Annotated in this window: 84 protein-coding genes, 3 tRNA genes, 1 rRNA gene and 2 pseudogenes; 50 read left to right on the top strand and 40 right to left on the bottom strand. The window is 60.1% G+C overall.

The window, feature by feature from the left end:
- Positions 1-368 (top strand): 23S ribosomal RNA (locus ACP5H1_RS02925); the annotation flags it as partial.
- Between the two features lie 163 nt (positions 369-531).
- Positions 532-708, top strand: coding sequence for a DUF1464 family protein (locus ACP5H1_RS02920; RefSeq protein ID WP_427971474.1), 177 nt, complete (start codon positions 532-534; stop codon positions 706-708).
- Positions 709-853: 145 nt separating this feature from the next.
- Here the strand turns inward: ACP5H1_RS02920 and ACP5H1_RS02915 are convergent, their stop codons facing one another.
- Entirely contained in the window at positions 854-1156 is a 303-nt protein-coding gene (locus ACP5H1_RS02915) for a PolB1-binding protein PBP2 family protein (RefSeq protein ID WP_427971472.1), read from the bottom strand.
- Positions 1157-1217: 61 nt separating this feature from the next.
- On the opposite strand from ACP5H1_RS02915, the gene ACP5H1_RS02910 reads away from it, so the two are divergent.
- The 3 genes from ACP5H1_RS02910 to ACP5H1_RS02900 are packed head-to-tail and all read left to right on the top strand — an operon-like array spanning position 1218 to position 3804.
- Entirely contained in the window at positions 1218-2210 is a 993-nt protein-coding gene (locus tag ACP5H1_RS02910) for a hypothetical protein (protein WP_427971506.1), read from the top strand.
- On the top strand, positions 2210-3415 hold the full coding sequence (locus ACP5H1_RS02905; protein WP_427971469.1) for an aconitase X: 1206 nt from the start codon (positions 2210-2212) through the stop codon (positions 3413-3415). Before ACP5H1_RS02910 ends, ACP5H1_RS02905 begins: the two co-directional genes overlap by 1 nt.
- A gap of 2 nt (positions 3416-3417) precedes the next feature.
- Positions 3418-3804 carry an aconitase X swivel domain-containing protein gene (locus ACP5H1_RS02900; RefSeq protein WP_427971466.1) on the top strand — a complete coding sequence of 129 codons (387 nt, stop codon included), beginning with the start codon at positions 3418-3420 and terminating at the stop codon, positions 3802-3804.
- On the opposite strand, the gene ACP5H1_RS02895 is transcribed toward ACP5H1_RS02900, so the two are convergent.
- Positions 3785-4522, bottom strand: coding sequence for a nucleotidyltransferase family protein (locus ACP5H1_RS02895; protein ID WP_427971464.1), 738 nt, complete (start codon positions 4520-4522; stop codon positions 3785-3787). The two genes, ACP5H1_RS02900 and ACP5H1_RS02895, sit on opposite strands and share 20 nt — an antisense overlap.
- A 151-nt stretch (positions 4523-4673) precedes the next feature.
- Here ACP5H1_RS02895 and ACP5H1_RS02890 point away from each other — a divergent pair, with 151 nt between their 5' ends.
- Positions 4674-5885 (top strand): MFS transporter, encoded by a 1212-nt coding sequence (locus tag ACP5H1_RS02890; protein WP_427971461.1) that lies wholly within the window; start codon positions 4674-4676, stop codon positions 5883-5885.
- Here the strand turns inward: ACP5H1_RS02890 and ACP5H1_RS02885 are convergent.
- The 3 genes from ACP5H1_RS02885 to ACP5H1_RS02875 form a co-directional block, all read right to left on the bottom strand.
- Entirely contained in the window at positions 5857-6297 is a 441-nt protein-coding gene (locus ACP5H1_RS02885) for a universal stress protein (RefSeq protein WP_427971459.1), read from the bottom strand. The genes ACP5H1_RS02890 and ACP5H1_RS02885 overlap by 29 nt on opposite strands.
- 185 nt (positions 6298-6482) lie before the next feature.
- On the bottom strand, positions 6483-7070 hold the full coding sequence (locus ACP5H1_RS02880) for a MarC family protein (protein WP_427971503.1): 588 nt from the start codon (positions 7068-7070) through the stop codon (positions 6483-6485).
- Positions 7070-7525, bottom strand: coding sequence for a DUF2286 domain-containing protein (locus tag ACP5H1_RS02875; RefSeq protein WP_427971500.1), 456 nt, complete (start codon positions 7523-7525; stop codon positions 7070-7072). The genes ACP5H1_RS02880 and ACP5H1_RS02875 overlap by 1 nt, the downstream gene beginning before the upstream one ends.
- An 80-nt stretch (positions 7526-7605) precedes the next feature.
- Between ACP5H1_RS02875 and ACP5H1_RS02870 the strand changes: the two genes are divergently transcribed.
- Complete coding sequence (locus tag ACP5H1_RS02870) at positions 7606-8448, top strand: DMT family transporter (RefSeq protein WP_427971456.1); 843 nt, start codon at positions 7606-7608, stop codon at positions 8446-8448.
- Between the two features lie 72 nt (positions 8449-8520).
- Here ACP5H1_RS02870 and ACP5H1_RS02865 read toward each other — a convergent pair whose 3' ends face one another.
- Positions 8521-10341 (bottom strand): APC family permease, encoded by a 1821-nt coding sequence (locus tag ACP5H1_RS02865; protein WP_427971452.1) that lies wholly within the window; start codon positions 10339-10341, stop codon positions 8521-8523.
- A gap of 319 nt (positions 10342-10660) precedes the next feature.
- Between ACP5H1_RS02865 and ACP5H1_RS02860 the strand changes: the two genes are divergently transcribed.
- Positions 10661-11860: an acyl-CoA dehydrogenase family protein gene (locus ACP5H1_RS02860; RefSeq protein ID WP_427971449.1), complete on the top strand. Its 1200-nt coding sequence runs from the start codon at positions 10661-10663 to the stop codon at positions 11858-11860.
- On the opposite strand, the pseudogene ACP5H1_RS02855 reads toward ACP5H1_RS02860, so the two are convergent.
- A pseudogene (locus ACP5H1_RS02855) lies at positions 11861-12574 on the bottom strand (DUF2192 domain-containing protein); the annotation flags it as partial.
- A gap of 122 nt (positions 12575-12696) precedes the next feature.
- Between ACP5H1_RS02855 and ACP5H1_RS02850 the strand changes: the two are divergent.
- Genes ACP5H1_RS02850 through ribC form a run of 5 tightly spaced genes read left to right on the top strand, consistent with a single transcriptional unit; the run spans position 12697 to position 15323 of the window.
- A complete protein-coding gene (locus ACP5H1_RS02850; protein WP_427971447.1) occupies positions 12697-12882 on the top strand; it encodes a hypothetical protein in 186 nt (61 codons plus the stop codon).
- Positions 12869-13492, top strand: a complete 624-nt coding sequence (locus ACP5H1_RS02845) for a stage II sporulation protein M (RefSeq protein ID WP_427971498.1) — start codon at positions 12869-12871, stop codon at positions 13490-13492. Before ACP5H1_RS02850 ends, ACP5H1_RS02845 begins: the two co-directional genes overlap by 14 nt.
- Positions 13489-14211, top strand: coding sequence for a hypothetical protein (locus ACP5H1_RS02840; RefSeq protein ID WP_427971445.1), 723 nt, complete (start codon positions 13489-13491; stop codon positions 14209-14211). Before ACP5H1_RS02845 ends, ACP5H1_RS02840 begins: the two co-directional genes overlap by 4 nt.
- Positions 14198-14884 (top strand): 3,4-dihydroxy-2-butanone-4-phosphate synthase, encoded by a 687-nt coding sequence (locus ACP5H1_RS02835; protein ID WP_427971443.1) that lies wholly within the window; start codon positions 14198-14200, stop codon positions 14882-14884. Before ACP5H1_RS02840 ends, ACP5H1_RS02835 begins: the two co-directional genes overlap by 14 nt.
- A gap of 22 nt (positions 14885-14906) precedes the next feature.
- Entirely contained in the window at positions 14907-15323 is a 417-nt protein-coding gene (gene ribC, locus ACP5H1_RS02830; protein ID WP_427971495.1) for a riboflavin synthase, read from the top strand.
- Here ribC and ACP5H1_RS02825 read toward each other — a convergent pair.
- Positions 15318-15935 (bottom strand): DUF2250 domain-containing protein, encoded by a 618-nt coding sequence (locus ACP5H1_RS02825; RefSeq protein ID WP_427971440.1) that lies wholly within the window; start codon positions 15933-15935, stop codon positions 15318-15320. The genes ribC and ACP5H1_RS02825 overlap by 6 nt on opposite strands.
- Positions 15936-16034: 99 nt before the next feature.
- Between ACP5H1_RS02825 and ACP5H1_RS02820 the strand changes: the two genes are divergently transcribed.
- Positions 16035-16745 (top strand): DUF72 domain-containing protein, encoded by a 711-nt coding sequence (locus ACP5H1_RS02820; protein WP_427971438.1) that lies wholly within the window; start codon positions 16035-16037, stop codon positions 16743-16745.
- Here ACP5H1_RS02820 and ACP5H1_RS02815 read toward each other — a convergent pair.
- The 8 genes from ACP5H1_RS02815 to ACP5H1_RS02780 form a co-directional block, all read right to left on the bottom strand.
- The gene (locus ACP5H1_RS02815) at positions 16725-17747 is read right to left on the bottom strand and encodes an asparagine synthase C-terminal domain-containing protein (RefSeq protein WP_427971436.1); all 1023 of its coding nucleotides are present in this window, start codon (positions 17745-17747) and stop codon (positions 16725-16727) included. The two genes, ACP5H1_RS02820 and ACP5H1_RS02815, sit on opposite strands and share 21 nt — an antisense overlap.
- 19 nt (positions 17748-17766) lie before the next feature.
- The gene (locus tag ACP5H1_RS02810) at positions 17767-18708 is read right to left on the bottom strand and encodes a cobalamin biosynthesis protein (RefSeq protein WP_427971493.1); all 942 of its coding nucleotides are present in this window, start codon (positions 18706-18708) and stop codon (positions 17767-17769) included.
- The gene (cobS, locus tag ACP5H1_RS02805) at positions 18708-19430 is read right to left on the bottom strand and encodes an adenosylcobinamide-GDP ribazoletransferase (protein ID WP_427971433.1); all 723 of its coding nucleotides are present in this window, start codon (positions 19428-19430) and stop codon (positions 18708-18710) included. Before cobS ends, ACP5H1_RS02810 begins: the two co-directional genes overlap by 1 nt.
- Positions 19421-20497, bottom strand: a complete 1077-nt coding sequence (locus ACP5H1_RS02800) for a pyridoxal phosphate-dependent aminotransferase (RefSeq protein ID WP_427971430.1) — start codon at positions 20495-20497, stop codon at positions 19421-19423. The genes cobS and ACP5H1_RS02800 overlap by 10 nt, the downstream gene beginning before the upstream one ends.
- Positions 20469-20984 carry an NTP transferase domain-containing protein gene (locus tag ACP5H1_RS02795; RefSeq protein ID WP_427971427.1) on the bottom strand — a complete coding sequence of 172 codons (516 nt, stop codon included), beginning with the start codon at positions 20982-20984 and terminating at the stop codon, positions 20469-20471. Before ACP5H1_RS02795 ends, ACP5H1_RS02800 begins: the two co-directional genes overlap by 29 nt.
- Entirely contained in the window at positions 20977-22059 is a 1083-nt protein-coding gene (gene cbiS / locus ACP5H1_RS02790) for a bifunctional adenosylcobinamide hydrolase/alpha-ribazole phosphatase CbiS (RefSeq protein ID WP_427971425.1), read from the bottom strand. Before cbiS ends, ACP5H1_RS02795 begins: the two co-directional genes overlap by 8 nt.
- Positions 22046-23062, bottom strand: a complete 1017-nt coding sequence (gene cobT / locus ACP5H1_RS02785; protein WP_427971423.1) for a nicotinate mononucleotide-dependent phosphoribosyltransferase CobT — start codon at positions 23060-23062, stop codon at positions 22046-22048. The genes cbiS and cobT overlap by 14 nt, the downstream gene beginning before the upstream one ends.
- A gap of 72 nt (positions 23063-23134) precedes the next feature.
- Positions 23135-23440 (bottom strand): translation initiation factor, encoded by a 306-nt coding sequence (locus ACP5H1_RS02780; RefSeq protein ID WP_013266060.1) that lies wholly within the window; start codon positions 23438-23440, stop codon positions 23135-23137.
- A gap of 92 nt (positions 23441-23532) precedes the next feature.
- On the opposite strand from ACP5H1_RS02780, the gene ACP5H1_RS02775 reads away from it, so the two are divergent.
- Positions 23533-23775, top strand: a complete 243-nt coding sequence (locus tag ACP5H1_RS02775; RefSeq protein ID WP_427971421.1) for a DNA-directed RNA polymerase — start codon at positions 23533-23535, stop codon at positions 23773-23775.
- Here the strand turns inward: ACP5H1_RS02775 and speB are convergent.
- Positions 23768-24682: an agmatinase gene (speB, locus tag ACP5H1_RS02770; RefSeq protein WP_427971419.1), complete on the bottom strand. Its 915-nt coding sequence runs from the start codon at positions 24680-24682 to the stop codon at positions 23768-23770. The two genes, ACP5H1_RS02775 and speB, sit on opposite strands and share 8 nt — an antisense overlap.
- 74 nt (positions 24683-24756) lie before the next feature.
- Between speB and glyS the strand changes: the two genes are divergently transcribed.
- The 3 genes from glyS to ACP5H1_RS02755 are packed head-to-tail and all read left to right on the top strand — an operon-like array spanning position 24757 to position 27313.
- Complete coding sequence (glyS, locus tag ACP5H1_RS02765) at positions 24757-26511, top strand: glycine--tRNA ligase (protein ID WP_427971417.1); 1755 nt, start codon at positions 24757-24759, stop codon at positions 26509-26511.
- A gap of 5 nt (positions 26512-26516) precedes the next feature.
- A complete protein-coding gene (locus tag ACP5H1_RS02760; protein WP_427971415.1) occupies positions 26517-26864 on the top strand; it encodes a hypothetical protein in 348 nt (115 codons plus the stop codon).
- Entirely contained in the window at positions 26861-27313 is a 453-nt protein-coding gene (locus ACP5H1_RS02755) for a hypothetical protein (RefSeq protein WP_427971412.1), read from the top strand. Before ACP5H1_RS02760 ends, ACP5H1_RS02755 begins: the two co-directional genes overlap by 4 nt.
- Here ACP5H1_RS02755 and ACP5H1_RS02750 read toward each other — a convergent pair.
- Positions 27310-27531, bottom strand: coding sequence for a DUF2283 domain-containing protein (locus tag ACP5H1_RS02750; RefSeq protein ID WP_013266054.1), 222 nt, complete (start codon positions 27529-27531; stop codon positions 27310-27312). The genes ACP5H1_RS02755 and ACP5H1_RS02750 overlap by 4 nt on opposite strands.
- A 163-nt stretch (positions 27532-27694) precedes the next feature.
- On the opposite strand from ACP5H1_RS02750, the gene ACP5H1_RS02745 reads away from it, so the two are divergent.
- The 3 genes and pseudogenes from ACP5H1_RS02745 (at position 27695) to ACP5H1_RS02735 (ending at position 30113) form a co-directional block, all read left to right on the top strand.
- Positions 27695-27913, top strand: coding sequence for a DUF3311 domain-containing protein (locus tag ACP5H1_RS02745; protein ID WP_427971491.1), 219 nt, complete (start codon positions 27695-27697; stop codon positions 27911-27913).
- A 6-nt stretch (positions 27914-27919) separates the two neighbouring features.
- Positions 27920-29428 (top strand): annotated as a pseudogene (locus tag ACP5H1_RS02740) (sodium:solute symporter family protein).
- A gap of 166 nt (positions 29429-29594) precedes the next feature.
- Positions 29595-30113 carry a hypothetical protein gene (locus ACP5H1_RS02735; protein WP_427971408.1) on the top strand — a complete coding sequence of 173 codons (519 nt, stop codon included), beginning with the start codon at positions 29595-29597 and terminating at the stop codon, positions 30111-30113.
- Positions 30114-30307: 194 nt separating this feature from the next.
- Here ACP5H1_RS02735 and ACP5H1_RS02730 read toward each other — a convergent pair whose 3' ends face one another.
- Positions 30308-33238, bottom strand: coding sequence for a DNA-directed DNA polymerase I (locus tag ACP5H1_RS02730; RefSeq protein WP_427971407.1), 2931 nt, complete (start codon positions 33236-33238; stop codon positions 30308-30310).
- Between the two features lie 254 nt (positions 33239-33492).
- Complete coding sequence (locus ACP5H1_RS02725) at positions 33493-34716, bottom strand: M48 family metalloprotease (protein ID WP_427971405.1); 1224 nt, start codon at positions 34714-34716, stop codon at positions 33493-33495.
- A 208-nt stretch (positions 34717-34924) separates the two neighbouring features.
- Here ACP5H1_RS02725 and albA point away from each other — a divergent pair, with 208 nt between their 5' ends.
- A complete protein-coding gene (gene albA / locus ACP5H1_RS02720; RefSeq protein ID WP_013266048.1) occupies positions 34925-35224 on the top strand; it encodes a DNA-binding protein Alba in 300 nt (99 codons plus the stop codon).
- Positions 35225-35243: 19 nt separating this feature from the next.
- Here the strand turns inward: albA and cmk are convergent, their stop codons facing one another.
- A complete protein-coding gene (gene cmk / locus ACP5H1_RS02715) occupies positions 35244-35801 on the bottom strand; it encodes a (d)CMP kinase (protein WP_427971401.1) in 558 nt (185 codons plus the stop codon).
- 86 nt (positions 35802-35887) lie between these two features.
- Between cmk and ACP5H1_RS02710 the strand changes: the two genes are divergently transcribed.
- On the top strand, positions 35888-36562 hold the full coding sequence (locus ACP5H1_RS02710) for a hypothetical protein (RefSeq protein WP_427971399.1): 675 nt from the start codon (positions 35888-35890) through the stop codon (positions 36560-36562).
- Here ACP5H1_RS02710 and ACP5H1_RS02705 read toward each other — a convergent pair.
- On the bottom strand, positions 36528-37553 hold the full coding sequence (locus ACP5H1_RS02705; protein WP_427971397.1) for an AbrB/MazE/SpoVT family DNA-binding domain-containing protein: 1026 nt from the start codon (positions 37551-37553) through the stop codon (positions 36528-36530). The two genes, ACP5H1_RS02710 and ACP5H1_RS02705, sit on opposite strands and share 35 nt — an antisense overlap.
- 185 nt (positions 37554-37738) lie before the next feature.
- On the opposite strand from ACP5H1_RS02705, the gene glnA reads away from it, so the two are divergent.
- Positions 37739-39088: a type I glutamate--ammonia ligase gene (gene glnA, locus ACP5H1_RS02700; protein ID WP_427971394.1), complete on the top strand. Its 1350-nt coding sequence runs from the start codon at positions 37739-37741 to the stop codon at positions 39086-39088.
- 54 nt (positions 39089-39142) lie between these two features.
- Here glnA and ACP5H1_RS02695 read toward each other — a convergent pair whose 3' ends face one another.
- Positions 39143-39382, bottom strand: a complete 240-nt coding sequence (locus tag ACP5H1_RS02695; protein ID WP_427971391.1) for a ferredoxin — start codon at positions 39380-39382, stop codon at positions 39143-39145.
- 279 nt (positions 39383-39661) lie between these two features.
- Here ACP5H1_RS02695 and ACP5H1_RS02690 point away from each other — a divergent pair, with 279 nt between their 5' ends.
- Both ACP5H1_RS02690 and ACP5H1_RS02685 read left to right on the top strand, forming a co-directional pair.
- On the top strand, positions 39662-40438 hold the full coding sequence (locus tag ACP5H1_RS02690; RefSeq protein ID WP_427971389.1) for a proteasome assembly chaperone family protein: 777 nt from the start codon (positions 39662-39664) through the stop codon (positions 40436-40438).
- Positions 40439-40451: 13 nt separating this feature from the next.
- On the top strand, positions 40452-40925 hold the full coding sequence (locus tag ACP5H1_RS02685; RefSeq protein WP_427971386.1) for an Hsp20/alpha crystallin family protein: 474 nt from the start codon (positions 40452-40454) through the stop codon (positions 40923-40925).
- Here the strand turns inward: ACP5H1_RS02685 and ACP5H1_RS02680 are convergent.
- On the bottom strand, positions 40920-43004 hold the full coding sequence (locus ACP5H1_RS02680; RefSeq protein WP_427971384.1) for a heterodisulfide reductase-related iron-sulfur binding cluster: 2085 nt from the start codon (positions 43002-43004) through the stop codon (positions 40920-40922). The two genes, ACP5H1_RS02685 and ACP5H1_RS02680, sit on opposite strands and share 6 nt — an antisense overlap.
- A gap of 146 nt (positions 43005-43150) precedes the next feature.
- On the opposite strand from ACP5H1_RS02680, the gene gyaR reads away from it, so the two are divergent.
- The 6 genes from gyaR to ACP5H1_RS02650 all read left to right on the top strand — a co-directional run bounded on the left by gyaR (position 43151) and on the right by ACP5H1_RS02650 (position 47958).
- The gene (gene gyaR / locus ACP5H1_RS02675; protein WP_427971381.1) at positions 43151-44158 is read left to right on the top strand and encodes a glyoxylate reductase; all 1008 of its coding nucleotides are present in this window, start codon (positions 43151-43153) and stop codon (positions 44156-44158) included.
- 379 nt (positions 44159-44537) lie between these two features.
- Positions 44538-45476 (top strand): carbon-nitrogen hydrolase family protein, encoded by a 939-nt coding sequence (locus ACP5H1_RS02670; RefSeq protein ID WP_427971489.1) that lies wholly within the window; start codon positions 44538-44540, stop codon positions 45474-45476.
- 35 nt (positions 45477-45511) lie between these two features.
- Positions 45512-46357: a uridine phosphorylase gene (gene udp, locus ACP5H1_RS02665; protein WP_427971379.1), complete on the top strand. Its 846-nt coding sequence runs from the start codon at positions 45512-45514 to the stop codon at positions 46355-46357.
- Positions 46358-46440: 83 nt separating this feature from the next.
- The gene (locus tag ACP5H1_RS02660) at positions 46441-47310 is read left to right on the top strand and encodes a dimethylarginine dimethylaminohydrolase family protein (RefSeq protein WP_427971376.1); all 870 of its coding nucleotides are present in this window, start codon (positions 46441-46443) and stop codon (positions 47308-47310) included.
- Positions 47311-47402: 92 nt separating this feature from the next.
- Positions 47403-47480, top strand: a tRNA-Arg gene (locus ACP5H1_RS02655).
- A 163-nt stretch (positions 47481-47643) separates the two neighbouring features.
- On the top strand, positions 47644-47958 hold the full coding sequence (locus tag ACP5H1_RS02650; protein WP_427971372.1) for a hypothetical protein: 315 nt from the start codon (positions 47644-47646) through the stop codon (positions 47956-47958).
- Here the strand turns inward: ACP5H1_RS02650 and ACP5H1_RS02645 are convergent.
- From ACP5H1_RS02645 to ACP5H1_RS02615, 7 genes are all read right to left on the bottom strand, one after another.
- On the bottom strand, positions 47955-48626 hold the full coding sequence (locus ACP5H1_RS02645; protein ID WP_427971369.1) for a precorrin-2 dehydrogenase/sirohydrochlorin ferrochelatase family protein: 672 nt from the start codon (positions 48624-48626) through the stop codon (positions 47955-47957). The genes ACP5H1_RS02650 and ACP5H1_RS02645 overlap by 4 nt on opposite strands.
- On the bottom strand, positions 48623-49795 hold the full coding sequence (locus ACP5H1_RS02640) for a radical SAM protein (protein WP_427971367.1): 1173 nt from the start codon (positions 49793-49795) through the stop codon (positions 48623-48625). The genes ACP5H1_RS02645 and ACP5H1_RS02640 overlap by 4 nt, the downstream gene beginning before the upstream one ends.
- Positions 49792-50763, bottom strand: coding sequence for an Lrp/AsnC family transcriptional regulator (locus ACP5H1_RS02635; protein WP_427971365.1), 972 nt, complete (start codon positions 50761-50763; stop codon positions 49792-49794). Before ACP5H1_RS02635 ends, ACP5H1_RS02640 begins: the two co-directional genes overlap by 4 nt.
- Positions 50760-51923: a TIGR04053 family radical SAM/SPASM domain-containing protein gene (locus tag ACP5H1_RS02630; RefSeq protein ID WP_427971362.1), complete on the bottom strand. Its 1164-nt coding sequence runs from the start codon at positions 51921-51923 to the stop codon at positions 50760-50762. The genes ACP5H1_RS02635 and ACP5H1_RS02630 overlap by 4 nt, the downstream gene beginning before the upstream one ends.
- Positions 51924-51988: 65 nt before the next feature.
- Positions 51989-52279, bottom strand: coding sequence for a signal recognition particle subunit SRP19/SEC65 family protein (locus tag ACP5H1_RS02625; RefSeq protein WP_427971360.1), 291 nt, complete (start codon positions 52277-52279; stop codon positions 51989-51991).
- Positions 52280-52290: 11 nt separating this feature from the next.
- Positions 52291-52698, bottom strand: a complete 408-nt coding sequence (locus tag ACP5H1_RS02620) for a helix-turn-helix transcriptional regulator (RefSeq protein WP_427971358.1) — start codon at positions 52696-52698, stop codon at positions 52291-52293.
- A 101-nt stretch (positions 52699-52799) separates the two neighbouring features.
- Positions 52800-53303 (bottom strand): YbhB/YbcL family Raf kinase inhibitor-like protein, encoded by a 504-nt coding sequence (locus tag ACP5H1_RS02615; RefSeq protein ID WP_427971356.1) that lies wholly within the window; start codon positions 53301-53303, stop codon positions 52800-52802.
- 218 nt (positions 53304-53521) lie between these two features.
- Here ACP5H1_RS02615 and glmS point away from each other — a divergent pair, with 218 nt between their 5' ends.
- The 3 genes from glmS to ACP5H1_RS02600 are packed head-to-tail and all read left to right on the top strand — an operon-like array spanning position 53522 to position 57672.
- On the top strand, positions 53522-55366 hold the full coding sequence (gene glmS / locus ACP5H1_RS02610) for a glutamine--fructose-6-phosphate transaminase (isomerizing) (RefSeq protein WP_427971353.1): 1845 nt from the start codon (positions 53522-53524) through the stop codon (positions 55364-55366).
- Positions 55367-55371: 5 nt separating this feature from the next.
- A complete protein-coding gene (locus tag ACP5H1_RS02605; protein ID WP_427971351.1) occupies positions 55372-56529 on the top strand; it encodes a sugar phosphate nucleotidyltransferase in 1158 nt (385 codons plus the stop codon).
- 33 nt (positions 56530-56562) lie between these two features.
- The gene (locus ACP5H1_RS02600; protein ID WP_427971349.1) at positions 56563-57672 is read left to right on the top strand and encodes an MFS transporter; all 1110 of its coding nucleotides are present in this window, start codon (positions 56563-56565) and stop codon (positions 57670-57672) included.
- On the opposite strand, the gene hemB is transcribed toward ACP5H1_RS02600, so the two are convergent.
- Both hemB and ACP5H1_RS02590 read right to left on the bottom strand, forming a co-directional pair.
- Entirely contained in the window at positions 57673-58689 is a 1017-nt protein-coding gene (hemB, locus tag ACP5H1_RS02595) for a porphobilinogen synthase (protein WP_427971346.1), read from the bottom strand. It lies immediately after the preceding gene.
- Positions 58686-59903 carry a hypothetical protein gene (locus tag ACP5H1_RS02590; protein ID WP_427971344.1) on the bottom strand — a complete coding sequence of 406 codons (1218 nt, stop codon included), beginning with the start codon at positions 59901-59903 and terminating at the stop codon, positions 58686-58688. Before ACP5H1_RS02590 ends, hemB begins: the two co-directional genes overlap by 4 nt.
- Positions 59904-60032: 129 nt before the next feature.
- Here ACP5H1_RS02590 and ACP5H1_RS02585 point away from each other — a divergent pair, with 129 nt between their 5' ends.
- The 3 genes from ACP5H1_RS02585 to ACP5H1_RS02575 all read left to right on the top strand — a co-directional run bounded on the left by ACP5H1_RS02585 (position 60033) and on the right by ACP5H1_RS02575 (position 62304).
- The gene (locus ACP5H1_RS02585) at positions 60033-60599 is read left to right on the top strand and encodes a hypothetical protein (protein WP_427971342.1); all 567 of its coding nucleotides are present in this window, start codon (positions 60033-60035) and stop codon (positions 60597-60599) included.
- Positions 60600-60634: 35 nt separating this feature from the next.
- Entirely contained in the window at positions 60635-62125 is a 1491-nt protein-coding gene (gene lysS / locus ACP5H1_RS02580; RefSeq protein ID WP_427971487.1) for a lysine--tRNA ligase, read from the top strand.
- 73 nt (positions 62126-62198) lie between these two features.
- Positions 62199-62304, top strand: a tRNA-Pro gene (locus ACP5H1_RS02575).
- A gap of 51 nt (positions 62305-62355) precedes the next feature.
- Here the strand turns inward: ACP5H1_RS02575 and ACP5H1_RS02570 are convergent.
- From ACP5H1_RS02570 to ACP5H1_RS02550, 5 genes are all read right to left on the bottom strand, one after another.
- Positions 62356-64209, bottom strand: coding sequence for an APC family permease (locus ACP5H1_RS02570; RefSeq protein WP_427971339.1), 1854 nt, complete (start codon positions 64207-64209; stop codon positions 62356-62358).
- A gap of 237 nt (positions 64210-64446) precedes the next feature.
- Positions 64447-65421 carry a thiamine pyrophosphate-dependent enzyme gene (locus ACP5H1_RS02565; protein WP_427971485.1) on the bottom strand — a complete coding sequence of 325 codons (975 nt, stop codon included), beginning with the start codon at positions 65419-65421 and terminating at the stop codon, positions 64447-64449.
- Entirely contained in the window at positions 65421-66614 is a 1194-nt protein-coding gene (locus ACP5H1_RS02560; protein WP_427971337.1) for a ferredoxin oxidoreductase, read from the bottom strand. Before ACP5H1_RS02560 ends, ACP5H1_RS02565 begins: the two co-directional genes overlap by 1 nt.
- A 1-nt stretch (position 66615) precedes the next feature.
- Complete coding sequence (locus ACP5H1_RS02555; RefSeq protein ID WP_427971335.1) at positions 66616-66939, bottom strand: 4Fe-4S binding protein; 324 nt, start codon at positions 66937-66939, stop codon at positions 66616-66618.
- A gap of 5 nt (positions 66940-66944) precedes the next feature.
- On the bottom strand, positions 66945-67502 hold the full coding sequence (locus ACP5H1_RS02550) for a 2-oxoacid:acceptor oxidoreductase family protein (RefSeq protein WP_427971482.1): 558 nt from the start codon (positions 67500-67502) through the stop codon (positions 66945-66947).
- A gap of 182 nt (positions 67503-67684) precedes the next feature.
- On the opposite strand from ACP5H1_RS02550, the gene ACP5H1_RS02545 reads away from it, so the two are divergent.
- Positions 67685-68566, top strand: coding sequence for an AbrB/MazE/SpoVT family DNA-binding domain-containing protein (locus ACP5H1_RS02545; RefSeq protein ID WP_427971333.1), 882 nt, complete (start codon positions 67685-67687; stop codon positions 68564-68566).
- On the opposite strand, the gene ACP5H1_RS02540 is transcribed toward ACP5H1_RS02545, so the two are convergent.
- Complete coding sequence (locus tag ACP5H1_RS02540; protein WP_427971330.1) at positions 68567-69616, bottom strand: GTPase; 1050 nt, start codon at positions 69614-69616, stop codon at positions 68567-68569.
- Between the two features lie 208 nt (positions 69617-69824).
- On the opposite strand from ACP5H1_RS02540, the gene cobB reads away from it, so the two are divergent.
- Positions 69825-70619: an NAD-dependent protein deacetylase gene (gene cobB / locus ACP5H1_RS02535; protein WP_427971480.1), complete on the top strand. Its 795-nt coding sequence runs from the start codon at positions 69825-69827 to the stop codon at positions 70617-70619.
- Here cobB and ACP5H1_RS02530 read toward each other — a convergent pair.
- A complete protein-coding gene (locus ACP5H1_RS02530) occupies positions 70611-71579 on the bottom strand; it encodes an MBL fold metallo-hydrolase (protein WP_427971327.1) in 969 nt (322 codons plus the stop codon). The two genes, cobB and ACP5H1_RS02530, sit on opposite strands and share 9 nt — an antisense overlap.
- Positions 71580-71702: 123 nt before the next feature.
- Here ACP5H1_RS02530 and ACP5H1_RS02525 point away from each other — a divergent pair, with 123 nt between their 5' ends.
- From ACP5H1_RS02525 to ACP5H1_RS02480, 10 genes are all read left to right on the top strand, one after another.
- A complete protein-coding gene (locus ACP5H1_RS02525; protein WP_013266010.1) occupies positions 71703-71828 on the top strand; it encodes a hypothetical protein in 126 nt (41 codons plus the stop codon).
- 78 nt (positions 71829-71906) lie between these two features.
- The gene (locus ACP5H1_RS02520; protein WP_427971323.1) at positions 71907-73364 is read left to right on the top strand and encodes an alkaline phosphatase family protein; all 1458 of its coding nucleotides are present in this window, start codon (positions 71907-71909) and stop codon (positions 73362-73364) included.
- A 147-nt stretch (positions 73365-73511) separates the two neighbouring features.
- Positions 73512-75005, top strand: coding sequence for an extracellular solute-binding protein (locus tag ACP5H1_RS02515; RefSeq protein WP_427971320.1), 1494 nt, complete (start codon positions 73512-73514; stop codon positions 75003-75005).
- Between the two features lie 12 nt (positions 75006-75017).
- Entirely contained in the window at positions 75018-75902 is an 885-nt protein-coding gene (locus tag ACP5H1_RS02510; protein WP_427971318.1) for a carbohydrate ABC transporter permease, read from the top strand.
- Between the two features lie 86 nt (positions 75903-75988).
- Entirely contained in the window at positions 75989-76807 is an 819-nt protein-coding gene (locus tag ACP5H1_RS02505) for an ABC transporter permease subunit (RefSeq protein ID WP_427971477.1), read from the top strand.
- A gap of 14 nt (positions 76808-76821) precedes the next feature.
- Positions 76822-77934 carry an ABC transporter ATP-binding protein gene (locus ACP5H1_RS02500; RefSeq protein WP_427971315.1) on the top strand — a complete coding sequence of 371 codons (1113 nt, stop codon included), beginning with the start codon at positions 76822-76824 and terminating at the stop codon, positions 77932-77934.
- Positions 77935-78020: 86 nt separating this feature from the next.
- The gene (locus ACP5H1_RS02495) at positions 78021-78152 is read left to right on the top strand and encodes a hypothetical protein (RefSeq protein ID WP_427971313.1); all 132 of its coding nucleotides are present in this window, start codon (positions 78021-78023) and stop codon (positions 78150-78152) included.
- Between the two features lie 33 nt (positions 78153-78185).
- Positions 78186-80780 (top strand): ABC transporter substrate-binding protein, encoded by a 2595-nt coding sequence (locus tag ACP5H1_RS02490; RefSeq protein ID WP_427971311.1) that lies wholly within the window; start codon positions 78186-78188, stop codon positions 80778-80780.
- A 41-nt stretch (positions 80781-80821) separates the two neighbouring features.
- Positions 80822-80897 (top strand) — tRNA-Arg (locus ACP5H1_RS02485).
- Between the two features lie 220 nt (positions 80898-81117).
- A partial coding sequence (locus tag ACP5H1_RS02480) for a peptide-N4-asparagine amidase (RefSeq protein ID WP_427971309.1) occupies positions 81118-82726 on the top strand: 1609 nt, incomplete at its 3' end.

Here is an 82726-nt window from a genome sequence, read left to right as displayed (position 1 = left end):
GCCCATTAAAGGGGAACGTGAGCTGGGTTCAGACCGTCGTGAGACAGGTTGGGCTCTACCCGCGGGGGGTGCCGGCCGCCTGAGGGGAAGGTGCCCTCAGTACGAGAGGAACGGGGCGCCGCGGCCTCTAGTTTACCGGCTGTCCTGGTGGGCAGGCCGGGCAGCCACGCCGTAAGGGGTTACCGCTGAAAGCATCTAAGCGGGAACCCCACCCCGAAAATAGGCGGCCACTCGCCCCGCCGGCTCTGCCGGCGGGGCGACGAGGGCTCCCGTAGAAGACGGGGTTGATGGGACGGGGGTGTAAGCCGCGAGGGCGCAAGCCCGAGCGGTTCAGCCCGCCGTTCCCAATCGCCCGAGGCCCAGGGGCTAGGGATAAGTTAGAACCTTGGTGGGGCCAGGCCTGGAGGGTTCAGCCGGCCCCATCGGGTGGGCGGCGCTCGTGGTTATGCTTCTCCTTTACCTCTCCCTTAATTTAGTCCTGACGCTGCACGTGCAAGGGCTTATCATGCTCGCCCCGACAGCTAAGCCCAGATGCAAGACTTTAGGGCCCTGGTCGTTGACCAGCTGGTCAAGTCTAAGGCAAACGCTGTCTTCTTGCAGTCGGCAGTGCTGCTCAGGGCGGCGCCAGCCTACAGGAAGTACAACAAGGTAGACGTGGGCACTGCTGACAAGCTCGGCCCTCGTGGCGGTTCACGGCGTGGGGTCTAAGGGGCTAGGCCAGAGGAGGTAGCCAGGAACGCCCAGGCGAGCTCGGCGTGCGGCACAGCGGCTTACTACATAGTTCACCCGACAGCCCAGGCCATGAAGGAGAGGGCCAGGAGGGCCTACCCGGAGGGCGCGTGTCAGGGCCCTGTCAGCCGGGCCCTGAGCCCAGGACTCTCTCTATAGCCCCAATTCCCCTCTCGGCTATGAGCCTCCTGAGGGGCGCGGGGAGGTTGTAGCACTCGTCCCCCCTCTCGGCAAGCCCCATGTTAACCAGCTCCTCCAGCACCGCCGCTGGGTCCCTGACCCCCCTCCTCCTGAGGTCTATGGCTGCCCTGAGGTCGCCCACGGACACGTTGTCAACCAGGTAGATGAAGGCCTCCCTCAGCTCCCCCTTGAGCGACCTGGCGACCTCAAGGAGCTGGGAGGCCCTTATTTCCCAGTCCTCGCTCATCCCTCTTCCTCTAAGCTTATTTTTGGTCGGACTTAACAGCGTTACGGGACGCCGCTTGAAGGTGGAGGTTAACAGGGACAGGGCGGGGGAGCTCGGCAGGCTGATAGCTAAGGCCGTCAGCAGGCTCAGGCCAGACACCTTCGAGGACCCAAGGTACTACCCGCCCAGGGGGACCCCAAGGAGGGACGTGATGGCCTACTTCCTGGTCATGGTTGCCATGGACCACAGGCTCAGCAGGGGCAGGAGGCAGTACGAGGCCGAGGTGGGCGGAGAGAGGTTCCACGGCGCCGACCTGCTCTACAGGCTCGGCTCAAGGCTCTTCGCCGAGGACCCTGGGTTCTTCACGGCGGAGAGGCTGGCCAGGGTCACAGAGGAGGACGTGCTGAGGTGGCTCACAGCCGACAGGGCCAGGCCGCCGGACGCCCACGTCAGGGCGGAGCTGCTCAGGGACCTTGGAATTAAGCTCAAGGCGCTCTTCGACGGAGACCCCTACAGGATCGTACTTGACTCAGGGGGCTACCTAAGGAGGGGGGTCGCCCAGGGCCTCATAGACCTGCTCAAGGTCTTCAAGGCCTACCAGGACCCGGTTGAAAAGAAGGCGTTCCTCCTGGCGAAGTTCATAGAGAGGAGGGAGGTGGTCATATTCCAGGACCCGCAGAACAAGGAGGTGCCGGTGGACAACCACCTGACCAGGATAGCCCTCAGGACGGGCATAGTTGACGTGGACCCAAACACGCTGGAGCTCATAGCTGCCGGCCACCCCTTCAGGCCCCAGGAGGACGTCATGCTAAGGCTCGCCGTCAGGGAGGCCTACAGGCTGGTGGCCCAGGCCGCCGGCGTGGACCCGTTCATAATGGACGACTTCCTCTGGTCCTTCGGCAGGTCCTGCTGCACCTTCGAGGGGCCCTCCTGCGCCTCCGGTTGCTCGGCAAAGTGCAGCTCCCTCGGCGGCTGCGATAGTGGCGAGTGCATATTGGCCCCGGCGTGCAGGGCGAGGGCGGAGAGGCTCTACCTGGTGCCGGAGCACAGCTTCATGGACACGTGGTGGTACTGATGTACCTGACTGCCGAGGAGGAGAGGATACTGAGGGGCGAGGAGGGGGAGGCCAAGGCCAAAGCGCTGGAGGTGATAGTTAAGGTCGGCGAGGCCCTGGGGGCCGAGAGGCTCCAGCCCATAGTCCACGCCCACGTCTCGGGGGTCTCCTACAACAACATAGGCGAGCCCGGCAGGAAGTTCATAGAGGACCTGGCCAACATGGGCGCCAGGTTCTCGGTGCCCACCACCGTTAACCCCATAGGCTTTGACCTCGAGGCCCCCGGGGCCTTCGACCTCATATCAGCTGACAGGGAGGTACTTGAGGGGCAGAGGGCCATAGTGAGCGCCCTTCACAGGATGGGCGCGTCGCTGACGCTCACCTGCACCCCATACTACATACCATCCGTCAGGGGGCTGAGGCCGGGCCAGAGCGTGGCCTGGGGCGAGTCGAACGCGGTGGTCTATGCAAACAGCGTGCTCGGCCTGAGGACCAACAGGGAGGGAGGGCCGGTGGCCCTGATGGCGGCCATAGCCGGCAGGACCTACTACTACGGGATGCACGTGCCCGAGCGCAGGAGGCCGAGGGCTGCCTACAGGCTTGAGGCCCCCGAGGGCTACAGGCTTGACTACGCCAGGGCGGCAGTGCTCGGCAGGGTGCTCGTCAGGCTCCACCGCCTCGAGGGGCCGCCGCTGCTGGACGCCAGAGTTGACAGGGAGACGTTCAAGGAGCTCGGGGCGGCCGTGGGCGCAGAGGGCGACATAGCCATGGTCTTCGTCCCCGGCCTGACGCCCGAGGAGCCCCCAGGCAGGCTTGAGGAGGTGGTGTCAATAGACTACAGGGACGTGGAGGCCGAGCTCGAGTCAATGAGACTTGACGACGTGGACCTGGTTTACGTGGGGTGCCCCCACGCCTCGGCGGAGGAGGTCGAGGCCCTGGCCAGGGAGCTCTCGAGGCTTAAGCCCAGGGGAAACAGGCCCCAGCTGCTCATAACGACGTCAAGGGATGAGGAGAGGCGCATAAGCCCCGAGGCCATGGAGGTGCTCAGGGAGTACGGGGCCGTGGTGCTCAGGGACACCTGCCTTATAGTGTCGAAGCTGCGGAGGGAGGGCCTCAGGGTGGCGACCTACAGCTACAAGGCCATGTTCTACCTCTCGAGGCACGGCCTCAGGGTTGGCCTTGAGCCCATGGAGGATCTGGCCAGGAGGCTGGGCTCGGAGGCGTGACCATGGAGCTCAGGGGAAGGCAGCTGGTGCCCGGCAGGGCGATTGGCAGGGCCGTGGTGATGGACGCGCTCAGCTTCTACGGTGACGTGGACCCCTACACCGGCAGGACCGCTGACGGCAGGAGCGTGGCCTCGAGGGTCATAGTGGCTAGGAGGCCCAGGGGGAGCACAGTGGGCAGCTACGTAATCTACGCCCTTAAGGCCAACGGGGTGGCCCCGGCCGCCATAGTGATGTCTAGGGTCGACCCCATAATAGTGGCTGGGTGCGTGCTGGCCGGCATACCCCTGGTCGACTCCATACCTGAGGACCAGCTCTCCGAGGTGAGGGATGGGGACCTGGTGGAGCTTGACGGGAGCGGGGTCGTGAGGGTCAGGAGGACAGCTCCGTGACCTCCTTGAGGAGGTCCTCGTCTATCTTCTTGTACCTCTCGAGGCTTCCAACGTCAACCCACGGGCCGTCGTATATGTAGGCCTTGACCTTCCTGCCCGAGCTTATCATGGCCGGTATCAGGTCTCCCATTATGTCAAAGGAGGTGCCCAGCTGCCCCTCGTACTCCTCAAGCAGGCTGGGCCTTATTGTGAGGACGCCTATGGTGACCTTCATGTTGACCCACGGCTTCTCCTTGAGGCTAACCACGTCATTCTTGTCGTTGACCTCGGCCACTCCCACCGGGACCTGGTAGCTGTTGGCAACCACTAAAAGCGCGTCGGCGTCCTGCCTGACGTGCTCTTTGACCAGGCTGCTGGCGTTTATGGGAGCCAGTATGTCACCGTACCACACAACTATGGGGTCGCTGTCGAGCAGGTGGTGCTTGTAGGCCTTGAGCAGCGAGCCCCCGGTGTTCTTGTACTTGTCGTCGTCTATGCTGTAGTCTATCTTTATGCCAAACCTGTCGCCGTAGCCGAAGTAGTTCCTCACGTACTTCCACTTGTAGTTGACGAGGAAGACGACGTGGCTCACGCCGCCCTTTATAAGGACGTTAACTATGTGGTCTGCCACGGGCTTCTCCTCGGGGCCCAGCGGTATCATCGGCTTCGGTATGAGGTCCGTGTACGGCCTGAACCTCGTGCCCTCCCCTCCTGCCAGGATGGCTGCCGTGAGGGACAAGCGGTTCCCCCACGTTTCTGTGGTTAACTCATTCTTTTAATTTCTTAGGCGGCCCTGGCCCTGGGCTTCAAGTCTTGAATGTCCCAGAACTTCGCTAATTATTAGATAAATATTTATCTGTAGCTTGCCTCGGGCCCGTGAGGGGACCTGCATGAATATCAGGACCAGGTCGCTGCTGTTCACGTCCCTAGCCCACTTCCTAAATGACAGCTTTCTGATCACCGTGTCGATACTGATAACCTACTATATAGACATGCGCGTGTCGCCGGCCTTCCTGGGCGGCATGGCTGCCCTGGTCAACGTGCTCTCGGGCCTTGCCAGCCCCCTGATAAGCAACAGGGCCGACAGGGCGGGGAGCCACGTCACGCTCATGACGGTAGGCTTCGTGCTCATAGGGGCCTCCATGGCATCCTTCGCTGGGACCTTCGTGTACGGGGGAGCTACAAGGCTCGCGCTGATAGGCCTCGGGTCCGTGCTGCTGGGCCTCGGGCTCTCCTTCTACCACCCGCTGGGGGGCTCAATACTTCAGTACTCGTACGAGGGCCAGGCGGGGAGGGCCCTGGGCATAAACGGCTCCGCCGGCAGCGTGGGCAGGGCGATATTCCCCATGGTGATGACCATAGCTATAGCCTACCTTGGGGGCAGCGAGGCCCTGGCTATAATAGCAGCATACGTCTTCATACTGGCGGCCATTATAAGCCTGGGCCTTCACGGCCTCAGGATGCCAGCGACCAGGGAGAGCGCGGCCAGGTCGTTTTCAAGGCTCTCCCAGTACAGCTACCTCCTTGTGCCCCTTACGGCCATAGCGTTCATCAGGGCCATATTCATGACTGGGGTGATGACGTACGTGCCGACCTACGTTGAGCACCTCGTGAGGTCAAGGATACTCATGGGCGTAATAGTAACCACGTCATACGCGACGGCCATAGTAGGCCAGCCGCTGTTCGGGTGGATGGTCAGCAGGTACGGGGGCAGGAGCGTCATCATACTGACGACCCTGGCCTCCACGGCCCTCTACATAGCGTTCCTGTTCATGCGCAGCCCGGTAACGATAACCACGCTGCTCGGCCTCTACAGCTTCTTCGCCATGAGCGGCTTCCCGGTGCTGCTGGGCTACGTCTCAGAGGTGGTGGACAGGAGCGTGAGGGCCCAGGCGAACTCGATAGTCTGGGGCATAGGCAACACGGTGGGAGGCTCCGTGGGCGCCCTGCTGGGAGGCTTCATACTTCAGGGCGATGGGCTCCTCGGAATGACGCCGCTTGAGGCGACCATGTGGGCCTTCGCGGCCTTCGCGGTCATATCATCAATAATGCTGGTGATGCTGCCGAGGGGGCCTAAGGCACAACAAGCACGTCAGCCTTAGTGGACTTGCCCGCGACCTTGTGGGTCACACTGCCGAGGACCAGCCTCTCAAGCCTCGAGAGCCTCCTCCTGCCGAGGACTATCAGGTCGCAGCCGTTGACCTCAGCATAGCTAACTATGGTGTCGCCCGGGTCGCCCGTGAGCACCTCAAACCTCACCTTGTAGCCCTCAGCTGAGAGCTTGGCGGCAAGGTCCGAGAGCCTCTTCCTGGAGGACTCTATTATGAGCGAGAGGTTGACAGCGTCTGGCACCACGATCTCCCCGAATGCCATGGAGCTTGGAGGTATGACCGTCAGGAGGCAGAGCTCGCTGTTGAAGCTCTTAGCAAGCTCGAGCGCCCTGCTGAGCGCCTTCTCGCCGCCCTCGCTGCCGTCGTAGCCAACGAGTATCTTCTTATACACCTGGCCCACCACGTGCTTGTTATTGAAGTTTAGATTTTATAAACGTTAGGAGGCAAAGTGTCAGAGCGGCCCGATGAAGAGCGCTGCAAGCGTGACTACCGATGATCAAGGCCTGTGTTGCAGAGGGCCTTGGGCTTAAAGCCGATGAGGAGGTCGATAGGTCTGAGCTGGTGAGGACGCTGTCCCCGGCTGAGGCGCTAAATTGAGGCCCTTATGAGGCTCACGGCAAAGCCTGCCAGTATGAGGCTCATGAACTTGTCTATTAGCAGGGCGCCGTGCTTTCCGAGGAGCCTCATGAGCCTCTCGCCGAAGTAAAGTATGACGTAGGCAAGGGCCGCGTTTATCAGCACGCTGGCTATGGCCACCGGGTAGCCGTAGACGTACCTGAAGTAGAGCGCCGTGGATATGCTTCCCGGCCCTGCCAGGAGGGGGGTGGCCAGGGGCACTATGGCCTGCTTCTCTATGGACTCTGGGCTGCTCGGGGCGCCTATCTCTATGTCGAAGAGGCTTGATATGGCGTACACGAGCAGTATTATGCCGGCGGCTATCCTGAAGTCGCTCAGAGTCACCCCCAGGAGCTCAAGCACGTAGTCGCCAATTATTATGAACGCCAGCAGCATGAAAATGGCCGAGTATATCAGCGTCCTGAGGAAGCCTCCCCTCCTCTCAAGGGGAAGCTTCTCGACGGTGCTCACGTAGAAGGGCACCACAGAGAACGGGTCGAGGACTATGAAGAGAGTTACGACTGCCTCGCCCAGGCCGAAGAGCTCCCTGCCGAGGCTCATCAACCTTCCTTCTCCTCTTCCCCTTCGCCCTCCTCTATGCCCTCAGGCCCCTCCTTCTCTGTAGTTATGTCTTGGGCCTCCGCCTCAAGCTCAGTTCTGACGTCCTCATTTATGTAGGGGGCCAGGAGGTAGATCTTGTACTCAACGTACTTGTCCTCGCTCACCATGTGGTTCTCAAAGCTTATGGTGTACACCGGGAAGCGGGCCACCGCCTTGTCCTTGGTCCTCCCAAGGCCTCCGAGCTCGCCCAGGTCCCTGAAGAGGTCCACTATCTCAGGCTTAAGTGGTAGGGGGAGCTCCAGCTCCCTATCGTCCTTAAGCACTATGAAGTCGCTGGTGGCCGGGTCCCACTCATTCATGGCCTCGAGGGCCTTCCTCTTCACGACCTCCTTTAGGTCGCCGTCAACTATCTCGCTCTGGACCACCTTGCCCCTCTCGGCCCTTATTGAAAGCACCTTCAATCCTTTCAGCCCACAGGTCTGGCTGCAGCTCTGCTTAAAAGCAAAGCTGGGGTGCCTAAGCCGAGGATATCCGCTTGGGCCCGAGGGCCTCAAGGAAGCTGGGCTACGCCTCGCTGGCGGTGACGGTGGCCGTCTGGGGCACTGCCTACCCAATAATAGACGTGGCCGAGAGGTACGTCTCCCCGGTTGCCCTGGCGGCCCTCAGGACCCTGGTAGGGGGCGCCGTGCTGGCGGCCATATCAAGAAGGCTAATCATCAACAGGAGGACCCTGGTCGCAGGTTTCATAAACATAGGGGCATTCCTGATCCTCCTTAACCTCTCGATAGTTCTCTCCCCAAACCCCTCGTTGGCAGCGGTCATGATCTACGCCCAACCGCTCTTCACGGCGATAGCGACCCCCTACGTTCTGCACAGGAAGATCAGCGGCCTTCAGTACGCGGGGGTCCTCATAGGCATGGCCGGGATAGGGGTCCTGACCGCGGTTGACTCGCGGGGCCTAAACATGGGCTTACTTCTGGGCCTGCTGGGTGCCATCCTTTGGTCGGCGGGCACCATGTACTTTGAGAAGTACGTCGCAAGCGACGCCACGGATCTTGTAGGGGCCACCGCCTTCATGTCGCTGGCCTCAACCCCCCTTGTGCTGGCCTTCTGGCCCCTGGGAATGTACATTAAGTTGACCCTGGAGTCCATAGTGATGATCGTTTACATAACCCTGGTTATTCAGGCCGTGGGCTGGCTCACCTGGTTTTACGGGGTCAGAAGCCTGGGAGGCGTCAGGGCTGGCGCGTTCTCAATGGTGACGCCGGTGATAGCCATAGCCTCAACGGCCCTCCTCCTCGGAAAGGTCCTCGCGCCCACAGAGGTGGCGGCCTCGGCAGCAGTGATATTAGGCGCTACGCTGGTTCAGCTGGCCTAGCGATAAAGGAGGGGAGGGAGAGAAAAGGAGGAGGGCAGGGCTTCGTTAACTTGTTGGCACAAGGTCGTGGGCTCACTCGATGGGTAGCCCCTTCTCCTTAATCTGCCTGAGGTCCTTGGTTTCGTAGGCAGTGTAGACCCCTATGAAGTAGACGGCCAGCGAGACCAGGGCCGCCAGGAGGTAGTCCCACGGGTAGGGCACTATGGGCTCTGGCAGGGGTCCCAGCGACCCTATAAATGATATTATACCCATCACTATGTTGAAAATCACTAGCCAAACGGCGCCCTTTACGTCCGGGTGCCCCTTGCTGGCAGCCCACAGCGTCGCCAAGGAGCCCACCTGAATGAGCGAGATCGCAGTCCAGTAGATCGCAAAGCCCTCAAGCCCCATGTTATTAAGCTTCAAGTAATAGGCCGCTATTGCGGCTGCTGAAGAGGCCCAGACGATGCCAGCGAAGGACCACGCGAAGCTCCTTGAGAGCTTTAGCTCGCCCCTGTAGGGGCCCAGCACCAGCAGCGGAAGGCCCACCACCACGAGCTCTATTATGACGTTAACCAGGCTCCAGCCCGACCAGTAGACGAACATGGCGGCCACTATGAAGGACGCCGGGTACACTGTGTACCAGAGCGGCGGCCTGTAGGACCTCTTCAGGTCAGGGGCGAGCCTCCTCAGGGCGTGGTTGGTGACGCCGACCGTGAGGTAGTTATAAACAGTCGCCAGGGCCGAGATCGACATTATTTCATACCACGTGGGGAACGGAAGCAGGAAGACTACGGCTATTATGGTCGAAACAATTAGGGCTATCCAGGGAGTCCTGAAGCCCTCGTGTATGTCTGCGAAGAACTTAGGTATGTAGCCAACCCTTGACATGCCGTAGAGGTTCCTGCCGCTGGTGCCCACGTAGGCCGCCAGGGTGCCAGCTGGCGACACCACCGCGTCTATCAGCAGGAGCACAGCAAAGCCCGCCAGTATTGGAACTCCAGTGGCCACCAGCTCAGAGTAGAAGGGGTGCGGCCCCCAGCTGCTCTGGCTTAAGGCCGTCCAGTTCCCGAAGGGCACGCCGGCCGCGGACCAGTTTATGCCGCCCAGGAAGGCCAGCTGCAGCAGCACGTAAATTACTATGGTGACCACGAGGGCCAGCAGCGTCCCGAGCGGCACGTCCCTCTGCGGGTTCCTGGCCTCGCCGGCATATTCAAGGCCCTGCGTGAAGCCCTCGTAGGCGTAGACTATGCCGGTGGTTATCATGCCGCTGAACACCGCTGCAGTGCCGAAGGGGAAGAACCCCTTAGGCGCGCCGACAACGTTAGACGGGTGGAAGTAAAGGGCCAGGAGGAGCAGGAAGGTCAGCGTTGGTATTATGAGCTTCCACGCCGTAATTACCCTGTTAAACCAGCCAAAGACGTGGACGCCGACAAGCTGAAGGGCGAAGAACACGAGTATGAGGGCCGCGGCCAGCGCCACCCCCGCCGGCGTTAGTAGCCCCAGCTTAGAGTTCCAGGCCCACGGCATGTAATAGCTTCCATACTCCACCACGGCCACGGCCTCTGAAGATACCGTGGTAACCCACGGCATGTAATAGCTTCCATACTCCACCACGGCCACGGCCTCTGAAGATACCGTGGTAACAGCGCCGACAAAGTAGGCCCACGCCAGCATGTAATTACTGATGGTGCCGTGGGTGTAGTGGTTGTACCTGGCCAGCGAGCCGCTGAAGGGGAAGAGGCCCCCGAGCTCGGCGAACCCAAACACCATGATCGCAAAGAAGAGCCCGGCCAAAATCCATGAGAGCAGCGACGCAGGGCCCATGACGCCAGAGGCGCCCAGGGCGCTGAAGAGCCATGACGAGCCTATCATGCCCGTGATGCCTAACATGAAGATGTCCAGGAGGGTCAAGGACTTCCTGAGGGTAGGCTGGGCTACATCCCTGCCCTCAGGGCCTCCGCCGGCGCTACCTCCTCCACCTGACGCAAGCTATCACCACTTTTATAGCCAGCCCTCTGAGGCGTGAGAATAAAAAGGTTTCCTAGACGGGGTACAGGTTCTAAACAGTATCATGGCAGTAATGTAGTGGGATTTAAGATATAGACCCCCTGCCTGCCGAGGTCTAGGACTGCAGTAGGGCGGCTTAATAAGCTGCCCAGCTGAAGCCGCCAGAGGCCTGCACGGCATTCTGCATATTATTTTCCTTGGACCCCTTAGAATGGGACCCAGTATGGTGTTTCCATTCAAGAGCGTTGAGGACTTTAAGATAAGCCTGACCGAGGAGCACGAGCTCTTCAGGAAGTCCGTGAGGGAGTTCGTGGAGAAGGAAGTAATGCCAAGGTGGAGGGAGATAGAGGAGAGCAACAGGATACCGCCAGAGATATTCAAGGCAATGGCGGAGCAGGGCCTGACAGGCGTTGGCATACCTGAGGAGTACGGCGGGCAGGGCGGCGGCCAGCTGATGACAGCGATAGCCATGGAGGAGATAGCGAGGGCCGTGCCAAGCCTGGCGGTAGCTATTGGGGTTAACCACCTCTTTGCCGTTCCAGTGCTGGAGTTCGGAACAGAGGACCTGAAGAAGAAGTACGTGACCCCCATTGCAAGGGGTGAGAGGAGGGGGGCCCACGCCAACACCGAGCCCAGCGGGGGCAGCGACGTGGCGGGCATACAGTCAAGGGCTGTTAAGGAGAACGACCACTACGTAATAAACGGCAGGAAGGTCTTCATAAGCGCCGCCGGCGAGGCAGACTACCTCCTAGTGTCAGCCAGGACGAGCCCGCCGCAGGAGGGCAAGAGGTGGTGGGGCATAACCACCTTTGTGGTAGAGAGGGACTGGCCCGGGGTCAAGATAGGGCAGCAGTTCAGGGTGATAGGCATGAGGGGCGAGCAGCCCTACGAGGTGGTCCTGGATAACGTCAAGGTACCGGCAGAGAACGTAGTTGGCAAGGAGAACGAGGGCTTCAAGGTGGTCGTCACCACCTACGACCACACAAGGATAGGCATAGCTGCCCAGGCCGTCGGCATAGCCCAGGCGGCGTTTGAGAAGGCGGTCAACTACGCCCTCCAGAGGGAGCTGTTCGGGCAGAGGATAGTCAACTTTGAGATGATAGTTGAGAAGCTGGCAGACATGTACATAAGGCTCGAGGCCTCAAGGCTCCTGACCTACTGGGCGGCCAGCCTGGCCGACCAGGGAAGGCCTGAGTACACGATAGCGGCGAGCCTGGCCAAGACGTTTGCCTCGGAGTCCGCCGAGTGGATAGCCAGGCAGGCCGTGCAGATACACGGAGGCTACGGCGTTGACTTTGAGACTGGCCTCGAGAGGTACCTGCGCGACGCCATAATAACTACCATCTATGAGGGCACAAACGAGGTCCAGAGGCTGACCATAGTGAAGGAGATGCTGAGGCAGGCCTTCGGGCTGAGGATATGACTAGGGCCTTCCCGCCCCCTCCTTAATGCTCCCGAAGATCTGCCTCAGCACCTTCCCAGGAACCTTGAAGACCTCGGAGGCTATCTTCACGATGTACCTGTCGCTGGGCACAGCCTCCCTGCCCCTGCCCAGCTGTATTGCGACCGCCTCCTTGAAGGCCTCCTTCGTGAGCCTGTCCCTCACGGAGCCCTGCTCTATTGCCATGGCTACCTTGAAGGCCGAGTAGAACTTGAGGAACCTGTTAACGTCATCAGTTCTCTCGGGGAACGCAGCCGATATGGCGTCGCTCAGCTGCTTCATGTAGGAGTCATCAGCGAAGCCAAAGTAGACCTTGGTCAGGCCTATCCTGAGAATCCTTGCAACGGTGTTGCCGTCTACAGCGCCAAGCAACATGAGCACCTTGTCTTTCGCGTTCACCCCCTCAGCGACAAGCATGGAAGCGGCCTGCTCCAGCTTAACCTCAAGGTTGAAGAGGGAGTCGAACTGTTCGGGGTACTGCTCGTCAAGCCCCATGCCATATTTGCCCATTACGTAGAGGCTGGTCAGCTCCTTGTCATAGAGGTCGGCCGGGTCGGCCGAGCCCTTGATGGGCGTAATCTTGAGGCTCTCGTACTCCCTCCGGAGCAGCTCTATGGCGCCCTGCCTGTCGACCTGCTGGCCTGAGTCCCACATGCTTATTATGTTGTTCCACGCGTTCATCAAGGCCTCTGACCTAACCTTGTTGGTTCTGCCTTTCGTGGCCCATCACCGCCAGCGTTATCCCATAACCCTGTGTTTGCTGAAAGCTATATTCATTTAACTTTTCACCGCCAGTCGCTCACTAGGCCGGGTCGGCTTTGGGCAAAGCGCCTGAGTTTAAAGTGAACTTCGTTAGGTGCAGCAGCCCTGAGGAGTGCCTGAGGGCCTGCGGGGGCAACCGCCTTATTGAGACGACCCCAGAGGTGCTTCTGAAGATAGCTGACAGGATAGCCAGGGACTGCGCTGTCCTGGTCGCGTGGGGTGAGGGTGATGGGCCTGCTTGACGACGCGTTAGATGAGCTTGCCGGCGACAGCACCTACAGGAGGGCCTGGTACCTGTTCATTATAGCCTTTGGGGCGGTGGCCATCTTGGTGGCCACGTTTTACAAGGAGATAATAAGCAGCTACGTAGGCCAGTACCTGCTGAACCAGACGCAGAGCATAAGGAGCATAGTGAGCTTTGTAAATACGTCGTCGCCCTACTTTTACGCCGCCCTGCCGGGCATAATATTTGCTAAGAACTCCTTAACGGATATAATGGACTTCGTCCTCATGATAACCATAGTTTTTCCGATATTTGTGGTAGTGCTCAACGGGGGCCTTGTCGGTTTCATCAGCGTCTACACGCTGCCGATTCACGGCAGCTCGCTCGCAATATTCTACTTCCTGGCGCCGCACGGCGTTATAGAGATACCGGCGTTCTCGCTGGTGGCATCATCCATGGTCCTCATCTTTAAGCGGGGCCTGAGCAGGGCCTACTCCGTGGCGTTCTCGATGTTGGTGCTCTCGGTGCTGCTGCTGGTGGTTGCAGCACTGATGGAGTCAAGCGTAACAATATTGACAGGCTCCTTCGTGCAGGCCCTCACCAACGCCACCCTCGGTGCTATGCCTTGAGCTGGTGCCATACACTTTTGGCGCTGCTCCTGTTGGTCATGCTGATAGGTAACAGCTCCGTGGCTCTTCAGAACTCCACGATAACACTTGCATCGCCCCAGCTGGCAGCTCTAAGGGTTGACGGCGTTGAGGTCACATATGTTAGCCTTCCGGCCGGCAGCTCTAAGATAACAACTTATTACCAGGCCAGCGGCCTAGTTCTCATAACCATCTCCAACACGTCCCTCAGGCTCGTCAACGTGAGCCCCACATACGTTCAATCGCTTGGGGGTTGGACCGCTGACGTGACGCTGTGCGTGAACGGCAGCAACGCCTCCCTGGCGGGGATCTGGCAGGGCAGCTCCTATGTAAATGTCAGCGGGGTCCCTGGCCTTGAAAGCATTATAAATGAGTCCAGGGCGAGCTGCGGCCACATAGTCGAGTTTGAGGGTAACCTGCCAGAGTTTCAACTCATAACATACTTCACTAACTCGACGTGGCTCTCAGTCCTGCTGAGGGGCGACGGCTGGTACGCCGATATAGTACTGGGGGGCTTAATGAACAGCCCTTCTGCCCATCATACGCAGCCTCAGGGCCTGCCGCCGCCCATATACGTAAGTTCAGGCAGCGGGGGCGGGGAGGCCCCAGGCAAGGGCCTGCTGGAGGGGCCCTACGTTCTGTTAATAATCTCCCTGCTGGCCCTAACTACCTCGTTGGTGGTCGAGCGTGGGCATAGATGATGCCATAAAGGCCTTCAAGGACGGCAGGCCCGTGTTAATATATGACTCGGACTCCAGGGAGTCTGAGGTGGACCTTGTATACCACGCGTCCTCGGTGACGCCGGATGCCATATACACCCTAAGGACCATGGCTGGGGGCCTCATATGCTTCGCCACCAGGTGGTCAATAGCCAGCTACCTCGGGGTGCCCTGGGGTGACGACCTTATAGCATCGGTTCCGGCACTGAGGCCCCTGACCGAGAGGAAGCTGTTCTACGGCGACAGGCCGGCCTTCACCATATGGGTGAACCACATGTCGGTGAGGACGGGCATAAGCGACGTGGACAGGTCGAGGACTGTGAGGGAGCTCTACGAGGTCGTTAAGATGTTCGTCTCGGGCGACAGGGAGGGGGCGAGGAGGAAGTTCCTGGGGGAGTTCCAGGCCCCCGGGCATGTTCCGCTCCTCGCGTCGAGGGGGCTCAGGAACAGGAGGGGGCACACGGAGCTCAGCATAGCGTTGGCAACGCTGGCAGGCCTTGAGCCCGCCACCACCTTCGCTGAGATGCTTGACCGCGGCCCCTCCCTGAGCCTTGAAAAGGCCAGGGCTATCGCTGAGAGGGAGGGCCTGGCTCTGGTGAGCGGCAGGGAGGTGATGGAGGCCTGTGAAGGGGTCGAACTGTGTTGGAGTGATTGACACAACGTTCTCAAGGGTCGACATGGGCTCCGTGGCCGAGGAGGTGCTGAGGGAGGAGCTCCCTGACTACAGGATAGTAAGGTACACAGTGCCAGGCATAAAGGACCTCCCAGGGGCGGCCCGCAGGCTCATAGACATGGGGTGCGACGGCATCATAACGCTTGGCTGGGTCGGCGCCTCCCAGGTGGACAAGTACAGCTACATAGCCATGAGCGTCGGCCTCGTTATGCTCTCGGTGCTCACGGGGAAGGTCATAGTCGACGTGACTGTCCACGAGGACGAGTCCCAGGACCCAAGGGAGCTCAAGGAGATAGCTATAAACAGGGCGAGGGCCCACGCGGAGAACCTGGTGAAGCTCCTGACGGGAGGCCTTGACGCGCTCAGGCCGTGGGCCGGCCAGGGGGTTAGGCAGGGAAGGCCGAGCGTGGGCCCCCTATGAGGCCCTCCTGAGGCCGCTGTACCTTATGAGCATCTTCGTCAGCTCGCTCACCCTGTAATAGACGTGGTGGGTCCTGGTCTCAGGCTTTGGCTTCGCCTTCCTGTGGGAGGCCTTTATGACCTTCTCCTTTACCTTGACAACGAGGCCCAGGGCCTCAAGCCTGTCCAGCAGGTCCACGGTGTTGCAGGGGGTGTCGCCGACAACCTTGGCCAGCGTGCCCGCGTGCTCGTTCTCAACCTCAAAGAGGAAGAGGAGAAGCTTGAGCACGTTCCTGTGACCCGTCAGGTGCTCGAAGTACTTGCAGAGCTCCTGGGGGTCGTGCATTAGGCCCCTCACGAGGCCCTCCCCCTCCCTGCTCAGCTCATAGTAGACGTGGTGCTTGTGAACCTCGTCGGAGAGCTTGAACCTCGCCTCGCTGCGCTTTATTGATGAGCCCCCCATCCTCCTCTGTATTAGGCCGGCCGTCTCAAGCCTGTCAAGCTCATCAACGACCTTATCTATTGGGACCTCTATTACCTTAGAGATGGACCCTGCGTAGTCCACGTTGGCCTTCTTCAGGTGAAACAGTATGTAGAGCGAGAGGGGGCTCAGCGACATCAACTTGCTGCCCACTTCACCGCCCTTGTCGGCGTCCCCCTGCGCGGCCTCGCACCTCCACGCGGTTAGGTAGCAGGCCCAAGGGCCTTTAAGCTAGCTGACGGGGATAGCCTTGTGGAGGCCCAGGGCTTGGAGGTCTACGTTGGGACCTCTGGCTGGCTCTACGACTGGAACGAGGACGGCAGCCTTGACTGGTACGTGGACAAAAGCGGCCTTAACGCCGTGGAGCTCAACGCCTCGTTCTACAGGTTCCCATTCCCGTCGCAGGTGAAGGGCTGGGCCAGGAGGGGCTCGGGCCTCAGGTGGTCCATCAAGGTGAGCAGGCTAATAACTCACGTGCACAGGCTTAACGAGAGGGCCCAGGAGATCTGGCTTAAGTTCAGGCAGCTCTTCTCCCCAATGGATAACATAATAGACTTCTACCTCTTTCAGCTGCCCCCTAACTTCTCCTTTAATGAGCAGAACCTGGGGAGGCTGAGGGACTTCCTGGCCAGGGCAGGGCTCGGCCCGAGGGCTGCCCTCGAGTTCAGGCACAGCTCATGGTTCACCGATGAGGCCATCGAGGAGGCAGAGAAGCTGGGGGCCACGTTCGTGTCGCTGGACTCCCCGCTCGGGGTGATAATAAGGAGCTTCAATGACATTGTCTACCTTAGGATGCACGGAAGGAGCGCCTGGTACGCTCACAACTACAGCGAGGGGGAGCTCATGGAGGACGTTGGCATCATAAGGTCCCTCAGGCCAAGGAAGGTCTACGTCTTCTTTAACAACGACCACTGGATGTTGGACAACGCCAGGTTCATGCTCTCAGCCCTTAGGGCCCTTTGAGAGGAGCCTGGAGGCCCCCGATATATTTGATGCGTCGTCAGAGTAGACGGAGAGGCCCCCGGCCTCGTCAATGTAGGCGCCGCAGAACCTGCAGAAGCCGTCCCTGAGCTCAGACCCACATATAGGGCAGGGGTTCCTCGTCGCCCTGCTGGGCATCGGGAGCCCGAGGGACAGCCTCCTGCCCAACAGGTAGGCGTGAGGCCTTGAGGGCACCAGCACGCCAGTAAGCGAAGTGAGCCTCCTGACGTCATCATCCCCCACCAGGGACGACATAAGGCCCAGCAGCTGCTCCGAGCCGCTGCCCCTGGTTATGGGGTCCTTCCTCCTCCAGGCCACCAGGCTGAGGCCCTTGAGCTCCAGGACCCTCCTCATGAGGTACTTTCCGTAGGTGGTTCCGTTAACATCCCTGACGTCGCACCCCTCGTTAAAGGCCTCCCGCGAGATCGCCTTGGCCTCGTCGCTGTAGAGGGGCAGGAGCACGCTGACGCCGAGCTGGGCTGATATGGGGACCGAGTTGAAGAAGGCGCTGTTAGCCACCCTGCTGAGCCAGCCGTCAAGGTAGTTCCTGTCCCTGCCGAACAGGAAGTCATAGCCAATGAACAGTTCATCCCCTCCGTCGCCTGTCGCCACGCACCTGCAGCCGAGCTCCTTGGCCTTCCTGAGCCCGAGGCACACGGCGCTCCCCGAGACGGCCTCTATGGGGTCTATAGTAACCATCGACCTCAGGACGACGTCGACGCACTCAAGGGCCTCCTCGGGGGTCGGCCTCACCTTAACTAGGTCAAGCCCCAGCACCTTGGAGATGTACTCGGCGTATGGCTCGTCGGCGGACCCCTGAAAGAGGACTGTGATCAGCTTAGGCCTCAGGCCCGCCTCAACGGCTGCGAGGGTGACAAAGCTGGTGTCTATGCCGCCGCTGAACAGCACGCAGTCGCAGGAGCTCCTCCTGAGCAGGTCCCCCACGCTGCTGAGGAGCCTGAGGCCCAGGGCCTCGCAGCTCAAGCTGGCTTCACTTCCGCGCTCAGGCGCGCAGCAGGGCTAAAATAATAGCCTCAAGGCTCACCATGAGCGTCGCCGCCGCTGTGGCGACCCTGACCGACCTCCTTATGTCCTGGGATCCCGGGAGCCTGCCAAACTCAGGGCAGAGGGTGTAGGAGCCCCTCTTCTCCAGGGTAACTCCAAGGCTTCCAGCCATGGCTGACATTGGCGCGCCGGCGTTCAGGCTCTCGGTCAGCCCTGAGCACGAGGCCCATGCGGCCGCCGCCCTCCTGGCGAACCTCGCTGAGGCTATGACTATCAGCGCGGCCGTGAGCCTCGCAGGTATGTAGTTAACTATGGTATCAGCCCAGGCGCTCGTCCACCCCACCTTCAGGTGCTCGGGGTCCTTGAACCCCAGCGCCCCGTCCAGCGTGTTGACGAGCCTCTGGGCCAGGGCCCCCAGGGGTCCAAGGACTGCGTACCAGAGGAGGGGAGAGACGAAGCCGTCGTTGAGGCTCTCAGCCAGGGACTCTATGGCAGCTGACGCCACGTGGCCCGCGTCCTCCACGCTCAGGTCCCTCCTCACTAGGCCCTGGGCGAGGGCCCTGGCCCTGCTCAGGTCCCCCTCCTCAAGCGCCCTGCCAGCGCCGCTGACCTCGTCTATGAGAAGCCTCAGGGAGGCTGAAGTCTTAGTTATGTAGCCCGCCACTATAACCCACGCGATGGGGCTGAGCCTGTATGCCAGGTAGAGCGCCGCAGCGTAAGCTGCCAGGTGAGACGACATGACCGCAGCCCATATCATAGCTCCGCGGGCGCGCGAGGAGAACGGCCTGTAGAGCCTGAGCGCCATGAAGTATGAGGTGTGGACGGGGTGCACCATCAGCATGAAGCCGCTGTGGTAGGGGTAAACTATGTCAAGGACGAGCGCGAGGGTCAGGGCTGAGAGGAGCTCCAAGGGGCCTGGGTAAAGGAAGCTGGGTAGCATCAAGCCAGGGCACCCAGGACCAGGGCCACCACTCCGCCGACCTCTATGGAAGCGCCCATCACGTCCCCGTTGACGAAACCAAGCCTTGAGTTTGCGTCGGCTGCGAGCAGGAATCCGGCCAGCAGCGCCGCCGCACTTATGAGGCTGAACGGCCTTACGATAGCTATCGCCGTCATTATTACTATGTAGGTCAGCGTGTTCAGCAGCAGCTGCCTGTCGTCCCTAGCGGCCCTCTCAAAGCGGGAGGCCATGCCCTCGTAAGGCTCCTGAGCGCCCGTCCTGGCGGCCACGAAGGAAGCTTCCAGGGACGACACGTACGCGGCCACTATGACTGCCGGGCACCTGTAGAGGTAGTAGAACGCCGAGAGCCTGGCTGCCAGGGCTACCACAACTGCCATGATGGCAAATGAGCCCTTCCTGGGGTCCTTGAGGACCCTAACTGCCTCCTCGCCCCTGAGGCCTGAGCCCAGGACGTCGCCGTAGTCAGCCAGCCCGTCCAGGTGAAGCCCGCCAGTCACGGCAACGTGAGCTATTACCATCAGCGACGCCGCGAGCATAGGCGCTGGCCTAACCACTGAAACTGCGAGGCCTACAAGTGACACTATGAGGCCCTCCACCAGGCCCACTATCGGCACCATGTAGAAGCTCGAGGCGGCCGTCCCCAGGTCCCCAGACCCCACAGGAAGCCTGGTGAACAGGGCCAGGAGGTCCCTCAGGCCCAACCCATGACCACCTCAATGGCCTTTAAGATGGCGTCGTTCTCTGAAGGGGACCTTATCGATATCCTTGAGTAGTGGCTGTCAAGGGAGTAGAATGTGGAGGCGTCCCTGACGTAAAAGCCGTGAGCTAGCAGGGACCTCTGGAACTGGGGGTTTGGCAGTGCATGTCTTACCAACACGTATGGGGCCGAGGAGTCAAAGGCCCTGAGCCCCATGGACCTCAGGGCCGATGTGACCCTGGGCAGCTCCTGCCTGACTAACTCCTTCCCCCGTTCCACGTGAAGGGTCGTTGACTTAAGTGCAAGTACCTTGGAGAGCGAGCAGGCCGTTATAGAGTCTATGGGCCAGGCCTGCAGGGAGCCAGCTACAGCCTCGAGGGCCCTCCTGTTCGCCGTCACCATGGCCCCCAGCCTGAGGCCCGGCGACGCGAGGCTCTTAGTAAAGGACCTGAGCACTATGATGTCGTCGCGATCGCCTAGGCTGCGGCAGCTGGGGCAGAGGTCCATGAAGGCCTCGTCAACGACCATCCAGGCGCGCCTGGGCAGGGACGAGGCTATGCGATCTATGGCCTTCTCATCAGCCGCGAGGCCCGTAGGGTTGTTAGGCCTTGAGAGCACCAGCACGGCAGGCCCCCTTGCGGCCCTGGCGGCCCTGATGATGCTGTCCTCATCTAGGTAGAAGGCGCTGTCCGAGGGCCTCATCACGACCCTGACCAGCTCCAGGGACGTAGCCTTTGCAAGGAGCTCGTGGTCGCCGAAGTTGGGCTCCACCACTATAAGGCTCCTGGCCCTGAGCGAGAGCGGTATTAGGGACAGCAGCTCGGCCGAGCCGTTGGAGAGCACCACGTGGTCCTCATCAACGTCCAGGAACTCAGAGACGGCTCCTAGGAGGTTCAAGTAGTCACTTGGGGAGGGGTACCTGAGGTAGGAGCCCAGGGCGGCGCACTCGCTGACGGCCTCCCTCAGCCCAGGCGGAGGCCCCAGGGGGTTCGCCGGGGCGCTGAAGTCCAGGGCCCCCGGGGGAGCGGTCCCCCCGTGGGCTCTATTCACACCTGCTGCGGGCCTCCTCAAGGGACTCACCGTCGTTAACATTTATCACGTCCATGTCAATATCGACGTTAGCCCACTCGTCGTAGCTGTAGCCCTTGAAGACAGAGATGCCGACGTACTCGCCGCGCGCCCTCACAGTCACCACGGGCTCCGAGACCTCAAGGCTCACGCGGTAGGCCTCCTCCAGGTCCCTGGACCTCAGGCCATAAAGGTCCGCTGGAAGCACCAGCAGGGGCCTTGGCCTCACGACGTTAAGCAGCCTTCCAAGGTCGTAGCCGTAGCCGCTGCCGTCCAGCATAAGTTCAGCGAAGCTAGGCGGGAGCGCGAGCCCCCTCAGGTAGCTCGAGGACGCCGGCGACGTCACTATTAGCGCGAGCCTCGACACGGGCGAGACGGCATCAATAACGTATCTTATGAGGGGCCTCCCGCAGACGTTAACCGTGGGCTTCCAGGGGCCTCCAAGCCTTGACCCAAGGCCTCCGGCCATTATGGCCGCCACCTCAATCATGGCCCTCGCCCAGGAGCCTGTCGTAGACCCTTGAGAGGGCGGAGGCCGCCAGGGACGCTGCTATGTCGTCCTCAAACATCGGCAGCGATGCCAGCTTAAGGCCGAGCCTGTCCTTCATGGTGTCAGCCCAGTATGTGGCTGTCAGCGCCTTGAAGCCGTTTATGTAGAGGCTGAGCGCTGTGGCCAGCAGCTCGTCGGCTATAACCTTCTTGGTGTCGGCCGCGAACTCGTCGGAACCAAGGCCGGGCAGCAGGCCCTCCTGCCCCCTGATGTCGTTCTCCCTGGCGGCCACTATGAAGGCCCAGACGTTCGGGTCCTGAAGTATATGGCTGAGCTCCCGTGCAACCATCTCTTTAACCTTGCCCTCCGCCACGCCAGGCACGGGGGCCGACCTGTAGAGCTTCATGGCGTCATCGACCAGCTCCTCGAGGCTGAGGCCCAGTGCCCATGAGAGCACCTGCTCGCGGGAGGGCTTCTCTGACACGATTGCCCTGTAGACAAGGGATGCCACCTTGGAGCCTACCGTGGTCGCCTGCCCAGCCCACAGGGCGCCCGAGGGATCTAAGGTGGCGGCCACGGCTATGGCGTCGCTCACGGTGCCCGTGGCCCTCCCGCCGTCGCACCTGAGCATCAGGTCCGCCGAGGCAGCAGCCTTGGTCTCCGCCACGACCCTGAGAAGGTCTACCATGGCTGACGCCGTCAGCCTGTCGGGCACCCAGGCCACTATGTTTATAGTCGATGGCATAAGGGGGGCGTAAGTCGACCTCATGCTGTGGCATGAGGGGTGAGAGAGGCCCACTGTGGCAACGACCCCGTAGTCACCCTCAACGGCGCTCCTGTACCTGCTGACGTCGGCCGCGGTGAGCATCACTGGGTCGCTCGCGCTGAGGCCCAGGGCCCTCCTGACCCCCTCCTTGAACTTCTCGGGCCTTGAAATGTCGTCGGAGTCCGTGACTTGGTAAATTGCAACCTTCGAGGCCCTCACCAGGCCTTCGGGGTGGGCCGTGGTAAGTACGTGCCTAGGGGCGCCGAAGTTCACTATAAGGTACCTGTCGCCCAGCTCAAGCGCTGCCAAGGTTCCTTAACCTCTTGTACTCGGAGTATATGGCCGACTTAACGCTGCCCGCGTCAAATCCCATCTTGGAGGCCAAAACCATGGTGCCCCCGGCTCCGACGCCCTCCTTAACGAAGCCCCTCTCAAACATCCTCAGCCCCTCAAACGGCGAGTCTGCAAAGTCAACCTCGGATCCCTCCAGGTCCCTGACGTCGAAGGCCTCGGCTATGGCCCTTATGTTTGACGTCTCGTCGTTAAGGATCCACTTGGTTGTCCACAGCGAGACCTTACTGGTATCTGCACCAACTCCCCTGAGGATTGCAAGGACTGCCCCCATCTGGGTGCCCCCGGCCAGCACAGCCGTGGCCCCCTCCTCCATAGCCCCGAGGGCCACGCCAGCCATGGTCACGTGGACCGGGTCGCCTACAGCGTCAACTATGCTGAATATGTCTGACCCCTCGCTGACCCTGCTGAGCGCCTTAGAGACCACTTGGCGCTTCAGGTCCTTGGGGTTGTTCGGGGAGGCGCTGCTCACGTAACCCACGCCGTCCAGGCCGGCCGCGTTCATTATTGCTGCAGCCACCGTGGTCCCGCCAGGTATGGTCTCACCTATGAGGACGAGGTCGTGGCCCCTTGATATGAGTCTCCCTAAGGTCCTCGCCTCCTCAAAGAGGGACCTGGCGGTGCCCCTCGGCATCGCTGGCCTCTCGGCTATATTTTCCCCATATCTAGCGCTGGGAAGCCTCACGTGCGGCGCCTTTATTCCATAGTAGGTGCCGGCGTCAACGGCAAGGTAAGGGACCTTGGTGAGCTCAAGCGCTGCCCTGGTTATGAGCGCTGGCGTCAGCAGGCCGTCAGGAGTCATGGGGATCACGTTCATGGTCCTGGGAAGCCCAAGCGTCAGGTACTCGAGGTCAAGCGTGGGGGTGTAGAGGGTTCCCTCTGGGGAGGGGCCGGCTATGCTGAGGCCTGGGATTGTGGACGTCAGTGTTGAGCCGCCCACGTAGACAGCTATTGGCCTCAACGCTGTCCCTGGCTGGCTAGGGTAGCCAGCCATTTAAAAAGAGCCTTAGGGTAAGTGCAAAACGAGAGGTACTTACTCTATTATCATTATGTTCTCTTCAGGGAAGCCCATCCTGACGAGGATCTCTTTGACCCTTCTCCTGTGGTCGCCCTGTATCTCTATTCTTCCATCCTTATAGGTGCCGCCGGCCGCCAGCTCGCTCTTCAGCTTTGAAGCTATCTCCTTGAGGTTGAACTGCTTGCTGTCTATGCCCTCGATTACTGTGACCTGCTTGTTGAACTTCCTTACCTCAAGCCTTATCTTAATAATCTGCTGCTCTGCGTTAAGCTGCTCACAGATCTCAGGAGGCAGTCCCCCACACTCTATGTTCTCAGACATGGGTTTTTGCAGCCACCCCTCCCTCTCTTGCTGATAAGCTGTAGCTAAGGATATATACGTTTGCTGGACCGTTACCTTTAGGGTAGTCTAAGGTGTCAGAGGAGCCTGCGGGCGAGGGCGAGGCCCAGGGGACGGGCGAGTCTGGGGAGGTCGAGCTTTACGGCATTAAGCCGAGGGAGGTCTACTACATGTGCCTCAGGTGCGGCCACAAGGCCAGCAAGAGCGAGCTGAGCCAATACTACAGCATGGTGTGCCCAAAGTGCGGCTACAGGACGTTCATTAAGGTGAGGGCGCCTTCAACCATAGTTGCCCCGAGGAGGGTCTACGCTATTTAGAGGCCTTAGCCCGCGACACGTAGTGCTTAAGCATGGCCTCTATCAGTACCTTGGCGGCGAGCGCCGCCGTTCCACCTCCTGGGTCGTAGTGAGGCGAGACCTCCACCACATCCACGCCGATCAGCCTCTCGTCAACTATACGGGATACCAGGTAAAGCCCTTCGTACGGCGCGAGCCCCAGGGGCTCTGGGTTGCCGACGCCTGGGGCGTAGGCAGGGTCGAAGGCGTCCATGTCTACGGTCAGGTACGTGCTCTCGCAGTCCTTGAGGGCCGACAGCACGTTGGAGGCCACGTTGATGGGGCCCAGAGTGATGAGGTCCGAGGGCCCAAAGATGGTTATTATGTTATCCTTGGACCTGGCGAACTCGAGCTCCTCCCTTGAGAACGCCCTGGCGCCTATGTAAATTAGCCTGGGTATGTTGACCTGTTCCAGGGCCCTCCTCATGAAGGTCGCATGCCCCACCTTGAGGCCAAGGTACTCGTTCCTGAGGTCCAGGTGCGCGTCAAACATGACGACACATGGCTTCCTGTCCGCCAGGGCCTTGAGGGCGCCGAGCGTAACTGTGTGCTCGCCGCCCATCATAACTGGGAGGCCCGCCGAGGCCAGCTCCCTCACCACGGCCTCGACCCTGGCGAGGGTCTCGCCGGTGTCCCCAATAGAGACAGCTACGTCGCCCTCATCTAGGGGGGACAGGTCCTCGAGGTAGACGTCCTTTATGAAGGCGCTGTTGCTCTCGAGCCCGGCGGCCGCGAGCCTCACAGCGTCAGGGCCAAACCTGGTGCCGGGCCTAAAGCTGGTGGTCGAGTCGTAGGGGACCCCTATTATCCTGTACTTAGACTTCGGGTTACCCTCTATGCCGGCGAACTGCCTGTTAGCCGTAGTTATGTAAAGCCTCCCCAGCCCCATGCCAGTCCCCTTGGCCATGTCGCTTCAATAGATTAAAACCTCATGCACAGAGGGAACGCGGGAAGTGAACTGGATTGACCGAGGAAGACATCTATGACAAGGTAGTCGACCTCGCCAAGAGAAGGGGGTTCTTCTGGCCCAGCTACGAGATCTACGGCGGACTCGCGGGGTTCTACGACATAGGTCCATACGGACTGACGGTGAAGCGCAAGATAACAGAGGCCTGGAGGAGGCTCTTCGTGTTCAACCACCAGGACTACGTCGTAGAGATAGAGACCCCCGCGGTGGGGCCCTCCATAGTCTACGAGGCGAGCGGCCACGTGGAGAGCTTCACCGACCCTGTAGTCAGGTGTACAAAGTGCGGCAGGATATACAGGGCTGACCACCTGGTCGAGGACGCCCTTAAGGTCAGCGCTGAGGGGCTCAGCCCGGAGGAGCTGACCAGGAAGATAAGGGAGAACAACATAAGGTGCCCCGTCTGCGGGGGCGAGCTCTCGGACGTGAGCACGTTCAACCTCCTCTTCAAGACCCAGATAGGCCCCTACGAGGGGAGCGTGGGCTACATAAGGCCAGAGCTGGCCCAGGGCATGTTCGTCAGCTTCAGGAGGGTCCTTGAGACCATGAGGAACAGGATGCCGCTCGGCATAGCCCAGGTGGGCAGGGTCGGCAGGAACGAGATAAGCCCAAGGCAGGGCATGATAAGGCTGAGGGACTTCACAATAATGGAGATGGAGTTCTTCTTCGACCCCCAGAGCGACCACTGTCCAAACCTGGATAAGGTTATGGACCGCAGGCTCAGGGTCAGGCAGTACAAGGTCCGCCTTGAGGGCGGGGAGCCGCAGGAGTTCACTGTGAGGGAGCTCATAGAGAAGAAGGTCGTGGCGCACCCATGCATGGCTTACTGGATGACCGTGGGCCTCGACCTCGTTAAGTACATAGGCGTGCCCGAGGATGAGACCTTCTTCGAGGAGAAGGGGCCCAAGGAGAAGGCCCACTACGCCACGCAGGTCTTCGACCAGCTCGTCAAAACCTCAAGGTGGGGCTGGGTAGAGGTGGCGGGCTACGCCTACAGGGGCGACTACGACCTCAGCAGGCACATGAAGTACAGCGGCCAGGACCTGAGGGTTTTCGAGCCATACAAGGAGCCCCGCGTCGAGAAGGTGAGGAAAGTGCTCGTGGACCTAGCTTATGCAGGCCGCACCTACAGGTCAAGGGCAACGGAGGCGGTCAAGCTGGCCGAGTCGCTGCCCGCGGATGAGGCCGAGAGGCAGCTCAGGGAGACGGGCAAGCTCAGGGCGGGGGACTTCGAGTTCCCCGCCTCAGCAGTTAAGATAGTGGAGGTTGAGCAGAAGGTCAGCGGCAGGAGCTATATACCTCACGTGGTCGAGCCCTCCTTTGGCACCGACAGGCTGCTCTACGTGGCCCTCGAGAGGGCCTACAGGGAGAAGGAGGGCAGGGTGGTGCTCTCCCTGCCGAGGTACCTGGCGCCCGTGGACGCCGCGGTGTTCCCGCTAATAGAGGGCGAGGAGAAGCTCGAGGCCAGGGCCATGCAGCTCAGGGACCTGCTGGTCTCCGCGGGCTTCACTGTGCTCTACGACGACTCGGGCAGCATTGGCAAGAGGTACGCGAGGGCAGATGAGATAGGCGTGCCGGCGGCCTTCACGGTTGACTACCAGACCCTCGAGGACGGTACTGTGACCCTGAGGGACAGGGATACGTGGCGCCAGGTCAGGCTTAGGCTCGAGGACGCGCCCGAGGCCTTGAAGAAATTTATTTATAACTTGGTGGACATAGCTCAGCTCGGGAAGCCTGTAGAGCCTGAAGGGTAGAGACCATGAGCTCGGGTGACGAGGGTAAAGTGGACATCGGAAAGATGCTGTCTTTCATACCTCCCGCGTCTACCCTCTACTCGAAGCAGTCAAAGATACAGGAGAAGAGGGTGAAGCTCATACATGACGCTGCGGTCGAGCAGGGGACCCTAAGGGTCTCCAAGAAGTTAGCCACGGAGCTCGGCATAACTGATGAGGCTGAGATAGCCGTGGGAGGCAAGATAAGGCTCAGGCTCAAGGCAGCCATAGATGAGTCCACGGACGACGACACCTCTGTGTGGGCCAACCCTGACGAGATGAAGGAGCACGGAATAGCCGACAGGAGCACCGTGTCCGTGAGGTCCCCGAAGTGAGCGACTGCAGGGTGAACTGCAGTAACATAACTGAACTCCTTCAGTTCAACGTTAGTAGGGCGGCCCAGGCCCTCCAGGAGCACGCAGACCTCCTGGAGAGGATGAGGGGACAGCTTAACCAGTACGTGTCGCTGAGGGATGAAGAGAGGGAGGGCATGGTAGAGCAGGTGGAGGACACCATCAAGTCCATCAGGAGCGCCAGGGAGGGGGTAGAGAAGGCCGCCAGGGAGTACGAGATGCTCGTAGGGTGCTGCCTTGCAAGGGACGACTACATGGAGGCCCTCCTGGGCTACTACCTCATGGCAGGCTCAAGGAGGGAGAGAGAGCTCCTGTCGGCGGCGAGCAGGGTAGTTGACGTAAGTGAGGACATCGACGGCATTGGAAGGGTGACGAGGCTTATACAGGAAGTTCTCGTCAGCGTGTCCTCCAAGGTAAGGAGGGGCGGCTAGAGGTTAAGCCTGCTGCTGGCGTTCTGTATAACTATACTTATCAGCTCGTCGCCGCTGACGTTAACTATCGTCCCATCGTCGAGCATGAAGCTCTCCTCAGCCTCCTTGTCGCTGAACCCTATATACAGCGTGTCGCTCTGTTTGTCGTACTCTATCCACATGTTGTTGATGTCACCTATCACTAACTTCCTTGGATAGCCCTCGCCAGCCCCCTGCAATGCCTGACCCTGCCTCCCCTACTCTCAGGCTTAGTTAAATAAGGTTCAGGCCGCGATGGGAACCCAGGGCCTTTTAGATGAAGTCTTAATAAAGATAAAACATATATGAGCTAAGGAAAAGGCATAAAAATGTATACAAGTCCAGGTATTCCTAGTGATAGAGATGAGCGGAGGGCTTACTGTAGGACAGAAGGTAGTGATTGCAATACTCCTTATAATACCACTCATAGCTTACATGGCATATACAACCTATGACTTTGTCAGCCCGTCCCTTGGAGGCGTTCCGTTCTTCTACTGGTACCAGACGCTCTGGCTGGCAATATCGTCGCTCCTGTTCATCGTAGCGGCAGTCCTGTGGGAAAGGTGGCTCAGCAGGAGGTGAGAGGGCATGCTGGGCATCGCCGGCTGGGTTACGTTCTGGGCCTTCTTTGTCGTCTTCGTGTTCCTGGGCTTCTACGGGGCCAGGTGGAGGAGGGGCAACTTAGCCCAGCTGCACGAGTGGGCCCTGGCCGGCAGGAGGCTTGGAGCGTTCCTTGCATGGTTCCTCATAGGCGCCGACCTTTACACGGCGTATACCTTTGTGGCCGTCCCATCGCTCGAGTACGCCCAGGGCGCCATAGCCTTCTTTGCGGTGCCCTACGTAGCCATAACCTTCGCCGTCGCCATGCTGTTTATGGCTATGCTCTGGGACAGGTCCAGGGAGAAGGGGTACATAACGGCCGCTGACTTCGTCCAGGACCAGTTCAACTCCGTGACGCTAGCCATACTGGTTGCTGTAACGGGCATAGTGGCGGAGCTGCCCTACATAGCCCTTCAGATAGACGGCATGAGGGCCGTGCTGGAGGTCATGATGGCCGGCCTCTCAAGCGCCACAAGGATCTCTGAGATAGCGCTGGTGGTGGCATTCATAATTCTGGCCGCCTTCACCTACACGAGCGGCCTCAGGGGCTCGGCCCTCGGGGCCGTGTTCAAGGACGTGCTGGTGTGGCTTGGGGTCATATCGCTCATCGTTATAGTGCCGCTCTCGATAAATGGCGGCTTCTCCGCCGCCTTCAGCGCGGCTGCCAAGCACAACCTCATCAGCGGCGCTGAGTACCTCAAGCCCTAGTTTGCCTCAGCCTACGAGAGCCTCTTCATAGGGAGCGCGCTGGCCCTCTATCTTTACCCGCACGCGGTTAACGGCTCCCTCAGCTCGGAGTCCAGGAAGGCGCTCAGGTACAGCACGGCGCTCCTGCCCATTTACGGCATAGGACTTGCGATACTCGCGCTGCTGGGCATACTGGTTTACGCCTCCCCAGGCGCCGAGAGCCTGCTCTCCCAGTTCCCGGCCGCCGAGAGGGGCCTGCTAGCGGTTCCAGCCCTCGCGGTGGCCACCTTGCCGTCCTGGTTCGCCGGCCTGGTGCTCCTGGGCATATTCGTTGGCGGCATGGTGCCGGCGGCCATAATGGCCATAGCTCAGGCCAACCTGCTGGTCAGGAACTTGATAAAGCCATTCTTCAGGCTCAGCGAGAGGGGGGAGACGAGGGCCGCGCAGTGGGCCTCCGTGTTCTTCAAGTTCCTCGCCCTGGGCTTCGTGTTCGTGACCCCTCTGACGTACGCCATTCAGCTCCAGCTCACAGGAGGTATCATAATACTGCAGACCCTCCCGCCTGTGTTCCTGGGCCTCCTGACTAGGAAGCTGAACAAGTACTCCCTAATTGCAGGGTGGGCCGCTGGCATGTTATCAGGAATATACCTGCTGCTCCTGGCCAACCACTTCGGCCCGCTGACAAAGTCGGCCTACCCCGTGTTTGGGCATTCGATATACATAGGCGTCACAGCGCTCGCAATAAACGTAGCCGTTGTGCTCCTGGGCACTGCTATAGCCTACTCTGTCGGCTGGAGGCCCAGTAAGTGACCATTTAATCAGCTACAGGTAATCGTTTCACCTTTTTTAATTATGACGTCTCACGTGGCGGTATTTCCAGAGAATGCTCGCAGAAGCTGATAGCCCCCGTTTCGCGGAGGAAAACTATAATTTAGCTGGCTGTCACTAACTCTGTGAGTCGTAGAGGTGAGCTAGGTTGGCGGCAGAGGAGAGCTCTAAGCCCGTGCTGTACAGGCTCGTGCTCAGGAAGACGGCCAGGGGCCTAATCATACAGTTCAGAGGGCCAGGATCTCAGGGAAGGGAGGCCACCCTGGTAAGGATAGGCGGCAGGAAGGCGCAGCAGCTCTTTGACGTGCTTTCCACAGCGCTCAAGAACGGCAACTACATAGAGGAGGAGGCCAGCACCGGCAACTACACGTCATATAAGATAAAGCCTGAGGTAGGCGCCGCAGTTGGAGGCTTCCTGGTGATAACTAGGAGGAGCAGGGACCCAACCGCGTGGGCGCCATACTTCGCCGACCTCATAGGGGGCACCAAGTACCCAGGCTCGCGCGAGGTGCTGAGCTCAGTGCTGAGCCTGGGCCTGCAGCTGAGCAAGATATCACCGCCTCCGGCCAGGGCCAGGATGCAGCTGAACCCCAAGATACTTGACGCCATAAGCGCGGGCCTCAAGGTCACTGCCAGGAAGCTGTGGGGCATAAGGAGCCCCAAGTGATAACGAGAGCCTGTAGCCCTTTTCCCTTTTCTTTAACTTCAACGTTCTTCTCTATGTTTTCCTTTGCGCGGGCCTTCCAACCCTTCGTGGTAGAACTCAGAGCACTTAAACTCCTTCCGCCGCTGAGGAGGTGGCGGATGAAGAGCGACTTCGGCCCGACCCATGGGATGAGGAACCGTGTGAGGGCTGACGCTTCAGAGGAGCTTCTTGACGCCAGTCATCTCATCCCATCTGACCCCGAAGGCCAGCAGGAACTGCTCAAAGGCCGACCTCACGTACTCCAGGTACTTAGTGGTGTCGACGTCAGCCAGCCTTGCAAGCCTCACGGGCTTAACGCCCACCTTATCCTTAGTCTTCACGAACGATATTATGTCCCCCCTGGTGACGGGAACGCCCTCATTTATGAGGAGCAGGGCTGCCTTGACGTGCTGTGGGGTGTTCTTCTTGTACTCCATTGGGTCCTTGCTCATCATCACTGATATGGCGAGCTGGTCCAGCGTGTACTCCCTCCTCCTGAGCTTGGTGTATATCTCCTGCACCTTCTCCCTGAGCAGGTCCAGGGTCTTCTCCAGGTCCTCCGGGCGCTGCAGGCCGCCCAGTATCTTCATGACGTCAGCCGTCTCAAACTTTATGAACTCGGGCGTGTTGCTCTTCTTGGCCACCATGCCCTTTATTATGTAGCTGTCGCCGTCAAAGCCGACGTAGTTCTTCTTGAGGCCGCTGAAGAGCACCAGCCTGAAGGTCTTATCTATGTCCAGGTCCATGCCCAGCTTCTCCTGCACGTACCTTATTATTTCATTGAGGGCGTCCTTCGGCGGGTCCCAGACGAAGAGGCTGTCAGTGTCGCCGTAGAGTATGTGCAGGTTCAGCTCCGAGGCCCTGCGCAGCGTCTCAAGCAGCGTTGCCCTGCCTATTGCTGTGACGCTCTCGGCCACCGGGAGGCTGTAGAGCGCGAACGCCTCGTTTCCGAAGACGCCGTAGCTCGCGTTTATGTAAACCTTCATAGCCGCCTGGACCGTCTCATACCAGATCCTCTCCTCCTCGCTCAGGTCCTTGCTCTTGGCCTTCTTCTTGTACACCTTAACCCTGAAGTCCCTCAGCAGCCCCACGAGCTGGCTTGAGATCCCCCTCCTGTCCATGCATATCCTGTGCCCAACCTCAGGGGCCTCGACGTACTTCTGGCAGTACGGGTTGTCGACAGTCTCATAGCTCAGGTTCCAGTTCCTTATAACGGATGGGTACAGGCTTGCGAAGTCAAGGACTATTACGTTGAAGAACACGCCCTGGGGCGGCTGGAGCACTATGGCGCCCCTGTACTTCTTGTCCTTTATTATGGCGGCGCTCCTCGGGGCCTGCCTGCCTATCATCCTCTCTATGTCCTCCCTGCTCGGTATCAGCAGGCCCCTCCTCCTGTGCTCCCAGTAAAGGGTGCTCTTTATCCAGGCCGAGACCTGGGACCTGGAGACCTCCTCAAGGCCGGACTTGCTTATTCTCATCAGGAGGACCAGCAGGTTCCAGGTGAGCTCGTTGTTGAAGGTGACGAGGCCCATGGTCAACACTGAGTCCTGGAGGTTATAGGCTGCCAGCTCATCAAGGCTTACGTCGTTAAGGAACGTGCTGATCTCACGCTTCGTCTGGCCGAGGAGCGCCTCGGAAACCGCCTCAAGGCTCTTCTCCCTGTACTTGTTGCCGAAGGCGTAGCTCTGCAGGGCCTTTATGTCAAAGACCCTGTGGAGGTCCACGTGCAGCCTTCCCTTGAAGGTCACGTAGTCCTGGAGGAACACTATTGGTATGTCCTCTGGCCTCACGCCCAGGTTTATCAGCCTGTTGTAGATGTATGGCACGTCGAAGTTGTCGCCGTTGAATGTGAAGACCACGGCGTAGCGGCTCAGCCTCCTCAGCAGCTCAAGCAGCATGGCCCTCTCGCTGTCGAAAAGCTCAACCTCGCCTTCAACCTTCTGCCTGCCGCTGAACCGGCTCGCAGGCCTGGCCAGTAGGAGCACGGACTTGTTGCCCTTGTCGTCTACTATGGAGACGCTCATTACCGGCATGTCAGCCTCCTTGGGCTCGGGGAAGTGGCCCTCGCCGGGGGCCACGACCTCTATGTCGAAGGCGACCTTAGGGACCCTGGGTGATGGCTCCTCAAATATGTACTGCCACTCAAGCGCCATGTCCCTCAGGTCCTCGGTGAAGGACTCCTTTATGAGCTTCTCCAGCTCCTCGCTGCGCTTCCAATCCTTCTGTCTCCAGTTGTCGGACACGTCGTACGGCATGCCTGGTATGAGCTGGTTGTCATAGATGTAGTTCAGGAAGTACTTTATGTCGGCCTCCCACACCCTGTAGCCCTTCTCTGCGAGCGCAGCCCTCAGCGTCTTGACGGCCAGGGGGTCGTTGGTTATTATCTTAGTCAGCTTCACGTCGCGGTTAGTTATGGGGTCCCTCTTGGTCACCACTGCGAGGTTGCTGAAGGACTTGTACCTTGTCAAATCCACAGGGGGCCTGCCGTCCTCCCCAAGCTCCATGTTTGTCAGGAAGTAGGGCTTATGCCCGGTCCTGTCCACCCACTTAACCACTTTACTTGTCAAGGGGTCATATATGAAGGCGACGGCCTTGCCCAGGTCGCCGTCATACCTGACCTCAAGCAGGTAGCCTGACGCCTGGGCCGCGTAGGCCTCCTCCTGGAAGAGCCACCACTGGCCCGGGGCCCTCTGGCCCTGCTGGGCCTCAACCAGGTAATCATTGGAGCTGGCGTACCATGAGTAGGTTTCGGGAAGTCTAATAGCTTCCTTAGCCTCAGGCTCACTTCTTGGCTGCTCCTCCGGCTCCTGCTGAACCTCAGTAGGAACCTCGCGGGCCTCCTGCTTATCGGTCCGCTCCGCTGTTGGCCTCTGGACCGCCTGTGGCGGCCCCTGGGCGTTAGGTTCGCTCATGAAGTCCAGTATGCTTCTGGCCGCCCTCTTACCCGTGACAGGCTCTTGCTGCTTCTGGCTCTGGGGCTGTTTTGCTGGGGCCCTATCATTGCCGTTGCCCTTCCCCTCCGTTTTTGCTAAGGCCGCTGAGCTGCGCTCCTCGCTGGCCCTCCCCTGCCCCCCTGCCTGGGGGAACCCGTCGTTACGCAGGGCCATCTCGAGCTGCTTCAGGAACTCGTCCAGGTTCGGCCCCTTCTTCTTGGCGGCCGGTTCAGGCGTCAGGCTTCAACCCCAGCTGTTGAGGCTGCGCTGGCACCTATTAATGAAAGGGCCCCGGGCTGGCCCGAACCCATCTAGGGGGCTTAGCCCTCCGCCAGCGACGGTATTATCTATTATTGTTTTATATGATGACTTAACAGGCAGCCCCCAGGCGAGGGGGCCCTTCAGTTAGAACAAAAGGGGACTTCAAATTAAGGCTCAACTGGGTTCACGGAGTACTTTATGTTGTCAATGAACCTGAGCCTCTTTGGTATGGGCGGGTGCGTTGCGAACATCTCAGCTACCGGATCCGTCTTCTCATTCTTTATCTTCTCTATTAGCTGATCGACGTCGTAGTCCCTGTACCTGCTCAGGTCAGGCTCCCTTCTCCTCCTCCAGGGCCACGCGTCCTCGTCGGGCTCGTACAGGAAGCCCCCACTTATCTCAACGAAGGGCGCCACTATGAAGAGCGCCTTAAACATGGAGCTGCCGCTGGAGTTGACCTGGTGCTTAAAGTAGTTGTTGCCCTCTACCGCTATGTGGAGCCTCGCCAGGGCCCTCTGTATCTTCCTTGGGGAGGTCACCACGGCGCTGTTAGCGTCGGCGTAATATTCCCTTAGCCTGTTGAAGTTGCCCACCAGGAACCTGAACACAACGCCTACCACTACCAGCAGCATTCCAACAAGCATTAGCAGTATGCCGCCGTTTGCCCCGCTGCCCCTGTCCCTTCCCTCGCCGCCCCCGCCTCCAAAGAAGCCGCTCCAGATGAGCATCTGGCCCAGGTAGTAGACGGCCAAGGGTATGACGCTCAGCGCCAAGATCCATGAGACGTCCCTGTGCCTGAGGTGACCAACTTCATGGCCCAGCACGGCCTCGACCTCATCGTCAGGCATTAGGTTGAGGAGCCCCCTCGTAACTGCCACGTAACTGCCAGACAGGGGGCTGCCGTAGGAGAAGGCGTTTGGCATGTTAGTCTCCGCTATCCTAAGCTTAGGCGTCCTTATGTGGCTCCTCCTGGCGACCTCCTCCAGCATCGCCTGGTACCTCCTCTCTTCGTCAGTCCTGGGCGGGTGAGTCCTGTACACCAGGTTTATGAAGAGCGGCGAGAGGAGCCACTGTATCAATATTATGAAGAACGTGAATATGACTGCAGTCATTACTAGGTAGGAGCCCGCGAGCGAGTACCCAAATATGTAGCCAATTAGCTCGGCCACCCCTACGAAGACGCTGACTCCAGCTAGGACTATAGCCACTGCCGTTATAGCCATGGACGCCCTCAGGCTTGCCAGGCTCTTAGGCTCGCCCTTGATTGCCTTAGGCGCTATTGCCGCCATTAATGCCACTGCGCCCCCGGCTGCTATAGAGGTCAGGATCAGCAGCCACCAGTAGGCCATCATAAACGCGAAGAGCCCAAAGAGCGGATCATATATTATCACGCTGCACACCCCTCCTGCTCACTTTACTATCTCTTCATAGTCCACCTCTAGCTTAGAGAAGTTAAAAGCACTAGCTTCAATTAAGCAGGCCACCGCCAGGCTCCGGCAGAAAGCCTGCTCAAACAGCGCGGGAGGCTCCAAAAAGCTTTTATATGGGCTGTAGTCCTACTGCAAATCAGTCCATAGGTCTAGGTCTGAGGTGTCCGAAATGGTCTGTGAGGGCGCACCTGAGGTAAGGATCGGTAAGAAGCCTGTAATGAACTATGTTTTGGCAGTCCTGACAACCCTAATGGAGCAGAACGTCAGCCAGGTGGTGATAAAGGCCAGGGGAAGGAACATAACTAAGGCCGTAGACACCGTCGAGATAGTGAGGAGCAGGTTCGCCAAGAACGTCACCATAAAGGGCATCGACATAGGCAGCCACGACATAACTGTCACCGACCCGCAGACGAACCAGCAGAAGACGAGGAGGGTAAGCAGCATAGAGATCTGCATAGCTAAGGCCTAAGCGCAGGCCTTCGGCGAAGTCAAACAGAAAGGGCCTTTTTGACGAAGGTAAGGATCACCTGGTACGTCTCCTCGATGCCCATCCTCGTGGTGTCGATTACTAGGTCATAGCTTGACAGGTCCCTCAGGTCTATGCCGTAGTACTTGGCGAACCTCTCCCAGTGGCTTATCTCCCTCTGGGAGGCCTCGAGAAGCGCCTCGCTCTCAGGCTTGGAGTCCCTTAGGGCTATCCTCCTCGTCCTCTCTGGCAGCGAGGCCTTGACGTATATCGTGACGTCCGCCAGGTCCCTCAGGAGCCACCCGGCCAGGTGGCTGTCTATCACGACGCAGCCCTTCCTGGCCTCGTTGAGCGACTCGGCGTCTATAGCGAGGTCTATGGACGGGTCCCTCTCAGCGAGCCTGTTCAGCTCCATGAGGCTGACCCCCATCCTCTCCGCGAGGCCCCTGAAGGCCTGACCGGTCGTGTAATACCTTAGGCCGAGCTCGGCCGCGAGCCTCCTTGCATATGTTGACTTGCCCGAGCCCGGCTGGCCGGAGACTACTATGACAGGCCTACGGCCGTCACATATGGAGCTCAAGCTCCTAGCCTCCTCAAGGCTCTTAAGTTAGGCGGTTCAGATAAGCTTAATAGGCTCTTAGGCGTGCGCCTGCCCGGGTTTAAGACTTGTCCCAGCAGGGGAGCCCTAAGTCCAAGGCGGCAGCGTTCATAGTGTTAATCGCGCTTGCCGTGGTTCTTATCTCTACCAACGTGGCTTGGTACTTCAGCTACACTTCCCTGCAGTCAAGGTATAAAAGGGTCTACTCAAGTCTTCAGAACGTCACGGGCTACGCCCTGAGCACGGCCAAGCTGCTAAACGAGAGCGTCAGGCTGCTCAAGGACTATGAGAACCTGACGAAGTACCTTAACGTTACAGTAAGCTTGCTGAACGCCGAGAGGTCGCTCCTGATCACTAACGTGTCCCTGGAGCTTAACCTGATAGCCGTAAAGAGCTTTGACACGGCCGTGAACCTCACGATAGAGGCGAACCAGACTCCCAGCGTCTATTACAGGTACGAGTTGGCCACGGCCGCCTCGGAGGCCGCCAACCTGAGCGCTGAGGCCATAAGGTCCCTGCAGCTGTTGGGGGCCGAGGCGGGGGCCAACTCTACCCTCACCGGCTACCTGTCGCAGGCGGAGCAGGCGGCCCAGAACCTCTCCGCTATAGCAAAGTCTTTGGTTAACGGGCCTGACCCCCAGCTGCAGGGGGAGCTTACGTCGGTTACTAACAGCTTCCTCTCATCACTGCTCAGGGCCGAGACTTACATTATATCTCTTGCTCGGACTCAGAGTACTTCTTGAAGAGCGCGTGGCAGAGCAGGGTCTCCTCTATGTTCTTTATGATCCTCGCTATGTCAAGCGTCTTAGCCAGTATGTAGGCGTAGGCGGCGGTTGAGTTGCGCACTATGTCGCTGAGCTCCCCTTCAAGGTCGAGCAGGCTCCTGAGCTTGAAGTAAGCGTCCTCCTCCTTCTTTATGCTGGGCGGCTCCACCCCAAGCGAGGCGGCCACCAGGGAGACCTCGAGCACCTGGAACAGGAACTTGACCCTCTCCCTCTCGTCCTGCGTGAGCTGGCTGTCCAGGGTCAGGAGGTCCTTGCCTAGCTTGTAGAAGGAGTCGTTGACCAGCACCATCAGGCCTACTCCGGCCATGAGGAGCCTGTTCAGGTGCTCCTGGGATATCCCATATCCCACGCCTTTAGCTCCTGACCTCAGGGTCCTGAAGGCCAGGCCCCTCAGGTCGCTGTAGATGCTCTCGAGCTCCTCCTCGGTCATCCTTATGCCGGCCACGTGCTGGGAGAGCCTAGAGAAGGCCGAGGCGAGGCTCCTGCCGTAGTTGGCCAGCGCGTTTGCTATGTCGTCCCTGTACTCCTCTATGGCGACGTTGACCTCGTACATGTTGTTCAGGTAGACCTTGACGCTGTCATTGTTTATAGTCTCTGAGACCCTGCTTATCTTCTCCACGAGGTCAGCCCTTATGGGCCTGTTGGAGTAAAACGTGAGGCCGTCAAGGCCTGAAAGGTAGGCGCAGAAGACCACGCGGCCCAGGTGCTTGCATATGTTGAGGTGCTTGAGCGAGAAGGACGCAGTGAGGGGCCTGCCCTTGACGTAGGGTATAACCACGAGCCTGTCGCCGTCCTCAACTATGGTGACCATGCTGCCCGCCTTGAGGCCATGCGACCTAGCCCAGTCGCGCGGCAGCGTTATTATGAGCGACGAGGTGCCCAGCTTCTGGACTTTGCGGGGAAGGACGCGGCCCTCCAGGGAACTTTCATCGGAGGTGAGGGCTTTCAAACTGCTCCCTATTAAGGTATACAGGGTGGGACAAATAAATGTACAGCGGTTAAAAGCACTCCACCATAATTCTACAAGTATTTGTATATGTCTATCATAAAAATTAAAGCGGCTGTTTTATCTGAAAAGGCTTAGAAAAATTTATAACCCAGTGTGCTACAGGTTACCTTGCCTGTGAGGCCGACATGGGCGAGGCCGAGGCAGGCAAGGACCCAGATTTCCTGGAGGTACAGTATATAGACCTACCAGGAGTCGTAAGGTCCGTGACCATACCTTACGAGAGCTACCTCAAGAAGGCCGACGGCTTTATTGCGGCCTTCGACGGCAGCAGCGTCGAGGGCTTCGAGCCGATAAACAGGAGCGACCTCCTCTTGGCGGCAGACAAGTCAACGTTTTCGAGGATACCGTGGAGGCCCGAGAGGGCCAGGGTGCTAGGCAAAATATACGAGCCGGGCGGCCAGAGGTACCGGAAGGACCCCAGGTACGTGGCTGAGGCCACGATAAAGTACCTTGCCGACAGCGGCTACAGCCCCCTCGCGGGCGCCGAGGTTGAGTTCTTCCTCTTCAAGTCGCTTAAGATAGACGTTCTCAACCCGCTGAGGGGCATAGGCTACTCGGTCGTGAGCCAGGAGCAGCCGTGGGACACCGAGGCGCCGCACAGCGTGGTTAAGAGGGCCTACCACCTCCCTGAGCCCATGGACGCCCTCGAGCCCATAAGGGAGAAGATGTTGAAGTACTTCAGGGCGTTCGGGTACGACTTCAACGCCACCCATCACGAGGTCGCAGTGTCCCAGTCGGAGGTGAGCGTGAAGGCAGGCGACCCGCTGTTCGTAGCTGACGAGATAGTGACGTTCAAGCAGGTTGCCAGGCAGGCAGCCAGGGAGAACGGCATGGTCGCAGTCTTCCTTCCTAAGCCGCTCTACGGGGACAACGGCAGCGGCCTTCACTTCCACCTGAGCCTCTGGGACTCCAAGGGGAACAACCTTTTCGCTGACGACAGCGACGGGCTTAGCCAGACGGCCAGGTACTTCATAGGAGGCATACTGGAGCACGGCAGGAGCCTTGCTGCCTTCGTTGCGCCAACGGTTAACAGCTATAGGAGGCTGGTGCCAGGCTACGAGGCTCCAGTGTACCTGGTCTGGGGTTACTCCAACAGGAGCGCCGCCGTAAGGGTGCCGGCCGCCGGAGGCAATAAGGGCCTTACGAGGGTGGAGTTCAGGAGCCCAGACCCCCTCTGCAACCCGTACCTGGCCCTGGCGGCTACGTTCCTCGCGGGCTATGACGGCATAGTTAGGAAGATAGACCCTGGCGACCCAGTCAGCGACAACGTCTATGAGATGGAGGGCGGAAGCCTCAAGACTTTGCCCAAGAGCCTTGACGAGGCCCTTGACGCCCTGGAGAGCGACTACCAGTACTTGCTGCCAGTCATGAGCAAGGAGCTGATAGACTCCTACGTAGAGGTCAAGAGGAGGGAGTCAGAGGCCATAAGGATGTACCCGTCGCCCGTGGAACTCTACATGTACATGAGTTATTGAACCTGCCAAAAAGGGATCTCTCTATTCGTTTTGTTTCTAAGAGTTTCAAGGATTTTATGCGGGCTCGACGTGGATTATGCTGGTCGGGCAGCTCTGCTGGGCAGCCTCGGCGCAGTCCTTCATGTCGTCTGGTATCTGGCCGACGTTTATGTTGTTGGGGTCGGTCCTCCACTTGGCTATTATCTGGCTCTTGCCGTCCACGTCGCTCATCTCAAAGACGTCTCCGCACAGGCTCACACAGACCATGTCGGCTATGCAGTTGTCCCTGGGGTCTATCGAAACCTTCAGGGTCACTCTAGGTCACCACCCTTACCGACTCACGTATTCTGGCTGAACAGGTACAAAAATTTTATTACGAGTTAGACAAGGACTGTTATTGAATGAAGCCGCCCAGCTCTTTTTCAGATATATCGCCGAGATTCATTATGAGGAGAGCGCCGCACTAGATTAGCCTCTGGGCGTCAGGCTGCGCAGGCTTAGATCCTGGCGGGAAAAGCCTCTCGCTGCTGTTTGTCCTCTGCCATCATTCTTTTTTATTATTGTTTGTAACCAGCTGTAACGCGGTGCTGCAGGGTGCCTCTGGCAGCTTATGAAGAGGAGATCCTAGGCTATAACTTCATAGAGTACGGCGAGCTCGGCAAGCCTAAGTATCTAGTGCTAGGGATACCCGACGCTGGCCTCGTGGGACCCATAGCCTCCGGCCACATAGTAGGGAGCCTCAAGTTAAACGACGCTGTGGGCATAGAGAGCTACGGCTACCTACCTCCAGCGGCGGTGGTGGTCAACAGCTCGGTGAAGTACCCAATAAGGATATACTCGGGCAGCAACATGGCCGTTCTCGTCACCGAGGTCATGCCTGTGGCCAGCGGCATAGTGCCCTTGGCCATTGCTATAGTGGAGTTCGCCAGGAAGAGGGGCATAGAGTACATAGTTGGGATCTCCGGCCTCGGCAACCCGGCCAGGGCTGAGACCCAGCCCTCGCTCTACTGGCTCGCCACCACCCCTGAGGCCGAGGCCCTGGCGGCCCCGCTGAAGGACATGGGGAAGCCGTTCCCTGACGGCCTCATAGTCGGCCCCTACGCGACAATACTTAAGGAGTCCGTGAAGAGGGGTGTGAACACCCTGCTGCTGTTAACGGACTCGTTTGTTGACATACCGGACCCGGAGGCGGCTGCCCTCGCTGTCCAGGGGCTGTCGAGGGTCACCGGCATAAGCGTTGACGTGAGCCAGCTGCTCCAGGAGGCGGAGACCCTGAGGCTGAGGCTCCAGGGCATGGCAAGGGAGGCCAAGGACGCCCTGGCCAAGGTAGGTAAGGGCTATGAGTACAGGGCGCCACTAATATACAGCTGAGGGCTGACCCGGCATGTCATATGATGACATCTTTGAACGCATGAGGAAGAGGGCGCTGAGGATAATGCGCGATATCATGTCTGACTTCGACGAGATGGAGGCCTGGATGAGGTCAATGGTGGACGACCTCGAGGATGAGATGAGGCCCGAGCAGCTGTTCGAGGAGAGGCTCAAGGAGCTCAGGAGCGGCGTGCTGAGCCCGCTCATAAGCGTGCATGACAGGGGCGACCACCTGGTAATAGTGGTTGACCTGTCCGGGTCGGACCCTCGCACGGTTGACGTCAGGCTGACTCGTGACAGGATAGCCGTGAGGGCCCAGATAAGGAGCGAGGCCCTGAGGAAGGCCTACGGCCAGGTGTCCTGGGCCATGAAGGTCAGCTACTACAGCGGGGAGCAGGCGCTGCCCGAGCCCGTGGACCCAAGGACGGCCAAGTCTGAGCTGAAGGGAGGGGTCCTTATAATAACGGTCAGGAAGGCCTCCTCATGAGCTTCCCTTGTCCTCCTTGACAGACTCCTTAAGTATCTCGGCTATATCCATAACTTCGAAGTTGAACTTCCCCGACTCGGCCCTGAACATTGTGTTGCAGAAGGGGCAGGCCACTGCCACGACCCTCCTGCCGCCCTCGCCCAGGGTCTTTGAGGCCTCCTCAGCCCTAAGAGTCGATATGCGCTCCCCCCTCTTCACCTCGTAGAACATCTGCCCGCCGCCGCCCCCGCAGCAGAAGCTCCTGGACCTGTTCCTCGGCATCTCCCTTATCCTGAGGCCCGTGGACTCTATGACGCTCCTGGGCTCCTCGTAGAGGCCGTTCCACCTGCCGAGGTAGCACGGGTCGTGGTATGTGACAACGGCCTCTATCCCCTTGCTGGGCCTTATCTTGCCCTCCCTGATAAGCCTTGCAAGCACCGTTGAGTGATGTTCAACCTCAAGCCTATCTAGGACCTCAGCCAGCTTTGCCGTGTCCTCCCTCTTGGCCAGGTAGTCCCTGTAGAGCCTGTAGTTGTTCTTGAAGTTATTGAACCCGTGGGGGCAGTTGACGAGCAGCTTCTTGAACTTGTACCTGCTGAGGACCTCCAGCGCCTGCTTCATGAGCTCGACGTAGAGGGCCTCGTCACCTATGGCCCTCGCAGGCTCGCCGCAGCACCCCTGCTCAACCGGTATGGCTACCTTGACACCCGCGGACCTCAGGAGCGATACTATGGCCTCGGCTACGGGCCTTATCCTTGGGTCGTAGGAGGTTATGCAGCCCACCCAGTAGAGGTAGTCGTACTCCTCCCCCTCCTTGGCTATTATGTCGTCACCGTACTTCTGAGCTAGCTCGTTCAGCCACTGCTCCTTGTCATATGGGTTCGCCCCAAGCGGGTTGCCGTTCTGCTGCAGCCTGTAGAGCGCGTCGAGGGCGTCCTTGGGGACGTCCTCGGAGCCGACGCTTACCATGCCCCTCCTTAAGTCTATTATGGTGTCAACGTGGTGTATTGTGACGGGGCACTCGTAGACGCAGGCGCCGCAGGTGACGCAGCTCCAGAGCGCCTCAGGGTTAACCTGCAGCCTGCCGCTGCCCCAGGCCTGCTGGTCCCAGAGGCCCTCCCTCATGGCGTCACGCATGGTAACTATGACGTCCCTCGGGCTCAGGGGCTTCCCTGCTGTGAACGCTGGGCAGGCGTTGGTGCACCTCATGCATGAGGTGCAGGCGTCAAAGTCCAGGCGCTGCTTCCAGGTAGTGTCGGAGAGCTTCACCACGCCGAGGGGCCTGCCCTGCTCTATCCTCTCGTCAAGGTCCGTCACGGGCTTGACTCCCTGGGGGGCGGTGCCCTGCCTCTGGAAGGTCACGTTGAGCGACGCGGCGTAGATGTGCCAGAGGTTAGTGAACGGAATTATTGCCAGGGTGGCCATAGCTATGCTCATGTGGAAGAGCCACAGGCCCCTGTAAATCTCCTGCAGCTCTGGCACGGGCACCGTCCTGGCCCACGTGAACACGAGGTAGCCAACGGGGTCAAACCACGGCCTCTCCCACGTGTACCTGTAGGCAACGCCGGCTATGCCGTCAACGAGGAAGCCTGTTACGACGATGACCAGGATGAGGCCAAGCACCAGGTAGTAGTAGGGGTCCTGGGGCAGGTTAGGTGTGAGCCTGAGCCTCCTCCTGACAATGGCTATGGAGGCGCCCACTATGACCATTAGGCCGGCCACGTTGTTGAGCAGCTTGTAGGCATAAAACACGTCGCCGGTCAGGAAGACCACCACGTGCACGTTTATGGCCCTCAGTATGGTCGCTATGAAGAGCCACCCTATGCCGTAGAATATCAGCGCGTGCATAGCCCCTGGGAAGCGCTGCCTCAGCGTCTTCCACTGCAGCAGCGCGAACTGGGCAAAGTTCCTCAGCGCCTTGGACGCTGGGTAGCCCGGCGGCCAGAACATGAGCCTCCACTTGGGGAGGCCGTGGGTCCACCTCCTGTAGCCGTCGTATGCCGCGTAGAGGAGCCACAGAAAGACCACGAAGCCTATCGCATACACTAGGGCCTCGTACTGCTTGACCCAGGCGAAGTTGACTATGCCTATGTAGGTCAAGCTAAACGCCGAAGTGTTCGAGGCCGGATTGATATAAAAGCCTTGAACTATGGCCTGTACCTTCGCAGCATAGTCGACCGCAATTTAGCTCGCGTCGCGCGGCTCACCGTTTTAATCCAAGCGTCCACGCCCCCCTGGGCGAGAGCTTGGAGCTCAGGCTCTTTGTGACCAGGGAGATGCCGTTCCCCGCCTTTGAGTCCATAAAGGGGCTTTTCCAGAAGGTCGACGTGTGGCCCGAGTACAGGCCCCCGACCAAGGAGGAGCTTATATCCAGGGCCAAGGGCGCGCAGGCCCTTGTGACCATGCTTGAGGACAAGGTAACCTGTGACGTGATAGAGGCCCTGAGCCCCGAGCTCAGGATAATAGCCCAGTACGCCGTGGGCTTTGACAACATAGACCTCGAGTGCGCCACGAAGCACGGAGTCTACGTCACTAACACCCCCGACGTGCTCACTGACGCCACGGCTGACCTGACCTGGGCCCTCATACTTGCGGTGGCCCGCCGGATAGTGGAGTCGGACGCCTACGTCAGGAGCGGGGGCTGGAGGAGCTCCGGCACAGCCTGGCACCCTACTATGATGTTAGGCTTCGACCTCGTCGGCAAGACCCTGGGCATAGTGGGAGGGGGCAGGATAGGCCAGGCGGTCGCCAGGAGGGCCAAGGGCTTTGACATGAGGGTAATATACAACAGCAGGAGGAGGCACCCTGAGATGGAGGCCCTGGGGGCAACTTACGTTGACCTTGAGGAGCTCTTCAGGGAGAGCGACATAGTGACCCTGCACGTGCCCCTCACGCCCGAGACCCAGAACCTGGTCAACGAGTCCAGGCTGAGGCTCATGAAGAGGACGGCCATACTGGTTAACACTGCCAGGGGAAAGGTGGTAGACATAGATGCCCTCTACAGGGCCCTCAAGGAGGGCTGGATAGCCGGGGCAGGCCTCGACGTGTACCCCAGCGAGCCCCTCGACCCCTCGCACCCGATAACTAAGCTGAGCAACGTTGTCTTGACCCCCCACATAGGCAGCGCCACCAGGGAGACCAGGGCAAAGATGGCAGAGCTGGTGTACAGGAACCTTGAGGCTTTCAGCAGGGGGGAGAGGCCTCCAACGCTGGTGAACGAGGAAGTCCTTAGGGTCAGGCCGCCCGGCTTCTGAGCCGCCATGGGCGTACTCCTATGGAGTATAACGCTAAAGATAGGAACCTGAATCGGCCTCCCTGCCCTCAAGGGTATAAACTCTTAAGAGTGCGGGCAAGTACAAAGTATCCCCGGCCCGTAAGGGCCGGTGACCTGAATTGGCAAAGAAGAAGAAGACCGCTGAGCAGCAGGGTGAGCAGAAGAAGTAAGCTGCTGACAATTGCTTTTAGGCTCTTAACATTCCGAAAGCTAGCTTTTTGTTTTACTCCTAAGCTGGCCTTCAGCTGAGGCTCATGATACTCATAGAGAAGGTCGCTCCCCTGATGATATGGGCTAAAAGCCTGTATAGGCTTTAAGTCCACTTCACCTAACTGAATCAAGAGCCACAGGTGCCGGCGATGCCGCTGAGGATAGCAGTGCTGCACACTCGCATAAGGCTTGGCGCTAGGAGGACCAACACTAAGAGGCTCCTTGAGCTTGCGGCTAAGGCTATGAGCGACCATCCTGTTGACGTTCTAGTGCTCCCGGCCTACCCGGTCACGGGCCCGATAGTGGGCTACTACCCCGACCAGAAGGTCCCCTCAATACTCAAGGGCTTTGCGGAGAGGATCTCTGAGTCGGAGATGCAGCTGAGCCCCACGCTAACCATGGTGTCTAAGGTCAGCGAGGAGTACGGAGTCTATGTAATAGCCGGCCCCCTCGTCGAGAGGGCCGGGCCCAGGCTCTACCTGACCACAATAGTGGTGGGCCCCAACGGGAGGCTCATAGGCAAGTACAGGAAGGTGGCGCTCACAAGGAAGGAGAGGGAGAGCGGGCTCACGCCAGGCAAGGACGTCCTGGTGTTTGATGTCGGGCGCACTAACGTGAGGGTTGGGGTCTTTGTTGACGAGGACATAAACTACCCCGAAGTACTCAGGTCACTGTCGTACAGCGGGGCTGACGTAGTGATAGGCGCCATGCTGCCGTTCCAGTCGAACTTCATAAGGATGAGGTCCGAGCCCAGCAACGGCATACTCACGCTGGACTATGAACAGGTAATGGAGCTCCTGGACGTGAGGACCCGCGAGAACGGCTTCTCCGCAGTGCTGGTGGGGGGCGCTGTCGAGGGGTCCAACGGCCTCGGCTACGTGGCATTTATGCCCACAATAATGGCTGAGCCGGAGAACGGCGTGATAAAGGACAGGATCAGGCTCTTTGACGACCTCGACCTCCCGGTCTACGTTGAGGTTGACAAGGCCGCCTCGAGGGAGCCGAAGGACTTCCTCTACCCCCTCCTCAGGTCGCTCTGCAGGAACGGCAGCGCTAAGGGAGGGGAGCCCGAGGAGGAAGAGCTTTAGTTCTAGGCTAGGCCCCGCCTTACGCAGGGGCCAAAGTGGAGGAGCGCATGTCTTCAGCTTCAAGGCCCTTCGACTCGGAGGGCAGAGTGTACCACCTGGGCCTCAGGAAGGGGGACGTGCCAAAGTACGTGCTTATGCCAGGCGAGGTTGAGAGGGCCTCAAGGATAGCCTCCTCCTGGGACAGGAGCTGGAGGCTTGCCCAGAGGAGGGAGTACTCAAGCTTCAGGGGCGTCTACAGGGGCGTTGACGTGGCTGTGGTCTCCACGGGCATAGGGGGGCCGGCCACAGCTATAGCCGTTGAGGAGCTGCTGGAGCTCGGCGCTGACACGCTAATAAGGGTTGGGAGCACCGGCGCCATACAGGACGACATAGAAGTCGGGGATATAATAATAACTACCGCCGCGGTCAGGATGGACGGCACTAGCTATCAGTACGCCCCGGCCGGCTACCCGGCCTCGGCCAGCTACGAGGTAATCATGGCCTTGGTCGAGGCCGCCGAGGGCCTCGGGGTGAGGTACCATCTTGGAATCACGGCCTCGACTGACAGCTTTTACGTGGGCCAGGGGAGGCCGGGCTACGGGGGTTACATGCCGAGCTGGTCAAGGAACCTTATGCCTGACCTTAGGCAGATGAGGGTGCTGAACTTTGAGATGGAGAGCGCCACCCTCCTTACCTTAGCAAATATATACGGCTTCAGGGCTGGGGCCGTGCACGCGGTCTACGCCCAAAGGGTTAAGGATGAGTTCGTCGCCCACGCTGGCGATGAGAACCTGATAAAGGTGGCCGACGAGGCCGTGAGGATACTTCACGAGTGGGACGAGGTTAAGGGGAGGGCCGGGAAGAGGTACCTCTACCCCTCGCTCCTGAGGTCCAGCCCCTGAGCGTCTTTCGTGCGTTCAAGTTAACAGAAATTTAATGTTTGGAAGTTAAGCCTAGCCTGGGACCTAGCATGGGAGGCCTCCTTGTGAGCTCGGAGGTGGGCAGGCTAAGGGAGGTCTTAATGCACGTGCCCGGCCAGGAGGTGTCTATAGTTAATGAGAGCAACTACCGCCGTTACCTCTTCCGTTCCCCAGTGAACCTGGAGGAGGCCAGGAGGGAGGTCGAGGGCTTAATGGAGGTCTACCGCAAGGAGGGGGTCCAGGTTCATACCGTTGAGGGCCTCACGGACAAGCCAAACGCCATGTACGCCAGGGACCCGTTCTTCATGGGTCCCTCTGGCGCAATAATATCAAGGTTCATGTATGAGGTCCGCAGGGGCGAGGAGAGGGCCTTCAAGGATAAGATAGAGGGCCTCGGCTACCCCATAGTGAAGGTTATGGAGGACGACGAGGTCTTCGAGGGGGGCAACGCCATGATGCTCTCGCCCAAGGTGGCGATAGCCGGCGTGGGAGAGAGGACCAACAGGAAGGGCCTCTGGTCCTTCATCGAAACCGTGAAGTCCATGGGCGTTGAGGAGGTGGTCGAGGTGCAGGTACCTATAAACGTCATTCACATAGACGAGTACATAGCCCAGGTTGACGTGGGGACAATAGTCACGGTGAGGCAGATGTTCCCGTGGGAGGCCATGGACAGGCTGCAGAGGCTTGGGTTTAACGTGCTGCCGATAGAGTACTCCCAGCTGCCCGGCGGCGTGAGCGCGAGGCTGTGCCTTAACATGGTTGCCCTCAGGCCCCTCAAGGTGGTCATGGGCGCCGGCTGCGACCCCGTCAGGAAGGCCCTGGAGTCAGAGGGCGTTGACGTGATAGAGGTCAAGGTTGACGAGGTTCTTAAGGGAGGCGGAGGGGTGCACTGCCTAACCGGCGTGCTGAGGAGGGACCAGGTGAGCGAGAGCTAGGCTGCAAGGCGGCTGCAAGGCGGCTCCTTGGCCCTAAGGATCCAGTAAAGTTAAAATAAGGTGGTGGGCTACCCCTCTGCGAGGAGGCCGGTGGACCCGTAGCTCAGCCAGGACAGAGCGCCGGCCTCCTAAGCCGGTGGTCGGGGGTTCAAATCCCCCCGGGTCCGCCACATCGCTGGGCTCCAGCTGGGCCTTCCGTCTTAATATTCTAAGTCTGAAGAGTAATACTGATATTTCATGGCTATTGCAGGGTAGCGTTATGCGGCCAACGTCTGAGAACTAATATATTCAGTTGCCTCATAAAATATACTGTGGGCTTCACGGCTGATCGCCTTGGTCTCAAAGGAGCAGGCCGTTAAGCTGATAGACGCGGCGCTCAGGAAGGTGGCCCTGGGCATGGTGGTTAACTTGGACAGCCACTTTTACATGTCGCGTGGCCGCTCCTTTGCGGAGTCCCTGGTGGAGGACCCTGTCGGCACCTACAGGGAGATGCTGCAGGTGGTGCCGGAGAGCATGGCAAGGACCATGATAAGGATTGCCATAAGGTCCCTCGGCAGCTTCTCGGTAGTTGACATAGAGAAGGCCATCGAGGCCCTGAAGGAGGGGGACCCAGGGCCCTTTCAAAGCCCTTATCGGGGAGTAAGCTAAGCTCTGTTAAGCGACGCGCGGGCTATCTCAAGGGCTCTCCTGAGGGCGCCGTCCTCGTCCCCCTGCTCCACGAGCCTGTTGAACGTCTCGTCCTCGGACACCTTGAAGTAGAGCGGCACCCTGACCTTGGGGTCGCCTACTGACTCCTTGAGCTCCTCCTTAAACTTGCTCATAACTGAGAGGAGCGTCCTGAGGTACCGGTCAGAGCTGAGGCACTCAACTATCCTGTCCCTGGCCCTCCTGGCCGCGACCCCGGAGAGCCCCAGGGAGGTGACGGCCACCTTGAGGCCCTCTATGGGCTCGGCCGTGAATGGGTACACCACGTTTCCCTTCCTCGCCTCAGTCGCGTTGTTAACTAGGACTCCGAGGCTTAGCGCCCTTGAGGCAAGGTAGTCGTTGAGCTCCATGTCGGAGGTGGCTATGACTACTATGTGGGCCCCCCTTATGAACCCGTCCACGTTGTCGCCGGGCCTCACCTCAGCCTTGACAAGCTCCACCTGGCCCGCCTTGGCTGCCACCTCAAGCTCGTGGGAGAACTGGGAGGCGACGACCGTGACCCTGGCCCCAGCTGACGAGAACTCCAGGGCCCTCCTGGTCCCCACGGAGCCCCCGCCGAAGACCACTACCCTGAGGCCGCTGACGTCTATGAAGAGGGGTATGAAGGTCAACCCTGGCCCCTCCTGCGCCACACGTCCAGTGGGTCTATGAAGCAGAGGGGGTCGTCCCCCCAGAAGTCGCCGCTCGCGGCCTCAGCCCTCCCCCTGCTCCCGCCCCCACATATAAGCTTGAAGGGGCAGGAGCCGCACCTGGGCCCTCTGAGGTTCTCGTAGAGCTTTATGAACTTGACCAGCTCTGGGTTGTTATAGCTCAGTATCTCCCTGAGGTCCTGCCTCCTCAGGTCGCCTATGATGTATTCATCTATGAACTGGCACGGCCTGACGGTGCCGTCCGGGTATATGCTTATGGTCTTCCTCCCGCAGTCGCCCTGCGCGCTTATGAGCTTCAGGTAGTCCATGAACTCGTTCCCATCCTTGGCCAGGAGGTCAGCTATGTAAATTCCCGCGAAGTTGGTCCTGACAAGCTCCACCTCAACCTTGCCGGCGTACTCCCTGGCCTTGTCAACTATGGCGTCAACGAACTCCTTGACCTGCTGCGGGCTCGGCAGCTCCGACACTATGTTCCTGGCCCTGCCTATGGAGTCAAGGAGGTAGTAGCTCACCCTGCTGGCCCCCAGCTGGGCCGCGAGGTCCACTACCCTAGGCGCCTCGGAGTAGTTCCACCTGGTGACGGTCGTCCTTATGCCGACGTCAAGGCCCTCCTCGACGGCGTTACGGATCCCCCTCACGGTCATGTTGAAGGCCCCCTGGACCCCCCTGAACTTGTCGTGGGCCTCGGGCCTGAGGCTGTCGAGGGACACCCCCACGTAGCTGAAGCTGAGCTCCTTGAGCCTCCTGGCCGCCTCCCTGGTTATCAGCGTGCCGTTGGAGCTCAGGGCCATCTTGGGCCTCCCCCTCTCCGACAGCAGTCTGGCCACGTCCCAGAACTCCGGCCTCAGCAGAGGCTCCCCTCCGCTGAAGATGACCAGGGGTATGCCGATCTCAGCCATCTCCTCGGCGACCTCGAGGAGCCTCTCCCTGCCCAGCTCGTCCTGCCTCGGCGTCGGGCCGGCGTCTATGTAGCAGTGCTCGCACCTCAGGTTGCAGGCGTACGTTATGTTCCAGAAGACCACGGGCCTTAGCTCCTCGCTGAACCTCGAGGGCGAGCCCTTGCCGTAGTGGCCCTTAATCTTGGTTGAGACCGTCCCCTTCCCGGCGACCATGACGCTTACGGGTATCACCTTACCACACCCGGCTTCAGGTCCCTTATGCTGTAGATTATCCTATACGACTTAGCCCCGGCGTCCCTGGCTATTATCCTGGCCGCCTCCTCCACCAGGTCCCTCCTGACCGCGTGGATCATGGCGTAGCAGGGGTACCTCCAGGCCCCCTCAGGTATCGACGACCTCAGCACGACGTGCGTTGAGTACTCGCTCCTGGCCGCCGCCTCGCAGAGCTCCTCCGGCGAGCCCGAGGGTTCCATGACTACCATGCCGTTCTCCTTGAAGCCAAGGGACTCGCCGTCGACAGCTGCCCCTGGGTCCAGGAGGACCCCTGCCTCAAGCAGCTTAGGGATAAGCCTCACGATCTCCTCCTCGCTGAGCCCGCTTAGCTTGGCCGCCGCCGAGTAGGGCCTCGGCTCGAGCGGGAGCGACCTCAGGGCCTCGGGGAGCCTTGGCGGGACCCCCAGGGCCTCAGGCCTTGGAGCCCTGGGGGGCACGACAGCGTACCTTCCGGCCCTCGAGACCCCTCTCACCAGGTCGTACTTGACGCTGAGCTTGTAGGTCCTTACCGAGGTCAGGATGACGTACCTCGAGGCCCTGCCCACCCGCGCAAGCTCCTCAGTGGCCTTAATTATCTCGTCCATGTTGTCGCGCTTTACCACTATCCACACGTTGTAGTCCGGGTCGTCCCTTAGGTACGAGTGGGTGACCAGGGGGTCGACTGCCGTGGCCTTGGCTACGGCGTCCACGTCCTCGGCCCTCAGCGCCACCAGCGCGGCGTCCTTGCCCTGCGACCTGAAGTTGTAGTAGAAGCCCACCCTCTTCAGTATTCCCCTGGACCTCAGCAGCCTGAGCTCCTGAAGCAGGGTCCCCTCGTCAACCCCAAGCGATGACGCCACGTCTGCATAGGGGTCCGTTGAGGTCAGGGGGAAGTTGTACTCGAGCTCCATTAAGGCCCTAACCTGGAGGTCCGTGAGGCCGCTCAAGGCGCTATCACCTCCTTGACGTTAACCCCAAGGCTCCCGGGCACGTAGGGGCAGGCGGGGTCCTCGCCGAGCGGGTCGCCGCTGTAGGCGAAGGCCCTGGCCCTGCTGCCCCCGCATATCTCCTTGAACTCGCAGGAGCCGCACCTCCCCCTGAAGGAGGCCTCCCTGAGGCTCACCATCAGCTTTGAGCGCCTGTATATGTCAACCAGCCTCTCCCTTCTAACGTTGCCAACGGGCACTGGCAGGAAGCCGCTGGGGTAGACCATGCCGTCGTGTGAGACGAACACTATGCCCTTGCCGTCCCTCGTGCCAGAGGTCTCAAACCTGGCCTCCCCGCCGGGCTCGCCAAGGAGGGCCCTGAGCTGGCCGGTCAGTCTCGTGTAGAGGTCCCCGAGCTTGATGAGCTTCGAGGGCTCCAGGTTCCTTGAGCGAGCGTAGTTAAGGAGCAGCGAGACCCTCCTAAACATGGGCCCCTCGGACGTCCTGACGTTTATGCCGTACCTGCTGGCCTCGTAGAGGAACGCGCTCACGTCCTCCCACTCCTGCGGCGTCAGGTCCTCCCTGGCCTCGGCCCTGCCGACTGGCACAAGGTAGAAGACCTCCCAGACGTCAACCCCGAGGTCCTTGAGGAGCCTTACCATGCCCGGCAGCCCGTCAACCGTGGACCTCATGACGGCCGTGTTGACCTGGACCTTGACGCCCCTCCTTATGAGCTCCCTTATTGCTGTGACGCCGGCCTCCCACGAGCCCTGGTAGCGCCTGACCTTGTCGTGGACCTCAGGGCTCGGGTGGTCTATGCTTATTGAGACCGCCGACACCTTGCCGCTGGCTATCCTGTCCAGGTTATCAAGCAGCGCCCTTGAAGGGCTGGGAGCCATGGCAACCGGTACCCCAAGGCTGTGGGCCTCGTCCACGAGCTCCCATATGTCTTCCCTTGAGAGCGGGTCTCCCCCTGTGAAGACGAGTATTGGGTAGGGCCTTCCAAACTCCGCCACCTGCCTCACGAGCTCAAGGCCCTCGGCGTGGCTCAGCTCGCCCGGCAGGGGCCTGGTTATGGCCTCGGCCCTGCAGTGTATGCACGCCAGAGGGCAGGCCTTGGTGGTCTCCCAGAAGACCAGCAGAGGCTTCTCCTCAAACGGCCACCTGCCCCTCCCGCTCAAGCGTCAAGTCCCACGGCTGCAGGCGCGTATAGGCTATTGATAATTAGTATATGTACGCAAGGACCTCAGGACCTCATGGACTTAATCCTTGACGCTATGACTTTGAGGGTCTCCTGCCTCCCCATTTTCTTGTCAACTATGACCCTTCCCCTTATCTCATACCACAGCCTGGGGTAGCTGGCCTCGTCAAAGGCCGGGTTGAGCCCCAGGTCCCTCGCGGCCTTAACTATCTCCTGCACGCTGGGGGACTTGACGCAGGCGTCGAGCGACAGCCTCCTGCCCAGAGACCTGGGGTAGTTGCAGTCGAGGAACACGGGCCATATTACCATCCTTCCCTCGAAGTCCTCCTTTGGCATGAGCTGCACCGTCAGCTGGCCGTCTGGACCCTCTGAACCCTGAGCTTTGCTATCTCCTTCTTAAGCCATGCCTCGAGGAGGGGGCACGTGGACGGGTCGTAGTAGCCTCCTGCGCCGCACTCGTTTAGGCGGGGGCACGCGGCGCAGGGTATGTCCAGGATACTGCTCACGTCAACCTTTATTGAGAACGTCGGGGCGCCGGCCTTCACGGCGTAAAGCTTGTACGTCCTCCTGCCGTTTACAGTGACCTCCTCGCGCCTCACAACCCCCCTGCGGATAAGCCTCAGGACGAGCCTTGAGCCCTCCCTGCTCGAAATGCCCAGGGTCTTCCAGAGCTCGCTCTGAAAGATGCCGTCCTTGTACTGACGTAGTATGTCAATGGCCCTCTCCTCCAGGTCACCGTTCTCCTTGTCAGACATAGCTGTCACCCTGTTAGTAGCTGTTAGGCGAAGTTCACTAATTTTAAGTAAGCTTGAGAGAGCTTAATAAGTTTCTTGATAGAAATGTAAGCCTTCAAGGCTCACTGCCTCGAGTACCTGCCCATGAGCAGGGAGTAGCCGAGCACCTTGCCCCTCATGGTGTTCAGAAGGGACGACGCGGTCACAGGCGATCTTAACGTGAGCTGCGCCGACAGCGCGTGGAGGGCGAAGTAATACCTGTGGGGCCCGTGCCCCCTGGGAGGGCATGGGCCGCCGTAGCCCACGTCGCCGAAGTCGTTAAGGCCCTGGACCCCCACCCCTGGGATCTCCCTCGCGCCGCTTGAGCCTATGCCCTCCTCTAGCCTCGTCAGCGTCGGAGGCATGTTGTAAATGACCCAGTGTATGAAGGTGTTGGCGGGGGCGTCCGGGTCATACATTATTAGGGCAAGGCTTTTGGTGCCCTGCGGCGGCGAGGACCAGCTGAGCGGCGGGCTTATATCCTCACCGTCACAGGTGTACTTGACGGGTATGACTTCACCCTCCTTAAAGGCCTCACTAAAGAGCTGGAACTGGGCCCCTTCGCGGAGCACGTACTCCTTAGCCAACCAGGTGCACACCTTTTAAACTGTAGGCCCTGGGAGGGCTTTAACTGTTAGCCAGTTGAACTCCTCGGAGGTCGGCTGAGACAGGTTACATCATCGCCTGGCTCAGCCCCGTGGTGTCCTCATCCCAACGGTCCAGTGGCCCCAGCGTTTATATGTGGCCCTCGCAGAGGAGGAGAACTTATTAGTCCACGTCATTTTTTAAGGAGCAGGGCTAGCTCTTGTGCGGCATAATAGGCGCCACGGCCAACTGCTCCAACGTCGTGCCTCTTATAATAAGGGGCCTCCAGAGGCTTGAGTACAGGGGCTATGACAGCGTTGGCATAGCGGTTGTAAGCAACAACGAGCTGGCCGTGAGGAAGGGGGCCGGCGAGCTGGAGGTCGTCAGGAGGAGGCTCTCCCTTGATGAGATGAGGGGGCTCACGGGCATAGGTCACACGAGGTGGGCAACCCACGGGCCGCCAAACGACGTCAACGCTCACCCCCACACGGACTGCACGGGAACCATAGCGATAGTTCACAACGGAGTCATAAGGAACTACGCCTCCCTCAAGGAGGAGCTCCTGGCGAGGGGGCACAGGATAAGGAGCGACACGGACACGGAGCTTGTGGCGCACCTTATAGAGGAGGGGGTGAAGGAGGGCAAGGACTTCGTCTCAGCGCTGGCCCAGGCCCTGAGCAGGGTGGAGGGCACCTACGCCTTCGCCATAGTGAACTCAAGGGAGCCAGACAGGGTCTACTTTGCCAAGAACAGGAGCCCCCTCCTGGTCGGGGTGGGCGACAAGGTGAAGGCCGTGGCAAGCGACGTGCCCGCGCTGCTGGACATCACCAGGGACATAATCTTCCTCGAGGACGGCGAGTTCGGCTACGTCACGCCGAGGGAGGTAGTCATTTACAGGCTAACGCCTTCAGGCTACGAGAGGCTCAGCGACGAGGAGGTAAGGTCAAGGGTTAGGCACGTCGACATAAGCCCTGAGGCGGCCAGCAAGGGAGGGTACCCGCACTTTATGATAAAGGAGATATACGAGCAGCCCCAGGCCGTCAGGGACACCTACGAGGGGAACGTCGAGGACCCAGCTCTCATGAAGGTGAGCTCCGCCATATTGAGCGCCAACAAGGTGATAGTGGTCGCCGCGGGGACGAGCTATCATGCAGGGCTCGTGTTCTCCTCCCTGCTGGCGAGGAGGGCGGGCGTCCTGGCCCACACCATAATCTCCTCAGAGCTGCCCTACCTGGTTGACAGTATTGACGGCGGGGACCTGGTCATAGCCGTGAGCCAGAGCGGCGAGACTTACGACACGCTTGAGGCGGTGAGGAAGGCCAAGGAGAGGGGGGCCACGGTAGTTGGCGTGACCAACGTGCTCGGCAGCGCCCTTGACAGGGAGTCCCAGCTCAGGCTCTACACCAGGGCCGGCCCGGAGATAGGCGTCGCGGCCACCAAGACGTTCCTGTCGCAGGTGATGTTACTTGAGCTCCTCTCAATAAGGGCCGGGGAGGCCTCGGGGAGGCTCAGGCCCTCCGAGGCTAACGAGCTGCTCAGGGCCCTCAGGGAGGTGCCGCAGGTGTTGGCTAACACGCTCGAGGCCTCAGACCCTGTGGCCACGGCCCTCTCCAAGGGGCTCTCGGGCAGCGCCTACATACTGGGCAGGGGGCTCGGGGCCGCCATAGCCAGGGAGGGCGCGCTCAAGGTAAAGGAGATAGCCTACGTGCACGCCGAGGCCTACCCGGCGGGCGAGAGCAAGCACGGCCCCATAGCCTTGGTGGAGAGGGGCTTCCCCGTCTTCATAGTTGCCACCTCAGACGCCAGGGAGGTGGCGGGCAACGCTGTTGAGATGGCGGCCAGGGGGGCGAGGGTCTACGTCGTGAAGCCGGCGGACCTTGGACTCGAGCTTGAGGGGCACGAGTCCATAACTAGGATTGACATGCCTCCGTCGTCTGGGGTGCTGGAGCTGGAGCCCTTCATACTGACCCCGCTGTTCCAGCTGCTCTCCTACAGGGTAGCGGTCAGCAGGGGCTACAACCCTGACAAGCCGAGGAACCTGGCCAAGACGGTCACTGTGGAGTGATGGCTATGATAGGGTTCGTACTAGCCGGGGGCTACGGCAAGAGGCTCCTGCCCTTAACCTCCAGGACCCCGAAGCCCTTCATGCAACTGCTGGGGAGGCAGCTGATAGACTACAGCCTAGACATGCTGAGGGAGGCGGGCGTCGACGACGTTGTAATAATTGCAACCCAGGGCTTCTCGGGCATGGCCTCCGCGGGCCGCGAGGGCGTCAGGGTCGTTGAGCAGAGGGGCCTTGACATTCAGGGGGCCCTGCGGACTGCCTACGAGGAGGCCGTCGCCTCAAAGGAGAGGGAGGCCATAGTTGTCTACACAGGCTTCCTGGCGAGCCCAAACACCATAGCAAAGCTCGCGGTGGAATATTACCAGACCAGCGGCTTCCCGGTAGTCCTTGCGCTGGCCTCGGCCGCCACGGGGCTCGAGACCTACGGCTTCGTGACGGTTGACTACAGGGGCGCCGTGAGGGACTTCATGTGGGAGTCGCAGGAGGCCAACAGGTGGGGCATGGGGAGGGGCTACGTCTTCGGCGGCGTCATGGTCAGCGGCGTGGAGGAGCTGGAGGAGGCCTCAAGGAGGCCCTTCGCGGAGTCCATGAAGTCCATGGCGAAGCAGGGCGTGCTGGGAGGGGTCCAGTGGCCCGGCAGGTGGGTTGAGATAGGCTACCCCTGGGACATACTTGAGGCTATAAACATGCTGCTCGACGGCGCCGGGACCAGGATAGCCAGGGGCGCCAGGGTTTCAAGGTCGGCCGTGGTGGGCGATAACGTGATAGTTGACGAGGGCGCAGTGATAGAGGACGGGGCAGTGGTGAAGGGGCCCGCCTACATAGGCAGGGACGTGAGGGTCATGAGCGGCGCCGTGGTGGAGGGCTTCTCCTCTATAGAGCAGGGCTCAGTGATAGAGGAGAACGCAATTGTTGACAGGAGCTATGTTGGAGTCGGCGTGAGGGTAGGTGCCCTGTCCGAGGTCAGGGGCTCCGTGGTCGGCGAGGGCGCCGTGATAGGCCCTGGGGCCCACCTGGTCGACGGCTACCCCGAGAGGCTGCCGGAGAGGCTCAGGTGGCTCGCAGAGTACCTGGGCGAGAAGGTCAAGCTGGGCGCCGTCGTGTCGCCAGGCCACGAGGTCCAGTGCTGTACCGTCAGCGGCAAGGGGGCAGTGCTGCCCTGAGCTAAGGCTAAATTCCTAGTCAAGGCTCAGGCAGTGGGATGGCGCCTGCGCCTGCCAAGGCTCACGCACGAGGAGCTGCTACTGGTGCTCACCGGCTCGCTCTCAGGCATAATATTCGGGTCTACGACTCTGGCCCTTCCCCTCTACCTGAAGTCGCTCGGGCTTGACTCGTTTCAGGTCGGCCTCCTGGTCGGCGGCTACGTCCTGGTGGGCTCCACGACGGGCCTCCTGGTGTCCGCCCTGGCGGACGCCTACGGCAGGAAGAGGTTCTTCATAGTTGGGAGGCTCGTGTCGGCCGCCGCGTACCTTCTGCTGTTCCTCGGCGTGCCAGCGGCAGCCCTACTCATCTTTGGCCTTGGGGGAGGGTCCCTTCAGGCCCTCATGGCTGAGAAGTCAAGGGATATAGACAGAAACATGAGCCTGATGTCGTCGCTGTCAACGGCCTTCGCCATCGTGGGGGCCTCCATACCTTGGGCCGTTGGCCTCAGGGACACGATGCTGGTGGACTCGCTGACAGTGATGGCAACGGCCGCGCTGGTGGCCCCGGTGAGGGAGGGCTACAGGGGCACGGGCAGGGTCACCTTCAGGCTCGGCTCAATAAGGAACATAGCCAGGCTCTCGACTGACGCCCTGATAGGGCTCGGGGCGGGCCTGATACTTCCCCTTATGTCCCTCTGGTTTAACCTAAGGTTTCACGCCACGGCTGCAAGGCTCTCCCCCGTCTACATGATGGCCGACGCGACGCTGGCCCTAGCCTCAATAGGGGCCCCCGCACTGGCCAAGGCCATGGGCAGGGTGAGGGCCATAGTTTTAACTCACGCCATAGGAATAGCGCTCCTGATAGCCCTGCCCTTCTCGAGTTCCCTCTACGAGGCCGCAGCGATATTTGTGGTCCGCAACGCGGCTATGAACATGGCTAACCCCCTCTTCATGTCGCTCGTGGTCACCATGATTCCGGAGGAGGAGAGGGCCAGGGGCTCGAGCCTGATCAACCTTATAGGTGGCCTTCCGAGGTCCATGGGTCCATGGCTTACCGGCTACATGTACTCCGTGGGAAACCTGACGCTGCCGTTCTTCATAACTGCGGCGCTTTACAGCGCTGCAACGGCAGCCTTCTACGTGCTGTTCAGGAACGTGAGGTGATCAGAAGAAGGACTTGCCAGAGGCTATGGCCCTGGCGGCGTCAAGGGCGAAGTAAGTTATTATCATGTCGGCCCCCGCCCTCCTTATGGCGTAGAGTGCCTCCATCATGGCGGCAACGCCGTCTATGAGACCCTGCTTCGCCGCCGCCTTTATCATGGCGTACTCGCCGCTGACGTTATAGGCCGCCAGGGGCACGTCCGGGTAGGTCCTCTTGACGAGGCTTATGACGTCAAGGTACATGAGGGCCGGCTTGACCATAACTATGTCGGCCCCCTCCTCAAGGTCCAGCCTGACCTCCTTTATGGCCTCCCTGGCGTTGCGCGGGTCCATCTGGTAGCTCTTCCTGTCGCCGAACCTAGGGGCCGAGTCCACGGCCTCCCTGAAGGGGCCGTACATGGAGCTCGCGTACTTGGCCGAGTAGGCCATTATGCCCACGTCGGTGAAGCCTGCGGTGTCAAGGGCCTCCCTTATGGCCCTTACCTGGCCGTCCATCATGCCTGAGGGGGCTATGAAGTCAGCCCCTGCCTGCGCCTGGGACACGGCTATCTTCTGGTAGACCTTAAGGGTTGAGTCATTGTCAATTACGGTTCCCCTCCTCGAGCTCACTGGGATGCCGCAGTGCCCGTGCGACGTGTACTCGCATATGCAGAGGTCCGTCATGAGCACTGGCTCCCAGCCCACCTCGGACCTTATGGTCCTTAGGGCCCTCTGCACAGGGCCGTCCTCGGCGAAGGCCCTTGAGCCCACCTCGTCCTTGGTGGACGGGACCCCGAAGATCAGGAACGACTTTACGCCGACCTCCATGGCTGCGTTGACCAGGTTTATGAGCTCCTTTGAGTCGGGCGGGTACGTGGTGTAGCCTTCAAGGCCAGGCGTTGGAACCGGCGACTTTAGGTTCTCGTCCACGAAGAGCGGCATTATGAACCTGGACGGCGAGAGGTCGACCTCAGCTATTAGCGACCTGAGGGCGCTGGAGGACCTCAGCCTCCTCGGCCTTATCCTTGGGAAGCCGGTCAAGGCCTCCTTCCCCTCAGGCCTATCATGGAGTTGTACCTGTTCATAAGCGCTTTGGCCAGCTCCGCCCTGGACTCCGGGCTCTCCCTGAGGTATGAGAATATCGGGAACATGGTCTTCTTCACCGTGCTGTTCAGCGCCGTTAAGACCGCCTGGTAGGGGTCCTGGCCCCCAGCTATGTTCTTAGCCGTCAGCTTAGCCTCCTCGTCAACTACGACGCTTATGACCCTCATTATTGACGAAATCGCCCTGTCCACAGCCTTCCTGAGTATCATCTGCTGAAGGCTCTCAAGCTCCTCCTCTATAATACTCTCGGCCCTGGGGACCTCCGAGAGCCTCGCTGAGAGGTTAGCGTTTACAAACTCCTTGATTTCGTCGATGCCGACGTGGGAGAGGGGCGACGCCGGGGGCGTCGAGATGTCCACGACGAGGCCTGACCTCCTAGCCGCCACCTCAAGCTCGGGCCTCATGCCGCCCTTTATGGCCACCAGCATGACGTCAAAGGGGGCCAGCGAGGGCAGCTGCTGAAGGGCGGTGGCCTCAACTTTGGCCTGCTGGCAAAGGTTTCCCAGGGCCCTGGCCCTCTCAGGGCTCCTGTCAGCTACCACCAGGGAGGAGGGCCTCCACTTGGAGCATATTTGCTGGACCATCTCGCCCGCGGCCATGCCGGCGCCGACCACTGCCACCCTCCTGCCGTCAAGCCCTCTCAGCCTGGCCGCGGCCACCTCAACCGCCGCCCTCGGGTACCCGAGGACGCCCCTTGATATGTTGGTGGAGCTCCTCACCCTGGCGCCGGCTGAGATGGCGCTGTGGAACACAGTGTCCAGGAGCTCGCTGCTGTACCCGGCCCTCCTGGAGTAAACCCAGGCGTCCCTGACCTGGCCAAGCACCTCGTCCTCGCCAAGTATGGCTGACTCGAGGCCTGAGGCGACGCGGAGCAGGTGCCTGGCAGCGTCAACTCCTGTCAGGTGGACGTGGCACCCGAGCATATCGCTAATTACGCTGTCAACCCTGTCATGGGCGGGCGAGTCCAGGTACACCTCAAAGCGGTTGCACGTGGAGAGCACCACGACGCCGCGGGACAGGGGCAGCAGCTCCTGGTAGGCCCTTTCTACAAGCCTTCCGGCGTGCGAGGAGATGCTGAGGAAGCACGAGTCCCTGAATGTGACCCCGTACATCTCCAGCGAGCTTATGTCTAGGCTCTCCTGGTCCTCCAAGAGCGACGCCAAGGGTTCCTATGGGCAGGTCCCAATAAGGGCCTTGCATATGCCTGCGGTCCATCTGGACTAAACCAGTATATACATGCCTATTTTAAACATATACTGAAGCTGAAAGACTGACCCGCTTTGCTCTATGTAGTCTATCATGATCCTGGGGGCGACGATTCAAAACTGGTAGAGATGGTCAGGCAGGTAGAGGGCGCCCACCTAGTCAAGGTCTCAGAGGCCGCGTCAATAAGTCCGTCAGCTGACGATAACGTGGTCCTCCTGATGCCAATGAGGGGAGGGCACTCAAGGGAGGTCATGGAGGTCGTCGCTAGGTCAGGGGCCTCGTGGAGGGGCACGATACCGCCCGAGCTGACGGCGTCAGCTATAGCCAGGGCCGCCAGGGAGGCCGGCTGCTCCAGCGTCAGGCTCTACTTCTGGCCGGCCAAGAGGTTCCTTGAGGACCAGCTCGACGACGTTGGAAGGATAGCGGCAATGATAACGCTCAGCGGGTTAACCGTGGTTAGCGATGGCTGCGCGGACTGCATAGCCCCCCTCGCGCTCCTCCCAGGCAAGATAGTCAGCGAGGCCGAGGAGGCGGCCAGGGCCTGCGGCTCAAGGGCCCTGGGCCCGCTCATTGACGTTGCATTTATCGAGATTAGGGAGTGGCTCAGGGAGCTCAGCAGGGGCCTCACGCTTAAAAGTTAGCCAAGGTATAGCTTCAGGGGCACTCAAGCGTGAGCGTGGAGTGGGACAAGGAGAGGCTCAAGCTGCTCGAGGAGCTGAGGTCCAAGGGGATAAACCCCTACCCTCACAAGTACCCCATAACGCACACCATCAGGCAGATAAGGGACCTGGCGGCTACGAGGAGCGACAGGCCTCACGAGCCCTTCCTCAAGGACGTCTCAACGGCCGGGAGGGTGGCCAACATAAGGAGGCACGGCAAGGCGTCCTTCGTGGACATCTTTGACGAGGGCGAGAGGCTGCAGCTTTACCTGAGAGTTAACGAGCTCGGGGACAGGTACAAGGACTTCCTCTACTATGTGGGAAGGGGCGACATAATTGGGGTCAGGGGGGACCTCTTCTACACAATGAAGGGGGAGCTGTCGCTCCTGGTTAAGGACTACCAGCTGCTGGCCAAGGCGCTTATAGAGCCGCCTGACTGGACCAAGCTGAGCCCGGAGTTCAGGTACGCCCACAGGTACGTTGACTTCCTTTACAACGACCAGGCCAGGAGGGCCATGGAGGTGAGGTTTAACACTATTAAGGAGATCAGGCAGTACCTCTACTCCAAGGGCTTCGTTGAGGTCGAGACGCCCGTGCTCCAGCCGGTCTACGGCGGCGCCCTGGCGAAGCCCTTCATGACCCACGTGAACGCCCTTGACGAGGACTGGTACCTCAGGATATCGCTAGAGCTCTACCTCAAGAGGTTCATAGTGGGAGGCTTTGACAAGGTCTTCGAGATAGGGAAGGTGTTCAGGAACGAGGACATAGACGTCACCCACAACCCGGAGTTCACCATGATGGAGCTGTACTGGGCCTACGCTGACTACAACGACATAATGGACCTGACGGAGGACATGATAAGGACCGTGGCGGCCAAGGTGCTCGGGACCACCAAGCTGAGGATACCCATGCCTGACGGCAGCGCGGCCGAGGTGGACGTGGGCCAGAGGTTCAGGAGGGAGACCATGTTTGACCTCCTCTCGGAGGCGCTGGGCAAGAACATAGAGGAGGTGAGCGACGATGAGATGAAGAGGATGCTCGACCAGATGGGCCTGGTGCCCAGGGGAGGGGTGTACTCAAGGGGCCTTATGATAGAGAAGCTGTTTGACAAGCTCGTCACGCCCAAGCTTATACAGCCCACGTTCGTGCTGGACTACCCCATTGAGACCACCCCGCTCTGCAAGCCCCACAGGTCGAAGCCGGGACTCGTCGAGAGGTTCGAGCTCTACGTGGCTGGCGTGGAGCTGGCAAACGCCTACACGGAGCTAAACGACCCCGTGCTCCAGGACCAGCTCTTCAAGGAGGAGCAGGAGATGAGGAAGAGGGGCGACCTGGAGGCGCACCCCTACGACGTCGACTTCGTCAGGGCCCTAAGCTACGGCATGCCCCCTACCGGCGGCCTGGGCGTGGGCATCGACAGGCTCGTCATGATGTTCACGGGCGTGAACAGCATAAAGGAGGTCCTGCCGTTCCCCATGGTCAGCGCTAAGCTGGTCCAGGGAGGCTGACCCTCACGGCGTAGTTAGTTGGCCGGCGCCGGTTTCAAGCTTATATATCTTGTCCCCGCCTTTTCCCCTTGGTGGGCCCGTAGTCCAGTCTGGCAGGATGCGGGGTACGCCAATGCCGAGGACTTGGCGCCCGACTCGGGTCCCTGTGGTCGGGGGTTCAAATCCCCCCGGGCCCACCAACTGCTTCTGAAGAAAGATGGAGGAGGTTTCACCGATAAGAGCCGCGTTGGCTAGGACTCCCTGGGCGCGGTCAGCACTGAGACGAGGTAGGCGACTAAAGTCACCGCAGCCACGGCAGCGAGGTCGAAGGGGAACGGTATAGGCGGGTCTCCCCCGTACACCGAGGAGAGGCCGTAGGGGCCTAGTATGTCAACCAGCATTATTGACGTCACAAGCCCCACGTACCACGCGCCGCCCCTGATTGAGGGCCTGAGGCCCCTGTCCATAAGGTAGCCGGCGGCCAGCGCGGCCGCGGTGGAGAGCACGGAGAGCAGCATGGTAAGGGCCAGGTAGCGCACCACCGCCTGCTCAGGGACGCTTATCCCTGAGCTCAGCGGGTAGAACACCTTGGCCGCAAGTATGTAGTCCGAGAACACTACGGCGGCCGCGTAGGGCAGGGCCACCGCTAACATAGAGGTGCGCGAGGAGACCGCCCTTATTATCATGAACGCCGCCAGGGCTGATATGAACGTTATGAACACCGGTATCATGGGTATCATGCCGGCCCAGTAGGCTATCAGCGAGGCCCCTATGGCGCCCAGCGCGCCGGCCATGAGCAGCTTAGCCGATCTGCTCCTGGCGGTGAAGGCGCCCAGGGCGGTACCCCCGGTCACGTAGGTCAGCAATGTAGTGAGCACAGCGTAGCTCCCTATCGCGTACCAGCTTGGGAAGGGCAGGAGGAAGATGAGGCCGAGCGCGAGGGCCACTATGAGTCCAAGGCCGGGCACGGCGTACCTGTTGAGGCCGCTCAGCCTGCGGGGCAGGTGCCCGTTGGCTGCCATGCCGTAGACTATCCTGCCCAGGTTGCCCATCTGGACTACTGCGTTGCCCAGGGGCGAGACCCAGGCGTCTATTATCATGACTATGCTGAGCACCCCGAGGCCCACAATGGCCAGCTCGCTGGCCAGTGGGGCTGCGGCTATGTTTGACACTGCCAGGGCGCTCCAGTTGCCCGGGGCCACGGGCTCGAGGCGCCTCACAATGGTCCCGTTGCTGAGCCTGACTGTCTCGTTAACCTCTACGCTCGACCACCTGAGGCCCCCTATGAAGGCCACCTGGAGCAGTATGAATATGACAGCAGTTATTGCCACTGAGAGTATGACTGCCTTAGGGACGTCGCTGGAGGCCTTCCTGCCCTCGCCGCTGTACTCAACGGCCTGCCTGAAGCCCAGCAGGGCGTAGGCTATGCCGGTGACCGGTATGGCTGCGAATATGGCAGCTGCTCTTGAGAGCCCCTCGACTGAGGCCTGGGTGCTGACGGCGAGGGTGAAGTTGTGCGGGTTGAAGGCTAGGGCGAGCAGGGCAGCTATCACTGTCAGGGGGACCGCTATTTTCCAGATCATCAGGGCGAGGCTCACGTTGCCCACGAGCGAGACCCCGAAGTAGTTAATGACGAAGATTACAATCACTATCGCCAGCGCCAGGAGGAGCCCCTTGGGCGTCAGCACCGTCAGCTGCTGCCCAAGCACAGTGGCGCTCTTGACGAGCCCTGGCACGTAATAGCTTGCGTAGTAGACTGTTGCCACCGCCTCAGCCGGGAGCAGTGACGATATTGAGAGCAGGTAAAGCGCGCCCGTGGAGAACCCCACCAGGTCCCCGTGGGCCATCTGCGGGTACCTGACCACGGCTCCAGTCCTTGGCGCTGCTGAGGCCAGGTAGGCGTACGCAATCGCCATGAAGGCCACTAGGGCGGCCGCCACAGCCCACGAGGCCACCGAGAGGGGCCCGTTGAAGGCGGAAGCCCCAAGGGGCGCGAGGAGCCAGCCGGAGCCTATTATTGCGCCTATGTTTATCGCCACGTAGTGCCAGAGGCCCAGGGAGCGGCTGAGCTTCCTGTCCTCCTCTATAATGCCGCGGTCAGCCAAGGGGCCTCACCCCGCGACTTATAAAGGAACTGTAATGGCCGCTACCAAAAAGCCATGAAGTTAAGCCTGGAGTTCCTCTGGGCCCAATGGGCCCATGAATCTCCACCACAAAGGTGGGTCGCCTAAGGCCTGACCGCAGGAAACGATATTTAAGCTTTCCTACTAAGTGATGGGGCTGTTATTGTATACAAATAACAAAAACAAGGTGATGGGTGAGTTAAAAGGGACTGAAGGCAATCAGGACTTAACTACTGGGCCTATTACCTCCTTTCCGGCCAGCTTGTTTATCTCGGCCACCCTCTCGTCAACGAGCTTCTGTACCTCCTCTACCTCGGCGGGCGTCAGGTGGGCGAACCTGCCCTGCAGCTTGAGGTACTCCGACACAGGCTTTCTCTTAGCTATTGGGAACGTGACCCTGAAGTTGCCGTGGTCTATCTCATAGAGCGGGAACACGCCGGTCTCGGTGGCAAGCCTTGATATGGTTATTCCTAGGGCGGGGTCGAACCTCCAGCCGGTTGTGCACGCCATCAGCACGTGTATGAACGACGGGCCCTCGTCGAGGACCTCCAGGCCCCTTATGAACTTGTTTATCATGTCCTGTGGGTAGGCCGGGTTGGCGGTGGCCACGTAGGGTATCCTGTGGGCGGCGACTATCATGTCTATGTCCTTCTTGGTCCTCCACTCACCCCTCCACACCTTGCCTGCAGGCGTCGTTGTAGTCCACGCGTGGAACGGCGTCGCGCCGCTCCTCTGTATGCCGGTGTTCATGTAGGCCTCGTTGTCGTAGAGCACGTACATTACCGGGTCCCTCCTCTCCAGCATGCCGCTCAGGCTCTGCAGGCCTATGTCAACGGTGCCGCCGTCGCCGCCGACCGCTATCACCTTGACCTGCTTGTCCTTGGGTATCATGCCCTTCCTCTTCATCACCTCGATGGCCCTGGCTATTCCTCCAGCGCTGGCGCCCGCGTTCTCGAAGGCGGAGTGGAACCACGGCACCAGCCAGTTGGAGTACGGGTACCTGGTGGTTGAGACCTCGACGCAGCCAGTGGCGTTCACTATTATGGTGTCCTTGCCGGCCACCTTGGCCAGCATCCTCATTATTGTGCCAGCCGTGCACCCTGCGCAGAGGCCGTGACCGCTCAGGAAGTACTCGTCCCTGGGCAGGTCGAACAGGCTCTTTATCCTGGGGAGCCTCTTAGCCTGCTCCGCCATCACTCCCTCACCCCATAGAATATGGTCTCAGGGTACTTCCTAGTCCTGGCCTCCCAGGCCAGGCGGGCAATGGCCAAGAAGTCCTCGTTCTCCATGGTCCTCTGCCCTATGCCGGCCACGACGCTGGTCAGGTTGAAGCCGAGGTCCTCCCTGACCTTGAGGCCGGCTATCTCGTTGGCCAGGGGTCCCTGGTAGGGCGCGCCGTAGCTTATGGCCCTGTCTATGACAAGCACGCTCTTCACGTTGGACGTGTAGTTGACGAAGTGCTTCACCGGGAACGGCCTGTAGAGCCTCAGCCTCAGCAGGCCCACCTTGAGTCCCTGCTTCCAGGCGTCCGGCAGCACGCTCTTCAGGGTGGCGGCGTAGCTGGCGTTAGCAACTATTAGAGCCTCAGCGCCGTCGCACATGTAGCACTCCATGATGCCGTAGCTCCTGCCGAAGGTCTTGCCGAACTCCCTGTCTACCTCCTCAGCCTTCTCCGGCACCCCCTCCATTGCCTTGACCTGCTGGTACTTTATCTCATAGTAGTACTCAGGCGGCACTATGGGTCCTATGGTCACCGGGTGGTCCGGGTCAAGCCTGTACGGGTAGGGCCTCTTGGGCGCAAACTTGAGCACTGACTCCCTGTCCTCGACCACCACGGGCTCCGTGGTGTGGCTCATGACGTAGCCGTCATAGCCCACCATGACGGGCAGCAGCACGTCCCTGTCCTCGGCTAGCCTGTAGGCCTGTATTATGGTGTCGTAGGCCTCCTGGGCCGTGTGGACGAAGTAGATTATCCAGCCGGCGTCCCTAGCGTTGAACAGGTCCGTCTGGTCGTTCCATATGCTTATCGGTGCGCTGAGGGCCCTCATGGCCACGCTCATGACTATGGGGGCCCTCAGGCCCGAGGCCACGTGAAGGATCTCGTGCATGAAGGCCAGTCCCTGGCTGGCGGTGGCCGTGAAGGCCCTCGCGCCCGCCAGCGAGGCGGCCAGGGTGGCGCTCAGGGCGCTGTGCTCGCTCTCCACGTGTATGAACTCAGCGTCCAGCTCACCGTTGGCGACGAACTCCGAGAGCTTCTCGACCACCGTGGTCTGCGGGGTTATAGGGTAGGCCGCTATTACGTCAACGTCTAAGTCCTTGGCCGCGTGGGCCACCGCGTAGTTAGTGCTCAGGGGTATGGGCCTCTTGTACTGGACCTGCGCCTGCACCTCAGCTCACCTCCACGGGAACCATGTCAATCGCCTTAGCTGGACACTCCTGGGCGCACATGCCGCACCCCTTGCAGTAGTCATAATCTACGTCATAGCTTATCTTGTAGACCCTCTTGGCCTTAGTTGTGTGGGGCCTGTCAAGCTCCTTTATGGCGTTGTCGGGGCAGACGTACCAGCAGATCCTGCACCTTATGCACTTGTCCTGGTCTATCACAGGCATGAGGACCTTCCAGTCGCCCGTCTTGTACTCGAGGCTGTTCCCGGGGTTCGCTATTACGCCGCCGATCACCATCTCCTTCCAGCCTGGCAACCTCACGGACATCCTGCTCACCTCCACGAGAGCTGGGTCAGGTCATAGGCTTCCTTGACTGCCATCACGTTCGCCTCCGCAATCTTGCCATGGAACCTGGACCTTATTACGTCTAACACCGTGTCCAACTTTACGACCTCCGTTGACTTGACCAGCGCCCCCAGTATTGCCGTGTTTACTATGTTGGCCTTCAGCCACTTCATTGCAACCGCTGTGGCGTCGACCGTTGCCGCCCTGTACTTGTTGCCGAAGCCGAGCTTCTGGAGGAGCTCGTCCGGCTTGAGGGGGCTGTTGGCCACCAGGATGCCCTCGTCCTTCAGGCCCTCTATGTAGGAGGGCTTGAGCAGGCTCCTGTCGAGCACGACAACTACGTCAGGGTGCTCTATGGGGGTCCTGGGTATGAGGGGGCTGTCCGTTACCCTGGTGTAGGCCCTTACGGGCGCTCCTCTCCTCTCAGCGCCGAACTCAGGGAACGCCAGCGCGTACTTGCCCTCAATGATTGACGCTGACGCTATGACCTCGCTCGCCGTCACAGCTCCCTGGCCTCCCCTGCCGTGCCACCTGATCTCTAGCATAACCAACTTTGAGCGCCTCGCCTGCAGTTCTGTGAGAGGCTGCAAATATAAGTAAATTGAGCTCTCCTCCCATAAAAAGTACCCAACTTAGAGGATTTTCTTTTTAGAATAACATCTAATTTTCTTTAACGGCGTTAAAGTTATATATACGACCATATACCTGTAAAGTCGGTGCGGGAAGCTTGAGTGAGACCGCGACCACAAGGAAGGTCCAGAGGCTCGGAGGGTCAAGCCTGATAATAACGCTGCCGAAGCAGTGGGCCAGGAGGCTGGGGATAAAGGTAGGCGACGAGATAGAGGTAATAGAGAGTGGCGGCAAGCTGCTAGTCCAGCCCAGGGACCAGAGGGCTGAGGACAGGGCTGGCACTGTTACCATAAGGTACAACGGGATAGCCAGGATGGCCGGCGTTGATGCAATAGTTGACTGCGCCTTTGTGCATGGCTATGACAAGGTGGAGATACTTATCAAGGGCCTAGGGGAGGCCGACGTCAAGAGGCTCATGGCTGAGCTCAACGCCAGCAAGAAGGTGGCCTCCGTGGAGAGAGGCACGGACAGGCTGACAGTGACCCTGGCCCCCTCGCCGAACCTCGACGTCGCCAGGCTCATAAAGGAGGCCAGCAGCTCGCTCCAGCAGCTGCTCGAGGCCGCGGCCTCCGGGGCCGAGGAGGCCGAGATAAGGAGGCTTGAGGGGCAGGCCCTGGAGCTCATAGAGTCCTCCCTCAGGAGCTCTAAGGGCTCAGACATAGTGGACCCCATGGCGTACGGGGTGCTCCTGGCCCTCCCCTCCATGGTGGCCGACTCCTCTGTGGTGCTGAAGGGCAGGGCTGACCTGCTCAACAAGATGAAGGAGGCCGTGGGCGAGTTCCTGGGAGGCCTTGCGAGCGCCAGCGGCAGGAGGCTGCTTAACGCGGCCATGATTGCCTCTGAGCTGAGGGACATGGCCCTCCATGAGGGGGGAGCCGCCGCAGTAGTAGCGCCGCTGGCCGACGCGCTGCTAAGCGCTTCAATGAAGCTCATATGTCCGAGCATACTTGAGCAGGAGGCCGAGGGCCTCTCAGAGTGATCACCTTATCTCTATGATGTCGCCGTCCTGAGGCACGTAGTCGGGCCCCACCCTCTGGCCCTCGTACTTGGCCCCCCTGCCCCATATCCTGGCGTACCTCATGTTGGCGGCCAGCGACGGGCTTATCTTCTCGGCTATCTCCCTGACCGTGGCGTCAGCCTTAACTATCAGGGGCTCAGGGCTGGGCGGCTGTCCAGGCTTCTTGGTGTAGATCCTCTTCACGTTAAGCAGCCTGTAGGCCACGGACCCCACGCTGCTCAGCCCCACGCCGGTCTCTGCAGAGGCAAGTATCCAGGGCACGTCCCTCGGCAGCAGCCGCGCGGCCTCCCTGGCCCTCGACTCGGAGGCTGGCAGGTCCGCCTTGTTGAATATCACGAAGGTGGGCTTGTAGACCTTGAAGCTGAATATTGCCTCCTCAAGGTCATCAAGGGTGGCGGGGCCGTAGACCTCAATGACGGCGTTGTAGACTCTGTAATTGTTGAGCAGCCTCCTGGCCTCCTCCTCGGTGAACCTGGGGGTGCCCCTGTAGATGAATGTGAGCCCTCCCTGGGTCCTCCTCTCAACCTTGACGAAGCCCTTCTCCAGGGAGTAGGCTATGCCCCTGTCCTCAATCGCCTCGAGGCTGGCCTTCAGGTCCTTGGCAGGCTCAGGTGAGTCGAGCCCAACGACGACAGCTATGACATCAGCGTTCCTGGCCAGGGCCACGACCCTGGAGTTGACGCTACCGTCAGGGTTAAGGAGCGGCGGCGTGTCAACAAGCTGCAGCTTTACGTCAAGGTAAGTCATCATGCCCGGCACCGGGAGCTGCGTGGTGTAAGGTATTGGGCTCACGGCCACCTTGGCGTTCGTCAGCCTGGCCACTATGGAGCTCTTGCCAGAGTTAGGGGGGCCGAGCAGCACCACCTGGCCCGCCCCGGCCTTCTCAACGAACATGCCGGGCCTTGAGCCGCCCGACCTCCTCTGCCTCTCCCTCTCGGACTCCTCCCTGAGCTCCGCCAGCCTCCTGGTGGCCCACAGCCTCAGCTTCTCGGTGCCCTTGTGCTTGGGCACGTAGCTCAGGAAGTCCTCAAGGGCCTTGATCTTCTCCTCCGTCGTCCTGGCCTCGCTGTACCTGTTAAGCTTAGCTATGGCCTCAGCTGGCAGGTTGGTTACGATGGCTGGCCCCCAGGGTCTTCAGCTCCTTGAAATGCTTTTATCCGTTCCGAGCAGCCCTCGCTTTATAGCCGTTTGGCTCAGCGCTTTGAGGTGAGTGGGGAGCGTGTCCCTGGAGGCCGAGGCCAGGAGGCTGGCCGAGATGCTTCTGGCCGCTGAGAACGCCGTTATCTTAACGGGCGCCGGCGTCAGCACGGCAAGCGGCATACCTGACTTCAGGGGCCCAAGCGGCCTGTGGAGGAGGCTGGACCCGTCGCTCTTTGAGATATCCTACTTCTACCAGGACCCCCTGGGCTCGTGGAGGCTCTTCATGGAGAGGTTCGGGCAGCTCAGGGGCGTCAGGCCCAACCCCGCGCATATCGCTATAGCCAGGCTGGAGGAGCTGGGGCTGGTGAAGGCCGTAATAACGCAGAACATCGATGGGCTCCACCAGGCGGCCGGGAGCAGGAGGGTGATAGAGCTCCACGGCAACGCCTCAAGGGCCGTGTGCACTGAGTGCGGGAGGAAATATGACATAGAGGAGGCATTTAAGGCCGTCAAGGAGGGGAGGCTCCCCACATGCCCTGTGTGCGGGGGGCTCCTGAAGCCTGACGTGGTCTACTTCGGCGAGCCCCTGCCGCCCGACGCCCTCGAGGAGGCTTTCTCCCTCGCCGAGTCCTCGGACCTCTTCATAGTAGTGGGCTCAAGCCTTGCGGTGAGCCCAGCCAACCAACTCCCCATAATGGCTAAGGCGAGGGGGGCGAAGCTGGCCATAGTAAACGTCGGGGAGACCACACTTGACGACGTGGCTGACTTGAGGGTCGAGGCCCCAGTCGAGAAGTTCATGCCAATGGTCTGCGCTATCGTAGAGGACATGCTTGCCAAGGGCAGCGGCTGCAGGGCCGCGGCGGGCCTAGGCTAACTTAAAGAGCACCTGGCCCTCCCTGCTGACCTCCTCGACCTCTCCTGTGACCTCAAGGTGCCTCAGGTGGGCCAGGGCCTCGCCTATGGCGAAGTACCTCTCGTAGGGGCTCATCTGATCCCACGAGCTGGCCGAGGTCCTCCAGCTCATTTGTCTGGCCACGTCATAGAGCGCGGCCGGGACCGAGAGGAGGGACCTCACCTCGTCAAGCCTGGCGCGGTGGTGCTCCATTATTTCATCAGCTCTTCTGGCCGGGGCATCTATGGCCTCCCCGTGGCCTGGCATCGCAGCGCCTACGTTCAATGACCTGACCCTCTCGAGGGTCCTCAAGTAGTCGCCCAGGGGGTCCCTCGAGGCCCGCGGGGTGTCCAGTATGACGTGGGGCGTTATCCTGTCCAGTATTACGTCCCCGACGATGGCAACCACGTCGCCCACCAGGGCTATGTGCCCTGGCGTGTGGCCTGGCACCTCTATTACCTTCATAGTCCCACCGCAGGCCTCCAGCGAGTCCCCCTCCCTCAGGGGCCTGGCGACGTCTGCGAGCTCGTCATACACGTCCCCGAGCCTTGGCACAGGGTGCACCTCCCTCATAGCCTTGACCTCGGCCTCCGGGACGCCGTAGTGCCTGTAGGTCTCCAGCACTCCCTCAAAGTAGTCCCTGAACCCCCTCCTCACCACCTCGAGGTCGGCCGCACCCATGTAGACCTCGGCCCCGGTCAAGTTGGCCAGCACGGGGGCCGCCGTCGCGTGGTCAACGTGAAAGTGAGTCACAATTATTGACTTCAGTTGCCTCAGGCTCAGCCCGGCGCCCCTCAGCTCCTTGGCCAGGCCGTCAAAGCTGTTGGCCCAGTACATGCCCGGGTCGACGAGGCTGAAGCCGTCGCAGTCAGCTATTACGTAGGAGTTCACGTGGCCGAGGGCCTTAATTGGTATCGCCACCTTCAGCCTCTGGACCTTCAAGGCCTTCCCAGACCTCTGTGGGGCCTGAAGTTAATTTCTCCCCTGCTAGACAGCTGCCGAAAGGAGCCTAGGACTCTCCTTTAATAGGTTCCGTCACCTATACTCTTACAGCGGGTGAAAGGAGTGAGCGTGGAAGCGGGAAAGGTTGAGGTGAGCGCGAGGGAGAGGAGGGTGAAGTTCGAGGTGTCCGCCGAGGACGAGGCGAAGCTCGACTGGTACCTCTCCAGCGCCTTTGCCGAGGGCGCATAAGCCTTAGCGTTGTTGTGCTAACCTTAATGAAAGGCATTCCTTAAAACTCAGCCGCGCCGGCGGAACCCGGTACCTGGCTTGAAGCTCTCGCTGCTAGGCCTAGACGCCCTGTCGCCGGCCCTGCTCTCAAGGGCAGTCGAGAGGCTTGGGCTGAAGAACATAGGCGACGCCTTGAGGGACGGCAGGCCCGTGCCCCTCCGCTCAATGCCCCCGATAACGCCCACCGCGTGGACCAGCATGGCCACCGGCGTCAACCCAGCCAAGCACGGGGTCTGGGGCTTCACTAAGTACTACAGGGGGCCCAGGGGTGAGCACCTCTCGAGGCCGTACACTTCGCTGGACGTCATGTTCCCCAGGGTCTTCGAGGACGCGGCCCTTATGGGGCTTGACGTGGCCGTCGTCAACTACCCCCTGACCTGGCCCCTCGAGGGCCTCTGCTGCCTTGACAGGATGACGGTGGTCGGAGACACCTTCCTGGCGCCGAGGGTTGACTACAGCCCCAGGGACCTGGCGGGCAGGCTGGGCAGGTACTTCATAACGTTCAGCGACATGCCTGACCCATACGAGAGGACCAGGAGGCTTGTGGAGGGGACCCTTGAGCTTCTCTCCGAGGTCGACGCTGACGCCTACTTCGTGGTGCTGCCATACCCGGACCAGGCCTTCCACAAGGATCACAGGGAGGTGCTCTCCGTGGGGCCGAGGTCCGCCGAGGTGTGGGAGGCCATAGACGAGCTGGCCGGAGAGCTCATGAGGAGGTCCAGGGCCTTCGTGCTGGCCTCGGACCACGGGGCCGGGGTGCACGGGACCTGCGTCAACGCGCTCGCGCCCCTTATGAGGGAGTTCGGCGTCGGCGTGCCGAGGGACCTCAGGGGCAGGCTGGCCCTTTACCTTGTCACTGCGGCCGACGTCATCTCAAGGGCCCTGCCCCCCCAGCTCTCGCCGAGGGGGCTTTCCAGGAGGGGGCCGCTGGCAAGGCTGAGGGGCAGGCTTGGCGGGGAGCTGGCAAACATAGCAGTGGCCGCCACCCACGAGTCCTCGGGCGAGAGCGAGCTGGCCAGGCAGCCGTTCACTTATGACGCGGGGGGCCTCTCCATAGACAGGGTACTCTACTTCAGGGACGAGGCCTCCAGGGAGAGGGGCCTCAGGGCAATGGAGGGCTCCCCGGCCTCAAGGTACCTCAGGGTTTCAAGGCTTGAGGAGAGGTTCAGGGGGGCCTACCTGCCCCCCTACCCGAGCATCTTCGTTGAGTCAGTCGACGAGTCCAGGTACCACGTGGTCTCAAGCAGGTCACTGGCGGCCCTCAGGCACGACATGATGCCTGACCACGAGGTGTACGGCGTGCTGCTAGTGAAGGGCGCCGAGGTGAGGGCGGACGCCGCTGAGGTTTACGACGTTGCGCCCACGCTGCTCTCGCTGCTGGGCCTCAAGACCCCCAGGGGGGCTGACGGCAGGAGCCTCGTGGGGGGAAGCGCGGGCGAGTACCCCTATGACGCTGCCGTCAGGCTGAAGGTGAGGCTCAGGGGGCGCGCTAGCTAGCTGGGGGAGGAGAGGGAAGGCTTAACAAGCTGTGGGAGCGTAGTTACATGCACCGTGTGATACATATGCTTGTTCATAACTTCATAAAAGCATTTATATCGCATCAAAAACATTATTTACCGCAAGCACAGTTTTGGGGTGCACATAGTGAGGTCAAGGAGTAGGAGGTCCGTATCTACAGCGGCCCTGGCGGCTATCATAATAGTCGTAATAGTTATCGTGGCCGTCGGAGGCTACCTAGCCTACGTCTCGTCGAGGCATCACGTCACAACCACAACGCCCACTACCACCACAACGAGCTCCACAACCACAACTACAACTACAACCCCTCCGCCCACCACAACGACGCAGGTGGTCACGCTTACCGTCGCTGACTCCTACAGCACCAGCGAGAACATAGCGTTCAACAAGTCCCTGGCGGCCTTTGAGCAGGAGTACCCGTGGATACACGTTGAGGTCGAGTACGGAGCCGGCGTAGGGACAAGCCCGTACACCTCTGAGGCCCAGGCCCACGACGCGCCCATAATCATAAGGGACACCAGCGACTCAGCCGGCGCCCTGTTCGCCGCTGGCATACTGGTAAACCTCTCCCAGTACCTGCCGCAGAGCTACTTCCAGAGGTTCAACCCGACCGCCATTGAGGACTGGACCCTCAACGGCTCTGTTTACGGGCTCCCTGACAACATAAACTACATAGTCATGTTCTACAATAAGAAGTACGTGCCAGAGCCGCCCAACACTACTGACCAGCTGATACAGATAGCCGAGCAGGTTAACAAGAGCGGGGTCTGGGGCATAGCGTACGGCGCAAGCGACGAGTACGGCTACAGGTTCGCGGCCTGGTTCGCGGGCTTCGGCGGGCAGATATTTGTGACGCAGAACGGCAAGGTGGTGCCCGCCCTCAACTCAACCGCCATGGTCAACGCCCTCAACTTCTGGTACAACCTGACGTACAACCTCAGGATAAACTACCTGGCCCCGAGCACCGGGGCTGGAGGCGCTGAGGGACAGCTCTTCATGGAGAACAAGGCGGCAATAATATTCGACGGCCCGTGGGACCTTAAGCCCTACTTCCAGGCCCTCGGCTGCGACCTAGGCGCCGCCCCGCTGCCCGTGGTGAGCCAGACGGGCCTCTACGCTGAGCCGTTCATAGGCAGCACCGGCTGGTCAATAACCACGCCGCAGGCCAACGGCGTGCCGGCGAGCCAGTGGAACGCCACGCTGCGCGCCGCCCTGCTCTTCATAGAGTTCATGACCAACTACAGCAACGAGTACGGCCTCTTCGAGTACGCCGGTGACATACCCGCGCTTAACAGCGCCTACCAGGCGGCCCTGCAGAACCTGAGCGCGCCGACCAGCAACCAGACCCTGGCCTGCCTGCACCAGGTGATAAAGGGAATACTTGAGCAGAGCCAGCACGGCCAGAAGTTCCCGAACATACCGCAGATGGCCTACTACTGGAACTCGTTCCACCAGTACGCCAGCGAGTTCTTCGCTGGCAAGATAAATGCCCAGCAGGCCGCGCAGGGCATGGAGCAGGCCTTCGTGAGCTCGCTGCAGAGCGCCGGGCTGCTGAGCCCTGCCCAGCTGCCTCCAAGCGAAGTTTTAACGGTGCCCGAACTCCCCGCCAGCAGGTACTGAGGCGGGGAGCTGATGCCAAAGGTTTCACCTAAGCTTGAAGGTCTACTATATTTTTTACCTCTCCTGGCCGCGGTGCTGTTCCTGTTCCTGTACCCGCTCCTATACTCTGTCTACATATCAATGACTGACATGAGCCTGCTTCACTTCTACAGCTACAAGTTCGTGGGGCTGCTCAACTACGTCTTAGCGATAAAGCTGCACTACATCTCAACGCTGCTGATAAACACAGTCATCTGGACCGTTGGGAGCCTCGTCCCAATGATGGCCCTCGGCTTCGCGCTGGCCCTCATACTGAACCAGAAGGACCTCAGGGGGAAGTCTGTTTTCTACGCAGTGCTGATACTCCCGTGGGCCTTCCCTGGCTTCATATCGCTGCTCGTGTGGCAGGGCATGTGGGTGTACCCATACGGGTTCATGAACAGGTACCTGCTTCCCCTGCTCCACCTGCCCCCCATAAACTCCCTGTCTTCGGTGCCTGACGCCTGGGCGGAGCTCATAATAACCAACCTCTGGCTGAGCTTCCCCTATTACATGACGGTCTTCTACTCGGGGCTGCAGAGCATACCAACTGAGCTCTACGAGCTGGCTGACGTCGACGGGGCTGGGGCCCTGACCAAGTTCCTTAAGATAACGGTGCCGTCCCTCAGGAAGACCATAGCCTTCGTGGCAATAACGAGCTTCGTGTTCACCTGGAACAACTTCTACCCAATATATGTGCTGACGGGCGGCGGGCCGGGGATTTCCACGGAGACCTACATAGTTTACGCGTACCAGCAGGCCTTTGCCTACAACAACTACGCCATGGCTGCTGCCCTCTCAATAATATCAACGCTGATAACCATCGTGTTAGCTATAGTAGTTATGAAGTACACGGGGGTCCTGGAGGGCATAACGTGAGGGGGTGAGGGTCCTTGAGCTCCAGGGGCCGCGCTAGGGCGCTGAAGGCGATAAGGCTCGCAGTGTCATACCTAGTGCTGATAGTGATGGCCATCTGGTCCATCATGCCCATCTACTATATAATACTTATCTCGTTCAGCAACGTAACCAAGCTCTTCGCCTTCTCCGTGAAGGACCTCATACCTAGCCATGTGACGCTTGCGGCCTACAGGCAGCTGCTCCTTGGCCGTTTCCTGCCAAGCATAAAGGCCCCCAACTTCCCGCTCTGGGTGATGCACAGCATAGAGCTGGCGGCGGCGACCTCCCTGCTCTCAATAGTGTTAGCCATGGTGGCGGGCTACGGGCTCTCCAGGCTTGACATGCCTGCCAAGAAGACGTTAGCCATGTTCACCTACATAATAACCTTCCTGCCGGTGACCGCGACCACGGTGCCGCTCTTCCTCCTGTTCGCCAGGCTTCACCTGCTTAACTACGTCGGCCTCGTGCTGGCCTACACGCCAGGCACCGCGGTCTTCGCCGCCTTCCTGGCCAAGCTGGCCATAGACTCCATACCGCCCGACTACGAGGAGTCTGCAATGGTTGACGGCCTCTCGAGGTTCGGGGCCTTCATAAGGATAGTGTTCAGGCTGGCAATGCCCGTGGTGGCGCTCACGGCACTCTTAGGTTTCCTCGGGGCCTACATGGACTACGCGACGGCTTACGCCTTCATAGGCATAAACCCCAGGATGTGGACCGCCATGTTGGGCCTCTACTACCTGGCCGGCCTCTACAACCCGGCCTCCGCGCCTAACTATAACATATTCGCGGCAGGGGCGGTGCTGATGGGAATACCGCTCATGGCCCTGTTCCTGGTGTCGCAGAGGATGATGACCAAGGCCTACAGCAGCCTGGCCGGCATAAAGTGATTTTAAATGCAGGCATGCTAAGCTCGGGTGGGGTTGACATGGAGTACATAAGGCTTGAGGACGTGTGGAAGACCTACAGGACTAAGAACGTCACCGTGACCCCCCTCAGGGGCCTCAACATGAGCGTCGACAAGGGCGAGCTGGTCGTTGTGCTGGGCCCCTCGGGGGAGGGCAAGACGACGCTGCTGAGGGTCATAGCAGGCCTCCTGAGGCAGGACAAGGGGCACGTGTACTTAAGGGGCGAGCTGGTCGACGACGTGCCGCCCAAGGACAGGAGGGTGGCCATGGTCTTCCAGAGCTACGCCATCTACCCGTTCATGAACGTGTATGACAACATAGCCTTCCCCCTGAAGCTGGCCCACAGGCCCAAGGAGGAGATAGACCGCGAGGTCAGGAGGGTCGCGGAGATGCTGAGGATAAGCGATATCCTTCAGAAGAAGCCCTCGGAGCTCAGCGGGGGGCAGAAGCAGAGGGTCGCCATAGCCAAGGCCCTGGTGAAGGGGGCCGACATACTTCTTATGGACGAGCCCATGGCAAACCTGGACGCCCAGGTCAGGGTCTTCGCCAGGGAGGAGCTCAAGCAGCTCCACAGGCAGCTCGGCACAACCATAGTTTACGTGACGCATGACCAGGTGGAGGCCCTGTCCCTGGCTACCAAGCTGGCGGTCCTCCACGACGGGGTAATACAGGACTTCGGGGACCCGATGGAGGTCTACAGGAGGCCGAGGAACGCCTGGGTGGCGTCGTTCGTGGGCAACCCGCCCATGAACCTGTTCGACGGGGTCGTGTCAGGCAGCTACATAGTTGCCAAGAAGGGCAAGCTCAGGGTCCCCGTGCCCGAGGAGTACAGGAAGCTGGTCAAGGAGGGCCAGGAGGTCATATTTGGCTTCAGGCCAGAGGACGTAAGGGTCGGCGAGGGGGAGCTCTCGGGCACGGTGTCCATGGTGGAGAGGGTTGGAGCCTACACTGTGATACACTTGGACGTCGGCGATGGTCAGCTGCTGAGGGTCGTCTACCCGTCGCTTTCAACAGTTAACAGGGGGGACAGGGTCAGCTTCAGCGTGCCCGCCGAGGCGGTCTCGCTCTACGACCCCAGCACGGGCAATAACTTAGAGCAGATGCGGTGACCCTTCCCCAGTTAATAAGCTGTTGCCCTGGCCTTCTCATTGTAACGCTTAAATAGGGGGGCTCCATTAACCCCCCGAGACCCGAGGTGGAAGCTGAATATAGGGGCGGCGTGCGCCTTAAGGTCCTCGCAATTGTTGTCATACTAGTGGTTGTAGCTGCCCTGGCCGCCTCCTACGCCCAACATATAAGGCCTCAGGGGACCCGCGCGGCCCTGTAGCTCTCCCCGCCGGCCCCCAGCACCTACTCGGTGGTGGCGGGCCAGCAGCTCAGCCTTTACGTGCCTGTGCCCGCAGGCTACTCCGCCGAGGTCTTCCTGGGCAACGGCTCAAGGGTCACTATCAGCGGCGACTACCTCACGGTGAGCTACCGCTGGCCCGGCAGGTACCTCATATATTACGCGGTCTTAAAGGGAGACAAAGTTGTCGCCTCCACGTCGCAGGAGCTCATAGAGGTCCTGGTGACCCCTAATGTCAGCGGGCGGCTGTCCCAGGAGGTCAGCGTTCCTGTGATTGCGGTGAGCGGCGTAAACGGCACCCCAGTCTTTGACGTGGGCCAGAGGTTCAGCATCTTCATAGGCTACCTCCAGCCGCCCTCGGGACAGAACATGACCATATACAGGTACTTCCTCAGCCTCGGCAACGGGACCACCATAGAGGTGAGCCCAAGGAACTACACGGCGTACCTGGAGACCGGCAACTACACTTACCTGAGGCCCTCCGAGGACCCGGTGAACATCAGCTTCAGCGAGCCCGGCCTCTACCCGCTGACGCTGACCATAGAGACGCTCAACGTGTCCAGCGGCCAGACCTTTAACTACAGCTACACGCAGACCGTGGCGGTCGGGTCCAAGGGCCTCAGGTTCTCCATGTTTAAGCTTGACGTGGACCTTCCAAACCCGGGGACTATAGTTGTCGCTAAGAACGTGCCCGGAGGGCCCTTCAGCTTCGACCCAGACATAGACTACGGCAACATAGGCTTTGAGGTGCTCCTTAACGTCTACTCGACCCTTGTGGAGTACTTCGGCGCCAACACTACCAAGTTCATACCCATGGCTGCCGAGTACATACCGACGGTGGGCAACTGGTCCAACGTGACCGCCAGGTACCTCTACGGTGCAGTATCGCCCAACTACACGGTGTACATATTCAAGATGAGGCCCGGCCTCAGGGCCGCCAACGGCGACCCAATAACTGCCTACGACGTGTGGTACAGCCTTGTCAGGGACATACTGCTTGCCGGAGGGGTGCCCTCCACGAGGGGCTGGATCTTGGCTCAGTACCTCATACCTAACTACACGCCCTTCACCTTCGTGGTCACCTCGCCGAACGACACGCAGGGGGCGGAGGAGATCATAGACGCCATAACATATAACAACGCCACTGACACAGTTACGTTCCACCTGGTGAGGCCGGTAGCCCCTCAGGTGTTCTTCACAGCGTTGGCTGAGGGCTGGGGGCCCGGCATCCTTGACGCCAAGTGGCTTGAGAAGGTGGGCGACGGCATAAACTTCACAGGGCTCTACGACCACAACCTCACGCAGCTGGCCGAGGCCTTCTACAGCTACGAGCAGACGGCCAACGAGTGGGACTATAACGAGGAGGTCAGGTGGGACCCCATGGCGACGGGGCCATACTATATAGCCGCCTACACGCCGGGCCAGAGCATAGTGCTGAAGCCCAACCCCTACTGGCCGACGAACATAACTGACATACCGAGGCCCAACGACACAATCATTATAGAGTGGGTCAAGGACCCGACCACAGCATATGAGCTCTTCGCCTCGGGCCAGGCGGACATAGTGACTAACCTGCCGAACAGCTTCATGCCGAGCATAGAGCAGCTGGAGAGCGAGGGCGAGGCAAGGGTTTACGAGTTCCCGAGCCTCCTTGAGGAGTTCTTCGGCTTCAACCTTAACATAACAGAGTCCCTGCTGTCGCAGCTCAACCCGGCCTACCACATGCCGGGCTGGTACTTCGCCAACCCGCTCGTCAGGGAGGCCTTCGCCTACGCCTTCAACTACACCGAGTACATAAATGACATAGTTGGCAACGTGAAGTACCACTTCAACTTCGGCAGCCCGTACTGCGGAGCTATAATCAAGGGGCTCGACGTCTACATACCCCCCTCGCAGCTCACGGGCTGCCCGACCTTCAACCTGACATACGCTAAGCAGCTGCTCGAGGAGAGCGGGTTCTACAACATAAGCGTCTACTTCCCAATAGTGGTGCAGGCAGGCGACACCACGGACTACACTGCAGCCGAGATGTGGGCCGCGGCACTCCACAACATAGACCCGAACATAGTGGCCCAGCCTCTCTACCTTCCGTGGCCAACCATGCTCTCCTACTGGGTGCCCGGCATGAACCCGATGGCCATATGGAACAGCGGCTACGTGGCCGACTACCCGCTGGCATCGGACATGATGAACGCCCAGTACACGGGCACCGTGTGGGTGGAGCCTGACGGCTGGAACGCGACCTACCTGGAGAACCTCAGCGCGTACTTCAACCAGTCAAAGGTAAGCTACCCGGGGCTGAGCCCGAGCGTCGAGCCCGAGGTAGGCAGGTGGCTCTGGCAGGAGGCAGTGGAGTACCAGGAGCTCCAGAACCTAATAGCGGAGGCCGACAGCGTCGAGCTGACAAACTCCACGGCGGCGCTGCCCCTCTTTAAGCAGGCCGAGGACCTGGCTGTGGAGCTCTACATGTACGTCTACACTATACAGCCAAACGCCTACTGGATAGTAAGGCCCTACATAACAGGCTACATGGGCTCTGTCGCATGGGAGGAGAACCCCATGATAGGCGGCGGAGGGGACTCCATATACTGGTGGTGGATCAAGGCGTAGGCGGGGTCCATGTTTTATAGGCCGGAGGGCCCCCAGTTCCTGGGCCCGTGGCGCAGCCAGGATCAGCGCGCCAGCCTCCGGAGCTGGTGGTCCCGGGTTCAAATCCCGGCGGGCCCGCTGTTTAGTTATTATCAGTAAAGTCCACGACGCAACTTTGTAACACAAAATATATTTTTCCCTCCAGAGTCACACACGCAGAGGCTAAGTGGTGGACATTATGAGGTCTTCGACTTTCGCGCTTGTGGCCGTCCTGCTGGTCGTCCTGTCCGTGGCCCCCCTGGCGGGCGCCGCGTCCCCTCCTAGGGCTTACCCGTAGCTGCCAGCGGCACACGAGGCCGTGTCATACCTGGGCCTCCTTAACTTAGCGGCCAGGGACCTGGGGGTAGCAGGAAACCATGACGGCCACTACTCGTTCCAGGCCTTCAGGTACGTGCCGCCCAATGAGACACCCATAGTAATGTGGATAGGCAAGAACGTGGCCTTCAACCACACGGGCCTGCCCTACAACGCCACCGTCTACATACCCCCCGGTAACTACAGCCTGATACTGCTCAACATGTCGATAAGGGAGCTGGGGGGCACGCAGTACGACACGGTTGCGTACGTCTTCGCCAACGGGACCCCGCTGCTCTGGGGCTCCACCCAGGAGGTACTGAACTCCACGACGACGGTTGACGTGACGCTTTTCGAGAACCTTCTCAGGGGCCCCGTGAGGTTCCAGTTCATGGTACCCAACGGCTACGCCCCCTCCATAGGGATAACGGGCTACTACGTGGCCAACGTCAGCCTGCTGCTCTACAAGGGGAGCCCGCCGCCCGGCCTGCCGAACTACTTCATACCGCTCTTCGTGAACAGGCTGGGCTACTCCATGACGCCCTCAATAAACGCCTACAACGACTACGTTGAGCAGCAGGTGACGATACCCAACGGCACCTACAGGGCGTGGCTAATACTCTACACCAAGGGCAACGCCTACGACGAGTTCTGGTACACCAACATACCCGCGGTCAGGTACGTCAAGGTCTACTACAACGGCCACCTGGCGGGCGTGGTGAACCCGTTCGAGACCATCTACACCGGCGGCATAAACCTGTTCTGGTGGAAGCCGGTGCCCTCAATAAACACGCTCTCGTTCCACATGCCTGACATAGTTGACCTAACCCCGCTGCTCGCCTACGGCCTCAACGCGACGCTAGCGATACACATAGCGGACCTGCTGGCCTCCTCGGAGGCCCTGGGCGTGCCGGGCACTGAGTTCAACTGGAACCTCGGGGGCGTGCTGCTGTGGGTCAACAGCAGCAACCCGCTCGTCGGGGCCAAGGTGATGACCAGCCAGGCCTCGTACCACGACTCGGGCCCGCTCATAATGAACCCTGGCGTGGCCGGCTTCTACTTCCAGGAGGGGGCCAGCTACTTCATAAACTACACGTCGCTGCTTGAGTTCGAGCACGGCCAGGAGCTCGTGAGCAGCCAGCAGGAGGGGGTGACCACCGTGGACCAGGCGTACAACTACGCCGGCACGTTCGCCTACAACTACCTTGACGAGGACTTCACCGTGAGCTCGTGGGCCCAGGGCTACGAGCCCTACAGGCTCCAGGTGAGCGCCAACTGGCCCGTCACGCTCTACTACGACTTCGTGGCGATACCAATAACCCCGCCGACGGTGTTCCCGTACAACGCGACCTTCCTGCAGAACGGTAGCATAGCCCTGGCGCCCACCTACGCCTTAAGCTACGCCTGGCCAGGCTATAACTTCACTGAGAGCCTCAACTACGACCTCAGCGCCGTGGGAGGCTTCGCGGGGGTCGGACTTTCACTGAGGCTTCATGAACTTGCGCTCAGCCCCTCGCCCTCAGCCCCCTTGTCCATCTCCCCGCGCCGTCTGCGGGAGCGGCAGCTGAACCGCTCCCCTCGAGGACGCGGGGAGCTTCATAGGGCGCCCTCCT

This window comes from Acidilobus sp., from assembly GCF_049973875.1.
GTDB lineage: Archaea > Thermoproteota > Thermoprotei_A > Sulfolobales > Acidilobaceae > Acidilobus.
Note: the sequence above shows the minus strand (reverse complement) of the source record. Positions and strands in the feature narration are given on the sequence as shown.

Coding starts and splice junctions, on each gene's coding strand:
- ACP5H1_RS02685 (WP_427971386.1), top strand. CDS start 40,452: ATGTCATATGATGACATCTTTGAACGCATGAGGAAGAGGGCGCTGAGG.
- ACP5H1_RS02890 (WP_427971461.1), top strand. CDS start 4,674: ATGAATATCAGGACCAGGTCGCTGCTGTTCACGTCCCTAGCCCACTTC.
- ACP5H1_RS02510 (WP_427971318.1), top strand. CDS start 75,018: ATGCCAAAGGTTTCACCTAAGCTTGAAGGTCTACTATATTTTTTACCT.
- speB (WP_427971419.1), bottom strand. CDS start 24,682: ATGGGGCTGGGGAGGCTTTACATAACTACGGCTAACAGGCAGTTCGCC.
- ACP5H1_RS02605 (WP_427971351.1), top strand. CDS start 55,372: ATGATAGGGTTCGTACTAGCCGGGGGCTACGGCAAGAGGCTCCTGCCC.
- ACP5H1_RS02625 (WP_427971360.1), bottom strand. CDS start 52,279: ATGCCAAAGGAGGACTTCGAGGGAAGGATGGTAATATGGCCCGTGTTC.
- ACP5H1_RS02845 (WP_427971498.1), top strand. CDS start 12,869: ATGGGCCTGCTTGACGACGCGTTAGATGAGCTTGCCGGCGACAGCACC.
- ACP5H1_RS02555 (WP_427971335.1), bottom strand. CDS start 66,939: ATGTCCGTGAGGTTGCCAGGCTGGAAGGAGATGGTGATCGGCGGCGTA.
- ACP5H1_RS02505 (WP_427971477.1), top strand. CDS start 75,989: ATGGCCATCTGGTCCATCATGCCCATCTACTATATAATACTTATCTCG.
- ACP5H1_RS02730 (WP_427971407.1), bottom strand. CDS start 33,238: ATGGCCCTGCGTAACGACGGGTTCCCCCAGGCAGGGGGGCAGGGGAGG.
- ACP5H1_RS02880 (WP_427971503.1), bottom strand. CDS start 7,070: ATGAGCCTCGGCAGGGAGCTCTTCGGCCTGGGCGAGGCAGTCGTAACT.
- ACP5H1_RS02780 (WP_013266060.1), bottom strand. CDS start 23,440: ATGTCTGAGAACATAGAGTGTGGGGGACTGCCTCCTGAGATCTGTGAG.
- ACP5H1_RS02500 (WP_427971315.1), top strand. CDS start 76,822: ATGCTAAGCTCGGGTGGGGTTGACATGGAGTACATAAGGCTTGAGGAC.
- ACP5H1_RS02860 (WP_427971449.1), top strand. CDS start 10,661: ATGGTGTTTCCATTCAAGAGCGTTGAGGACTTTAAGATAAGCCTGACC.
- ACP5H1_RS02905 (WP_427971469.1), top strand. CDS start 2,210: ATGTACCTGACTGCCGAGGAGGAGAGGATACTGAGGGGCGAGGAGGGG.
- ACP5H1_RS02550 (WP_427971482.1), bottom strand. CDS start 67,502: ATGCTAGAGATCAGGTGGCACGGCAGGGGAGGCCAGGGAGCTGTGACG.
- ACP5H1_RS02920 (WP_427971474.1), top strand. CDS start 532: ATGCAAGACTTTAGGGCCCTGGTCGTTGACCAGCTGGTCAAGTCTAAG.
- ACP5H1_RS02915 (WP_427971472.1), bottom strand. CDS start 1,156: ATGAGCGAGGACTGGGAAATAAGGGCCTCCCAGCTCCTTGAGGTCGCC.
- albA (WP_013266048.1), top strand. CDS start 34,925: ATGGTCTGTGAGGGCGCACCTGAGGTAAGGATCGGTAAGAAGCCTGTA.
- ACP5H1_RS02670 (WP_427971489.1), top strand. CDS start 44,538: ATGCCGCTGAGGATAGCAGTGCTGCACACTCGCATAAGGCTTGGCGCT.
- ACP5H1_RS02760 (WP_427971415.1), top strand. CDS start 26,517: ATGAGCTCGGGTGACGAGGGTAAAGTGGACATCGGAAAGATGCTGTCT.
- glnA (WP_427971394.1), top strand. CDS start 37,739: ATGGGCGAGGCCGAGGCAGGCAAGGACCCAGATTTCCTGGAGGTACAG.
- ACP5H1_RS02565 (WP_427971485.1), bottom strand. CDS start 65,421: ATGGCGGAGCAGGCTAAGAGGCTCCCCAGGATAAAGAGCCTGTTCGAC.
- ACP5H1_RS02620 (WP_427971358.1), bottom strand. CDS start 52,698: ATGTCTGACAAGGAGAACGGTGACCTGGAGGAGAGGGCCATTGACATA.
- ACP5H1_RS02745 (WP_427971491.1), top strand. CDS start 27,695: ATGAGCGGAGGGCTTACTGTAGGACAGAAGGTAGTGATTGCAATACTC.
- ACP5H1_RS02810 (WP_427971493.1), bottom strand. CDS start 18,708: ATGCTACCCAGCTTCCTTTACCCAGGCCCCTTGGAGCTCCTCTCAGCC.
- ACP5H1_RS02795 (WP_427971427.1), bottom strand. CDS start 20,984: ATGATTGAGGTGGCGGCCATAATGGCCGGAGGCCTTGGGTCAAGGCTT.
- ribC (WP_427971495.1), top strand. CDS start 14,907: ATGGGCTCCGTGGCCGAGGAGGTGCTGAGGGAGGAGCTCCCTGACTAC.
- ACP5H1_RS02900 (WP_427971466.1), top strand. CDS start 3,418: ATGGAGCTCAGGGGAAGGCAGCTGGTGCCCGGCAGGGCGATTGGCAGG.